Annotated in this window: 101 protein-coding genes and 10 pseudogenes (1 of these 111 only partly in view); 66 read left to right on the top strand and 45 right to left on the bottom strand. The window is 71.1% G+C overall.

Going from position 1 to position 112605, the window contains the following annotated elements; all coding sequences use genetic code 11:
• A protein-coding gene (locus ACWD26_RS22075; RefSeq protein ID WP_451272539.1) for a CorA family divalent cation transporter crosses the window boundary here: on the bottom strand, nucleotides 1-1046 show its 5' portion. 139 nt of this gene lie to the left of the window's left edge; the window shows 1046 of its 1185 coding nt (coding positions 1-1046); its start codon is at nucleotides 1044-1046; the stop codon falls past the left edge of the window.
• A gap of 131 nt (nucleotides 1047-1177) precedes the next feature.
• Here ACWD26_RS22075 and ACWD26_RS22070 point away from each other — a divergent pair, with 131 nt between their 5' ends.
• Entirely contained in the window at nucleotides 1178-1831 is a 654-nt protein-coding gene (locus ACWD26_RS22070; protein WP_451272537.1) for a DUF7691 family protein, read from the top strand.
• A 96-nt stretch (nucleotides 1832-1927) separates the two neighbouring features.
• On the opposite strand, the gene ACWD26_RS22065 is transcribed toward ACWD26_RS22070, so the two are convergent.
• Both ACWD26_RS22065 and ACWD26_RS22060 read right to left on the bottom strand, forming a co-directional pair.
• Nucleotides 1928-2803, bottom strand: coding sequence for a PhzF family phenazine biosynthesis protein (locus ACWD26_RS22065; RefSeq protein WP_451272535.1), 876 nt, complete (start codon nucleotides 2801-2803; stop codon nucleotides 1928-1930).
• Between the two features lie 54 nt (nucleotides 2804-2857).
• Nucleotides 2858-3640, bottom strand: a complete 783-nt coding sequence (locus ACWD26_RS22060) for a hypothetical protein (protein WP_451272533.1) — start codon at nucleotides 3638-3640, stop codon at nucleotides 2858-2860.
• Between the two features lie 420 nt (nucleotides 3641-4060).
• Between ACWD26_RS22060 and ACWD26_RS22055 the strand changes: the two genes are divergently transcribed.
• The gene (locus tag ACWD26_RS22055) at nucleotides 4061-5167 is read left to right on the top strand and encodes a winged helix DNA-binding domain-containing protein (RefSeq protein ID WP_451272531.1); all 1107 of its coding nucleotides are present in this window, start codon (nucleotides 4061-4063) and stop codon (nucleotides 5165-5167) included.
• A 136-nt stretch (nucleotides 5168-5303) separates the two neighbouring features.
• On the opposite strand, the gene ACWD26_RS22050 is transcribed toward ACWD26_RS22055, so the two are convergent.
• The 3 genes from ACWD26_RS22050 to ACWD26_RS22040 all read right to left on the bottom strand — a co-directional run bounded on the left by ACWD26_RS22050 (nucleotide 5304) and on the right by ACWD26_RS22040 (nucleotide 10386).
• Complete coding sequence (locus tag ACWD26_RS22050) at nucleotides 5304-6101, bottom strand: S1 family peptidase (protein ID WP_451272529.1); 798 nt, start codon at nucleotides 6099-6101, stop codon at nucleotides 5304-5306.
• 304 nt (nucleotides 6102-6405) lie between these two features.
• Nucleotides 6406-9264, bottom strand: coding sequence for a helix-turn-helix transcriptional regulator (locus ACWD26_RS22045; RefSeq protein ID WP_451272527.1), 2859 nt, complete (start codon nucleotides 9262-9264; stop codon nucleotides 6406-6408).
• A gap of 249 nt (nucleotides 9265-9513) precedes the next feature.
• Nucleotides 9514-10386 carry a response regulator transcription factor gene (locus tag ACWD26_RS22040; RefSeq protein WP_451272525.1) on the bottom strand — a complete coding sequence of 291 codons (873 nt, stop codon included), beginning with the start codon at nucleotides 10384-10386 and terminating at the stop codon, nucleotides 9514-9516.
• 102 nt (nucleotides 10387-10488) lie between these two features.
• Here ACWD26_RS22040 and ACWD26_RS22035 point away from each other — a divergent pair, with 102 nt between their 5' ends.
• Complete coding sequence (locus ACWD26_RS22035; protein ID WP_451272523.1) at nucleotides 10489-12168, top strand: AMP-binding protein; 1680 nt, start codon at nucleotides 10489-10491, stop codon at nucleotides 12166-12168.
• On the top strand, nucleotides 12165-13754 hold the full coding sequence (locus ACWD26_RS22030; protein ID WP_451272521.1) for an AMP-binding protein: 1590 nt from the start codon (nucleotides 12165-12167) through the stop codon (nucleotides 13752-13754). The genes ACWD26_RS22035 and ACWD26_RS22030 overlap by 4 nt, the downstream gene beginning before the upstream one ends.
• Before the next feature lie 25 nt (nucleotides 13755-13779).
• On the opposite strand, the gene ACWD26_RS22025 is transcribed toward ACWD26_RS22030, so the two are convergent.
• A complete protein-coding gene (locus tag ACWD26_RS22025) occupies nucleotides 13780-14484 on the bottom strand; it encodes a hypothetical protein (protein ID WP_451272761.1) in 705 nt (234 codons plus the stop codon).
• Between the two features lie 271 nt (nucleotides 14485-14755).
• Between ACWD26_RS22025 and gcl the strand changes: the two genes are divergently transcribed.
• Nucleotides 14756-16540, top strand: a complete 1785-nt coding sequence (gcl, locus tag ACWD26_RS22020; protein WP_451272519.1) for a glyoxylate carboligase — start codon at nucleotides 14756-14758, stop codon at nucleotides 16538-16540.
• A 1008-nt stretch (nucleotides 16541-17548) separates the two neighbouring features.
• On the opposite strand, the gene ACWD26_RS22015 is transcribed toward gcl, so the two are convergent.
• Both ACWD26_RS22015 and ACWD26_RS22010 read right to left on the bottom strand, forming a co-directional pair.
• The gene (locus ACWD26_RS22015) at nucleotides 17549-18439 is read right to left on the bottom strand and encodes a 2-hydroxy-3-oxopropionate reductase (RefSeq protein WP_451272517.1); all 891 of its coding nucleotides are present in this window, start codon (nucleotides 18437-18439) and stop codon (nucleotides 17549-17551) included.
• Between the two features lie 48 nt (nucleotides 18440-18487).
• Nucleotides 18488-19327, bottom strand: a complete 840-nt coding sequence (locus ACWD26_RS22010; RefSeq protein ID WP_451272515.1) for a TIM barrel protein — start codon at nucleotides 19325-19327, stop codon at nucleotides 18488-18490.
• A gap of 148 nt (nucleotides 19328-19475) precedes the next feature.
• Between ACWD26_RS22010 and ACWD26_RS22005 the strand changes: the two genes are divergently transcribed.
• Both ACWD26_RS22005 and ACWD26_RS22000 read left to right on the top strand, forming a co-directional pair.
• Nucleotides 19476-19727: a hypothetical protein gene (locus tag ACWD26_RS22005; protein ID WP_451272513.1), complete on the top strand. Its 252-nt coding sequence runs from the start codon at nucleotides 19476-19478 to the stop codon at nucleotides 19725-19727.
• A 59-nt stretch (nucleotides 19728-19786) separates the two neighbouring features.
• Nucleotides 19787-20143, top strand: coding sequence for a helix-turn-helix domain-containing protein (locus ACWD26_RS22000; protein ID WP_451272759.1), 357 nt, complete (start codon nucleotides 19787-19789; stop codon nucleotides 20141-20143).
• A gap of 83 nt (nucleotides 20144-20226) precedes the next feature.
• Here ACWD26_RS22000 and ACWD26_RS21995 read toward each other — a convergent pair whose 3' ends face one another.
• Nucleotides 20227-20469 carry a DUF2283 domain-containing protein gene (locus ACWD26_RS21995; protein WP_451272511.1) on the bottom strand — a complete coding sequence of 81 codons (243 nt, stop codon included), beginning with the start codon at nucleotides 20467-20469 and terminating at the stop codon, nucleotides 20227-20229.
• A gap of 320 nt (nucleotides 20470-20789) precedes the next feature.
• Here ACWD26_RS21995 and uraD point away from each other — a divergent pair, with 320 nt between their 5' ends.
• From uraD to ACWD26_RS21975, 4 genes are read left to right on the top strand one after another with little or no spacing between them, the layout of a single operon-like run.
• Entirely contained in the window at nucleotides 20790-21308 is a 519-nt protein-coding gene (uraD, locus tag ACWD26_RS21990) for a 2-oxo-4-hydroxy-4-carboxy-5-ureidoimidazoline decarboxylase (protein WP_451272509.1), read from the top strand.
• Nucleotides 21305-21706 carry a hydroxyisourate hydrolase gene (gene uraH / locus ACWD26_RS21985; RefSeq protein ID WP_451272507.1) on the top strand — a complete coding sequence of 134 codons (402 nt, stop codon included), beginning with the start codon at nucleotides 21305-21307 and terminating at the stop codon, nucleotides 21704-21706. Before uraD ends, uraH begins: the two co-directional genes overlap by 4 nt.
• A gap of 5 nt (nucleotides 21707-21711) precedes the next feature.
• On the top strand, nucleotides 21712-22605 hold the full coding sequence (pucL, locus tag ACWD26_RS21980) for a factor-independent urate hydroxylase (protein WP_451272505.1): 894 nt from the start codon (nucleotides 21712-21714) through the stop codon (nucleotides 22603-22605).
• A 31-nt stretch (nucleotides 22606-22636) separates the two neighbouring features.
• Entirely contained in the window at nucleotides 22637-24016 is a 1380-nt protein-coding gene (locus ACWD26_RS21975; RefSeq protein WP_451272503.1) for an 8-oxoguanine deaminase, read from the top strand.
• Between the two features lie 195 nt (nucleotides 24017-24211).
• Here ACWD26_RS21975 and ACWD26_RS21970 read toward each other — a convergent pair whose 3' ends face one another.
• Entirely contained in the window at nucleotides 24212-26410 is a 2199-nt protein-coding gene (locus ACWD26_RS21970) for an alpha-N-acetylglucosaminidase (RefSeq protein WP_451272501.1), read from the bottom strand.
• 344 nt (nucleotides 26411-26754) lie between these two features.
• Here ACWD26_RS21970 and ACWD26_RS21965 point away from each other — a divergent pair, with 344 nt between their 5' ends.
• Entirely contained in the window at nucleotides 26755-28443 is a 1689-nt protein-coding gene (locus ACWD26_RS21965; protein ID WP_451272499.1) for a peroxidase family protein, read from the top strand.
• Nucleotides 28444-28554: 111 nt separating this feature from the next.
• On the opposite strand, the gene ACWD26_RS21960 is transcribed toward ACWD26_RS21965, so the two are convergent.
• From ACWD26_RS21960 to ACWD26_RS21940, 5 genes are all read right to left on the bottom strand, one after another.
• Complete coding sequence (locus ACWD26_RS21960) at nucleotides 28555-28977, bottom strand: acyl-CoA thioesterase (RefSeq protein ID WP_451272497.1); 423 nt, start codon at nucleotides 28975-28977, stop codon at nucleotides 28555-28557.
• Nucleotides 28978-29050: 73 nt separating this feature from the next.
• On the bottom strand, nucleotides 29051-29734 hold the full coding sequence (locus ACWD26_RS21955) for a hypothetical protein (protein WP_451272495.1): 684 nt from the start codon (nucleotides 29732-29734) through the stop codon (nucleotides 29051-29053).
• Between the two features lie 47 nt (nucleotides 29735-29781).
• On the bottom strand, nucleotides 29782-30381 hold the full coding sequence (locus tag ACWD26_RS21950; RefSeq protein WP_451272493.1) for a histidine phosphatase family protein: 600 nt from the start codon (nucleotides 30379-30381) through the stop codon (nucleotides 29782-29784).
• 3 nt (nucleotides 30382-30384) lie between these two features.
• Nucleotides 30385-30918: a hypothetical protein gene (locus tag ACWD26_RS21945; protein WP_451272491.1), complete on the bottom strand. Its 534-nt coding sequence runs from the start codon at nucleotides 30916-30918 to the stop codon at nucleotides 30385-30387.
• Between the two features lie 49 nt (nucleotides 30919-30967).
• On the bottom strand, nucleotides 30968-32176 hold the full coding sequence (locus ACWD26_RS21940; protein ID WP_451272489.1) for a pyridoxal phosphate-dependent aminotransferase: 1209 nt from the start codon (nucleotides 32174-32176) through the stop codon (nucleotides 30968-30970).
• Between the two features lie 85 nt (nucleotides 32177-32261).
• Between ACWD26_RS21940 and ACWD26_RS21935 the strand changes: the two genes are divergently transcribed.
• Nucleotides 32262-32894 (top strand): winged helix-turn-helix transcriptional regulator, encoded by a 633-nt coding sequence (locus ACWD26_RS21935; protein ID WP_451272487.1) that lies wholly within the window; start codon nucleotides 32262-32264, stop codon nucleotides 32892-32894.
• Nucleotides 32895-33169: 275 nt separating this feature from the next.
• Here ACWD26_RS21935 and ACWD26_RS21930 read toward each other — a convergent pair whose 3' ends face one another.
• The 3 genes from ACWD26_RS21930 to ACWD26_RS21920 all read right to left on the bottom strand — a co-directional run bounded on the left by ACWD26_RS21930 (nucleotide 33170) and on the right by ACWD26_RS21920 (nucleotide 36918).
• Complete coding sequence (locus ACWD26_RS21930) at nucleotides 33170-33979, bottom strand: hypothetical protein (RefSeq protein ID WP_451272485.1); 810 nt, start codon at nucleotides 33977-33979, stop codon at nucleotides 33170-33172.
• Nucleotides 33979-35256, bottom strand: coding sequence for a VWA domain-containing protein (locus ACWD26_RS21925; RefSeq protein WP_451272483.1), 1278 nt, complete (start codon nucleotides 35254-35256; stop codon nucleotides 33979-33981). The genes ACWD26_RS21930 and ACWD26_RS21925 overlap by 1 nt, the downstream gene beginning before the upstream one ends.
• Nucleotides 35257-35400: 144 nt before the next feature.
• Nucleotides 35401-36918 (bottom strand): IucA/IucC family protein, encoded by a 1518-nt coding sequence (locus tag ACWD26_RS21920; protein WP_451272481.1) that lies wholly within the window; start codon nucleotides 36916-36918, stop codon nucleotides 35401-35403.
• Nucleotides 36919-37235: 317 nt separating this feature from the next.
• On the opposite strand from ACWD26_RS21920, the gene ACWD26_RS21915 reads away from it, so the two are divergent.
• From ACWD26_RS21915 to ACWD26_RS21895, 5 genes and pseudogenes are all read left to right on the top strand, one after another.
• A complete protein-coding gene (locus ACWD26_RS21915; protein ID WP_451272479.1) occupies nucleotides 37236-38834 on the top strand; it encodes an IucA/IucC family protein in 1599 nt (532 codons plus the stop codon).
• Between the two features lie 120 nt (nucleotides 38835-38954).
• The gene (locus ACWD26_RS21910; protein WP_451272477.1) at nucleotides 38955-39599 is read left to right on the top strand and encodes an AAA family ATPase; all 645 of its coding nucleotides are present in this window, start codon (nucleotides 38955-38957) and stop codon (nucleotides 39597-39599) included.
• Complete coding sequence (locus ACWD26_RS21905) at nucleotides 39494-39886, top strand: hypothetical protein (protein WP_451272475.1); 393 nt, start codon at nucleotides 39494-39496, stop codon at nucleotides 39884-39886. The genes ACWD26_RS21910 and ACWD26_RS21905 overlap by 106 nt, the downstream gene beginning before the upstream one ends.
• 13 nt (nucleotides 39887-39899) lie before the next feature.
• Nucleotides 39900-40009 (top strand): annotated as a pseudogene (locus ACWD26_RS21900) (zinc-binding dehydrogenase); the annotation flags it as partial.
• A 242-nt stretch (nucleotides 40010-40251) separates the two neighbouring features.
• Nucleotides 40252-41457: a CaiB/BaiF CoA transferase family protein gene (locus ACWD26_RS21895; protein ID WP_451272473.1), complete on the top strand. Its 1206-nt coding sequence runs from the start codon at nucleotides 40252-40254 to the stop codon at nucleotides 41455-41457.
• A 530-nt stretch (nucleotides 41458-41987) separates the two neighbouring features.
• Here ACWD26_RS21895 and ACWD26_RS21890 read toward each other — a convergent pair.
• Nucleotides 41988-43040, bottom strand: a pseudogene (locus ACWD26_RS21890) (carbohydrate kinase family protein).
• On the opposite strand from ACWD26_RS21890, the gene ACWD26_RS21885 reads away from it, so the two are divergent.
• Nucleotides 43012-43350: a hypothetical protein gene (locus ACWD26_RS21885; protein WP_451272779.1), complete on the top strand. Its 339-nt coding sequence runs from the start codon at nucleotides 43012-43014 to the stop codon at nucleotides 43348-43350. The pseudogene ACWD26_RS21890 and the gene ACWD26_RS21885 overlap by 29 nt on opposite strands.
• 302 nt (nucleotides 43351-43652) lie before the next feature.
• Here the strand turns inward: ACWD26_RS21885 and ACWD26_RS21880 are convergent.
• The 3 genes and pseudogenes from ACWD26_RS21880 to ACWD26_RS21870 all read right to left on the bottom strand — a co-directional run.
• Nucleotides 43653-43976 (bottom strand): annotated as a pseudogene (locus ACWD26_RS21880) (glycoside hydrolase family 30 beta sandwich domain-containing protein); the annotation flags it as partial.
• Nucleotides 43977-44123: pseudogene (locus tag ACWD26_RS21875) on the bottom strand (IS5/IS1182 family transposase); the annotation flags it as partial.
• A 43-nt stretch (nucleotides 44124-44166) separates the two neighbouring features.
• Nucleotides 44167-44793, bottom strand: a complete 627-nt coding sequence (locus ACWD26_RS21870) for a hypothetical protein (RefSeq protein WP_451272471.1) — start codon at nucleotides 44791-44793, stop codon at nucleotides 44167-44169.
• Nucleotides 44794-45320: 527 nt separating this feature from the next.
• On the opposite strand from ACWD26_RS21870, the gene ACWD26_RS21865 reads away from it, so the two are divergent.
• Both ACWD26_RS21865 and ACWD26_RS21860 read left to right on the top strand, forming a co-directional pair.
• Nucleotides 45321-46235, top strand: a complete 915-nt coding sequence (locus tag ACWD26_RS21865; protein WP_451272469.1) for a HipA family kinase — start codon at nucleotides 45321-45323, stop codon at nucleotides 46233-46235.
• Nucleotides 46232-46543 (top strand): SelT/SelW/SelH family protein, encoded by a 312-nt coding sequence (locus tag ACWD26_RS21860; protein WP_451272467.1) that lies wholly within the window; start codon nucleotides 46232-46234, stop codon nucleotides 46541-46543. Before ACWD26_RS21865 ends, ACWD26_RS21860 begins: the two co-directional genes overlap by 4 nt.
• 1 nt (nucleotide 46544) lies before the next feature.
• Here ACWD26_RS21860 and aceB read toward each other — a convergent pair whose 3' ends face one another.
• Entirely contained in the window at nucleotides 46545-48179 is a 1635-nt protein-coding gene (gene aceB / locus ACWD26_RS21855; protein ID WP_451272465.1) for a malate synthase A, read from the bottom strand.
• 229 nt (nucleotides 48180-48408) lie between these two features.
• Nucleotides 48409-49050: a nucleotidyltransferase family protein gene (locus ACWD26_RS21850; RefSeq protein WP_451272463.1), complete on the bottom strand. Its 642-nt coding sequence runs from the start codon at nucleotides 49048-49050 to the stop codon at nucleotides 48409-48411.
• 236 nt (nucleotides 49051-49286) lie between these two features.
• Here ACWD26_RS21850 and ACWD26_RS21845 point away from each other — a divergent pair, with 236 nt between their 5' ends.
• The gene (locus ACWD26_RS21845) at nucleotides 49287-49601 is read left to right on the top strand and encodes a DUF5955 family protein (protein ID WP_451272461.1); all 315 of its coding nucleotides are present in this window, start codon (nucleotides 49287-49289) and stop codon (nucleotides 49599-49601) included.
• Between the two features lie 95 nt (nucleotides 49602-49696).
• Here ACWD26_RS21845 and ACWD26_RS21840 read toward each other — a convergent pair whose 3' ends face one another.
• Complete coding sequence (locus tag ACWD26_RS21840) at nucleotides 49697-50494, bottom strand: IclR family transcriptional regulator (protein ID WP_451272459.1); 798 nt, start codon at nucleotides 50492-50494, stop codon at nucleotides 49697-49699.
• A gap of 274 nt (nucleotides 50495-50768) precedes the next feature.
• Here ACWD26_RS21840 and allB point away from each other — a divergent pair, with 274 nt between their 5' ends.
• Complete coding sequence (gene allB / locus ACWD26_RS21835) at nucleotides 50769-52109, top strand: allantoinase AllB (RefSeq protein ID WP_451272457.1); 1341 nt, start codon at nucleotides 50769-50771, stop codon at nucleotides 52107-52109.
• Nucleotides 52110-52196: 87 nt separating this feature from the next.
• Nucleotides 52197-53327 carry an allantoicase gene (gene alc / locus ACWD26_RS21830; protein WP_451272455.1) on the top strand — a complete coding sequence of 377 codons (1131 nt, stop codon included), beginning with the start codon at nucleotides 52197-52199 and terminating at the stop codon, nucleotides 53325-53327.
• A gap of 92 nt (nucleotides 53328-53419) precedes the next feature.
• Here alc and ACWD26_RS21825 read toward each other — a convergent pair.
• Nucleotides 53420-54205: pseudogene (locus ACWD26_RS21825) on the bottom strand (SDR family oxidoreductase).
• A gap of 215 nt (nucleotides 54206-54420) precedes the next feature.
• Here ACWD26_RS21825 and ACWD26_RS21820 point away from each other — a divergent pair.
• Together ACWD26_RS21820 and ACWD26_RS21815 are read left to right on the top strand one after the other, a co-directional pair.
• Complete coding sequence (locus ACWD26_RS21820) at nucleotides 54421-55047, top strand: dihydrofolate reductase family protein (protein WP_451272453.1); 627 nt, start codon at nucleotides 54421-54423, stop codon at nucleotides 55045-55047.
• A 152-nt stretch (nucleotides 55048-55199) separates the two neighbouring features.
• A complete protein-coding gene (locus tag ACWD26_RS21815; protein ID WP_451272451.1) occupies nucleotides 55200-55595 on the top strand; it encodes a ribonuclease domain-containing protein in 396 nt (131 codons plus the stop codon).
• A 100-nt stretch (nucleotides 55596-55695) separates the two neighbouring features.
• On the opposite strand, the gene ACWD26_RS21810 is transcribed toward ACWD26_RS21815, so the two are convergent.
• Entirely contained in the window at nucleotides 55696-55899 is a 204-nt protein-coding gene (locus ACWD26_RS21810) for a hypothetical protein (RefSeq protein WP_451272449.1), read from the bottom strand.
• A 178-nt stretch (nucleotides 55900-56077) separates the two neighbouring features.
• Here ACWD26_RS21810 and ACWD26_RS21805 point away from each other — a divergent pair, with 178 nt between their 5' ends.
• Together ACWD26_RS21805 and ACWD26_RS21800 are read left to right on the top strand one after the other, a co-directional pair.
• Complete coding sequence (locus tag ACWD26_RS21805; protein WP_451272447.1) at nucleotides 56078-57331, top strand: sensor histidine kinase; 1254 nt, start codon at nucleotides 56078-56080, stop codon at nucleotides 57329-57331.
• A 354-nt stretch (nucleotides 57332-57685) separates the two neighbouring features.
• The gene (locus tag ACWD26_RS21800; protein ID WP_451272757.1) at nucleotides 57686-58531 is read left to right on the top strand and encodes a hypothetical protein; all 846 of its coding nucleotides are present in this window, start codon (nucleotides 57686-57688) and stop codon (nucleotides 58529-58531) included.
• A 76-nt stretch (nucleotides 58532-58607) separates the two neighbouring features.
• Here the strand turns inward: ACWD26_RS21800 and ACWD26_RS21795 are convergent, their stop codons facing one another.
• Nucleotides 58608-59636: an aldo/keto reductase gene (locus tag ACWD26_RS21795; RefSeq protein ID WP_451272445.1), complete on the bottom strand. Its 1029-nt coding sequence runs from the start codon at nucleotides 59634-59636 to the stop codon at nucleotides 58608-58610.
• Nucleotides 59637-59760: 124 nt separating this feature from the next.
• Here ACWD26_RS21795 and ACWD26_RS21790 point away from each other — a divergent pair, with 124 nt between their 5' ends.
• Together ACWD26_RS21790 and ACWD26_RS21785 are read left to right on the top strand one after the other, a co-directional pair.
• Complete coding sequence (locus ACWD26_RS21790) at nucleotides 59761-60435, top strand: response regulator (RefSeq protein ID WP_451272443.1); 675 nt, start codon at nucleotides 59761-59763, stop codon at nucleotides 60433-60435.
• Nucleotides 60436-60471: 36 nt separating this feature from the next.
• Entirely contained in the window at nucleotides 60472-61662 is a 1191-nt protein-coding gene (locus tag ACWD26_RS21785) for a cytochrome P450 family protein (protein ID WP_451272441.1), read from the top strand.
• A 277-nt stretch (nucleotides 61663-61939) separates the two neighbouring features.
• Here the strand turns inward: ACWD26_RS21785 and ACWD26_RS21780 are convergent, their stop codons facing one another.
• On the bottom strand, nucleotides 61940-62950 hold the full coding sequence (locus ACWD26_RS21780) for a Gfo/Idh/MocA family protein (RefSeq protein ID WP_451272439.1): 1011 nt from the start codon (nucleotides 62948-62950) through the stop codon (nucleotides 61940-61942).
• A 129-nt stretch (nucleotides 62951-63079) separates the two neighbouring features.
• Between ACWD26_RS21780 and ACWD26_RS21775 the strand changes: the two genes are divergently transcribed.
• From ACWD26_RS21775 to ACWD26_RS21760, 4 genes are all read left to right on the top strand, one after another.
• Nucleotides 63080-63817 (top strand): GntR family transcriptional regulator, encoded by a 738-nt coding sequence (locus ACWD26_RS21775; protein ID WP_451272755.1) that lies wholly within the window; start codon nucleotides 63080-63082, stop codon nucleotides 63815-63817.
• A gap of 136 nt (nucleotides 63818-63953) precedes the next feature.
• Nucleotides 63954-65099 (top strand): ROK family glucokinase, encoded by a 1146-nt coding sequence (locus tag ACWD26_RS21770; protein ID WP_152172533.1) that lies wholly within the window; start codon nucleotides 63954-63956, stop codon nucleotides 65097-65099.
• Nucleotides 65096-65677 (top strand): sugar kinase, encoded by a 582-nt coding sequence (locus tag ACWD26_RS21765; RefSeq protein ID WP_451272436.1) that lies wholly within the window; start codon nucleotides 65096-65098, stop codon nucleotides 65675-65677. The genes ACWD26_RS21770 and ACWD26_RS21765 overlap by 4 nt, the downstream gene beginning before the upstream one ends.
• Nucleotides 65678-65813: 136 nt before the next feature.
• Entirely contained in the window at nucleotides 65814-68654 is a 2841-nt protein-coding gene (locus ACWD26_RS21760) for a DEAD/DEAH box helicase (RefSeq protein WP_451272434.1), read from the top strand.
• A gap of 77 nt (nucleotides 68655-68731) precedes the next feature.
• On the opposite strand, the gene ACWD26_RS21755 is transcribed toward ACWD26_RS21760, so the two are convergent.
• Nucleotides 68732-68920, bottom strand: coding sequence for a hypothetical protein (locus ACWD26_RS21755; RefSeq protein WP_451272777.1), 189 nt, complete (start codon nucleotides 68918-68920; stop codon nucleotides 68732-68734).
• On the opposite strand from ACWD26_RS21755, the gene ACWD26_RS21750 reads away from it, so the two are divergent.
• On the top strand, nucleotides 68870-71194 hold the full coding sequence (locus ACWD26_RS21750) for an SWIM zinc finger family protein (protein WP_451272753.1): 2325 nt from the start codon (nucleotides 68870-68872) through the stop codon (nucleotides 71192-71194). The genes ACWD26_RS21755 and ACWD26_RS21750 overlap by 51 nt on opposite strands.
• A gap of 297 nt (nucleotides 71195-71491) precedes the next feature.
• On the opposite strand, the gene ACWD26_RS21745 is transcribed toward ACWD26_RS21750, so the two are convergent.
• Nucleotides 71492-72406, bottom strand: a complete 915-nt coding sequence (locus ACWD26_RS21745; protein ID WP_451272432.1) for an alpha/beta fold hydrolase — start codon at nucleotides 72404-72406, stop codon at nucleotides 71492-71494.
• Between the two features lie 54 nt (nucleotides 72407-72460).
• Here ACWD26_RS21745 and ACWD26_RS21740 point away from each other — a divergent pair, with 54 nt between their 5' ends.
• Nucleotides 72461-72871 (top strand): MerR family transcriptional regulator, encoded by a 411-nt coding sequence (locus ACWD26_RS21740; protein WP_451272430.1) that lies wholly within the window; start codon nucleotides 72461-72463, stop codon nucleotides 72869-72871.
• A gap of 58 nt (nucleotides 72872-72929) precedes the next feature.
• Here ACWD26_RS21740 and ACWD26_RS21735 read toward each other — a convergent pair whose 3' ends face one another.
• Nucleotides 72930-73334, bottom strand: coding sequence for a hypothetical protein (locus ACWD26_RS21735; RefSeq protein WP_451272428.1), 405 nt, complete (start codon nucleotides 73332-73334; stop codon nucleotides 72930-72932).
• 122 nt (nucleotides 73335-73456) lie between these two features.
• Nucleotides 73457-73695: pseudogene (locus ACWD26_RS21730) on the bottom strand (glycosyltransferase); the annotation flags it as partial.
• Nucleotides 73696-73810: 115 nt separating this feature from the next.
• On the opposite strand from ACWD26_RS21730, the gene ACWD26_RS21725 reads away from it, so the two are divergent.
• Both ACWD26_RS21725 and ACWD26_RS21720 read left to right on the top strand, forming a co-directional pair.
• On the top strand, nucleotides 73811-74569 hold the full coding sequence (locus ACWD26_RS21725; protein WP_451272426.1) for a response regulator transcription factor: 759 nt from the start codon (nucleotides 73811-73813) through the stop codon (nucleotides 74567-74569).
• Between the two features lie 2 nt (nucleotides 74570-74571).
• Nucleotides 74572-75685: pseudogene (locus ACWD26_RS21720) on the top strand (sensor histidine kinase).
• 30 nt (nucleotides 75686-75715) lie between these two features.
• On the opposite strand, the pseudogene ACWD26_RS21715 reads toward ACWD26_RS21720, so the two are convergent.
• A pseudogene (locus ACWD26_RS21715) lies at nucleotides 75716-76370 on the bottom strand (NAD-dependent epimerase/dehydratase family protein).
• A gap of 223 nt (nucleotides 76371-76593) precedes the next feature.
• On the opposite strand from ACWD26_RS21715, the gene ACWD26_RS21710 reads away from it, so the two are divergent.
• From ACWD26_RS21710 to ACWD26_RS21700, 3 genes are all read left to right on the top strand, one after another.
• Nucleotides 76594-77154: a DM13 domain-containing protein gene (locus ACWD26_RS21710; protein ID WP_451272424.1), complete on the top strand. Its 561-nt coding sequence runs from the start codon at nucleotides 76594-76596 to the stop codon at nucleotides 77152-77154.
• An 87-nt stretch (nucleotides 77155-77241) separates the two neighbouring features.
• The gene (locus ACWD26_RS21705; protein WP_451272422.1) at nucleotides 77242-77634 is read left to right on the top strand and encodes a metalloregulator ArsR/SmtB family transcription factor; all 393 of its coding nucleotides are present in this window, start codon (nucleotides 77242-77244) and stop codon (nucleotides 77632-77634) included.
• Complete coding sequence (locus ACWD26_RS21700; RefSeq protein WP_451272420.1) at nucleotides 77631-78122, top strand: SRPBCC family protein; 492 nt, start codon at nucleotides 77631-77633, stop codon at nucleotides 78120-78122. Before ACWD26_RS21705 ends, ACWD26_RS21700 begins: the two co-directional genes overlap by 4 nt.
• Before the next feature lie 177 nt (nucleotides 78123-78299).
• On the opposite strand, the gene ACWD26_RS21695 is transcribed toward ACWD26_RS21700, so the two are convergent.
• The 3 genes and pseudogenes from ACWD26_RS21695 to ACWD26_RS21685 all read right to left on the bottom strand — a co-directional run.
• Nucleotides 78300-79025: a dienelactone hydrolase family protein gene (locus tag ACWD26_RS21695; RefSeq protein ID WP_451272418.1), complete on the bottom strand. Its 726-nt coding sequence runs from the start codon at nucleotides 79023-79025 to the stop codon at nucleotides 78300-78302.
• A gap of 179 nt (nucleotides 79026-79204) precedes the next feature.
• A pseudogene (locus ACWD26_RS21690) lies at nucleotides 79205-79405 on the bottom strand (dihydrofolate reductase family protein); the annotation flags it as partial.
• Nucleotides 79406-79437: 32 nt separating this feature from the next.
• Nucleotides 79438-79557, bottom strand: a pseudogene (locus ACWD26_RS21685) (VOC family protein); the annotation flags it as partial.
• A gap of 313 nt (nucleotides 79558-79870) precedes the next feature.
• On the opposite strand from ACWD26_RS21685, the gene ACWD26_RS21680 reads away from it, so the two are divergent.
• Nucleotides 79871-81142: an MFS transporter gene (locus tag ACWD26_RS21680; RefSeq protein WP_451272416.1), complete on the top strand. Its 1272-nt coding sequence runs from the start codon at nucleotides 79871-79873 to the stop codon at nucleotides 81140-81142.
• 144 nt (nucleotides 81143-81286) lie between these two features.
• Here ACWD26_RS21680 and ACWD26_RS21675 read toward each other — a convergent pair whose 3' ends face one another.
• The gene (locus ACWD26_RS21675) at nucleotides 81287-82216 is read right to left on the bottom strand and encodes a LysR family transcriptional regulator (protein ID WP_451272414.1); all 930 of its coding nucleotides are present in this window, start codon (nucleotides 82214-82216) and stop codon (nucleotides 81287-81289) included.
• 121 nt (nucleotides 82217-82337) lie between these two features.
• Between ACWD26_RS21675 and ACWD26_RS21670 the strand changes: the two genes are divergently transcribed.
• The 12 genes from ACWD26_RS21670 (at nucleotide 82338) to ACWD26_RS21615 (ending at nucleotide 95082) form a co-directional block, all read left to right on the top strand.
• A complete protein-coding gene (locus ACWD26_RS21670; RefSeq protein ID WP_451272412.1) occupies nucleotides 82338-83318 on the top strand; it encodes a fumarylacetoacetate hydrolase family protein in 981 nt (326 codons plus the stop codon).
• Nucleotides 83315-84286 carry a cyclase family protein gene (locus ACWD26_RS21665; protein WP_451272410.1) on the top strand — a complete coding sequence of 324 codons (972 nt, stop codon included), beginning with the start codon at nucleotides 83315-83317 and terminating at the stop codon, nucleotides 84284-84286. Before ACWD26_RS21670 ends, ACWD26_RS21665 begins: the two co-directional genes overlap by 4 nt.
• A gap of 181 nt (nucleotides 84287-84467) precedes the next feature.
• A complete protein-coding gene (locus ACWD26_RS21660) occupies nucleotides 84468-85631 on the top strand; it encodes an FAD-dependent oxidoreductase (protein WP_451272408.1) in 1164 nt (387 codons plus the stop codon).
• Nucleotides 85628-86656 carry an amidohydrolase family protein gene (locus ACWD26_RS21655; RefSeq protein ID WP_451272406.1) on the top strand — a complete coding sequence of 343 codons (1029 nt, stop codon included), beginning with the start codon at nucleotides 85628-85630 and terminating at the stop codon, nucleotides 86654-86656. The genes ACWD26_RS21660 and ACWD26_RS21655 overlap by 4 nt, the downstream gene beginning before the upstream one ends.
• Nucleotides 86657-86666: 10 nt before the next feature.
• Nucleotides 86667-87605, top strand: coding sequence for a VOC family protein (locus ACWD26_RS21650; protein WP_451272404.1), 939 nt, complete (start codon nucleotides 86667-86669; stop codon nucleotides 87603-87605).
• 107 nt (nucleotides 87606-87712) lie between these two features.
• Nucleotides 87713-88684 carry a fumarylacetoacetate hydrolase family protein gene (locus tag ACWD26_RS21645; protein ID WP_451272402.1) on the top strand — a complete coding sequence of 324 codons (972 nt, stop codon included), beginning with the start codon at nucleotides 87713-87715 and terminating at the stop codon, nucleotides 88682-88684.
• Nucleotides 88681-89430 carry an SDR family NAD(P)-dependent oxidoreductase gene (locus ACWD26_RS21640; protein ID WP_451272400.1) on the top strand — a complete coding sequence of 250 codons (750 nt, stop codon included), beginning with the start codon at nucleotides 88681-88683 and terminating at the stop codon, nucleotides 89428-89430. The genes ACWD26_RS21645 and ACWD26_RS21640 overlap by 4 nt, the downstream gene beginning before the upstream one ends.
• A gap of 29 nt (nucleotides 89431-89459) precedes the next feature.
• Nucleotides 89460-90242 carry a CoA transferase subunit A gene (locus tag ACWD26_RS21635; RefSeq protein ID WP_451272398.1) on the top strand — a complete coding sequence of 261 codons (783 nt, stop codon included), beginning with the start codon at nucleotides 89460-89462 and terminating at the stop codon, nucleotides 90240-90242.
• Nucleotides 90239-90895, top strand: coding sequence for a CoA transferase subunit B (locus ACWD26_RS21630; protein ID WP_451272396.1), 657 nt, complete (start codon nucleotides 90239-90241; stop codon nucleotides 90893-90895). Before ACWD26_RS21635 ends, ACWD26_RS21630 begins: the two co-directional genes overlap by 4 nt.
• Before the next feature lie 191 nt (nucleotides 90896-91086).
• Nucleotides 91087-92187 carry a PP2C family protein-serine/threonine phosphatase gene (locus ACWD26_RS21625; RefSeq protein WP_451272394.1) on the top strand — a complete coding sequence of 367 codons (1101 nt, stop codon included), beginning with the start codon at nucleotides 91087-91089 and terminating at the stop codon, nucleotides 92185-92187.
• Between the two features lie 344 nt (nucleotides 92188-92531).
• Nucleotides 92532-94517 (top strand): SpoIIE family protein phosphatase, encoded by a 1986-nt coding sequence (locus ACWD26_RS21620; RefSeq protein ID WP_451272392.1) that lies wholly within the window; start codon nucleotides 92532-92534, stop codon nucleotides 94515-94517.
• Between the two features lie 76 nt (nucleotides 94518-94593).
• Nucleotides 94594-95082 (top strand): GNAT family N-acetyltransferase, encoded by a 489-nt coding sequence (locus tag ACWD26_RS21615; RefSeq protein WP_451272390.1) that lies wholly within the window; start codon nucleotides 94594-94596, stop codon nucleotides 95080-95082.
• 202 nt (nucleotides 95083-95284) lie between these two features.
• Here the strand turns inward: ACWD26_RS21615 and ACWD26_RS21610 are convergent, their stop codons facing one another.
• From ACWD26_RS21610 to ACWD26_RS21600, 3 genes are all read right to left on the bottom strand, one after another.
• The gene (locus ACWD26_RS21610) at nucleotides 95285-96970 is read right to left on the bottom strand and encodes a ribonuclease J (protein WP_451272388.1); all 1686 of its coding nucleotides are present in this window, start codon (nucleotides 96968-96970) and stop codon (nucleotides 95285-95287) included.
• 256 nt (nucleotides 96971-97226) lie between these two features.
• On the bottom strand, nucleotides 97227-97655 hold the full coding sequence (locus ACWD26_RS21605) for a hypothetical protein (RefSeq protein WP_451272386.1): 429 nt from the start codon (nucleotides 97653-97655) through the stop codon (nucleotides 97227-97229).
• A gap of 509 nt (nucleotides 97656-98164) precedes the next feature.
• Nucleotides 98165-98500, bottom strand: a complete 336-nt coding sequence (locus ACWD26_RS21600; protein WP_451272384.1) for a winged helix-turn-helix transcriptional regulator — start codon at nucleotides 98498-98500, stop codon at nucleotides 98165-98167.
• Between the two features lie 64 nt (nucleotides 98501-98564).
• Here ACWD26_RS21600 and ACWD26_RS21595 point away from each other — a divergent pair, with 64 nt between their 5' ends.
• Nucleotides 98565-99407 (top strand): NmrA family NAD(P)-binding protein, encoded by an 843-nt coding sequence (locus tag ACWD26_RS21595; RefSeq protein ID WP_451272382.1) that lies wholly within the window; start codon nucleotides 98565-98567, stop codon nucleotides 99405-99407.
• A gap of 335 nt (nucleotides 99408-99742) precedes the next feature.
• On the opposite strand, the gene ACWD26_RS21590 is transcribed toward ACWD26_RS21595, so the two are convergent.
• Nucleotides 99743-100378 carry a LysE family translocator gene (locus tag ACWD26_RS21590; RefSeq protein ID WP_451272380.1) on the bottom strand — a complete coding sequence of 212 codons (636 nt, stop codon included), beginning with the start codon at nucleotides 100376-100378 and terminating at the stop codon, nucleotides 99743-99745.
• A complete protein-coding gene (locus ACWD26_RS21585) occupies nucleotides 100356-100562 on the bottom strand; it encodes a hypothetical protein (RefSeq protein ID WP_451272378.1) in 207 nt (68 codons plus the stop codon). Before ACWD26_RS21585 ends, ACWD26_RS21590 begins: the two co-directional genes overlap by 23 nt.
• Before the next feature lie 25 nt (nucleotides 100563-100587).
• Between ACWD26_RS21585 and ACWD26_RS21580 the strand changes: the two genes are divergently transcribed.
• The gene (locus ACWD26_RS21580; RefSeq protein ID WP_451272376.1) at nucleotides 100588-101112 is read left to right on the top strand and encodes a CGNR zinc finger domain-containing protein; all 525 of its coding nucleotides are present in this window, start codon (nucleotides 100588-100590) and stop codon (nucleotides 101110-101112) included.
• A gap of 296 nt (nucleotides 101113-101408) precedes the next feature.
• Here ACWD26_RS21580 and ACWD26_RS21575 read toward each other — a convergent pair whose 3' ends face one another.
• Entirely contained in the window at nucleotides 101409-102161 is a 753-nt protein-coding gene (locus tag ACWD26_RS21575) for an IclR family transcriptional regulator (RefSeq protein ID WP_451272374.1), read from the bottom strand.
• A gap of 248 nt (nucleotides 102162-102409) precedes the next feature.
• Here ACWD26_RS21575 and solA (ACWD26_RS21570) point away from each other — a divergent pair, with 248 nt between their 5' ends.
• The 10 genes from solA (ACWD26_RS21570) to ACWD26_RS21525 all read left to right on the top strand — a co-directional run.
• Nucleotides 102410-103543 (top strand): N-methyl-L-tryptophan oxidase, encoded by a 1134-nt coding sequence (gene solA / locus ACWD26_RS21570; RefSeq protein WP_451272372.1) that lies wholly within the window; start codon nucleotides 102410-102412, stop codon nucleotides 103541-103543.
• 39 nt (nucleotides 103544-103582) lie between these two features.
• The gene (gene solA, locus ACWD26_RS21565) at nucleotides 103583-104719 is read left to right on the top strand and encodes an N-methyl-L-tryptophan oxidase (RefSeq protein ID WP_451272370.1); all 1137 of its coding nucleotides are present in this window, start codon (nucleotides 103583-103585) and stop codon (nucleotides 104717-104719) included.
• A 12-nt stretch (nucleotides 104720-104731) separates the two neighbouring features.
• Complete coding sequence (locus ACWD26_RS21560; RefSeq protein ID WP_451272368.1) at nucleotides 104732-105703, top strand: succinylglutamate desuccinylase/aspartoacylase family protein; 972 nt, start codon at nucleotides 104732-104734, stop codon at nucleotides 105701-105703.
• 85 nt (nucleotides 105704-105788) lie between these two features.
• Nucleotides 105789-106889: an extracellular solute-binding protein gene (locus ACWD26_RS21555; protein ID WP_451272366.1), complete on the top strand. Its 1101-nt coding sequence runs from the start codon at nucleotides 105789-105791 to the stop codon at nucleotides 106887-106889.
• Nucleotides 106882-108021 carry an ABC transporter ATP-binding protein gene (locus tag ACWD26_RS21550; protein ID WP_451272364.1) on the top strand — a complete coding sequence of 380 codons (1140 nt, stop codon included), beginning with the start codon at nucleotides 106882-106884 and terminating at the stop codon, nucleotides 108019-108021. Before ACWD26_RS21555 ends, ACWD26_RS21550 begins: the two co-directional genes overlap by 8 nt.
• A gap of 3 nt (nucleotides 108022-108024) precedes the next feature.
• A complete protein-coding gene (locus ACWD26_RS21545) occupies nucleotides 108025-108921 on the top strand; it encodes an ABC transporter permease (protein ID WP_451272362.1) in 897 nt (298 codons plus the stop codon).
• Nucleotides 108918-109784 carry an ABC transporter permease gene (locus tag ACWD26_RS21540; protein ID WP_451272360.1) on the top strand — a complete coding sequence of 289 codons (867 nt, stop codon included), beginning with the start codon at nucleotides 108918-108920 and terminating at the stop codon, nucleotides 109782-109784. Before ACWD26_RS21545 ends, ACWD26_RS21540 begins: the two co-directional genes overlap by 4 nt.
• A complete protein-coding gene (locus tag ACWD26_RS21535) occupies nucleotides 109781-111139 on the top strand; it encodes an aminotransferase class III-fold pyridoxal phosphate-dependent enzyme (protein WP_451272358.1) in 1359 nt (452 codons plus the stop codon). Before ACWD26_RS21540 ends, ACWD26_RS21535 begins: the two co-directional genes overlap by 4 nt.
• A 26-nt stretch (nucleotides 111140-111165) precedes the next feature.
• A complete protein-coding gene (locus tag ACWD26_RS21530; protein WP_451272356.1) occupies nucleotides 111166-112119 on the top strand; it encodes a succinylglutamate desuccinylase/aspartoacylase family protein in 954 nt (317 codons plus the stop codon).
• Nucleotides 112116-112605 (top strand): aldehyde dehydrogenase family protein (locus ACWD26_RS21525; protein ID WP_451272354.1); only part of this gene is annotated, 490 nt, incomplete at its 3' end. The genes ACWD26_RS21530 and ACWD26_RS21525, both read left to right, overlap by 4 nt.

The raw sequence follows: 112605 nt of genomic DNA, 5'->3' as shown, positions 1-112605 counted from the left end.
AGCGTCGGCGCGAACAGGATGGCCGCCCAAGACGAAATCTTCTTGATCTCCTCGTTCTGTTCGAAGCCCGCCTCCGCCAACGCGCGCATCTCCGCGTTCTGTTGCTGGGTGACGAGGGTGGCGTTGACCGTGAGGATGTCAGTGAGGGCCTGGCGGAAGCCGTCGACGCGTTCGCTGGTGTGGGTGACGTGGTCGGCGACGTCGCGGAGGTAGCGCTGGAGTTCCTCGTCCGTCTCGTACTTGGTGAAGCCGGCCATGAGGCCGTGGAGCATGCCGGCGAGGGGGCGGGTGGCGCGCTGGAACTCGACCATTTCGCGGGAGAGTTCGTAGATGCGGCGGGAGACCTCGGGGTCGCCCCGGAAGACCTCCGTCTCGATCTCGTCGACGTCGTTCTGGACTCCGGCGACGACGGGCGCGTAGCCGTCGACCACCGCGTCGAGGATGGCGTAGAGGACAGCCTCGGGGCCGAGCTTCAGCAGTTCCGGGGTCTCCTCCATCCGGTGGCGGACCGCCGAGAGGTCGGGCGCCGCGCCGTGCCGGACCGTGATGACGAAGTCGGGCCCCACGAAGACATGCAGCTCGCCGAAGTCGACCTCCTCGGGTGCGTCGAGGTAGCGGGCGGCGCGCAGGACGACGAAGAGGGTGTCGCCGTACCGCTCCAGCTTGGGGCGCTGATGGGCCTCCATCGCGTCCTCGACGGCGAGCGGGTGAAGGTCGAACTCGGCTGCCAGGGACAGGAGTTCATCCTCCGTCGGCCGGGCCAGCCCGATCCACGCCATCCCGGACGGCGCCTCCCGCAGCTCACGGTAGGTCTCCGCCAGCGTGTCGGGGGAGGAGACGCGTACGCCGTCCTGGTACAGGGCCGCCTCGACGACGCTGGCCGCCCGCTCGGCCGTGACCGGAGCCGCCGGCTTCGGGTTCGGGGGTGTGGATCCGGCGGGCGGTGTCGACGGAGGGGGCAGCGCGCGGCGCCAGACGGACTTCCGGCCACCCTTCGAGACGGGTCCGGCGCCCTTCGGGGCCGGGCGGGCGCGTCGATCGGCCATCGCGGATGCCTCCCGAGTTGCACGTACGACTATGTGATCAACGAGCAGGATATACGGGGCAAACGCCGCGGGAGCCGGTGGGCGCAGGCCGCGCGCGTCGATTGTCAGTGGCTGCTGGCAGCATGGCCATCATGAGCCGGATCATCTCGTACAACACCGCTGAAAAAGCCGACGTCCTGGCCTTCCTCGGAGCGGGCGGGAACCTCACCCCCGACCAGCGACGGGTCCTCGGCTCGATACGCGAGATGGCACAGCAGAGCCAGCTCTCCCTCGACCACCAGGGCATCGACTGGGGCCTGTCCATCCCCGACGCACTGGACCACCTCGTGGCCGGTCACGCGAGTTCGGACGCCGAGTATGCGGCGGGCGCCTACTACCGCGCCCTGCAGCACATCATCGACTGCAACGGGTCAGATCCCTCCGACCTGGGCGTGTACTCCAAGCCCTCCACCTTCTTCGGCGTGGTGGACGACGAACTGCGCCGCCTGGGAGTGAGCACCGAACTGCTCCTGCACGACCACGTGTTCTCCGGTCCGCCGGACGAGATCCCCTTCTTCATCCCCTATCCCGTGGACGGCCCGCACATAGGCATGTTCCCGCTGGCCAAGGCCAAGCCCGCAGCCGACGCCTACCGGGCCGTGCTCGACCGGATGGAGCAGGGCCTGCGGTACGACGTCCAGCAGATCATCGACAAACTCGAGGTCGAGCACACCGAATGGGAGTACGCCACGAAGAACATCGACTGGTACAACCAGGACACGATCTTCTTCGCCATCAACGGCTGACAGCCGGTATGAGCGTGACGGCAGGGAAGGCCTGTGTCTGACCGCCCTTCCCTGCCCTTCCCGTCCCTGCCATGTCCTGCCGTCACGGCTCGCGCCTCAGCTGATGCGTGTTCCCGTGCCGCCGACGCGGACGCGCGGGTCGCCCGCGCGCAGCGTCACCGTGAGCACGCCGGGTCGGCCGAGGTCCTCGCCCTGACGCAGGGTGAGGACGGCGTCCTTGGGGACCAGGCCGAGTTCACGGGCGTACGCACCGAACGCGGCGGCAGCGGCGCCGGTTGCCGGGTCCTCGACGACGCCGCCGACGGGGAACGGGTCACGGACATGGAAGACGGTGGCCGACTCCCGCCACACCAACTGGACGGTGGTCAGGTCCAAGCGGTGCATCAGGGCTTCGAGCCGGGAGAAGTCGTACGCCAGATCCGCGAGGCGCGCACGGGTCGCCGCCGCGAGCACGAGATGACGTGCACCGGCGAACGCGATACGGGGCGGGAAGGCGGGGTCGAGGTCGGCGGCCGGCCAGTCGAGCGCGGCGAGCGCCTCCGCGAGGTCGGCGTCGGCGATCTCCTCGATGTGCGGCTCGACACTGGTGAGGGTGGCCCTGACCGTCCCGCCCTCCTCGGTCACCTCCACCGGTACGGTGCCGGCGCGCGTCGCGAACACCAGTTCCCCGGGGCCCATCCGCTCGGCGAGCGCGACGGCGGTCGCGACGGTGGCGTGCCCGCAGAACGGCACCTCGGCCTTGGGGCTGAAGTAACGGATGCTGTACGCCCGTCCCTCCTGACCGCCGAGGCCCTCCGGCGGCGCGGTCAGGAACGCGGACTCCGAGTATCCGAGGTCGGCGGCGATGGCCAGCATGTCGCTGTCGTCCAGGGCGGTGGCGTCCAGGACGACACCGGCGGGGTTTCCTCCGTCGGGGGCGCTGGAGAAGGCGGTGTATCGCAGCACCTCGGGCCGCGGGGCATTCGTCGTCATGATCGCGGCAACGCGGGGCGGGCCTGCGGCTATTCCTGTCTCCGCCGGTGACACTCATGCGACGCCGGTGATGATCTTCCAGTTCGGGCTCAGTCGGCCGTCGGCGAGGCCGGTGAAGATGCCGTTGGTGTCGATGCGGCCGGTGGCGATGTCCCCGTTGTCGGAGCGGTAGTACAAGAGCTCGCGGCCGAGAGCGTTGATGTGGGTCCAGCCGTCGCTGAGTTGTCCGTCGGCGAGGCCGGTGAAGATGCCGTTGGTGTTGATGCGGCCGGTGGCGATCTTTCCGTTGTCGGAGCGGTAGTACTGGAGTTCGCGGCCCAGGGTGTTGATGTGGGTCCAGCCGTCGCTGAGTTGTCCGTCGGCGAGGCCGGTGAAGATGCCGTTGGTGTTGATGCGGCCGGTGGCGATGTCCCCGTTGTCGGAGCGGTAGAACTGGAGCTCGCGGCCGAGAGCGTTGATGTGGGTCCAGCCGCTGCTGAGTTGTCCGTCGGCGAGGCCGGTGAAGATGCCGTTGCTGTCCAGCCGGCCCGTGGCGATGACGCCGTTGTCGGACCGGTAGAACAAGAGCTCACGGCCGAGGGCGACGATGTGGGTCCAGCCGTCGCTGAGCTTTCCGTCCGCCAGGCCGGTGAAGGTGCCGTCGCTCTCGAGCCGGCCGGTGGCGATGACGCCGTTGTCGCCGCGATAGAAGAGGAGTTCCCGTCCTGTCGCCACGATGTGGGACCAGTCCTCGCTGAGTTGTCCGTCGGCGAGGCCGGTGAAGAAGCCGTCGCTGTCCAGTCGGCCGGTGGCGATGACGCCGTTGTCGCTTCTGTAGAAGAGCAGTTCCCCGGACACGGTGACTCCTCGGGTTGTCGGGAAGGTGTCGCTCTCCCGCGCCCCCGGAGATTCCGCCGACTCGGCTGCCGTCACGGGAGAGTTCGGCTGCCGTCACGGGAGAGTGGGAGACGCCCGCGCCGCCCGCGCAGGTGGCACATCAGTACGGCGCCTCATCTACGACGCTACTCTCCGACCGCCACGACGGCATTCCGGAACCACCTTGCCGGGGTGGGTTCCGCTGCCGGGCCCGGCTCCCCTTGCACCGCCAGAGCGACCCCGGGCCGAAGGCCGGAACGCGGCCCGCACCCGCCCGGAATGCGGCCCACCCGCCCGGAACCCGGACCGCACCCGCCGGAACGCCGCCCGCACCCGCCCCGGACCAGGAACCCGGCCCATCGAGGACAGCGCCTGTCCGCATCCCCCGCTAGCGTGCACCTCATGACGAACAAGGCGACCCAGACCGCACCCCGGCTCGGCACCCACGCCCTCAACCGCGCGACCCTGGCCCGCCAGCTCCTGCTGCACCGGGCGCCCGTCTCTGCCCATGACGCCGTCGAGCACCTTCTCGGCCTGCAGGCACAGAACGTCCAGCCGCCCTACTACGCGCTCGCCGCCCGGCTGGACAACTTCGCCCCCGAGCAGTTGTCGACGCTCATGGCCGACCGGGCCGTCGTACGCATCGTCACCATGCGGTCCACGATCCACACGCACACCGCCGAGGACTGCCTCACCCTGCGGCCGTTGGTGCAGCCGGCCAGGGAGCGGGAGCTGAACCTGTTCCGCAAGGGACTGGCCGGGGTCGACCTCGACCGGCTCGCGGTCATCGCCCGGGAACTCGTCGAGGACGAGCCGCGCACCCTCAAGCAGTTGCGCGAGGCCCTGCTCGTCGAGTGGCCCGACGCCGACCCGTTCGCCCTCGGTCTCGCCGCGCGCTGCCGGCTGCCGCTCGTCCAGGTCACCCCGCGCGGCCTGTGGGGGAAGAGCGGGCAGGTCGCCCTGACCACCGCCGAACACTGGCTCGGTCGCGCCACCGAACCGGCCCCCGCACCCGAGACCGTCGTCCGGCGCTATCTCACCGCCTTCGGGCCCGCCTCCGTGAAGGACATGCAGACCTGGGCTGGACTGACCCGACTGCGCGAGGCGTTCGAGCGGTTGCGCCCGGAGCTGCTCACCTTCCGCGACGACAACGGCACCGAACTCTTCGACCTCCCCGACGCGCCCCGCCCCGACCCGGACACCCCCGCTCCGCCCCGCCTGCTCCCCGAGTTCGACAACCTGCTCCTCTCCCACGGCGACCGCTCCCGCGTGGTGCCCCCGGACCTCAAGGGCCGTTCCTGGCAGGGGAACCAGGCGTACCGCACCTTCCTCGTCGACGGGTTCCTGGCCGGCATCTGGAAACTCGACGCCGACGTCCTCACCCTCGAACCCTTCGGCCGCCTCACCGAGCGGCAGCGGGGCGACCTGGTGCAGGAGGCCGCGCACACCCTCAGGGCGCTGCACGGAGAGGGCTCGTACGACATCCGATTCGGCACCGTGGCGGCCTGACCACATGGAGAGGGGGCACTGCGAACCGCTCGTGGCAGGTTCGCAGCGCCCCCTGGTCATCACCTGAGGGTGTGCCTCAGGAGTCTTCCGGGTGTCGGGCCTCGGAGGGGCCGGGACCGCTGGGAGTCGATCTCCGCTAGGAGTTGACCTCCGCGGTCACCAGGTTCGAGAACGTCGTCAGCCGGGTGTAGATACCGGGGTACTGCGCGTCGGCGCAGCCGTAACCCCAGGAAGTGATGCCTGCCAGGACGCCCCCGATGATCAGGGGACCGCCGCTGTCGCCCTGGCAGGTGTCCACGCCGCCGGAGGTGTAACCGGCGCACACCATGTCGCTCGCGATGAACTCGGAGCCGTAGGAGCTGGAGCTGCCGCAGACCGAGTTGGCGACGATCGGCACGGTCGCGGTGCGGAGCTGGTTGGAGGAGGAGCCGCCGGAGGAGGTGGTGCCCCAGCCGAGGATGCGGGCGGTGGTGCCGGCCGCGTACACGGAGGTCTGGCTCGACGAGACGTAGCCGATCGGGGTGTACGGCATCGAGGTCGCGAGCGTCAGCACGGCGACGTCGTCGCCCGCGGTGGCGTCCGTGTAGTTCGGGTGCACCCAGATGTCGGTGACCTGGCTGACGGTGCCGTTGGTGCCGTTGCGGTAGGTACGGCCGCCCACCACGCGGGTGCTGGAGGTCGATCTGCCGTCCACACAGTGTGCGGCGGTGACGACCTTGGTGGGCGAGACCAGGGTGCCGCCACAGAACTGGCTCTGCGAGGCGTTCGTGATCTGCATGACGTACGGGTACGCGCTCGCGGTGGTGGTCGTACCGCCGACGATGGGCTGGGGAGCGGCGACGGCGCCGGGCGCGGTGAGCAGAGCGCCCGCGGCGGCGGCAGCGGTGGCCGCGGCGGCGACCATCGACTTCTTGGCGCGGTTGAACCCGAACATGGTTCTCCTCATGGGGGTTGCCGGTGGGGGGACGCGCGGGTGGGGGGTGGGCCACAGAGCCCGCGGTGCCGCCCCCGCTCGGGGGAGCCGAGCGGGGACAGCGGGCCGGTCTGTATGCCCTGGCGTGGGCACGTCACAAAAACTATGAGCCGGAGTGATCCCTCCCCAAGGGGGGATCCCCCTAGGGGAGTTGGGGAGGGAAAACCCTCGATGACCCGGGCGGGGGTTTGAGCCTAGGCTGGAGCCGCAAGGTCGCTGCGCGCACCGGTCCCCGGGAGGGGCTCGTCAGCCGGTCCCGGGGAGGTCAGTTCGTACGGTGTCCCGCCGCCAGACGCACGATGTCCACACGCGACCGGATGCCCAGCTTCCGGTAGACCCGCGTGAGTGTCGCCTCCACCGTCTTCACGCTGATGTACAGTCGGCCGGCGATCTCCCGGTTGGTCGCACCCTCCATGACCAGCTCCGCGACCTGGCGTTCCGTCGCCGCGAGCACGGCGAGGGCGTCCAGCGCCGACGGGGCGATCGCGGGCTGCGGCGGGGGCGCCGGGGCGACGGCGGCCTGCTCCACCTGACGCAGCCACGGCAGCGCGCGGCAGCGGCGGAACAGCCGGGCCGCCTCGTCGTACGCGGCCGGCCCGGGCGAGGCAGTCCCCCCGGGCCGGGCGAGGCCATGAGCCTGCGGGAGGGTGCGCAGCCCCGCCAGGGCGTACGCGGACCGTGCTTCCTCCAGGCCGTACCCCAGCTTGGCCAGCCTGTCCTGAGCCGACGTCAACTGCCGTACGGCAGCGTCGTGTTCACCCCGAGACGCGCGCACCAGCGCCTCCGCCCGGTCGAGGACGGCGAGCACGCCCTCGCGGCCGAGCCGCAGCGCCTGCCGCCGGGTGACGTCGATGACGTCCTGCGCCTCGGCCAACTCGCCCACCCGCACCAGGGCTTCGGCGAGGTCGCCGTGCCAGCGGCCCCGGGCGGGGTCCGTGACCCCCAGGCCGTCCTCCAACTCCCGTACGCGGCGCAGCGATTGCACCGCCCCGGGAGCGTCCCCCGCCACCAGCCGGGCGTGCCCGAGGGCGCCCAGGGCGCGGGAGAGATACATCAGGTCGCCGTCCTGCTCGGCACGCTCCGCCGCCTCCCGGGCGAGGGCCTGGGCCCGCTCCACATCACCGCCGGCGGCCTCCGCGTACGACGTGAGCATGGCGGAGGCACCCTCGCCGATGCCGGAGTCCCGCGCGAGACCGTAGCCCTCGCGGGCGAGGTCGAGGGCCCGGCCGCAGTGCCCGGTGCGCAGTTCGATCTCGGCGAGGAAGCGCACGTAGTGCACCTCGCTCTCGACCATGCCGCGCCGACGCACCTCCCGCAGCAGCGAGGTGGCCGTGGCCCGGGCCTCGCCGAACTGGTCGCTCATCAGCAGCCAGCGGAAGCGGGTCGCGCCGGCCCCGTTGTGATGGCAGGCCAGCTGCGGGTCCTGCGGCTCCTTCAGCGCCCGTTTGATGGTCATGGGCGCGTCCGGGTGCCCCATCAGGGTCTCGACCTGTGCCTGGAAAGCGAGGGCGAGCAGTTCGGTGCGCCGGTCGCCGGCCTTCGCGGCCAGTTCGGCCGCGTGCGAGGCCTCCTCCCGGCCCTCCGCGAAGTCGCCGTCGATGACCAGCGCGCGCCAGGCCAGCTGGTAGCGGACCAGAGCGAGCAGCCGGGGATCGTCGCCCGCGTCGGCGAGGGCCTGCGGGTAGACCGCGTCGACCTCGGCGATGGACTGCCCGGCCGCGTCGATCACCACCATCCAGGCCCGTACCCGCTCGGCGGGCTCGGTCGCCCGGCTGAGCACCTCGCGGGCGATGTCACGGGCGAGGTCGTTCTCCCCGGCGGTCAGCGCGTCCTCGGCGGCCTGCAGCCGCCGCTCGTCCGGGCCGGGCGTCGCCTCCGCCGGCGTGTGCCGGGCAGAGAGCAGCCCCAGCTCGGCGGCGACCGAGGGCGCCCCCCGGTCCCGGGCCACGGCCGCGGCCTCGCCCAGCTGCCCGGCGACCTGCGGATCGGTGCCATGGGTGGCCAGCGCCAGATGCCGGGCCCGCTCGATGGGGTCGACGGCGGCGGTGGACAGTGCGGCGTGGGCGGCCCGCCGCTCCTGGGCGGTCGCCTCGGCGTACAGCGCGGCCGACACCAGGGGGTGCGCGAACCGCACCCGCGGCCCCTCCCGCTCCGGCGCGAGCAACCCCAGCTCCACGGCCCGCGCGGTCTCCGCCTCGGCGTTCTCCCGCCCGGCCGCGCGCAGCAGGGCCACCGTGGGCCGGGCTCCGGCGCTGGCGACGAGCAGGGTGCGGCGGGCCTCGGCCGAGAGCATGTCCAGCCGGTTCAGGACCAGGGTCCGCAGCGAGGTCGGCACGGGCAGCGGCTCGCCCGGGCGCGGCGGTGTCGGGCTGTCGGCGAGGGCACGGCCCAGCTCCAGGGCGAACAGCGGGTTGCCGCCGCTGGTGCGGTGGATGTCCCGCACGGTCGAGCGGGGCAGACCGGTGTAGCCGCGGTTCTCCAGCAGCTCGGCGACATGCGCCCGCGACAGCGGGTTGACCCGGAGGGCGAGGGTGTCGGGCGGGGACGCGCGTAGATACTTGTCCTGCTCGTGACCATGGGGGTCCGTCGAGGTACGTACGGCGCACAGCATGCGCACCGGCATCTCGCCGAGCCGCCGCGCGGCGAACCCGAGCAGCTCGACACTGGCCGGATCCAGCCACTGGAGGTCGTCCGCGACGATCAGCACCGGGCCCTTCGCGGCCAGCGCGCGCAGGGTCGACAGGACCGCCAGCCGCAGGGCGAGCCCGTCACGCTGGAGCGTGGACTCGCCACGGCCGGTGAGCGCGGACTCCAGTGCGGTGCGCTGCGGGGCGGGCAACTGGTCGGACACCTCGTCCACGACCAGCCCGAGCAGATCGGTCAGCGCGAGGAACGGCAGGTGCGACTCGGACTCGGTGGCCGAGCAGCGCAGCACCGTCCGTGCCGATTCGTCGTACTCGGCGGCCAGGGCGCGCAGGACGGTCGATTTGCCGATGCCCGCGGAACCGTGCACGAGCACGCTGCCGCCGCGCGCCAGCTGCTCACGGGCTCCCGCGAACAGCTCCTCCCTGCCTATGACCAGGTCGGGGCGGGGTCTCCCAGGCTCCTTGAACTCCCGTCGCACGGGCCACCGCTCCCCTCGTGTCGTGTCCGGGCCAATATTAGGCGTCCAGTCTTTGAATTTCGGAACGTAGCCCTGGTGAGTGAAATAACAGGAAGGGTACGGCATAGGGAATTTCACATGCCTGTTACATGAAAGCTGACGCTCACCGAACCCCGTAAGGGCGCGGGAACCGCGCGATCAGCCACGACGAACCCGCAGGGGGACAGGGCGGGTACCCCCTGTGGCGTCGACCCGGCCGGCCCGAGCGCGCTACGGCAAGAGCCCCGCCCGGCGGGCAGCCATCACCGCCTCCAGACGCGTATGCGCCCCGAGCTTCCGCATGGCCGAGCGAAGATACGCCTTCACCGTCTCGGGGCGCAGCCCCAGACGATCCGCGGCGACCACGTTCGTCGCGCCCGTCGCGACACCGGCCAGTACATCCATCTCGCGCGGCGTGAGGGCGACCCGGGGGACGCCGTCCGGCCCGGTGTTCTCCCCGCGGGCCACGCCGGCGAGCCGCCCGCACACCCGCAGCAGCTCCGCCCGCAGCTCCGGATCGTCGATGCGTGGAGCGAGCGCGCGCAGCACCCCGTGCGCCTCCCGCACCTCCTCCCACACCCCGGGCGAGGCCTCGTCGGGCACTCGCGTCGCGGCCAGCAGACTGCGTGCCTCGTCCCGCACCACGAGCGCCTGCTCCACGTCCCGCGCCGCGTCCAGCGCGGCCCCCACGACACGGTCGCCCAGCGGCTGGGCCGCACGCAGGGCGCCGTAGAGCACCCCGCGCACCTGCCGCCGTACGACGACGGGGACGGCCAGGACGGAGCGGATGCCCTCGGCGGCGACCGCGGCGTCGTACTCGTGGCTGATCTGGCGCGAGACGGAGTAGTCGGTCACCCAGCACGGCCGGGCCAGGGCCACCGTCTTGCCGCCGAGGCCGTTCCCGGAGTGCACGGCCAGGCCCTGGAGCGCGGTCGTCCGGTTGCCCTGGAGTTCACTGATGCGCAGTTGCCCCTGCCCGGGCTCGATCAGTCCCGCGAAGGCGAGCGGCAGCCCGGTGGCCCGCCGCAACCGGTTCAGCGAGCCGCGCATGTCCGCCCGCCCGGACGAAGCCGTCCCGACGGAATCCGAGGGATCCAGTGCCACGAACTCGCCCCCTTCCGCGCGGCGCACCCCCGTTCGGGGGTAGTGAGACGTGTATCACGCATTACACGATGTCAGGCAACGGTCCGGCAATGAGGAGGACACATGTCGGCGAGGACGAGCGCCACGGACGAGTTCCGGGCGGCCCGGGATTTCCTGCTGGCCCATCGTGAGGACTACGCCACGGCCTACAAGGGCTTCACCTGGCCGCGCCCCGAGTACTTCAACTGGGCGCTCGACTGGTTCGACGTGATCGCACGTGGGAACGACCGCACGGCGCTGCACATCGTCGAGGAGGACGGCACCGAGACCCGGCTCACCTTCGCCGAGATGTCCGAACGCTCGTCCCGGGCCGCCAACTGGCTGCGGGACCGGGGCGTCCGCGCCGACGACCGCGTCCTCGTCATGCTCGGCAACCAGGCCGAGCTGTGGGAGACCGCCCTCGCCGCGATGAAGCTGCGCGCCGTCGTCATCCCCGCCACCCCGCTGCTGGGCCCCGCCGACCTGCGCGACCGGGTGGACCGCGGCCGGGTCAAGCACGTGATCGTACGGGCCGAGGACGCGGCCAAGTTCGACGACGTACCCGGCCGCTACACCCGCACCACGGTCGGCGGCACGGTGGACGGCTGGCGGCCGTACGAGGGGGCCTACGCGGCCCCGGCCCGCTTCGAGCCGAACGGCGCCACCAATGCCACCGACCCGCTGATGCTGTACTTCACCTCGGGCACCACCGCCCGGCCCAAACTGGTCGAGCACACCCATGTGTCGTACCCCGTCGGCCACTTGGCGACCATGTACTGGATCGGACTGAAACCCGGCGACGTCCATCTCAACATCTCCTCGCCCGGCTGGGCCAAGCACGCCTGGTCCAATCTCTTCGCCCCGTGGAACGCGGAGGCGACCGTGTTCATCCACAACTACGCCCGCTTCGACGCTGCCCGGCTGCTGTCCGAGATGGAGCGCGCGGGCGTCACCACCTTCTGCGCCCCGCCCACCGTGTGGCGCATGCTCATCCAGGCCGACCTGACCCAGCTGCGGACCCCGCCCCGCGAGGTCGTCGCCGCCGGTGAGCCCCTCAACCCCGAGGTCATCGAGCAGGTGCGGCGCGCCTGGGGCGTCACCATCCGCGACGGCTTCGGCCAGACCGAGACCGCCGTCCAGGTCTCCAACAGCCCCGGCCAGGAACTGAAGACCGGCTCGATGGGCCGGCCCGGCCCCGGCTTCAAGGTGGTCCTCCTCGACCCCGTCACGGGCACCCCCGACGCCGACGAGGGCGAGATCGCCCTGGACCTCTCCAACCACCCCGTCGGCGTCATGACCGGCTACCACGGCGACCCCGACCGTACGGCGGAGGCCATGGCCGGCGGCTTCTACCGCACCGGCGACATCGGCTCACGCGACGCGGACGGCTACATCACCTACGTGGGCCGCGCGGACGACGTCTTCAAGTCCAGCGACTACAAGATCAGCCCGTTCGAGCTGGAGAGCGCCCTGCTGGAGCACGAGGCGGTCGCCGAGGCGGCCGTCGTGCCCGCGCCGGACGAGGTGCGGCTCGCGGTGCCGAAGGCGTACATCGTGCTGGCGGCCGGCTGGGAGCCGGGCCCGGACACCGCGAAGGTGCTCTTCGAGCACTCCCGGACCGTCCTCGCGCCCTACAAGCGCGTCCGCCTCCTGGAGTTCGCCGACCTGCCGAAGACGGTGTCGGGCAAGATCCGCCGTATCGAGCTGCGCGAGGCCACGGCCGAGGGCTCGGACGCGGAATACCGCGAGGAGGACTTCCGGTGAGCGACTTCTCCTATACGCACGGCACCGCAGACACCCCGCTGCTCGGCGACACCATCGGCGCCAACCTCGACCGGGCGGTCGCCGCCTGGCCGGACCGCGAGGTCCTCGTCGACGTGCCGTCCGGGCGGCGCTGGACGTACGCCCGATTCGCCGCCGACGTCGACCGGTTGGCGTACGCGCTGCTCGCGAGCGGTGTCGCCAAGGGAGACCGGGTCGGCATCTGGGCGGTCAACTGTCCCGAATGGGTGCTCGTCCAGTATGCCACCGCCCGCATCGGCGCGATCATGGTGAACATCAACCCGGCCTACCGCACCCACGAGGTCGAGTACGTCCTCAACCAGGCCGGTGTCTCCCTGCTCTTCGCCTCCCTCAGCCACAAGACGAGCGACTACCGGGCCATGGTCGAGCAAGTCCGCTCCCGGTGCCCGCGGTTGAGGGAGACCGTCTACATCGGCGACCCGAGCTGGGACGCGCTCGTCGCCCGTGGGACCCCGGTGCCGTACGAGGAACTGTCCTGCGACGACCCGATCAACATCCAGTACACCTCCGGCACCACAGGCTTCCCCAAGGGGGCGACCCTCTCCCACCACAACATCCTCAACAACGGCTACTTCGTAGGGGAGTTGATCGCGTACACCGAGCAGGACCGGATTTGCGTGCCGGTGCCGTTCTACCACTGCTTCGGCATGGTCATGGGAAACCTGGCGGCCACGTCCCACGGCGCCTGCATCGTCATCCCGGCCCCGTCCTTCGAGCCGGCGGCCACCCTGCGCGCGGTCCAGCAGGAGCGCTGCACCTCCCTGTACGGCGTACCGACGATGTTCATCGCGGAGTTGAACCTCCCCGACTTCTCCTCCTACGACCTCTCCTCCCTGCGCACCGGCATCATGGCGGGCTCGCCCTGCCCGGTGGAGGTGATGAAGCGCGTGGTCGCCGAGATGCACATGAGCGAGGTCTCCATCTGTTACGGCATGACGGAGACCTCGCCCGTCTCCACGCAGACCCGGCGCGACGACGACCTGGAGCACCGCACCGGTACCGTCGGCCGTGTCCTCCCGCACATCGAGGTGAAGATCGTCGACCCGGCCACCGGGGTGACCCGACCACGCGGCACGGCGGGGGAGTTGTGCACCCGTGGCTACAGCGTGATGCTCGGCTACTGGGAGGAGCCCGAGAAGACCGCCGAGGCCGTCGACGCCGGGCGGTGGATGCACACCGGGGACCTGGCGACGATGCGTGAGGACGGGTACGTCGAGATCGTCGGTCGCATCAAGGACATGATCATCCGGGGTGGCGAGAACATCTACCCGCGCGAGATCGAGGAGTTCCTGTACGGCCACCCGAAGATCGCCGACGTCCAGGTGGTGGGCGTGCCGCACGAGCGGTACGGCGAGGAGGTCCTCGCCTGCGTCATCCCGCGCGAGGCCGCCGAGCCGCTCACCCTGGAGGAGCTACGGACCTTCTGCGACGGGCAGTTGGCGCACTACAAGATCCCGAGCGCGCTGCGGATCCTGGACGCCTTCCCGATGACGGTGTCGGGGAAGGTGCGCAAGATCGAGCTGCGGGAGCGCTACGCCGCCGAGTAGCCGCCGGGGAGTTCCTCGGCGGCGCTCAGACCCGCGCGCCGGTCGCGACGAGTTCCGCCGCCGCGTCGTTCACCGGCTGCGGGGTGCCCGTGAGGTCCACGACGAACAGGGAGACGCCCAGGCCGTCGGCGCGGTCACGGGCGTCGTTCGCGTACCCGGCCAGGGAGAAGTAGGCACAGTCGGTGGACTCCGTCATGGCGGTCAGCCACAGGCACTCGACGTCGCGCGGTGAGGCCGGGTGGACCGACGGGTCCACCCGGGCCAGGACGCCCCGCGCCGCCAGTCCGATCCCGGAGGGCTGGCGCTGGTCGGCGCGCCGGATGTCCCGGTAGCCCAGCCAGCGCAGATAGAGGGCGACGGCGGTGACGGCGTCACGGGCCGTGCGGATGGTGACCGGCCGGAAGGTGGCGCGGGGGACGGCGGCCGATTCCGGTGTGTCCGTGCCGTTGCCGGGGCTCAGCGGCCGTAAGGCACCAGCCACGGGCACGCGCAGCACGGTCCCGCAGGCGCAGCCCAGCTCCGGGTGCGGCCACTGGTCGGCGCGTCCGCAGCTGCCGCAGCGGACGGTGACCCAGTCCTCGTCCCACGTGTGGTGGGTGACGGGGGTGGGGGCGGCGCGGTGGTTCAGGGGTGGGGCGACCGGGGTTCCGCAGGCGCAGGGATAGGCCGGCGCCGCGTACTGGTGCTCCCGCCCGCAGTCCGGGCACCGCACCGCCATGCTCTCGCTCATGTTCCACCCCACCACCGAGTCCCTGGGAAACGCCCCTTCATCGTGCTCCAGCCGGGCCCGCCCCGGCAGGGAAACCCCCGAGACGCTCAGGTGGATCCCGCTGCCCACGCCCTTGACGCTCCTCGCCCCGGCCCCTACATTCTTTCCATATAGTAGAACATAGTTTCCGCAATGCGGAATCCACGAAGATCACTCACTGACGAGATCACGGAAGTGCTCATCGCGGGGCGCGACGGGAGCGCGAGTCCGGCAGCTGAAGCAGGAGTACGCAATGGCTCGTATGACCGCTGCCCGCGCGGCAGTCGAGATCCTCAAGCGCGAGGGCGTCCGCGACGCGTTCGGTGTCCCCGGCGCGGCGATCAACCCCTTCTACGCGGCCCTCAAGGCCTCCGGCGGCATCCAGCACACCCTCGCCCGGCACGTCGAGGGCGCCTCACACATGGCCGAGGGCTACACCCGCACCCACCCCGGCAACATCGGTGTCTGCGTCGGCACCTCCGGGCCCGCCGGGACCGACATGATCACCGGGCTGTACTCGGCCATCGGTGACTCCATCCCGATCCTCTGCGTCACCGGCCAGGCCCCTACGGCCGTGATCCACAAGGAGGACTTCCAGGCCGTCGACATCGCCTCCATCGCAAGGCCGGTCACGAAGATGGCCGTCACCGTCCTGGAGGCCGCCCAGGTCCCCGGGGTCTTCCAGCAGGCCTTCCACCTGATGCGCTCCGGCCGACCCGGACCCGTCCTCATCGACCTCCCGGTCGACGTCCAGCTCACCGAGATCGAGTTCGACCCCGACACGTACGAACCGCTCCCCGTCTACAAACCGGCCGCCACCCGCGCCCAGATCGAGAAGGCGATCGGGCTGCTGAACGACGCGGAGCGGCCGCTGATCGTCGCGGGCGGCGGGGTCATCAACGCGGACGCCTGCGCACTCCTCGTGGAGTTCGCCGAGTTGACCGGGGTTCCGGTCGTCCCCACCCTCATGGGCTGGGGCGTCCTGCCCGACGACCACGCGCTGAACGCCGGCATGGTCGGCCTGCAGACCTCCCACCGCTACGGCAACGCGACCTTCCTGGAGTCCGACTTCGTCCTCGGGATCGGCAACCGCTGGGCCAACCGGCACACCGGGAAACTGGACGTCTACACGGCCGGGCGCACGTTCGTCCACGTCGACATCGAGCCCACCCAGATCGGCAGGATCTTCGCCCCCGACTACGGCATCGCCTCCGACGCCAAGGCCGCGCTGGAGCTGTTCGTGGCGGTGGCAAGGGAGTTGAGGGCGGAAGGCAGGCTGCCGGACCGCTCGGCATGGGCGGCCGACGCGCAGGACCGCAGGGCCCGCCTCCAGCGCCGCACGCACTTCGACGACATCCCGATCAAGCCGCAGCGCGTCTACGAGGAGATGAACAAGGCCTTCGGCCCCGAGACCCGGTACGTCTCCACCATCGGCCTCTCCCAGATCGCCGGCGCCCAGCTGCTGCACGTGTACCACCCGCGCCACTGGATCAACTGCGGCCAGGCGGGCCCGCTGGGCTGGACGGTCCCGGCCGCGCTCGGCGTGGCGAAGGCCGACTCGGAGGCGTCCGTCGTCGCCCTCTCCGGCGACTACGATTTCCAGTTCATGATCGAAGAGCTGGCGGTCGGGGCACAGCACCGCATCCCGTACGTCCACGTCCTGGTCAACAACTCCTACCTGGGCCTCATCCGCCAGGCGCAGCGCGCCTTCGACATCGACTTCCAGGTCAATCTGGAGTTCGAGAACATCAACTCGCCCGAGCTGGGCGTCTACGGCGTCGACCACGTCAAGGTCGCCGAGGGGCTCGGCTGCAAGGCGATCCGGGTGACCGACCCGGCGGAGCTGGGCGCGGCTTTCGAGCAGGCGAAGAAGCTCGCGGCGGAGTACCGGGTGCCGGTCGTCGTCGAGGCGATCCTGGAGCGCGTCACCAACATCGCGATGTCCACGACGAACGACATCGGCGACGTGGTGGAGTTCGAGGAGGTCGCGACGGAGCCGGGGCACGCGCCCACGTCGATCAGGGCGTTGAGGGCCTGAGGCGTACGGCGCCGGGGCCGGGGCCGGGGCCGGAGTGAGGATGTCGGGGTCGGCTCATCCGGGGGTGGGCCGCCCCGTCCCGCGCCCGGGGCCGTGTGCGGCCGCGGGCGGGCTCGGATCCACCCGGGTGCCCCACGCCACGGCAGCGCGACCTCGCAGGATGCCTGCTGCCAGGTCGCGCTGCCGCTCATGGCCTCCCCCGGTTCCCCCGTTCCCCCGTTGCCGAGAGATCCCCCGTTTCTCCCGGGTCTCGCGTTCCCCCGTGCCCTCGTTCTCCCCCGTGGGCTTCCCCCGTTCGAGGCCCGCCGCCCCCGTGCCGGCGGGCCTCGTGTGTCGAGAATGTGCCCTCACCCAGGGGTAGTTGAAGCCCTCGCGCAGGGGTTCAGAGGTTGATTTGAGGGTTCCGTAGACGGTCTACGCACGCTTGCGTAGACAGCGAGGGCCGCGCCGAGACTGTCGCCGCTCGGCGACGAGGTCGACCTCCGGCTGATACGCGGTGCCTCGACGGGCCGGACCGCGGCGGGCGCGACGGCGCCGGTTCCGCGTCCCTCACGTCGCGACGCGGGCCAGAACCTTCATCACCGCACTGGCGCGCACGCCGCCGCGGTCCGTGCCCTGCCCGGGCCGTGCCGACGGTCACCCTCATCCGGGTCGGTCGGCAACGGCCGCGGGCGGTGCGTCCGGTGGCTGATGGGTGTCACCAGGGACCGGACGCGGCTCGGGGGGCTCACTCCATCCCGGCGAGCCCGGAATTGGCCTTCACCTCACAGGAGTTGATCGCCTGTTCGGGCGGGTCGCGCACGGCGTCGGCCGGACCTCCACCCACCGGCGAGAGGCGTACAAACATCGAGGTGCGCGCGCCGACGTCCCTCAGGAAGGCGGCGTACCTGGAGCGGCGTACCTGAAGTGGCGTACCCGGAGCGGCGGTTCCGGCCCGCGGCGGCACCTGGGCGCGACAGGACAGATGTCGGCGCCGCCACGGACCGGAAGTTCGGGGAGAGGTCCGCCTCAGAGCTGAGCGCCGGAGAGGCGTTCCACCCCGCGCAGCAGGGCCGAGTGGTCGAGGCCGCCGTCGCCCTGGGCGCGCAGCGAGGCGACCAGCTGGGCCACCACGGCGCCGACGGGGAGGGCCGCGCCCACGGTGCGGGCGGCGTCGGTGACGATGCCCATGTCCTTGTGGTGCAGGTCGATGCGGAAGCCCGGCTTGAAGTCCCGCTTCAGGAAGTTGTCCTTCTTGCGGGTCAGCACGGTGGAACCGGCGAGGCCGCCGTTCAGGACGTCGAGCGCCGCCTTGAGGTCCACGCCCGACCTCTCCAGGAAGACCACGGCCTCGGCGCACGCCTGGATGTTCACGGCGACGATCAGCTGGTTCGCGGCCTTCACGGTCTGCCCCGAGCCGTGCGGACCGCACAGCACGATGGTTCTGCCGAGCGCCTCGAAGATCGGCTCGGCCTCGTCGAAGTCGGCCTGCTCGCCGCCGACCATGATGGAGAGCACCGCCTCGATCGCGCCCGCCTCACCGCCGGACACCGGGGCGTCGAGCACCCGGATGCCTTTCTCCCGCGCGGCCCTCGCAAGGTCGACCGAGGTCTGCGGGGTGATGGACGACATGTCGATCAGCAGGGCGCCCCGCCGGGCGTTCTCCAGGATGCCGTCGGGCCCGTACGCGATGGCCTCGACCTGCGGGGAGGCGGGCACCATCGTGATGATCACGTCGGCGTCGCGCACGGCCTCGGCGAGGGAGGCCGCCGGAGTCCCGCCGGCGGCGGCCAGCCGGTCGAGCTTGTCCTGTTCCAGGGTGTGGCCCGTGACCTCGTAGCCCGCCTTGATCAGGTTCTCGGACATGGGGGAGCCCATGATGCCGAGGCCTATCCACGCGATCCTGGGGAGATTGCTCATGGTGAGGGTGCCTCTCTGACGGCACTGCTACGTCGGTGGGGTGGGCGCTCAGTGCGCCGCGCGGGCCTCTCGGGGGAGCCACTCGAAGGCCTCGGCGCTCGGCCGGTCGCCGGGCTTGTACTCCAGGCCGACCAGGCCCTCGTAACCGGCCTTGCCCAGCTGGTCGAGGAGGTCCTCCAGGGGGAGGGTGCCGGTGCCGGGAGCGCCGCGGCCGGGGCTGTCGGCGATCTGCACATGGCCGGTCCTGCCGGTGTACTCGGCGATCACCCGCGGCAGGTCCTCGCCGTTCATGGACAGGTGGTAGAGGTCCATCAGGAAGCGCGCGTTGCCGAGGCCCGACGCCTCGTTGACCTTGTCGACGACACCGACGGCGGCCGGAGCCGACACGAGCGGGCAGAGCGGTGACTCCACCTTGTTCAGGGCCTCGATCAGCAGGATCGCGCCGATCCGGTCGGCGGCCCGGGCCGCCAGGACCAGGTTCCGCAGCGCGAGTGCGTCCTGTTCGGCCGGATCCACGCCGGCGACGCGGTTGCCGTACAGGGCGTTGAGGGCCCTGCAGCCGACCGATGCGGCGAAGTCGGCGACCACGTCGATGTTGGCGCGGAACTTCTCCGACTCCTCGCCCGGGATCGACAGCGCGCCCCGGTCCGGACCCGGCAGGACTCCGGAGTAGAAGTTCAGCCCGGTCAGTCGCACACCCGCCTCCTCCAGCGCCCGCCGCAGGGCGTCGAGTGCGGACTGCTCGGGGGTGGGGGAGTCGACCCAGGGCCACCACAGCTCGACCGCGGTGAAGCCGGCCGCGGCGGCGGCCGCGGGGCGCTCCAGGAGCGGGAGTTCCGTGAAGAGGATCGACAGGTTGACGTTGAAGCGCTGCTCCGCGAATCCCATGGGGCCTCAGACGCTCCCTTCCGTGGATCTTTTAGCCTTACTTCCATGTAGCGGAAGTTATCTTCTGTTTAGTGGAAGACTGGCGCCGCCCGTCCCAGCTTGTCAAGAGGGCTCGGTGGAAATCGGCGCCGCGCGTTAGGTTGTGCGCGTGCGATTGAGAGTGGAGTTCACGACCGAGCCCTTCGACCTCGACGAGGCCCCGGCGCACGCGCTCGTGGCCCGCGAGGTCGTCGAGGCGGCGGAGCTGGACGCGGTGGACGTCGGCCCCTTCGGCAACACGGCGGAAGGGGGCGCCGACGCCGTGCTCACCGCCGTGGACACCCTGCTGCGCCGAACCCTGGAGTCCGGTGCCACCCGCATCTCGCTCCAGGTCAACGTGATCGGGGAGGCGGAGGGGTGACCGGCGCCGGGAAGGGGGAGGACCCCTTTGTCGCGGCCGTGAAACCGCTGGTCGACGCCATGGGCGGAGTGCTCCTGCCGCCGGGGGAGGCCGGCCCCGACGACGTCGTCCTCTCCTGGGAGGGCGCCGACGTCGTCGCCGTACGTCTGCCGCAGCTCGCCGAGTCGCTGGATCACATTCTGGCCGCGCTGGAGCGCAAGCAGGGCAAGCCGCTGGCCGAACTCGACCGCAAGACGAAGCAGGAGGTCGTCCGCACGCTCGAAGCGCGCGGCGCCTTCTCCGTGCGGCACGGTGTGGAAACCGTCGCGAGCGCGCTCGGCGTCAGCCGTTTCACTGTTTACAACTACATCAACTATGCCGACGAGCAGCGGGCCAAGGCGCGCGAGAGTGGCGCGCGGCCACGACGAAAGGAATGAGAGGAGGGGGCTTGCCCAGGGCTGTTTCGGGCGCCCCCCTGCCGGTCGTTTTGGGGCGCGCCGTGGAGGCCGGCCAGGTCGTGTTATCCGGACTGCCCGTCACGCTCAGCCGACTCGAGCAGGTACGGCGGCAGCTTCGCACCGGCCGCCAGAACCTCGACACCGATGAGGCGCCCCTGCTCGTCGAAGTCGAGGTTGATCATGCCTCCGACCTTCACCGGATCGCAGGGATGCATGTGCGTCGCCTTCGCGCGGGCCTGTGGATCGATGAAGTACACATACGCCGCATCCGCCGTCCTGTCGTAGGTCACTTTCAGATTCGCCATTGGTCGGCGCGCTCCCTTGCTGTGGTTGATGGCCTCATGCTGATGGGCGACCGTGAGCCGTGAGCCGTGAGCCGTGAGCCGTGAGCCGTGAGCCGTGAGCCGTGAGCCGTGAGCCGCGAGGCCGAGACGGCCTTGACGATGTCGGTGATGCGGGTGGTGTCGCAACGGAGTTTGGGCGAAGTGCGGAGCCCCTGCGAGGCGCATGGCGGGAGTGGTCGCCGCCCCCGTAACCGCGATTTTTCAACAAACTGTTGACGCGATGTCGTCGCAGGGCGTTAGCTTGCCGTAGCCAGTCCAGCACCACGGCCACGGAGGCTCCCGTGACTTCGAGTTCTTCGACACCGGGCCTCGCCCGGTTCAACGCCCTGGAGGAGCACGCGGCCACCGCGGCGCTCCACGAGGCGTGCGCCTCGGCGGAATGGGGGCGCAGACTCCTCGCCGGCCGCCCGTACGCCACCGTCGAGGACCTCTTCGCCGCCAGTGACGCCGCCATGGCCGAGCTGACCGACCAGGATCTGGCTCAGGCCATGGCCGGACACCCGCCGATCGGCCGCCCGAAGCCGGGCGACCCGACCTCGGCCCGTGAGCAGCGAGGGATGGCCGGCGCCTCCGCCGAGCTCAAGGCGGAGATGCTCGAACTGAACCTGGCCTACCAGGAGAAGTTCGGCCATGTCTTCCTGATCTGCGCCACCGGACGCACCGGCGAGCAGATGCGCGACGCGGTCAGGGAACGGATCGGCAACGCGCCGGAGCGGGAACGCGAGATCGTCCGCACCGAACTGGGCAAGATCAACCGCATCCGTCTGACCCGGCTCGTCGAAGAGGAAGCCCGATCATGAGCACCAGCACGACCGCCTCGGTGTCCACCCACATCCTGGACACCTCCGTCGGCCGCCCCGCCGAGGGCGTCGCCGTCCACCTCGCCGCCCGCTCGGGGCGCGACACGGACTGGCAGGTGCTCGGCGGCTCGACGACCGACGCCGACGGCCGGTGCAAAAACCTTCCGGCGGCGCCGGAGGGGACGACCCACGTACGGCTCGACTTCGCCGTCGAACCGTACCTCGCAAGGACCGCGAAGAAGCAAGCCGATGCGCAGCAGGACGCCCCCGCGAATCGGGACAGCGGTGCCGTGTTCTTTCCGGAGGTGGCCATCACCTTCGCCGTGAACCCCGGCGAGCACTACCACGTACCGCTGCTGCTCAACCCGTTCGGCTACTCCGTATACCGAGGGAGTTAGCATCCATGCCCATACTTGGACAGAACCAGTACGGCAAGGCCGAGAACCGAGTCGTACGCATCACGCGGGACGGCGCCACCCACCACATCAAGGACCTGAACGTGTCGGTGTCGCTGAGCGGCGACATGGACGAGGTCCACCTCTCGGGCTCGAACGCGAACGTCCTGCCGACCGACACCACCAAGAACACGGTGTACGCCTTCGCCAAGGAGCACGGCATCGAGTCCGCCGAGCAGTTCGGCATCCACCTCGCCCGCCACTTCGTGACCTCCCAGCCGGCCATCCACAAGGCCCGCATCCGCGTCGAGGAATACTCCTGGGAGCGCGTCGAGCACGGCGGTGAGGGCGCGCACTCCTTCGTCCGCAAGGGCCAGGAGACCCGGCTGGCCCAGATCACCTACGACGGCTCGTCGTGGGAGGTCGTCTCCGGGCTCAAGGACCTGACGGTCATGAACTCGACGAACTCCGAGTTCTGGGGCTACGTCAAGGACAAGTACACGACCCTCCCGGAGGCGTACGACCGTATCCTCGCCACCGAGGTCTCCGGCCGCTGGCGCTTCAACTGGACCGACGACGAGCGGGAGACGCCCGACTGGGAGACGTCCTACGCGCAGGTGAGGAAGCACATGCTCGCCGCGTTCGCGGAGACGTACTCGCTCTCGCTCCAGCAGACCCTCTACGCCATGGGTGCGCGGATCATCGACAACCGGAGCGAGATCGACGAGGTCCGCTTCTCCCTCCCGAACAAGCACCACTTCCTGGTGGACCTGACCCCGTTCGGCCTCAAGAACGACAACGAGGTGTACTTCGCCGCAGACCGCCCCTACGGCCTGATCGAGGCCACCGTCCTGCGGGACGGATGCGAAGCGAGGATTCCGACGGACCTCACCAACCTCTGAGAGACCCCAGAAGACTTCTGAAGGACGAACCATGTCAGCAACCCAGCGCCTCGTCATCGAGAACGCGGCGATCGCGACCGTGGACGCGCGTGACACCGAGTACACGTCCGGTCATGTGGTGGTGGCGGACGACGTCATCGAGTCGGTCGGCGAGGGCCGCGCCCCCGAGGGCCTGACGGACGTCGTACGCAGGATCGACGCGACCGGGCACCTGGTGACCCCCGGACTGGTCAACACCCACCACCACTTCTACCAGTGGATCACCCGGGGCCTCGCCACCGACCACAACCTCTTCAACTGGCTGGTCGCGCTCTATCCGACCTGGGCGCGCATCGACGAGCGCATGACGTACGCGGCCGCGCAGGGCTCGCTCGGCATGATGGCCCGTGGCGGGGTGACGACCGCGATGGACCACCACTACGTCTTCCCGAAGGGCTCCGGCGACCTCTCGGGCTCCATCATCCGGGCGGCGCGCGAGATGGGCGTCCGCTTCACGCTCGCCCGTGGCTCGATGGACCGCAGCGAGAAGGACGGCGGTCTGCCCCCGGACTTCGCCGTCGAGACCCTGGAGGGCGCCCTCGCCGCCACCGAGGAGACCGTGGAGAAGCACCACGACGCCTCCTTCGGCGCGATGACCCAGGTAGCCGTCGCCCCCTGCTCACCCTTCTCGGTCTCCACCGAACTGCTCCGCGAGGGCGCCGAGTTGGCCCGCCGCCTCGGCGTACGGCTGCACACCCACGGCTCGGAGACGGTCGAGGAGGAGAAGTTCTGCCACGAGCTGTTCGGCATGGGCCCGACCGACTACTTCGAGTCGACGGGCTGGCTCGGCGAGGACGTGTGGATGGCCCACTGCGTCCACATGAACGACTCCGACATCGACGCCTTCGCCCGTACGAGGACGGGGGTCGCCCACTGCCCGTCCTCCAACGCCCGGCTGGCAGCGGGCATCGCGCGGGTCCCGGACATGCTGGCGGCCGGCGTCCCGGTCGGCCTCGGCGTCGACGGCACCGCGTCCAACGAGTCCGGCGAACTCCACACCGAGCTGCGCAACGCGCTCCTCATCAACCGCCTCGGCGCCCACCGCGAAGCGGCGCTGAACGCCCGTCAGGCACTCCGGCTGGGCACGCACGGAGGTGCCCAAGTCCTCGGCCGGGCAAGCGAGATCGGTTCCCTGGAGCCCGGGAAACTCGCCGACCTCGTCCTCTGGAAGCTCGACACCCTCGCCCACGCCTCGATCGCCGACCCGGTGACCGCCCTGGTCTTCGGCGCGGCGGCCCCGGTGACGGCGTCGTTCGTGAACGGCCGGCAGATCGTGGAGCACGGCCGTCTGCTGCACGTCGACGAGGACGCGATCGCCCGCTCGACGAGGGAAGAGGCCCAGCGGCTGGCGCGGATCGCCGCCGAAGCGTGACCCGCTGAACTCTGGTCGAGGGGGACGGCCCTCGACCAGAGCCGTGCCGGCGAGGCCCACGGCAGCCGTCCCCGGGCGCGCACGAGCGTGCGCGCCCCGGAACGGTGCCCGGTCACCTCCCAGCCCAGCGAGGAGTTCTCCGCGCTGGACACCAGCGGCATGGAGTGAGGGTGCCGTGGCAGTGGGCTCTCTCCGTCAGGAGAGCGCTGTGAGCCGGTCCCGGACCTGGGTGGCGACCGCGTACGTGTCCCCGGTCGGCTCGGTCGCGAGCGGCCCCGGATCACGCGTCCAGCGGTCCTCCAGGGCGAACCAGTCGATCTTCTTCGGCGCCCGGCCCTCCGCCAGCGCCGCCCTCAGCTCCTCGAAGTACGTCGACCAGCGCAGCCGGTACAGCCCGCCGACCAGCCCCGCCCACTCCCGGTTGGCGTAGTCCCGCAGCCCCGCGTCCGCTCCTTCCCGCGTCCCCCACACGGTCAGCAGCGACAGATTGTCGTACGCCAGCTCCGTCCGCTCGGCGGCACTCGCACCCCAGGAACGGGCATCGGCGACCCAACGCCCCAGCAGATGACGGGAGTCGGTGGCCACCAGCTTGTCCAGCAGATCCATGAGCGCGAGCCAGTCGCCGCTCAGCCGGTCGAAGCGGGCCTTGTCACCGGCGTCGTACGCGGCCTTGATCTGCGGCAGCAGGACCCGGCTGCGGTTGGAGAGGGCCTGGCGGGCCACATCGAGGAGATCGCGCCGGTACGCCGACGAGACCCGCAACTCGGCCCGCACCTTGAGCATTTCACCGAGCGCGGGCTCGAAGTCGGCCGCACTGTAGCGGAGCTGCTTCGGCGACCAGCGGCCGGCCCGGACGACGTTCAGCGCGGGGCGGGCGCCGAAGAGGCCGTCGGCGCCCTCGCTCCACTGGTCGGCGCGGGTGGTGCCGTACACGGTGCGGCGCAGGATGTCCCAGGCGGCCTCGGCGTGCGGATCACGGGCACCGTACCGGGCGTGCGCCCACTCGGCGAACCACTTCTGGAGGTCCAACTCGCCTTCCCTCCAGGCGAGTTCGGAGAACAGGGTGAAGGCGGCCGGGTTGTTGTCCGCCGCCTCCGGCATCAGGGCGATCCCGTGCAGCTTGCTGCCGTCCTTGGTGCGCCACTTCTCGTACAGCTCGGCCCAGTCGGGGGTGTTCGCGCCGAGCACGGTGTGGCCGCCGAAGTTCCAGATCGAGCCGAAGGCGTACGGCGTGTCGCCCCAGTCGGCCTCGCGGTCGGTGACCGTGGTGAAGCGATCGGAGAGGCCGTCGACGACGAGCATGTGCTGCTTGTCGACGGCGTCGACGATCGCCCGCGGCGGATTGTGCTGCCAGCCCAGAATCACCCAGGTGGCCGCCTGGTGAGCCCGTCGCAGCGCCCGCTCGACGCCCTTCGCCGCGTCGGCGACGGGCACGTCACCCGGGTCGCCGCCCTCGTGCAGCAGGTCCATCTTGTACAGCGTCGAGGCACCGAACATCTCGTCCTGCACCCGGTAGAAGGCCGCCGCCACCCGGGCGAACTCGGCGGTGCGCGGGTCCAGCCAGTCGGGGCGCGCGAAGCCCATCCAGTTCCCCTGCGGCACGGTCCGCGCACCCGGGACACGCTCCGCGAAACCGGCCGGGACCGTCCCGAAGTAGCCGGGGAACACCGGCGTCATGCCCAGCTCACGCACCCGGTCCGCGATCCGCCGGCCGAGGGCGGCCCGGGCCTCCAGGAGCTGCCGGGAGACGGGGGAGGGGAAGGCGGACAGGTTCTGCAGCAGCCACCACGGCTGGTGGGCCGGGCCCGGGACCCACTGCCGCAGCTCCTCCTCCGTGTACCCGAACTCCTGGAACACCCGGTGGTACAGCGCGTCCGCGCCCGCGTAGACGAGAACCTCGTTGTAGCCGTGCAGCGCCAGTACGTCCAGCTCGCGCTCCCAGTACGCCCAGTCGAGGTACGCGCCCGTGTAGCCGTCGTTGGTGTCGTTGAGGGCGAAGCGGTGGGGGACGTTCGCCCGGCGGGTGACCGCGCTGTCGAGGCCCGGCAGCTCGCGCGGCAGGAGGTCGGTCTGCTCGCCGGCCCAGTTGATGTCGGCGTAGGCGATGTGCTTCAAGTACCAGTTGAGGCCGGTGAGTTGGGTGGCAGGGGTGTCACCGGCGACGGTGAGGCGGCCGGTGCTCCCCGAGACCCGGAAGGTGTCCCGCTCCTGCCCTTCCGCGAACGTGATCTGCTGCCAGTGGCGGGGCAGCAGCCGACGGGCGGCCGCCGCGGCCGTCAGCAGTGCCTTGTCGGCGCGGGGCGCGTCGTCCGAGGGCGTCGCGCGGGCCGAGGTGCAGGCGACGGCGGAACCGGCGGCGAGGGCGGTGAGGAGGGCACGGCGGGCGAGCGGCATGGGATCTCCGGGTGCGGTGGGGGGTGTGCCGTGGGAGGAATACCCGCCGAGACCACACTTGTGCGCGGACACAGGGCCACACGGGGGAGAACCCGGCATGAACGGCTCCTTCCGCTCGACCGGCCGCCGGGGGCTCGTGCGACGCCGGGCGTCGGCGCGGGTCTACGTCAATATGAGTAGATTTCCCCGCCCAGGAACCGCCCGCCGTGCGCGACACGTTGTCGGTAAACAAGGATTTATCCGAATGATCGCTTCGCGTCCGGTGGGGGCCGGTGCATACGGGGAGAACCGGTAAGTCCGGTTGTGACCGTTCGTGGGGCGCTGGGGGAAGAACGGGGACACACATGGTGCATCGACACCATCGCGAGACCTACTACGTCGTCGACGAGGGCCGGATCCTGGAGTTCGAGAAAGGGGAGACGATCTCGCGCGTACCGAGCGCGACGGAGCAGCAGATGGCCTTCCGCTTCTCCCGGTTCGGCGAGAAGGGAGTCCAGCTCGACGAGACACTGCGCGGCAAGCTGGCCGAGGCCATGACCACGGGCACCGGCGGCGGCGACCCCGACTCGGGGGAGCCCGGGACGCCGGTCCCGGCCGGGTTCACGTACCTCGGGCAGTTCGTCGACCACGACCTGACACTGGACCGCACCCAGGTGGGACTGGGGGAACCGGTCCCCGTCGAGGACCTGGCGCAGGGGCGCAGCCCCGCCCTCGACCTGGACTCGCTCTACGGCATGGGCCCGCGCCACGCGAGCAGCGCCCGCTTCTACGAGTCCGGCGGGCGCCTCAAGACGGGCACGACGCTCGGCGTGGGCTTCCCGCCCGAGTCGCCGTCCAACATCGACCACGAGGGCTTCGACCTGCCGAGGGCCGGCGAGGCGGCCGGCGGCACCAAGGCGGACAAGCGCGCCCCGCTCATCCCGGACGCGCGCAACGACGAGAACCTGGCCGTCGGCCAGCTCCACCTGGCGTTCATCCGCTTCCACAACCGCGTGGTCGACCACCTCGCCGACCGTGGCGTGCCCGAGCACCGGCTGTTCCACGCGGCCCGGGACATCGTCGTCAAGCACTACCAGTGGATGCTGCGCACCGACTTCCTGCCGCGCATCGTCGACCCGGACATCGTCGAGCGGGTCTTCACCCGAGGGCGCAAGCACTTCGAGCGGCCCGGGTACACCCGCCCCGGCGACTTCCCGACGATGCCCATCGAGTTCTCGGTGGCCGCCTACCGCCTCGGGCACAGCATGGTGCGCGGTGCCTACCAGTGGAACAGCGTGTTCCGCGCGGGCGGTCCCGGCCCGATCGCCTCGCTGGGCCTGCTGTTCCGGTTCAGCGGTACGGCGGGCAACCTCACGCCCGGCCCGGACGACCTCAGCGACCTCGACGACCCGAACTCCGGCGAGTTCCTGCGGCTGCCCAGCAACTGGATCGTCGACTTCCGCCGGCTGTTCGACTTCGGTGAGATCGGCCGGGACGACCTGGTCGTGCCCGAGGGCGAGTTCAATGTGACCAAGCGTCTCGACACCCTGCTGGTCGACCCGCTGGCCACACTGCCCACCGGCACCTTCGACGGTCGTGGCCTCCCGGCCCCGCCGCCGATCCAGCGCAACCTCGCCTTCCGCAACCTCACGCGGGCCGCGATGGTCGAGCTGGCCACCGGGCCTCAGCTGGCCGCCCAGATGGGCTTCAAGCCGCTGACGGAGGACCAGATCCTGCGGGGCAACGGCGGTGCCGTCCTCGACGGTCTCTCCGACACCGAGCGCGCCCAGCTCGTGGAGCACACCCCGCTGTGGTTCTACGTCCTGCGCGAGGCCGAGGTGAACGAAGCGCACCCCGGCAGCCTCACCGGGGTCGGCGGCACCCTCGTCGCCGAGGTCTTCCACCGGGCGATGGAGGGCAGCCGGAGGTCGATCGTGAAGCACCCGGGCTGGCGCCCGAGCCTCCCGTCCCACCGCAAGGGCCGGTTCACGATGACGGACCTGCTGCTCTTCGCCTTCGAGAACGACCCGGCGCTGCTCAACCCGCTGGGCTGAGCGGTACGGCCGTCCGGCGCGGCCTGACGCCGTGACGCGGCCCCGTCGGCCGGACCGTGGACCCACGCCCGCGGCCGGCCGACGGGCCCTGGTCGACGGGGCCCGTCGACCTCAGAGTCCGAAGAGCGTCGGGTCCGCCGCCAGTGCCCGGAAGTACTCCCGAGGGTCGGCCACCAGCTTGCGGAGCTTCAGGTCCATCAGCCCGCCGACGCCGGTGATCTCGGCCGCCACGGTGCCGTCCGTCCTGCGTATGGTCTGCTCGATCCGGAACGTCTTGCCCTCACCCCACACGAACAGGCACGTCACCTCGACCTCGTCGCCCGCGAGCAGCTCCCGCCGATAACTGATCGTCGTCTCCAGCGCCACGGGCCCGACCCCCTTGGCCATCAGGTCGGCCTGACGTATCCCGGCCGCCTGCAGCAGCGACCATCGCGCATGCTCGCCGTACTGGAGGTACACACTCTGGTTCAGGTGACCCTGCACATCGGTCTCGTACCCCCGCACGGTCACCGGAACGGAAAACGGCTCGGCCATGACTTCCCCCTACCTGAGGCGAACGGAACGCACACAGCTTACTGAGCGCTTGCTCAGGAGCTCTGCTCGGTCTCTAGGCCCGTCTCGGCGAGGCCAGCAGATACCGCTGCCGCGTACGCGGATCCGTGTGCTCGCCGACCTGCCAGCCGGCCCTCTCCAACGTCGCGGCACAGGCCCGCAGCGCCTCGGCGTCCGGCTCGCGCACGGCGACGGCCTCCGGCTGGGGAGTGGCCCTGACGCGGTAGCCGCCGCCTCCCCGCGCCGTAGCCGTAGCCGCAGCCGTGCCCGTATCGGTGGTCGCCCCCGCCGGGCGGTGTCCCGCGGCCTCCAGGGCCAGTGCGGCGGCCTGCACCAGGTGGCTCCTTTCCCAACCGCACGGACGGTCCATGTCACCGCCCGGATTGGTCATCCGGCGCAGCTCCAGGAGCCCCTGCCAGGCACTGTGCACCTCACGTACGCGCCCCGGCCCGGTCTCGGCGGCCTCCTCACCGCCGACCCGCGCGGCGAAGACCCCTGTCCCGGCGGGGACGGAGGCCGGGACGGCCGCTTCCGGGACCTTCTCGGCGACCTCGGCCGTCTCCCGTACGCGATGCCCGGCCGGTGTCAGGAAGTGATCGTGCGGCGGGCGCGGATGCCGGAAGGCCAGCCCCCGCTTCACCAGCGCCGCGAGCTGTGCCTCCGTACCCGTCAGCCGCCCGGTCACGGGCTCGGCGGCGTCGATGATCCGCCGCTGGGCGGCGGTCGGCGGTCGTGTCACGGCACCCTCCCTCACCCGAGCCGGCCGTGGGGCAATCCACACGCAGACTACGAGGAGGGTCTGACATTCCACCCCGCGACCACCGGACGCCCGTGCTCCGTACCGAGTCGGCAGACCGTGCCCGTGGCCAGCTGGAACAGCGCCCCGCCCGACGCGGGCAGTCCCAGGTAGCGGGCGGTCAGGACCCGCAGGAAATGCCCGTGGGCCACCAGCACCACGCACCCGTCCGTGTTCCCCAGCGCCGCGTGCACCCTCGCCAGCACGCGGTCGGCGCGCGCCCCGACCTCCTCCGGGCTCTCCCCGGGGTGCTCCGGTGACCCGGGCGCGACGCCGTCGGTGAACAGGAACCAGTCCGGCCGGGTGCGATGGATCTCGACGGTCGTGACCCCCTCGTACGCGCCGTAGTCCCACTCGACGAGGTCCGCGTCGACGCGCGCCCCGCCGAGTCCGGCCAGTTCGGCCGTCTCCCGGGCCCGCTTCATCGGGCTGACGAACACGGCGCCGATGCGGTGCGAACCGAGCAGCGGGGCGAGACCACGTGCCTGCTCACGGCCGTTGTCCGTCAGCGAGATGTCGGTCCAGCTGGTGTGCTGCCCGGACGCCGACCACTCGGTCTCACCGTGCCGCACGAGAAGAAGATCACCCATGACTCAAAGGGTACGAGCCCATCGCTCCAACTCCCTGAACTCCTCCTCCCGCAGGCCCCGGCGCGGATCGATGCGCATGAGCAGTGCCGCCGTGTCGTGGTGCTCGGCCACATGCCGTACGTCCAGATCGGTGATCATGTCGTCGACCCAGACGAACGGCCGTCCCGCCGCCCACTCCAGGACCCGCCGGGTCTTCCAGTACAGCCCGTCCGCGTCCTTGGCGAAGAGGTTGCCGAACTCGATGACCGGCAGATCGCGCGGCAGCCCGATCACCGGCCCGATCATCTCGTTCGCTTCGTGCATCCAGGTCGTGGCCCACGCCAACTCGTAGGGCAGCGCGAGCAGTCGCTCGCCATGCGCCGGATTGAGCCGGATCCGCAGGCCCCGGCGCAGCCGCCGGGACCCCGGTTTCTGCCGGGCCGACCAGTTCGAGGGGTGCACCCGGCAGGTCACGTACCCACGTGGACGCCATAACCGGGCACCGAACGGGTTGAGGGGACCGTCGACGTCGAGGAGGAGCAGCGGGCGGTCAGTCATGGAGGAGGAATACCCACCACCTCTGCGCCTCGATGCCGACCGCCGCCGGCTACTGCCGGTACCCGCTCAGGAACCGGCCGATCCGGCTGATCGCCGCGTCCAGGTCGTCGGCGTGGGGGAGGGTGAGGATGCGGAAGTGGTCGGGGGTGGGCCAGTTGAAGCCGGTGCCCTGGACTACCTGGATCTTCTCCCTCAGGAGGAGGTCCAGGACGAACTTCTCGTCGTCGTGGATCTTGTGGACCTTGGGGTCGAGCCGGGGGAAGGCGTACAGGGCGCCCTTGGGCTTCACGCAGGAGACGCCGGGGATCTCGTTGAGCTTCTCCCAGACCACGTTGCGCTGTTCGTGGAGGCGGCCGCCCGGGGTGGTGAGGTCGGTGATGGACTGGCGGCCGCCGAGCGCGGCCTGGATGGCGTACTGGGCGGGCGCGTTGGCGCACAGCCGCATGGAGGCCAGCATCGTCAGGCCCTCCAGGTAGTTGCGGGCGTGCTGCTTGGGGCCGGTGACGACCAGCCAGCCGGAGCGGAAGCCCGCCACGCGGTACGTCTTGGACAGCCCGCAGAAGGTGAGGACGACCAGGTCGGGGGCGAGCGCGGCGGCCGAGTGGTGGACGGCGTCGTCGTACAGGATCTGGTCGTAGATCTCGTCGGCGAAGACCATCAGGCCGTGGCGGCGGGCGAGGTCGAGGATGCCCTCGATGATCTCCTTCGGGTAGACCGCGCCGGTGGGGTTGTTCGGGTTGATGATGACGACGGCCTTGGTGCGGTCGGTGATCTTCGACGCCATGTCGTCGAGGTCCGGGTACCAGTCGGCCTGTTCGTCGCAGAGGTAGTGGACCGCCTTGCCGCCGGCGAGGGTGGTCACCGCCGTCCAGAGGGGGAAGTCGGGGGCGGGGATCAGGATCTCGTCGCCGTCCTCGATCAGCGCCTGTACGGCCATGGAGACCAGCTCGGAGACGCCGTTGCCGAGGAAGACGTCGTCCACGTCGACGTCGAGGCCCCGGTCCTGGTAGCGCTGGGCGACCGCGCGGCGGGCCGAGAGAACGCCGCGCGAGTCCGTGTAGCCGTGGGCCTGCGGGAGCATCCGGATCATGTCCTGGATGATCTCCTCCGGCGCCTCGAAGCCGAAGAGGGCGGGATTGCCGGTGTTGAGGCGCAGCACGCTGTGGCCCGCCTCCTCCAGTGCGTTGGCGTGCTCGATCACGGGGCCGCGGATCTCGTAACAGACCTCGCTGAGCTTGCTCGACTGCCGGAACTCCATGCGCTCTCGCCCTCCGGTTGTTGTGTTGCTTGGTTTTACCAAGTAGGCGCTTGGAAAGTCCAACGACATGTCTAGACTGCGTTCCATGTCACCTCGCCGAAGCTACGACCAGTACTGTTCCGCCGCCCGGGCGCTCGACCTCGTCGGTGACCGCTGGACCCTGCTGATCGTGCGCGAACTGCTGGCTGGGCCGCGCCGCTACACGGACCTGCACGCGGATCTGCCGGGCGTCAGCACGGACGTCCTCGCGTCGCGGCTGAAGGACATGGAGCGGGACGGGTTGTCGACGCGGCGCCGGCTGCCGCCGCCGGGGGCGGCGTACGTGTACGAACTCACGCTGCGGGGGCGGGAGTTGCTGCCCGTGCTGCAGGCGTTGGGGGCGTGGGGGGAGGCGGCGCTCGGGGAGCGTCGGGCCACGGACGCGGTACGGGCGCACTGGTTCGCGTTGCCGTTGTTGCGGGGGCTGCACGGGGTGAGTTCGGGGCTCGTCGAAGTCCGGCTGGAGGAAGGGGAGTTCCATCTCCGGGTCGGTTCCGAGGAGGGTCCGCTGTACGGGGACGGGCCTGCCCCCGAGGAGCCGGACGCGCGGCTTTCGTTCGACACGGAGACCTGCGGTGCGCTGGGGCGGGGGGAGCTGAGCTTGGCGGAGGCCGTTCGGGTGGGGCGGGTCGAGGTGGTGGGGGAGGGGGCGCTGGCCAAGGAGTTGCGGGAGGGGTGAGGGCGGGGAGGGGGGTGGGGTGTGCGGCCGGTTCTCGGGCCGCGGGTGGGTTGTGGCTGGTCGCGCAGTTCCCCGCGCCCCTGAAAAGCAGGGGCTGCGCCCCGTGCTTTTCGGCCCCGCAGGGCCAGGCCCTTCAGGCCCGCCGGGCCTGGTCTTTCAGGGGGGGCGGGGAACTGCGCGACCGGCCCCCACCGGCCTGCGGATGAAAGTCGGAGCGGCGGGGCCCAGCGCAAGGCCCGCCGAGCCGGCTGGCTCGGCGGGCCGTTGACGAGAAGTCAGGCGCCAGGTGGTGGCACCCTCGCCGGGCGGCCCGAGCCGCGGGTCAGGGAGTACCCCCCGATGCCCGCCAGCGCGGCCAGCACCGCTCCCAGCGCCGTCCATACCCAGCGGTCGCTCCACCAGCCGGAGGCCCAGCCGTCGTCGGGTTCGAGGGAGGAGAGGACGGCCTCGGTCGAGGACTCCTCGTCGTCCTGCTGGGAGGTGACGGCGATGCCCGGGACCAACGGCTGCGCCAACGAGCCGTCGACGGCCGCGGAGCCGCCGATGTCCTTGGAGTCGACCTTGACCTCGGTGCTGACGGGCAGACCCAGATCGGCCGTGGCCAGCCGGGTCGTGGTCAGGCGGACGTAGTACGTGCCCGGCAGCGGGTCGTCGGCCCACTGCTCCGACCAGGCGCGCACCGTGCGCAGGGTGCAGGACAGCTCGACCGAGGTGGCCTCCGCCCCGGCGGTCCGGGTCTGCGCGCCGTACTGACAGGCCTGACGGCGCCGCAGTCCGTCGTACACGTCGACCTGCCAGGTGGAGGAGGACTGGGCACCCTCAGGCAGCTTGACGCTCGCCCGTACGGTGGGCCGCTGCCCGGCGTCGGCCGGGAACGACCAGTACAGGTAGTCGCCGGTCGAGGCGCCGGCCGTCGCCGTCTGCCCCTGCTCGAACTCCGTGGCCGTACGGAAGGAGGTGCCCGCCTCCGTGGGCGCGTCACCGTCCTCAGCGGCGCTCGCCGAGGGGGTCGCGTCGGCCACGGCCGGCGACACGGCCAGGCCCAGCATGAGCAAGGCCGCGCCCAACACACGTGTGATCCGCATCAGTTGGTCCTCCAGACCGCGACCCGCCAGCGCGACAGCCAGCCCCACAGCACACCCGCCAGGAATCCGACGAGCACCAGCACACCGAGCAGCCACCAGCCGCGGCCGAGGCCGAAGGAGGCCACGTCACTCGCCTGGTCGGGACCGTCCACGACATCGACGGTGATCTCCAGTGGCAGACCGGGCGTCGTCTTCACGCCGCTCGCCGGCGAGTAGGAGTGCGTCACCTGGAGACACACGGTCTCGGCGACGTCCTCGCCCGCTGAGTCGTCCTCGTCCTCGGCCTCCGCCTCCGGATGGCGCAGACCGGTCGAGATGACGTCGGTACGGCCGTTGCCGGCGGCCTCGCCGCGTACGATCTCGCGGTTCTTGGTCGTCACCGCGCGCAGCAGCACGCCGTAGTCCGGGTTGACATCGCGGTCCGCCGCGACGCTCACCGAGGCACGCAGTTCCTGACCCGGCCTCACATCGACGCGGTACCAGCGCTGCTGGCCGAACTCCTCGCGGTCGGTGTACAGACCCGACGTCAGCGTGGGCGCCTCCGCGCACGCCTCGGCGCCCTCGACGGCCTTCGGCACGACCACGGGGTCGGCGGCGCGGTCGACCAACTGGTTGACCCGGTCGGTGAGTTCGTCGCGGTGCTCGATCGAGGTGTACGTGCCGCCGGTCGCCTCGGCGATACAGCTCAGCTGCAGCCGCATCTTGGCGTTCGGGACCAGGCCGAGCGTGTCGATGGTCAGGCCGATGCCCTTCGCCGCGATCTCACGGGCCACCTCGCACGGGTCGAGCGGGGCGCAGGTGTCCTCGCCGTCGCTGATGAGCACGATCCGCTTGGTGCCCTCGCCGCCCTCCAGGTCGTCGGCCGCCTTCAGCAGCGCGGGACCGATCGGGGTCCAGCCGGTCGGCGTGAGCGTCGCCACCGCGGTCTTCGCCTCGGTGCGGTCCAGCGGTCCCACCGGATAGAGCTGCGCGGTGTCCTTGCAGCCCGTCTTCCGGTCGTCGCCCGGGTAGTCGGCGCCCAGGGTGCGGATGCCGAGCTGGACCTCCTCCGGCGTGGCGTCCAGCACCTCGTTGAACGCCTGCTTCGCCGCGGCCATGCGGGACTGGCCGTCGATGTCCTTCGCCCGCATCGAACCGCTGACGTCCAGCAGGAGGTTGACCTTGGGCGCGGTGGCCGTGGTCTCGTCGGCGACGGCCGTGGACGGGACCGCGATCCCGGCCGTCAGGGCGGCGAGCAGGGCGAACACCCCTGCTGCCAGCCGTTGTCTTGTGATCATCGGCGGATCCTATTGATCCAAGGGGCCACGCTTCAAAACGAGACCGGCTGTTCACCAGGTGGACAACGGCCTCGGTCCTGGCGGACAGCGGCCCCCGGCCCGGTGGCCCGGCAGACAGCGGCCCCGCCCCATCGACGTCGCCGCTCACCGCAGCGGACTCGGTAGCTCCGCCCAGATGTCGCCGGGGCGCTCCGGCGAAAGTCGCATCAGCGTCAACGCCTTCGTCGGTACGGGCCCCTCCAGTAGGGTGCCCAGATCGGGGGTACGCGGCAGATCCCGTACGGCGGTGGAGAGCGCCTCGCGCAGTACGGGCGTCGAACCGGCCGTGGCCCCGAGCGTGCCCGTGATCAGGGCGCCGAACAGCTTGCGGCGCAGCGTGGTCTCGTCGTCCGTGATGATCCGGCCGCTCATCGCCGGGGCGGGGACGCCGTGCCGGGCGAGGCGCGCCGGGCTGACCCGGATGTCCGCGAGGTCGCGGTAGACGAGGCGGCGAGGGGCACCCGACGGGGACAGGACCACCAGGAGGTTCTGACCGTGCGCCTCCAGGGCCACGCCCAGGTCGAGCAGCCGGAGGCAGACCGTGAGCCCGAGCCGGCTGAAGTCCGCCAGCCACGAGGGCGACCGGGGCAGCTCGGTCTCCGCGAGCGCCGCCACCGGCACGACCCGCTCGCCGGTCGCCGTGTCCGCGTACGTCTCCGGCGACTCCCGCAGCACCGCCGCCAGGTCCGGCGAACCGGCGGTGACCGCGCCGAGCGTACGGGTCACGTGCAGCAGCCCGTCCGTGCGGGAGGCGACCTCCGCCATGAAGTCCGAGACGATCGCCGACGTCTCGATCGAGTAGACCGAGATGTCCCGCACGGAGGACGTCAGCCGGGCGCTCAACGCGGTCTTGACGTGCGGCCCGCCGTCCGCGAGGGCCAGGGTGCGCAGGGACATCAGCGGACGGGCATCGATGACCTCCCCCGGGGCGCACTTGAGCACATGGGCCGCCTGCCAGGGATGCACCGGCACCAGCACCCGCCCGTCGTCCCGGAACCGCTCCGGCCACTCCCCGACGACCAGCGCGTCCTCCACCGGCGCCAGGCCCAGCCGTACCACCTGCCGGTGCTCCGGCCCGTAGGCCAGTTGGTCGGCCGCCGAAAAGCCGGGTCGGGAGCGGCAGTTGGGGTGGAAGGGATGCCCGTCGACGATCAGCTGCTCCCATTCCCAGCTCGCCCTCGCGGGCACACCCCGCAACGCGGCCACGGACTCCGGCTGATCGGCTCGGGACAGTGCCAACGAGGCGACACTGTTGTCGAGTTCGGCGGCGAAGGCGGCACTGTGGGGTACGGCCAGCTCGGTCATGAGTCGTGCCGGACGGTCGTACGGCCGCTCGTCGAACCACACCTCCTCGACGAGCGCGGCGGTGCCGTACGGGTCCACGGCCGGGCCGTGCAGCCGGCGGCCGTCGGCGAGGTGGAGCGTGATCCCGTCGCCTCCGGCCGCGTCCCGGCGCACCACCCAGGGCAGCGGCTCATGGACGAGGCCACGCCACAGCCGGGACAGTACGGCCGCCCGGGCGCCGGGCAGCGCGCTCGTGTACGGCAGCGTCAGATCGGGGCGTACGGCGCCCAACTCGGCGCCGAGCGCCGCCTCGGCGTCGGACATCGGGTGACGGTCCACGGACGGGCTCCTAGGGTGCGGGACTGCGTCGGACGGGGCGGGGGCGGGGCGGGGTGGGCGGGGCTCGGACTGTGTCGGTCCGGTCCGGTTCGGTGGCCGGTGACCGTCGGTTGTCGGTCGGTGCGGGGCCGCGTCGGGCGCGGTAGGGGCCGGCATCGGCATCGGCGTACCACCACTGCCCGCTCGCCTCCTCCGCGACGCATGTCGGGATCGCGGCGGCACGCCACATGGCCGCTTCGCGCCGAGGCGCGCACGACCGCTTCGCGACGAAGCGTGACGGGCAGACATACTGATCACGAGTGCACCGTATGGAACGAATGGACCCAGTGGACGCCAACCCGCCCCCCGGCGACGCCAACCCGCCCCCCGGCGACGCCAACCCGCCCCCCGGCGACGCCGACCCGTCCCGCGCCGCCGATGCCCACGCCGCCGCGCCGCTGCTCAACTGTCTGCTGCGGGAGGTGGCGGAGCCCGTCGAGGGCGCGTCCGGAGTGCACCGGCTCAAGGCCAGTGGTCGCCTGCTGCGTGTACGCGGCACCCGCCGCCCCACCGACCCCGAGGTCCGTACGGCCGACACCTGGCACCGGCTCACCCACACCGAGCTCGTCAAACTCGCTGCCGAGGAACTCCGCGCCTTCACGGGTCTGTCCAACTCCGAACTGCCCGCCGAGATGCTCGACAGCCGCGAGGCCGTGGCCGCCCTCCTCGCCGCGCGCGCCGAGACACCTGCGCCCGAGGACCCGTACCGGCGGTCCGAACAGTCCCTGATCACCGGGCACCCCTATCACCCCGCCCCCAAGGCCCGCGGCGGTGGCCCGGTCTCGCGCTGGCTGCCGTACGCGCCCGAGGCGTACGCCCACTTCCCGCTGACACTCCTCGGCGTCCGCGAGGACACGGTGGTGGAGGAGGGCGACACCACCGCCCTCGACACCCTCGGCACGGCCCCGCCCGGCTACCGGCTCCTCCCCGCCCACCCGTGGCAACTCGACCTGGTGACGGACGAGTTGGCCGGCGCCTTCGCCGACGGTCGTCTCGTACGGCTGGGCAGTACGGCCGGGGAGGTGTGGCCCACGGCGGCGATCCGGACGGTGTACGTGCCGGGGCGGACCCTCGGCCGGGCAGCCCCGGATGCCCGGTACGCCGACGCGGACCTCTTCCTCAAGTTCAGCCTGGACGTGCGCATCACCAACGACGTACGCCGGCTGTGGCGGCACGACCTGCTCAAGCTGCGCCGGACGGACCGGGCGGTCGCGGAGGCTTTCGCCGAGCTGCCGGGCGCCTGGCTGGGCGACCGCGGCTACCGCACCGCGGACTTCGCCTTCGAGCAGCTGGCGGTACTGGTGCGGGACGGCCTGGGCGGCCATCTGCCCCCCGGTACGACACCCGTCCTCGCCGCCGCCCTCACCGAGGGCCCCGAAGCCTTCCCGGGCAACCCACTGGCCCGCACCGCCGACCCCGAGGCCTGGTGGGAGGCGTATCTGCGTGCGGTGGTGCCTCCGGCTCTCGGCGCCTTCCACGGCCACGGTGTCGTCCTTGAGGCCCACCTGCAGAACACCGTCATCGTCTGCGACGGCGCGGGCACGCCCGTACAGGCCGTGTACCGCGACGCGGAGGGCGTGAAGCTCCTGCCGGACGTGACCCGCGAGGCGGGTTGGGAGCGACTGGTCTACTGCCTGTTCGTCAACAACCTCCTGGAGATCGCGGCAGCCGTGGCCGAACACCACCCGGGGATCGGCCTCTGGCCCGCCGTGCGCCGGGAGCTGGCGCGCCACGCCGACGTACCCGAGGTCGCCGGCCTGCTCGACTCGCCCATGCTGCCGGGCAAGACGAACCTTCTGCTGCGCTGGACGGCGGCGGACGGCGCGGACGCGCGCTATCTGTCCTTGCCCAATCCCCTCCGGCTGACGCCCAGTTGAACCCGCTGATCTCCTGCGTAGAGTTGTGGCGCGGCTGATGACGACGGAACGCGGCGCGACGACGCGGACGACCACGACGGCGGGGACGACCACGACGGTGGCGGGCACACCTACAACACCGTGGGTGGCGGGGCACGCATCGAGAGCCTCGTGCAGGCCAAGTACATCGGGCGGTTGTACATGAGCCAGCCGGAACCGGGGCCGTCCCTCAGGACTCCGCTGCAACTCCAGCCGGAAGGCGCGAACTTCGTGGGCCGCGAGCGGGAGCAGCTGCTGCTCCTGCGGTCGGTGAGCGCCTGGGAGGACGCGGAACGGCCCTTCGTGGCGACACTGCGCGGGCTGGCCGGGGTCGGCAAGACCACGCTGGGGCGCCGCATCGCCCGGCGGCTGCGCGAGCAACTGGCCGAGCGGTACGGGGAAGTGGGCGTTCTCTACGTCGATCTGGAGGAGCACAGGCGGGACGGCGGCGTGGATGTCTCGGACGCTCTCGCCCATCTGCTCCAGGGTTTCGGACTGCGGGGCCGGTGGCTTCCGGCGACGGCAGCCGAACGAGCCGAACACTATCTGGAGTTGACCCGTGACCGCCGTCTCGTCGTGGTCATCGACAATGTGCGGTCCGGGGCGGAGGCGGTGGCCCTGCTGCGCGACTCGAAGAGGGCGTGGCCGTCCTGGCGAGCCACGCACCGCTGTACGACCTGCCGCGCACGGACGCCCTCGACGTACGACTGGCGCCCCTCTCCGGCGAGGAGGCGCTGCGGCTGCTGAGCGAACGGGCGCGCGACGCCCGGTTGGACGAGGACCCGGAGACGGCCCGCCGCCTCGTCGACCTGTGCGGCGGGCTGCCTCTGCTGCTGGAGGCGGGGCACAGCAGCTGCGGCGCCACCCGCTGCGCCGTCTGGTGCGGGTGCTGGACGAGTTCGGCCGGAACCTGCGCGAGGCCGGTTGCCGAGACCTTGGCGCGCGAGATCGCAGAGGAACTCCGGTCCTGGGTCGATACGGCCACGATGGTGCACGTCGGCACCTTCGAGACGCGGAGGGATGACGACGGATGAGCCGAGCCAAGCCACGGTCCGCGTCGTGATCGACAGCGCGTTCGCGCTCGCGGATGCCCGGGCCACGCACGAACGCGCTGCCCGGGACACATCCAGGGCAAGATCGTACTCACGGTCGCTTAGGGGGATCCCCTGCTGCTGCGCCGCAGGGCATCGTTGAGAGGGTCGCGTTCGACGGTCGGTCGCAAGGCGGCATGCCGCTCATGCCACGCCGTCCGCGCCAGGCATGAGCCACCGTCCGCACCGGGCGTGGACCACCATCCGCACCGGCCATGGAACCATCAGCCGTCGCCATGTCACTCGGGCTGTCATGAATGCCCATGGTGGTACTTCAGCAAGTCGCGCCCACTCCCGGAGGCCATCGCATGCCTGACCACCCCGAAGCCCTGCCCCTGCCCCTCTCCGGCATCACCGTTGTCAGCGTCGAGCAGGCGGTGGCCGCTCCCTTCGCCACCCGTCAGCTGGCCGACCTCGGGGCCAGGGTGATCAAGGTGGAGCGTCCGGGGGGCGGTGACTTCGCCCGCCGTTACGACACCACGGTGCATGGTGAGTCGAGCTATTTCGTCTGGCTCAACCGGTCCAAGGAGTCCCTGACCCTCGATCTGAAGGCGGAGTCCGGGCGGGAGGTCCTGGAGCGACTCCTGGCCCGGGCGGACGTGTTCGTGCAGAATCTGGCTCCCGGGGCGGCCGCGAGGATGGGCCTGGGCGCGGAGGCGTTGCGTGAGCGCTTCCCGTCGTTGATCCCCTGCTCGATCTCCGGTTACGGTTCCACCGGTCCGTGGGCCCACCGCAAGGCGTACGACCTGCTGGTGCAGTGCCAGACCGGCCTGGTCTCCCTCACCGGCAGTCCCGAGGAGCCGGCCCGGGTCGGCGTCTCGGTGGCGGACATCGCCGCCGGCATGTACGCCTACTCGGGCATCCTGACCGCCCTGTTCGCCCGTGCCACCACGGGCATCGCCCGGCCGGTGGAGGTCTCGCTGTTCGAGGCGCTGGCGGAGTGGATGGGCCAGCCCGCCTACTACACCCGCTTCGGCGGCAGCCAGCCCCCGCGCATCGGCACCCAGCATGCCACCATCGCCCCCTACGGCGCCTACCCCTGCGCCGACGGCAAGGAGGTCCTGTTCTCCATCCAGAACGAACGGGAATGGGTGGCCCTGTGCGAGCGGTTCCTCCGAGCGCCTGGTCTGATCGACGACCCGCGTTTTGCCACCGGCTCGGCCCGCGTGGCCCACCGCGAGGAACTCAACGCCATCGTGGCCGGGCGGTGCGCCCAGTCGGACAGCGCCGAGGTGATGAAGGTGCTGGACGGGGCGGGCATCGCCAACGCCGGGGTCAACGACGTCGAGGACTTCCTGGCCCACCCCGTGCTCGCCGCCCGCGGTCGCTGGCGCGACGTGCCGATCCCTGGCGGTGTCGAGGTCCCGGCCCTGATCCCGCCGGCGGACCTGGCGGGCGTGACACCCCGCATGGGCGCCGTCCCGGCCGCGGGCGAACACACCGAACCCATCCTCGCCGAACTCGGCTACGGCCCCGCCGAGATCCAGGCTCTACGAGCCGACCGCGCCCTCTGACACCGATCTCCCGTCCGTTCCCGCCGGTGGAAGCGGAGCGTTCGCTGCTGGGACTCCTCCCCGGCTGTCACGCTTGGTTGGGTATGTGCCGTGCGCCAGGTAGTGCCGGCCGGCGCTTGTCAGGGCGACGCTCCACTGCCCACCCTTCCGGGAAACCAGGACCAGGCCCCGGTTCTGCAGTGCCTGACAGGTGGTCTTGTAGGAGCGGTCTCCCAAACGCCGACAGGACACCCGTTTTCCACCCACTTGAGCACCGATGCGCGTATCGCCGACTGGCGCGCGGCCGGGTCTTCGCCGAAGGGCGCGATGAGCTGCCATTGTGCGGGCGAACTGGGTGTCCGTGCGGGCGGCGATCTTCGCCGTTGCCGTCAGCTCGGCCTCCGTGAGCTGCTGGCGAGTCAGCCCGGTGGCCTCGGTCGGAGCCTTCAGTCGCTGAGCTTCGCGCGCAAGCGTTCGTCACCGACCGTCACGCCGGGCAAGCAATCGTCCTGGAAGCCGACGGCTCTCCATGTTGGTCACCACGGCGGCGGCTACGGCACTGCTCTTGCGTGTGCGCGGTTCGGTGATGGCTGGGTCACGAGGGTGGGAGTGGACGCCGACTTGGTGAAGCGGCCTTCCCCGGAGAGGAACGCAGTTGCCAGGTGTTCTGCCCTGGGCGGGTTCGCGCCGGGGACGGAGCATGTCAGGGCGGCGACGTGGGCGGCGAACGAGCACGCTTCGGTGACGTCTTCGAGGCTCAGTCGGTCGAGTCGTCCGCCGAGGTGCCCGACGGCGGCGAGGCGGTGCAGCAGGCCGGCGGTGAAGGAGTCTCCGGCGCCGACGGTGTCGACGATGTCGATGGCCGGGGCCGGGACGGTGACGCGGTGGCCGTCCCGGGAGGCGAGTGCGCCGCGTCCGCCGAGGGTGATGACGACGAGGCGTACGCCGGCGTTGTGTCAGGTGTCGCAAGCCTCTTCGAGGCCGGCACCGGGGAAGAGCCGCGCGAGGTCGTCCTCGCTGAGGCGGAGGATGTCGGCGAGGGCGCACCAGCGAGGAAGCCCTTCCCGGTAGGCCGTGGGCGCTACGAGCTGGGGGCGGACGTTGGGGTCGACGGATACGGTGACGTGCTCGCGGGCACTGGCGAGGTGGTCTTCGATGTGGCCGGCGCCGGGCTGGCGCACCAGGGCCAGGGATCCGGTGTGCAGGCAGACCGCGTCGTCCTGCTGGTCGGCGGCGAGTTCGGCGGCGGTCCATTGCCAGTCGGCGGCGCTGTCGGCGTAGAAGGTGTAGGTGGCCTGGCCGGTCTCGTCGAGGTTGGCGACGGCGAGAGTGCTGGGCTCGGGGGCGCTCACGCTGCTGGTCAGGTCGACGCCGGAGGCGCTGAGGCGGTCTCGGAAGAGGGCACCGAAGACATCGTTGGAGAACCGTCCGAGGAAGCGGGTGGGGGTGCCGAGCCGGGCAAGGGCCACGGCGGTGTTGGCCGGGCCACCACCGGGCAGGGCGCGCAGTGCGAGTTCGCCGAGGCCGGGCCGGCCAGGGTCGGCGAAGGTGTCGGCGACGCACTCGCCAAGGACGGTGCCCGTCGCCACCGGCCCCGGCAGCACCGTGACCCGGATCCAGCTGCCCACCACCACCGCCCGCTACATCCGAGTGATCAACAAGGCCAGCTCCGGCAGCTGGTGGTCCGTCCACGACGTCTCCGTCCTTGCCTCCGACGGCAAGTCCCCAGAGGGCACGGGCACAAGCACTGGCCTCCAGCGCAAGAACGCGACCCTGACCGACGGCACCCGGCTGCAGGTGGCGTACAACTCCGGTAGCAAAGCTGCCACGTTCGACGTCCCGTGGGGCGGCACGACGTACAGCTATCGACTGCCCGCCGGCGCCGCCGCGATCCTCACCACGCGGCCTGCCTGAGCACACACGCCTGCGGAAACCGTCTGTATGTCGCCCACACAGCGAGGGCCCGCGCAGAGATATCTGCCGGGCCCTCGCTGTGTGGGCATCAGCCCTGGCACGACTACTCTTCGGGACCAGCACCCGGATGTGGCAGACCAGGAGATCCGGCAGGTCCGTCGGGCTGGGAAACCAGCTCTGGCGACGCGGCGACGAGCTGGCCGGTGCTCCTGCCGATTACCCACCGCGTCCTGCGCTTTCTGTGCGGGCAGCCAGATCCGAAGGACGAGATCTTCCAGCAGACAGGCGAGCGCCGTTGGCGGTGCGGTGCCGTTGCCGGTGCCCCAGTCGGCCGCGTCCAGGCAGGCGCCGCTGTTGGCGTTGGCGACGTGGCACCACGCGGCCGGGTCGATGCTGCCGGTGGGATCGCCGCCGCCAGCGCCGTTCCACACGAAAGTGGCGACGGCGCCTGCGGGCAGGGTGTAAGCGAGGGACTTGCCGCTGTCAATGAGGGAGAACCGCTGCGCACTGGTCGCGGTGTTGAGAACGAAGGCTGCACGGCTGCCGTCTGGGTTCTCGAAGGCTACGTTCTGAAGGCCGCCGTTGCCCTGGCTGGTGGAACCGATGCGGGCGGCGCCGACATTGATCAGCGGGAGGCTCCATGGATGACCCTTACAGACCGCGTCCGCACCCTCACGCCGCAGCAAAGTCACGAGCTTGCCGAACCGGCGCGGGCTCAGTCTGGTGAACGGCGCGATCCAGGAAGACTCCGACGCCGTAATCACACCAGCCATACCAAGATCGTTCCAGGGGCTGACCTGACGCTCGGCCTGACTTCTAGCTGCCGCTCAGAGGAGACTCCCACGTGGGATCGTGTCGGGATCTTCTCGTGAGGTGGGCAAGCAGGTGCTCCGCCGCGGTGGAGGCCGTGTCCTGCGGCCCACCGGCCGCAGTCAGGGCGGCGGTGAGCCTTGCCGGGGCTGCCTCTGGCAGGTCGTCCCAGTCGGTGAGAAGGGGGAGAGCCAGCAGGAGGCGGGCGGCTGTGTCCTGAACACCTGTGGCCGCAGGGGACGGATTGTCAGCCAGGCGGACCAGCTCGTGCCATCTCAGCCCAATCCCTGAGAACTCCCCTTCCCAGCTGGCGATCTGCTGGGCGTAACTCCTGTCTGGATGAGTGAGGAGGTAGTCGATGCCGTAGTCGCCGACCAGGTTGCGATAAATCACCACAACTCCGGGACCGTCTTCGGCCGGCACTCGGAACGCCGGCCAGTGCCCGGGATCGAAGAGGACCTCGGACAAGGCATCGGTGTCGGCGCCGTCATCACCGAACCACTCTGGAACCGGCCGCTCGGAACACCACCCGTCGCTGCACATCTGCAGGAGGTAGTTCGACCAGAAGCCCGGGCGGGCCAGCAGCGGCTCGCCCGCCATCAACGGGCCGTCGTCATATCCCTTGATCAGCATCCTTAGATCCTGTCACCACCCCCTGGCGGCATGACCAGCAGGAAGCGTAGAGCGGCGCTGTTTTCGCGAAAGCAGTGACGCCCCGCCAACCCGGGTGCGTTTCGTGTCAGCAGAGCCCAGACGTGTATTTGTTCAGGCCAAGGGCTGATTCACAAGTGCCAGTGGAACTCGAACCCCAGGCCAAGCGCTTGGAAGGCGCCTGCTCTGTTCTGTCGATATTGGGCGTCGCGGACGAGTCCCTGGCGGGTGTCGGGCGGTTCAAAACAGACGACTCCCCGGTGATCCGAGGGGCGGTGCTGATTCGCCGACGGCAGACACATTGAGTCGTTACTATGCTCACTTCATGCCGGAGGCCGGAAGTGAGGGGCGCGCCGCCATTGACGGACTGCTGGGGAGAACGGGAGGCGAGCATGCCAGCCGAAACTCCCCAGATTCTCCCCAGGGCTGAGCGGGGAGGTTTTCCCGGATTGCGCCGCGTTGGGGCTTGTCGTGAAATGTAAGGCAATCGAGCTGTGGGGCCTTTGAAGATGCTGAGAGAGGTCAGTGCCACCCGCTATATCGAGCCCCTGCGGTCCGGCGGCTCCGTCCCGGGCATCGTCGAGGCCGACGACCTGGGTACGTACGTCGTGAAGTTCACGGCCTCGGCGCAGGGACGCAAGGCGCTGGTCGCCGAGGTGATCGTGGGCGAGCTGGCGCGGGCGCTGGGTCTGCGGTTCCCCGAGCTGGTCCTCGCGCGCTTCGACCCGGTGATCGCCGAGCACGAGCCCCACCAGGAGGTGCGGGAGCTGCACAGCGCGAGCGCCGGGCTCAACCTCGGCATGGACTATCTGCCGGGCGCCAAGGACTTCACGCCGGAGGTCGCGAAGGAGTTCCGCGTCGACCCGCTCGAAGCCGGCCGCATCGTCTGGCTCGACGCACTCACCGTCAACGTCGACCGCACCGTGCACAGTTCGAACCTCATGATCTGGCCCACGTTCGGCACGACACCCCCGCACCTCTGGCTGATCGACCACGGCGCCGCACTCGTCTTCCACCACCGCTGGGACGCCTCGGACCCCACGAAGGCGTACGACTTCCGCCACCACGCCCTCGGGCAGTACGCCCCCGACGTGCGCGCGGCGGACGCCGAGCTCGCTCCGAAGGTGACGGAGGAGCTGCTGCGGCGGATCGTCGCCGAGGTCCCGGACGCCTGGCTGCCCGTCGAGGACGGCTTCGCCTCGCCCGACGACGTCCGCGATGCCTACGTCGGCTACCTCCACGCGCGCGTGCGGGCCTCCGAGGCATGGCTGCCCACCGACTTCCCCACCCGGGAGGAACTCGCCGCCGAGGAGGCCCTCCGCACGGCGAGGACACAGCAAGGCCGCCCGGACTGGCTCAAGCGGGTGCCCGACCTGCACGGCAAACCGGCGGCGGAACAGGATTGGTCGGTACACCTGGGATGACGGACGCACCAAAGAACGCACCGACGGACACACGGCGCGTCGAGATCGAGTACTGCACCCAGTGCCGTTGGCTGCCCCGCGCCGCCTGGCTGGCCCAGGAGCTCCTGACCACCTTCGAGACCGAGCTGACCGAGCTGTCCCTCAAGCCCGGCAAGGGTGGCGTCTTCGTCGTACGCGTGGGCGACGAGGTGGTCTGGGACCGCCGCGACCAGGGCTTCCCCGAGCCCACCGCCGTCAAGCAGGCCGTACGCGACCGAGTGGCCCCGGGAAAGTCCCTGGGCCACTCGGACAAGGCCGCGCCGGAGTAGGTCAGCCCTTGAGCTGCTCGTACGCCGGCAGGGTCAGGAAGTCGGCGTAGTCCTCGTCGAGGGAGACCTGGAGGAGCAGGTCGTGGGCCTGCTGCCAGTGGCCGGCCGCGAAGGTCTCCTCGCCGATCTCGGCGCGGATGGCGGCGAGTTCCTCGGCGGCGACCTTGCGGGCCAGCTCGGGTGTGGCCTTCACGGTGCTTCCGGCGTGCTCGAACTCGACGCCCGCGTTGATCCACTGCCAGATCTGGGAGCGGGAGATCTCGGCGGTGGCGGCGTCCTCCATGAGGTTGAAGATGGCGACGGCGCCGAGGCCGCGCAGCCAGGCCTCGATATAGCGGATGCCGACCTGGACGGCGTTGACGAGACCGGCGTACGTCGGCTTGGCGTCGAGGGAGTCGACGGCGATCAGGTCGGCGGCCTTGACGTCGACGTCTTCGCGGAGGCGGTCCTTCTGGTTGGGCTTGTCGCCGAGGACGGCGTCGAAGGAGGCCATGGCGATCGGGACCAGGTCGGGGTGGGCGACCCAGGAACCGTCGAAGCCGTCGTTCGCCTCACGGTCCTTGTCGGCCTTGACCTTCTCGAACGCGACCTTGTTGACCTCCTCGTCGCGCCGCGAGGGGATGAACGCGGCCATGCCGCCGATCGCGTGCGCGCCGCGCTTGTGGCAGGTGCGGACGAGCAGTTCGGTGTACGCGCGCATGAACGGGGCCGTCATCGTCACCGCGTTGCGGTCCGGGAGGACGAACTTGGCGCCGCCGTCGCGGAAGTTCTTCACGATGGAGAAGAGGTAGTCCCAGCGGCCGGCGTTCAACCCGGAGGCGTGGTCGCGGAGTTCGTAGAGGATCTCCTCCATCTCGTACGCGGCCGTGATCGTCTCGATGAGGACGGTGGCGCGGACGGTGCCCTGCGGGATGCCGACGTAGTCCTGCGCGAAGACGAACACGTCGTTCCAGAGGCGGGCCTCCAGGTGGGACTCCGTCTTCGGGAGGTAGAAGTACGGGCCCTTGCCGAGGTCGAGCAGCCGCTGGGCGTTGTGGAAGAAGTACAGGCCGAAGTCGACGAGCGCGCCGGGGACGGGCTTGCCGTCGGCGTCGACGAGGTGGCGCTCGTCGAGATGCCAGCCGCGCGGGCGCATGACGACCGTCGCCAGCTCCTCGTTCGGGCGCAGCGCGTACGACTTGCCGGTGCGCTCGTCGGTGAAGTCGATGTTCCGGGTGTAGGCGTCGGCCATGTTCACCTGGCCGATGACCACGTTCTCCCAGGTGGGCGCGGAGGCGTCCTCGAAGTCCGCGAGCCAGACCTTCGCACCGGAGTTGAGCGCGTTGATCGTCATCTTGCGGTCGGTGGGACCGGTGATCTCGACGCGGCGGTCGTCCAGGGCGGCGGGGGAGGGGGCCACCTTCCAGGAGTCGTCGGCGCGGATCGCGGCGGTCTCCGGCAGGAAGTCGAGCGTGGAGGTGCGGGCGATCTCGGCACGGCGCTCCGCGCGGCGGGCCAGCAGCTCCTCACGCCGGGGCGTGAACCGCCGGTGCAGCTCGGCCACGAAGGCGAGGGCGGCGTCGGTGAGGACCTCGTCCTGGCGGGGCAGGGGCTCGGCGTCGACGATGGCCAGCGGGGACGGCGCTGGTGCGGACATGAGCTGTCACTTCCTTCAGCGGGCATGGCACCGGGCGTCAGTCGACCCGGGTGAGGCGGTGAGCGCCCTCGGAGCGAGGGGGCGCTTCTGAACAGTGGATACTAGTTTCCTCATGGTGGAAGTTCAATGTTTTGTTGATGTCGAGATTCTTCGGTTCGAGGAGAGTGACGCTCAGTGTCAAGCCGCTCACGTACCGTGGCCCGACCGGGCCGAACCGCCCGTGAGTCACTCACTCCAGGTGGATCAGGTCGGCCTCCGTGTCGATGTCGTACGGCAGTGCCACGTCCCCGCACTCGACGAGGGTGATCGCTTCCTCGTGTGCCTTCAGGTAAGCGCGTGCCCCTTGGTCGCCGTGGGCAGTCGCGGCGATATCGGGCCAGTGGTCGGCGCCGAAGAGGACGGGGTGGCCCCGTCGGCCGTCGTAGGCGGCGGCGACCAGCGCGCCTCTCGGGTCGGGCCGGTGTGCGGCCAGGACGCGGGCCACCGCCTCCGGGCCGATGCCCGGCTGGTCGACGAGCGAGACCAGGACGGCGTCGACGCCCGTCCCCGTCAGCGACTCCAGACCCGCCCGCAGCGACGAGCCCATGCCCTGTGCCCACTCGGGGTTGTCCACCAGTACGCAGCCGGGCAGCTCGGCCCTGGCGCGTACGGTCGCGGCCTCGGCCCCCAGGACCACGTGGACTCGGGTGCAGCCGCCCGCCCTCAGCGCCGCGACCGCGTATTCGACCAGGGGGCGGCCTCGGTGGGTGAGCAGGGCCTTGGGGCGCCCGCCCAGGCGCCGTCCGCCGCCGGCGGCCAGCAGCAGCCCGGCGACCTCGCTCGTGTGATGGGCCGTGCCGGGGGCCGCGTTCCGGGCCTCGTGGTGCGTCATCCCCCTTGCATACCCGACCCGGCGTGGGCGCCCCGTGAAGCCTCACGGACCGTGGACCGGCTTTGTGATGCCCGGGGACTGAATTTCAGTCCCCGTAGTGGCGCTCGCCACGCTGATTGGCGTTTACTGGCCCGCGCCACCCCCGGCGCCCGACCGATGCCACGGGGAGGCCGGTCGTGCGCGGGCGTACGGCCGTGACTCGCGCACAAGGGAGTGTGTGAGGGGGGGAGAGGGCTGTGTTGCGGAGCTTGGGGCAGAGGCCAGTGACCGGCGGTGACGAGGACTCGAGAGTGGCGGCCTTGCGCTCGGCCGTGTCCCGGCTGCGTCGTGAACTCGCCGCGCATCCGGCCGAGTTTCCCGACCGGGGGATCGCCGAGGACGAGTTGGCGGCGCTCGCGGCGATGGCGGTCACGGGGATGCCCGAGGTTCCGCGGTTGCGTCGGTCGCTGTTGCTGATCGCCGGGTCGATCGGGTCGGTGAGTGCGTTGGCGAGGGGGCTGGCGGAGGTGCGTACGGCGGTGGAGCTGTTCGGAGAGCCGCCTCGCCGCTGACCGGTCCTCTTCGCCCCCGCCGCCCTACCCGTCCCTCCCCCACTCTCGGCTTCGCTCGAGCGGGAGGTGCCCCCACCAGGGGCTGCGCCCCGTGCTCAGCCGGTCGTCCCCGAACTCGCCAAGGCCTGGGACAGCTCCGCCGCCACCTGCTGCAGCACCGGCACGATCCGCTCCGTCGCCGTTTCGGTGACGCGGCCCGCAGGGCCGGAGATCGAGATGGCCGCGGCGGTGGGGGAGTCGGGGACGGAGACGGCGAGGCAGCGGACGCCGATCTCCTGTTCGTTGTCGTCGATCGCGTAGCCGAGGCGGCGCACGTCCTGCAGGGCGGTCAGGAAGCCGTCCGGTGTGGTGATCGTCTTCTCCGTGGCGGCCGGCATGCCCGTACGGGCCAGCAGGGCGCGCACCTCGTCGGCCGGGAAGCCGGCGAGCAGGGCCTTGCCCACGCCGGTGGAATGGGGGAGTACGCGGCGCCCCACCTCGGTGAACATCCGCATGGAGTGCTTGGACGGCACCTGCGCGACGTACACGATCTCGTCGCCGTCGAGGAGCGCCATGTTCGCCGTCTCCCCGGTCTCCTCGACGAGCCGCGCGAGGTACGGCCGCGCCCACGTGCCGAGCAGCCGGGACGCCGACTCGCCGAGGCGGATCAGGCGCGGGCCGAGGGCGTACCGGCGGTTGGGCTGCTGACGTACGTAACCGCAGACGACCAGCGTCCGCATCAGCCGGTGGATGGTCGGCAGCGGCAGCCCGCTGCTCGCGGACAGCTCGCTCAGGCCGACCTCGCCGCCGGCGTCCGCCATCCGCTCCAGCAGGTCGAAAGCACGCTCGAGGGACTGGACGCCACCGGATGACGACTTGGTGGAGTCGGTGGTGCTCGCGCTGGACGTCGGCACGGTGCGGTCCTTTCGGGGTGGCAGGCGAAGACGCAGCCTACCGGGCAGTTCGTTGACTGCTCGCTTGTGCGTCACTACGTTCTGCTCGGTGGAATTCTAATTCCGGCTTGTGAAAACATCCAGAGCGGGCGCGGGGGAGGCAGAGTGGAGGGGTGCGCCCTTGACGGGCGCGGGACCGGGAGTGAACACTCGTTCAACAGAACGTTGAATTCCGTTACGTGGAAGTAAATACCGTCACGTGGAAGTGAAAAGCGGTACGGCGAGAGGGGTCCCGGTGTCCGAGGCTGAACTGGTGTTGCGCTCGACGCGCGTCATCACCCCCGAGGGGTCGTGCCCGGCCGCGGTCGCCGTCGCGGACGGCAGGATCACGGCCGTACTCCCGCACGACGCCGACGTACCCTCCGGCGCGCGCCTGGAGGACCTCGGCGACCACGTCCTGCTGCCCGGCCTCGTCGACACCCATGTGCATGTGAACGACCCGGGCCGCACCCACTGGGAGGGCTTTTGGACGGCCACGCGCGCCGCGGCGGCCGGCGGCATCACCACCCTCGTCGACATGCCCCTGAACTCCCTCCCGCCGACCACCACCGTCGACCATCTCCGTACCAAGCGGGAGGTCGCCGCGGACAAGGCCCACATCGACGTCGGCTTCTGGGGCGGCGCCCTGCCCGACAACGTCAAGGACCTGCGGCCGCTGCACGACGCCGGTGTCTTCGGCTTCAAGGCGTTTCTCTCGCCGTCGGGCGTGGACGAGTTCCCGCACCTCGACCAGGACGGACTCGCCCGCTCCCTGGCTGAGATCGCCGGCTTCGGCGGACTGCTCATCGTCCATGCCGAGGACCCGCACCACCTCGACGCCGCCCCGCAGCAGGGCGGCCCCAAGTACGCCGACTTCCTCGCCTCCCGCCCCCGTGACGCCGAGGACACTGCCATCGCGGCCCTCATCGCACAGGCCAGGCGGCTCGACGCCCGTGTCCACGTCCTCCATCTCTCCTCCAGTGACGCACTCCCCCTGATCGCCGAGGCCAAGCGGGACGGCGTACGGATCACCGTGGAGACCTGCCCGCACTACCTCACCCTCACCGCCGAGGAAGTCCCGGACGGGGCCAGCGAGTTCAAGTGCTGCCCGCCCATCCGGGAGTCGGCCAACCAGGACCTCCTCTGGCAGGCGCTCGCCGACGGCACGATCGACTGTGTGGTCACCGACCACTCCCCGTCGACGGCCGACCTGAAGACCGACGACTTCGCCACCGCCTGGGGCGGCATCTCCGGCCTGCAGTTGAGCCTCGCGGCGGTCTGGACGGAGGCCCGCGGGCGCGGTCACTCGCTGGAGGACGTGATCCGCTGGATGTCGTCGCGCACAGCCGAACTGGTCGGCCTCGACGACCGCAAGGGCGCCATCGAGGTGGGCCGCGACGCCGACTTCGCCGTCCTCGCCCCCGACGAGACCTTCACCGTCGACCCGGCCGCACTCCAGCATCGCAACCGCGTCACCGCGTACGCCGGCAAGACTCTGTACGGCGTGGTCAAGTCCACTTGGCTGCGCGGCCAACGCATCGTCGTGGACGGCGAGTTCACCGACCCGAAGGGACGACTCCTCACCCGCACCCACTGACCCTCCCCAAGCTCTCGGCTTCGCTCGATCAAGGGGACCCCACCCGCACCCGCAGCGGCCGACAACCGAAAGGCAGACCTGATCATCGTGACGGCGCAGCACCACTCCCCGCCCGCGAGCTTCACCGGCGACGCGAACCCGTACGGCGGCGGCGACCCGTACGCGGACTACCGCACCGCGGACTTCCCCTTCACGCGGTACGCCGACCTCGCCGACCGCAGGCTCGGCGCCGGTGTGATCGCCGCCAACGACGAGTTCTTCGCCCACCGCGAGAACCTGCTGGTGCCCGAGCGCGCCGAGTTCGACCCGGAGCACTTCGGGCACAAGGGCAAGATCATGGACGGCTGGGAGACGCGCCGTCGCCGGGGCGCCTCGGCCGACCACCCCTGGCCGACGGCCGAGGACCACGACTGGGCGCTGATCCGCCTCGGCGCACCCGGCGTGATCCGGGGGATCGTCGTCGACACCGCCCACTTCCGTGGCAACTACCCGCAGGCGGTGTCCGTCGAGGGCGCGTGCGTGGCCGGATCCCCGTCGCCGGAGGACCTGCTCGCCGCCGACGTGGAGTGGACGACGCTCGTCCCGCGCACCCCGGTCGGCGGCCACGCGGCGAACGGCTTCGCGGTCTCGGTCGAGCAGCGCTTCACCCACCTCCGCCTGAACCAGCACCCCGACGGCGGCATCGCCCGCCTCCGTGTGTACGGCGAGGTCATACCGGACCCGGCGTGGCTGGCCGCCCTCGGCACCTTCGACGTCGTCGCCCTGGAGAACGGCGGCCGGGCCGAGGACGCCTCCAACCTCTTCTACTCACCCGCCACCAACACCATCCAGCCCGGCCGCGCCCGCGTCATGCACGAGTGCTGGGAGACCCGCCGCCGCCGCGACCAGGGCAACGACTGGATCCGCTACCGCCTCGCCGCCCAGGCGGAGATCCGCGCCCTGGAGATCGACACGGCGTATCTGAAGGGCAACGCGGCGGGCTGGGCCACGGTCTCGGTGAAGGACGGCGAGGACGGCGAGTGGACGGAGATCCTCCCCCGCACCCGCCTCCAGCCCGACACCAACCACCGCTTCCTCCTCCCGGCCCCGGCCGTCGGCACCCACGCGCGCGTGGACATCTACCCCGACGGCGGCATCTCCCGCCTCCGCCTCTTCGGCTCCCTGACGGAAGAGGGCGAGACCCGCTTGTCGGCCCGCCACCGAGAACTGGCCGGCTGAGCGAGGGGCCCGCCTCTTTCCCCGGAAGCGGCTCCGTGGCGATGGGCAGCGCCCCTGGTGGACGGGACGGGTAGGGGCGGCGGGCGAGCCCCTCACGCCGCGTGCCCCCCGTCCACAGAGAACTCCGCCCCGGTCACGTACTCCGCCCCCGCCGGATACACCACCATCGACGCCACCTCCGCAGCCGTCCCGAACCGCCCCAGCGCGGTCCACTCCGCCTGCCCGGCCGCGTACGGCCCACCCGCCGGATTCATATCCCTGTCCGTGGGCCCCGGATGCACGACATTCGCCGTGATCCCGCGCCCCCCGAGCTCCCGGGCCAGCGCCCTCGTCAACCCCACCAACGCCGACTTGCTCATGGCGTAGAGCGTCCCGCCGGACCGGGCACCCGCTGCGTCATGCACGTGCCGACGGTGATGATCCGACCGCCGCGCCCCATGAGCGGCGCGGCGGCCTGGGACGCCAGGAACACGCCCCGCACATTCACGGCGAGCGCCCGGTCCACCTCGGCGAGCGGCAGGCTCTCCAGCGGCCCAGCGGCCCAGCGGCCCAGCGGCCCAGCGGCCCAGCGGCCCCAGCGCCCCGACGCCGACGTTGTTCACCAGTACGTCCAGCCCGCCCAGCCCCCGCGCCGCCAGCCCCACCGCGCCCGCCGCCTCCTCGGCGTCCCCAGAGTCCGCCCGCAGGGCCACTCCCCGCCGCCCGAGCGCCTCCACGGCCCGTACGACCTCCTCGGCCGCCTCCTTGCCGCGCACATAGGTGACGGCCACGTCCGCGCCCTCGCGGGCCAGCCGCACCGCCGTCGCGGCCCAGATGCCCCGGCTGCCGCCGGTCACGAGGGCGACCTTGCCGTTCAGATTCCCCTTCGAAGCAGTCATGCCCCCGGCCCAGCGCCCGCCGCACCCGTCCGCCGACGGCGAACGGACATCGAGGTGCCGCGGCCCCGTGCCCCGCCGCCCACCGAATTCCCGGCCCACCGATGAGTTGCGGGCACCACCGGGGTCTGCCCTGATGACAACAAGCCCACCCCGGGGCACGGGACACCATCCCGTGACCACAGCCCCACCACGGACCACGAAAGCAGGCACCCGCCATGGGCAAGCTCTCCCTCACCTCCTTCGTCACCCTCGACGGCGTCCACCAGGCCCCCGGTGGCCCCAACGAGGACCGCCGCGACGGCTTCGAGCACGGCGGCTGGAGCGTCCCGTACGGCGACGAGGACTTCGGCAGGTTCATCGACGGAGTCTTCGGCCGCGTCGGCGCCTTCCTGCTGGGCCGCAGGACCTACGAGATCTTCGCCGCCCACTGGCCGAAGGTCACCGATCCGGCCGACCCGGTCGCGGGGAAGCTCAACTCCCTGCCCAAGTACGTCGTTTCGAACACCGTCACGAACCCGGAGTGGAGCGGCACGACCGTGCTCTCCGGAGACCTCGCCAAGGAGGTCACCGCCCTCAAGGAGCGCACCGACGGCGAGGTGCAGGTCCACGGCAGCGGGGCCCTCGCCCAGTCGCTGCTCGCCCTCGACCTGGTCGACACCCTGCACCTGCTGACGTTCCCGGTCGTCCTCGGCTCCGGCCGCCGCCTCTTCGCCGAGGGGGCCCTGCCGACCGCGTTCCGCCACGCCGGAGGCAGCATCACGAGCACCGGCGTCTCGATCCAGACGTACGAACTGGCCGGGCGTCCCGAGTACGGCACCTACGAGCTGCCGGAGAACGCCTGACCTGCGACATGGCCGGCCCGCGGTCGACGGTGTGAAGGTCGCGGGCCGCTCCGTGAGCCCCGGTTAACTCCCGGAAAACTTACCGGACGTGCCCGGAAAATCATGGAACTTGTCATTGACATGCCACTGTCTACGCGCGTCATCATGTCGCCATGAGATTCCCCCCACGGACCACTCGTATCGGCGCCGCGGCCGCCCTCCTGTCGGCCCTCCTCGTCGGCGGCACCGTCACCGCCGGCCCGGCGGGCGCCGCCACCACCGCCGTCGGCAGCATCTGCTACGGCGACCTGCCGTCACAGGCGTACACCACCCTGAACCTGATCGCCCAGGGCGGCCCCTACCCGTACTCGCAGGACGGCAGCGTCTTCCAGAACCGGGAACGCATCCTGCCGACGCAGTCCACCGGCTACTACCACGAGTACACGGTGAAGACCCCCGGCTCCTCCACCCGCGGCGCCCGCCGCATCGTCACCGGTGAGGACTACCAGGAGGACTACTACACCGCCGACCACTACGCGTCCTTCGACCTGATCGACTACGACTGCTGATCCAGCTGATCAGGTCGATCCGGTTGAACCAGCCGGCCGGATCGGCCGAACCGGCGTCGCCCCGGCCTGGCCGTCTGTTCATCCCCCACCGGACAGACGGTCAGCCGGGCTTCCGGCTCTCCGCCGCCGCGAACAGGGCGATCGCCAGGACGATCAGCGCGATGCTCACATAGATCTCGTAGCCGTCCAGGGCGCTCCACCGCTGCGTCACCCCCCACCGCAGCTTGCCGGTGAGTTCGTACACCAGACCGCCGGTGCCCTGCAGCAGGGCGATGAACCCGAGAAACTCCAACACCTGCTTCATGTCCAGGATCCTCGCCCCGCGGTCCCCCCACGGTCATCGGCCGCGGGGCGGGGTCCGTCCGACGGGAGTACCGAGCCGCGGCAGGGCGGACCGCCGAAAGTCGGCGAGGTCACGACTTTGGTCGCGATCACCGGCGAGGGGAGGTGGCGGAGGCCGTCTCTGCGTAGATTCGTCGACCGTGAGTGGTGACAAGCCGGTACCCGAGCCGCCGACCTTCCCGGGACGGAGCTGGCTGTTGCCTTCGGCCCTGCTGGACCCGGCACAGGACCCGGAGAACGGACGGCCCGGCCGGCCGCCCCGGCGCACCGCGCGCGACTGGGTCGTCGACTTCACCTGCTTCCTGCTGGCCGTGTTCATCGGCCTCCTGGGCGTCGACACGGTCAGGAACGAGCCCGACCTGCCGCAGGCCTACGCCGTCCTCGACCAGGTGCTGGGCGCGCTCGCCTGCACCGCCGTCTGGCTGCGCCGGCGCTGGCCGGTAGGCCTCGCCGTGGCGATGGTCCCCGTCTGCTTCGTGTCCAACACCGCGGGCGGCGCCGGTCTGGTCGCCTTCTTCACCCTCACCGTGCACCGGCCCTTCCGGTACGTGGCCTGGGTCGGCGGCGTGTCCCTCGTACTGAACCCGCTGTTCTTCTGGCTGCGCCCCGACCCCGATGTCAGCTACCCCTGGGCGGTCTTCCTCTCCGTGCTCCTCACCGCCGCGATCGTCGGCTGGGGCATGTTCGTGCGCTCCAAGCGGCAGTTGATGCTGAGCTTCCGGGACCGCGCCCGGCGCGCCGAGACGGAGGCGGCGCTCCGGGCCGAGCAGGCGCAACGGCTCGCCCGGGAGGCCATCGCCCGCGAGATGCACGACGTCCTGGCCCACCGTCTGACGCTGCTGAGCGTGCACGCGGGCGCCCTGGAGTTCCGGCCCGACGCGCCCCGGGCCGAGATCGCCCGCGCGGCGGGCGTCATCCGGGAGAGCGCCCACGAGGCCCTGCAGGACCTGCGGGAGATCATCGGCGTGCTGCGCGCGGGCGAACCCGACGACGCTGGCCGTCCCCAGCCGACCCTCGCCGCGCTCGACACCCTCGTGACCGAGTCCCGCGAGGCAGGCATGAAGGTCGTCCTCGACCACCGTGTCAGCGACCGCGCCGCCGTCCCCGCCTCCGTCGGCCGCACGGCCTATCGCATCGCCCAGGAGTGCCTGACCAACGCTCGCAAGCACGCTCCCGGCGCCGAGGTCACCGTCACCGTCTCGGGCGCCCCGGGCGACGGACTCACCGTCTCCGTGCACAATCCGGCGCCCCCGGGGGAAGTCCCGCCCGTCCCCGGCTCCGGTCAGGGCCTCATCGGCCTCACCGAGCGCGCCACGCTCGCCGGCGGCCGCCTGGACCACGGGCCCGACCAGGACGGCGGCTTCGGGGTGCGGGCCTGGCTGCCCTGGGGCTAAGTACGGCGTGGCACCGGAACCGGTGTGCGCCGCGCCATGTCCTCGCGCATGATGGCGAGTTGACTCGCGAGAACCGTTCGACCCCTGAGCATCGTCCGCCTCCTGTGAGCCGTACGAGCCTGACGAGCCGTAGGACTCGCGCGAGCCAATCGGCACCGACGCCTCGGGAGGGACAGCAGAGTGAGTTTCGGGGGACACAATCCGTACCAGCCGCCCCGGCCACCACACGGAGGGCCGTACCCCACGCCGCCACCGGGCCCGTACGTCGCGCCCCAGCCGGGCCCGGCGTACGGCCCCAACCCCCCTCACCCGTACGGGCCTTACCCCTATGTCCCCGCACCGCCGCCCACCCTGGTGCGGCGGATGCGGGAGGACGAGTGGCCGCCGCTGAGGGAGTTCCTGAGCGGGCTGCGGCTGCACGGCTGTCTGTGGGCGATGGCCGTGATGTGCGCGTGGCCGCTGGTGGTCGGCCTGCTGGTGGGCTACCCGCTCGCCCGCTCGGCCCGCCGCCCGGCCCGGCGGGTCTTCCCCTCCCGCGCACGCCACCGCCTGGTGGACGACGACGTGGCGCGGCTGCAGCGCAGGCGGGCCTGGACGGCGACCGTGATGTCCCTGCTGATCCTGGCGGCGTACGGCAAGCCCGAGGACGTGGACCAGGCGCAGCAGCAGTTCATGATGCGGCTGGTCATCAGCCCTTGGCTGCTGCTCCTCAGCGCACCCGTGGTCGTCGCGGCCCTCTTCCGCTCCTCCTCGCCGACCGCACGCCGGGCCATGCGCCCCCATCTGCGTACCGCCGGGAAATCGGCGCTGTGGTACGTGGGCGCCTTCACGACGGTCCCCGTCCTCATCGGGGCGATCTACTACGCGGACAACCACATGGGCGAGGACGTGGGGGTGTGGGGGCCGCTCGTCCTCCTCGTGCCGCTGCTCTGGGTGCTGCTCTTCATCGCCTTCGCCTCCGGACCCGCCGTGCGCAGCGCCTTCAACACCGTCGATGTGCACCCGGCGCTCCCGGCGCTGCTCACCGGCGCCCTGGTGTGGGAGTTCTCCGCCATCAACCTGGCCGTCGGCGGGCTGCCGCCGGGCCCGCCCCAGGTCCAGCTCGCCGCCCTCATCGGCGGCCCGGCCTCGGTGACGGCCGTCGCGTGGTGGGAGATCCACCGGCTGCGCACCCGGCACGGGGTGCGACTGCGCGGCTGAGGGCCAACTCCGGTCGGTCGGGCCGTACATGAGAGGGCCACGTACGGACCCACGACCGAACGGCCACGCGCTGCCCTCAAGTCGTACGCGGCACCACGCGCTGCCCCGCCGAGCCGTACACCCACGCCGACGCCTCGTCGATGAAGTCGCCGGGGAAGCCGCGGCGGAAGCCGGTGGCCTCCTCCAGCCGGGCCAGCACCTCCTCGGGGAGGACGAGCCGGGCGGCGCCGAGGTTGTCCATGAGCTGCTCGACACGGCGGGCGCCGAGGATGGGGTGCACGGCGGGGGAGTGCGCCATGGTCCAGGCGATGGCGATCTGGGCCGGGGTGGCGTCGAGGTCGTCCGCGGCGGCCTGCACGGCCTCCGCCACCGCCCGCTCCCGCTCCCCGATCGCCTCGGCGGACAGCCGGGTCGCGGTGCCGGCGGCCACCCCGCCCGGGCGGGTGTACTTGCCCGACAGGATGCCGTTCTGCAGGGGGCTCCAGGCCGCGACCGACATGCCGAACGCCTCCGCCATCGGCAGCAGTTCACGCTCGATGTCCCGGTTGAGCAGGCTGTACGGCACCTGGAGCGCCGACAGCGCCGACCAACCCCGCCATTCCGCGAGGGTGTTGGCGCGCGAGACCACCCAGGCCGGAGCGTCCGAGATACCGACGTAGAGGACCTTCCCGGACCGTACGGCGTCGTCGAGGGCGCGCATCGTCTCCTCGACCGGGGTGTTCCGGTCCCAGATGTGCACCCAGTAGAGGTCGACGTAGTCGGTGCCCAGACGCCTCAGGCTCGTCTCCAGCGACAGCGCGAGATTCTTGCGGTGGTTGCCCGCCGCGTTGGGGTCGGTGCCGTCGCGCGAGACGGTGTACTTGGTGGACAGCACGAACCGGTCACGCCGCCCCTTGAGCAGCTCACCGACGATGCGCTCGCTCTCCCCGCCCCGGTAGTTGACCGCCGTGTCGATCACATTGCCGCCGGCCTCCGCGTACACGTCGAGGATGCGCGCGCACTCCTCCCGGGGCGCGCCCACCCCGCCCTGCTCCCCGAACGTCATGGCGCCGAGGAACAGCTCGGAGACGCGGAGCCCGGTCCGGCCCAGGAGTCGGTAACGCACCCAAAACCTCCGTCAGTTGAATGCCGTACCGGCCGACACTAACGGGTCGGCGCATGACAACGCGGCGGTCCCCGACGAAGCGTCATTACGGTAGCCCCATGACCGACATCCGAACGGTGGGCCGATGACCGCGATCCGACTGCTCCTCGTCGACGACGACCCCCTTGTCCGCGCCGGACTGACCTTCATGCTGGGCGGCGCCGACGACATCGAGATCGTGGGCGAGGGAGCCGACGGTGACGAGGTGGACGCCCTCGTCGACCGTACGCGCCCCGACGTCGTCCTCATGGACATCCGGATGCCGACTGTCGACGGTCTCGCGGCCACCGAGCGGCTCCGCGGCCGCGCGGACGCGCCCCAGGTCGTCGTCCTCACCACCTTCCACGCCGACGACCAGGTCCTGCGCGCCCTGCGCGCGGGCGCCGCCGGATTCGTCCTCAAGGACACCCCGCCCGCCGAGATCGTCGCAGCGGTACGGCGGGTCGCGGCCGGTGATCCCGTGCTCTCGCCCGCCGTCACCCGCCAGCTCATGGCACACGCCGCCGGCAGCGCCCAGGACACCCGCCGCACGCACGCCCGTTCCCGCGTCGCCGCCCTCAACGACCGCGAACGCGAGGTCGCCGTCGCCGTCGGCCGGGGCGCCTCCAACGCCGAGATCGCCGGCGAACTCTTCATGAGCGTCGCCACCGTCAAGACCCATGTCTCCCGCATCCTCACCAAGCTCGACCTCAACAACCGTGTGCAGATCGCCCTGTTGACGTACGACGCGGGACTGCTGGAGGAGGACGGGCACTCCTGAGTGACACCGCCCGTTGTCACGGGCGAGGGGGAATTCATGAGGCGTGGGCATGTGATCGATCTGGGGGCGTACGGACCGGCGTTCACCGAGGACCCGCATCCGGTGTACGCCGAACTGCGGGCGCGCGGCCCCGTGCACCGGGTGCGGCTGCCGAAGCCGGAGGTCCACCACGAGGTCTGGCTCGTGGTCGGGTACGAGGAGGCGCGGGCGGCGCTCGCCGATCCCCGGCTGGCGAAGGACGGCTCGAAGATCGGGGTGACCTTCCTCGACGAGGAGCTGATCGGCAAGTATCTGCTGAACTCGGACCCACCCCAGCACACCCGGCTGCGCGGGCTGATAGCCCGGGAGTTCACCGCGCGCCGGGTCGAGCAACTGCGGCCCAGGGTGCGGGAGATCACCGACTCGCTGCTGGACGCGATGCTGCCGCTCGGCCACGCCGACCTGGTGGAGTCGTTCGCGTACCCGCTGCCGCTCACCGCCATCTGCGAGCTGCTCGGCGTGCCCGAGTTCGACCGGGCGGCCTTCCGCAAGCTGTCCACGGAAGTGGTGGCACCGACCAGCGGCGAGCACGAGTACGAGTCCATCGTTCAACTCGCGGCTTATCTCCGTGAGTTGATCGAGGACAAGCGCTGTTCCCCGCCCGCCGACGACCTGCTGAGCGCCCTGATCCGGACGACCGCCGAGGACGGCGACCGGCTGTCCGCCGACGAACTGCGCGGCATGGCCTTCATCCTCCTCATCGCCGGCCACGAGACCACCGTCAACCTCATCACCGGCGCCGTCCACGCGCTCCTCACCCACCCCGCGCAACTCGCCGAGGTGCGGGCCGACCCGAGCCTCGTCGACGCGGTCGTGGAGGAGACCCTGCGCCATGAGGGCCCGGTGGAGAACGCGACGTTCCGCTACGCGGCCGAGCCCCTGGAGATAGGCGGTACGGCCATCCCGGCGGGCGACTCGGTGATGATCGGCCTGACCGCCGCCGACCGCGACGGCGGCCGCTATCCGGCCCCCGACCGTTTCGACATCCACCGGGACACCCGCGGCCATCTCGCCTTCGGCCACGGCATCCACTACTGCCTCGGCGCGCCCCTGGCCCGCCTGGAGGCCCGCGTGGCTCTGCGCGCCCTCCTGGAGCGCTGCCCCGACCTGACCTTGGACGGTCCACCGGGCGAATGGCTGCCGGGCATGCTGATACGGGGGGTACGGAGCCTGCCGCTGCGGTGGTGAGGGCGATTTCCCGCCCCCGCCGCCCCTACCCGTCCCATCCAGGGGCTGCGCCCCTTCGACCCCCATCCGCGGGTCCGGTGGGGGCTGGTCGCGCAGTTCCCCGCGGCCCTGAAAAGCAAAGCAGGGGCTGCGCCCCGCTTCGCTTTTCGGCCCGCAGGGGCCGGGTCTTTGTCTTTTAGGGGCGCGGGGAACTGCGCGAGAAGCCCCACCCACCCGCACCCGACAACGCGCGAACCGTTCGGCCCTGGGCGGAAGCCCTGCGCTCCGGAGGCGTGGGCTACTCCCGGCCGCCCGGGATCTCGCCCAGGTTGACCGGGCGGTGCTCCAGCCGGGACAACTCGCACGCCTCGGCGACCCGCAGCGCCTGCAGCGCCTCCCGGCCGTCGCACGGATTCGCCCGCTCCCCGCGCACCACCTCGACGAACGCGGCGATCTCGGCCTCGTACGCGGAGGCGAAGCGCTCCAGGAAGCCGGTCCACGGCTTGTCGGCGGGCGGCGGCCCGGTCGGCTCGGTGGACGCTACCGGCGTACGGTCGTCCAGTCCGACCACCACGGTGTCCAGCTCCCCCGCCAGCTCCAGGCGCACGTCGTACCCGGCCCCGTTCACCCGCGCCGCCGTGGCCGTGACGAGCGTCCCGTCCTCCAGCGTGAGCACGGCGGCCGCCGTGTCGACGTCGTGCGCCTCCCGGAACATCGGGTGCCCGGCGTCCGACCCGGTGGCGTACACGGTGGCGACCTCGCGCCCCGTCACCCACCGCACGATGTCGAAGTCGTGGATCAGACAGTCCCGGTAGATCCCGCCGGAGATCGGCAGGTACTCCGGGGGCGGCGGCGTCTGATCGGCCGTCAGCGCCCGTACGGTGTGCAGCCGCCCGAGCCGGCCCGCGCGCACCGCCTCACGCGCGGTGACATACCCCGAGTCGAAGCGCCGCTGGAAACCCATCTGCAGCACGGTCCCGGCCGCGTCGACCTCGGCCAGCGCGCTTAACGTGCCCGGCAGATCCACCGCGATGGGTTTCTCGCAGAACACCGGGAGCCCCGAGCGTGCTGCCCGACCGATCAGTTCGCCGTGGGCCGAGGTCGCGGCCGTTATCACCACGGCGTCCACACCCCAGGTGAAGATCTCGTCCACGCCCGGCGCCACCGTCTCACCGAGGCGATCCGCGAGGTCATGGGCCCGAGTCGTATCGACGTCCGTGATGATCAAAGAGCCGACATCGCGGTGGCGGCTGAGCGTGGTCGCGTGGAACGTCCCGATGCGACCCGCTCCGATGAGTCCGATGCGCATGGGAAACAAAGTGCGGTCGCACCTGCCACCGTGTCAATGGATTGTCCGGACAACCGAACTACGCAACTTCCCGTCAACAAGCACCGGGGCTACGCTCGGCCCGTGCCGAAACCAGAAGTGGATCCGACCGTGTCGCTCCAGCTCAGCGTCGACCGCAGCAGCCCGGTCCCGCTCTACTTCCAGCTGTCCCAGCAGCTGGAGGCCGCGATCGAGCACGGCGAGCTGACCCCGGGCAGTCTGCTGGGCAACGAGATCGAGCTGGCCGCACGCCTGGGCCTGTCCCGCCCCACCGTCCGCCAGGCCATCCAGTCCCTCGTGGACAAGGGCCTGCTCGTACGCCGCCGGGGCGTGGGCACCCAGGTCGTCCACAGCCAGGTCAAACGCCCCCTGGAACTCAGCAGCCTCTACGACGACCTGGAAGCCGCCGGCCAGCGCCCCGCCACCCGCGTCCTGGTCAACACCACCGTCACCGCCTCCGCCGAGGTCGCCGCCGCCCTCGCCGTCGCCGAGGGCAGCGAAGTCCACCGCATCGAGCGACTCCGTCTGGCCCACGGCGAACCCATGGCCTACCTCTGCAACTACCTCCCCACCGACCTCCTCGACCTCGGTTCCCCCCAACTCGAAGCCACCGGCCTCTACCGCCTCATGCGCGCCGCGGGCATCACCCTCCACAGCGCCCGCCAGACCATCGGCGCGAGAACGGCCACGGCGGAGGAGGCCGACCGCCTGACCGAGCCCGAGGGCGCCCCCCTCCTGACCATGCAGCGCACGACGTTCGACGACACGGGCAGAGCGGTCGAATACGGCACCCACATCTACCGGGCCTCGCGCTACTCGTTCGACTTCCAGCTGCTGGTGAGGTCATAGAAGAGGGCACCTCCTGCCTTTAAGGGGCGCGGGGAACCGCGCGACCAGCCCCCACTCACCCGCACCCGAAAACAAAGAGGCGGCACCCCCTGCCCCCACGCCCCACCCAGCGGAGCGTTAAGGCAGAATCGGCCCGATGAGCACTTACCGCGACTTCACCCACCGCGGCTCCGCGCGGGCCACCGTCCTGCGGACCGTGGGAACGCGCGAGCGCCGCTCCCACCTGACGGCCCCCCGCGTCCCCACCGTCGGCATCGACATCGGCGGCACGAAGGTGATGGCGGGCGTCGTGGACGCCGACGGCAACATCCTGGAGAAGCTCCGCACGGAGACCCCGGACAAGTCCAAGAGCCCCCAGGTCGTCGAGGACACCATCACGGAGCTGGTCCTGGACCTCTCCGACCGGCACGACGTGCACGCCGTCGGCATCGGCGCCGCCGGCTGGGTCGACGCGGACCGCAACCGCGTCCTGTTCGCCCCCCACCTGTCCTGGCGCAACGAGCCGCTGCGCGACCGTCTCGCCGGCCGCCTCGCCGTGCCCGTGCTGGTCGACAACGACGCCAACGCCGCCGCCTGGGCCGAGTGGCGCTTCGGCGCCGGCCGCGACGAGGACCACCTGGTCATGATCACGCTCGGCACCGGCATCGGCGGCGCGATCCTGGAGGACGGGCAGGTCAAGCGCGGCAAGTTCGGCGTCGCGGGCGAGTTCGGCCATATGCAGGTCGTGCCGGGAGGCCACCGCTGCCCGTGCGGCAACCGCGGCTGCTGGGAGCAGTACAGCTCCGGAAACGCCCTGGTCAGAGAGGCCCGCGAACTCGCTGCGGCCGACTCCCCGGTGGCGTACGGGATCATCGAGCACGTCAAGGGGAACATCGGCGACATCACCGGGCCGATGATCACGGAACTGGCCCGCGAGGGCGACGCCATGTGCATCGAGCTGCTCCAGGACATCGGCCAGTGGCTCGGCGTCGGCATCGCCAACCTGGCCGCCGCCCTCGACCCGTCCTGCTTCGTCATCGGCGGCGGCGTCTCGGCCGCCGACGACCTGCTGATCGGCCCGGCCCGGGACGCCTTCCGCCGTCATCTCACCGGCCGCGGCTACCGCCCCGAGGCCCGTATCGCCCGCGCCCAGCTCGGCCCGGAGGCCGGCATGGTGGGCGCCGCCGACCTCGCCAGACTCGTCGCCCGCCGCTTCCGCCGGGCCAACCGGCGCCGGGTGGAGCGGTACGAGCGCTACGCGCGGTACGTGGAGGCCCGCCGTACCACCCAGGACTCCGCATGACCGCCGCCGTGCCGCACCAGGGCTCCTCGCCGGAGGAGCCCGAGCAGCCCACCGAGAACCGCCGCCGCAGGATCCGCCGCCGGGCGATCACCCTGGCGATCATCGTGCTGCTCATCGGCGTACCGGCCGGTTATCTGGTGATCTCCGCCAACCAGAGCCGCGACAGCGGCAAGGACAAGGAGAAGAAGTACTCGGCGACCGGCCTCACCGCCCACTGGCCCTCCCGGGTCCAGCAGCGCCTCTACCAGGTGCCGATCCCACCGTACTCCAAGCACGTCGCGTACTACGAGACGAACAACTGGAAGACCAGCCGTCTCTACGTGCAGTTCTATACGAGCAACGAGGGCCTGGAGAGCTTCCTCAACCAGATCGGCCTCAGCACGGACGACCTCGAGGACGACGAGATCGCCGTCAACGCCCGCGACCGGCGGATCGTCGGCTGGGACTTCACCGGCTCCGGCCCCTGGTACGGCCTCGTCAACGACCAGAAGAACCCCGCCCCCACCCATGACATCGTCGTGAACCGGTCCAACCCGGACCATCCGATGGTGTACGTGGTGTCGCGAACGGTGCCCTGACCTGGGGAAACCCCTGTGCGGACGTGCTCGCGCACGGCCGTCGGGGCCCGTTGTCAGACCCCGCCCGTAGAGTCGGAGACAGCTGATCGGAGCCGGTGACGGCTCATCCGACCGAAGGACGGGAGGTGACCGACGTATGCGGGACATGGCTGTTCCCGAGGCCGACACGGCCGTCCCCGCGCGGCCGGCCGTCCCCGTCCGGCTGGCCGCCGTCTTCCTGCCCGCGCCGCTGCCCCGCCACGGCCGGTTCGCCTTCTGGGACCCGGAGGGCGGCGCGGAGCCGCCCCCCGGAGACACCGAGGACCTCACGGTCGTACGACGGCACGGCTCCGGAGCCCGCAGAGGCACCGTCCCCGCCGTGTGCCTTCCGGTCGGCCAAGCCCTGCCCCTGCTCACCCGAGCCCGGCGCGACCCGGCCGCCCACCCCGCCACCGCCTGCTGGGGAGCGGCCGCCCTGCACGCGCTGCGACTGATCGCCCGGGGGCGCCTGCTGCCCGGACTGACCGCCGAGGGGTACGACGCGTGGCGGGCGGGACCGCTCGACCCGGACGACATCGCGCACCTCAGAGCCGTCGCCGCGGCACTGCCGTACGAGGGCCACGCCGTGCCGCTGCCCGGCAAGGGGCCGCTGCGGCTGCCCGAGCCTGAGCCGTTGATGCGGTCCTTCCTGGATGCGGTCGCCGACACCCTGCCACGCGGCCCGGCGGCGCCGTACGTCTCCGGGAAACCGTTCGCGGCGCACGCCGGACAGCGGTTGCCGCACGCCCGTGACTGGGCGGCCGAGGTCGCCGCGGGCATGGACGCGGGCGTACGCGTCTCGCTGCGCCTCGACCTGTCCGCGTACGACCTCTTCGACGACAGCGAGCGGGCACCGAGGGCGGGCGCGGCCGTCGTCCAGGTGCACAGCCTCGCCGACCCCACCCTCGTCGTCGACGCGGCGGCACTGTGGGCGGGTGACGCGGACGCGGCGTTCGGGCCCCGCGCGCGCGTGGACGCCGCCCTCGCCGTACGCCGCGCGGCCCGCGTCTGGCCGCCCCTGGACCGGCTCTCCGAGCAGGACGTACCCGATGTCCTCGCCCTCTCCGAGGACGAGCTGTCCGACCTGCTGGGCGTCGCCGCCACCCGGCTCGGCGCGGCCGGCGTCGCCGTGCACTGGCCCAGGGACCTGGCCCACGACCTCAGCGCCCGCGCCGAGGTACGCCCGGCGCCCGGCTCCGCCACGGACGGCACCGGCTTCTTCGAGGGCGAGGAACTGCTGCGGTTCCGCTGGCAGTTGGCGCTCGGCGGCGATCCGCTGACCGAGGCCGAGATGGACACGCTCGCCGAGGCACACCGACCGATCGTCCGCCTCCGCGACCAGTGGGTCCTCGTCGACCCGGCCCTCGTCCGCAAGGCCCGCAAGCGCGAACTGGGCCTGCTCGACCCGGTGGACGCCCTCTCCGTGGCCCTCACCGGCACCGCCGAGGTCGACGGGGAGACGGTGGAAGCGGTACCGGTCGGGGCACTGGCAGCCCTCCGCGACCGCCTCACGGCCGGCATCGGCCCGGTCGACCCGCCCCCGGGCCTGACCGCCACCCTGCGCGACTACCAACTCCGGGGCCTGGCCTGGCTGGACCTCATGACCTCCCTGGGCCTCGGCGGCTGTCTCGCCGACGACATGGGCCTCGGCAAGACGGTCACGGTCATCGCCCTGCATCTGCGCCGGGCCCGCCGAGAGCCCACCCTGGTCGTCTGCCCCGCCTCCCTGCTGGGCAACTGGCAGCGGGAGATCACCCGTTTCGCCCCCGGCGTGCCCGTACGCCGCTTCCACGGCCCCGACCGCACCCTGGACGACCTCGACGGCGGCTTCGTCCTCACCACCTACGGCACCATGCGCTCGGCGGCCCCGCTCCTCGCCCGACAGGAGTGGGGCATGGTCGTCGCCGACGAGGCCCAGCACGTCAAGAACCCCTACTCGGCGACGGCGAAGGCCCTGCGCACGATCCCGACGCCCGCGCGCGTGGCCCTCACCGGCACCCCCGTCGAGAACAACCTCTCCGAGCTCTGGGCCCTCCTCGACTGGACGACCCCCGGGCTCCTCGGCCCGCTGAAGTCCTTCCGCGCCCGCCACGCCCGCGCCGTGGAGAACGGCGAGGACGAGGAGGCCGTGACCCGTCTCGCCCGCCTGGTCCGGCCCTTCCTCCTCCGCCGCAAGAAGTCCGACCCGGGCATCGTCCCCGAACTCCCGCCCAAGACCGAGACCGACCACCCCGTCCCCCTCACCCGCGAACAGGCCGCGCTCTACGAGGCCGTGGTCCGCGAGTCGCTGCTGGCCATCGAGACGGCGGAGGGCATCGCCCGCCGGGGCCTGGTCCTGAAACTCCTGGGCGCCCTGAAGCAGATCTGCGACCACCCGGCGCTGTATCTGAAGGAGGAGGCGGGAGCCGCCGCCGGGGACCGCCTCGCCGCCCGCTCCGGCAAACTCGCCCTGCTGGACGAGCTGTTGGACACGCTGCTCTCAGAGGACCGCTCCGCGCTGGTCTTCACCCAGTACGTCGGCATGGCCCGCCTGATCACCGCGCATCTCGCCGACCGCGCCGTCCCGGTCGAGCTGCTGCACGGCGGCACGCCCATCAGGGACCGCGAGCAGATGGTGGACCGCTTCCAGAGCGGAGCGACGCCGGTCCTGGTGCTGTCCCTGAAGGCGGCCGGCACCGGTCTGAACCTCACCCGAGCGGGCCATGTCGTCCACTTCGACCGCTGGTGGAACCCGGCCGTCGAGGAACAGGCCACCGACCGCGCCTACCGCATCGGCCAGACCCAGCCCGTCCAGGTCCACCGCCTCATCACCGAGGGCACCATCGAGGACCGCATCGCCGAGATGCTGGAATCCAAGCGGGCCCTCTCCGACGCCATCCTCGGCTCCGGCGAGGCGGCCCTCACGGAGCTGACGGACCGCGAGCTGACCGACCTGGTGTCGTTGCGGAGGTCGGCGTGAGCGGGGGAGCGGGGACGCCGAGGGGTGCGGAGGGGTGCGCCGAAGAGCGGTCGGGCCTTCGGGAGGAGACCCGGGTTTCACCGGCCGACGAGGTACAGGCGGTGGGTCAGGAGGTCGCGGCGGTAGATCCGGACGTAGAGGCGGTAGGGCTGGGAGGCGCTGACGGGCCGGATGCCGGATCCGGTCCCCGCCCTGCCGATGCGGCCCGCCGGGCGTTGCGGGCCGCGCGGGAACGGGACAGGTACGGGGCCGAGGCCGGTGATCAACGCGCTTCGCGCTCCGCGCGCGGTGCCGGTGCTGGTGCCGCTCCCGGTGGAACGAAGCCGGACGCGGAGTCCGGGGAGCGGACCGGAGCTTGTGCCGCTCGGCCCGGTGACGTGGCGCGGAATGCGTTGCGTAGGGCTGCGGAGTCCCGGGGGGCTGGGTTCGGGGAGCCGGCGGGAGAGCGAGGTGCCGCGGAGTCGGCAGAGGAACGTGGCGCCGCCGAGTCGGTGACGCGGAGCTCTGCTGAGGGGCGGGCGACGGAGCGTACTCCTGCTGACGCGGGGGCCTCCCCGCTCGGTGAAGGGCCCGCTTCCGGCGCCGGCCCCAGTGGAGCGGCCCAGTCCGGTGCTCGTCCTGGCGACATCGCCCGGGAGGCTTTGCGGGCCGCGCGTGACGCGGCTGAGCGGGCACGCGCCGAGGCGGAGGGCGCGCGAGCCGAGACGGCGGGCAAGGGAAGCCGGGCCTCCAGGAGAGCCGCTAGCGGAGAGCGGGTTCCACGGGGCGCCACCGCGGGCGATCGGGCTTCGGGGGTCCAGGGCCGGGACGAACGGGGCTCGGGAACCCGGCTCCCGGACGCGGACGCGGACGCGGACGACCGGGGTTCGGCCAAGCGGGTCCGGGACGTACACACACTGCTCGCAGATGCCTTCAAGTTGCCCTCAGAGGTGGAGGAATCCGACGAGGCCTTTGCCGAGGGGACGGACACCGAGCGGGGCGGAGGCGGGGTGGCGGCGACCGGCACGGGCGCGCCCCACGACCGCGCGACGCACGGCTACGCCGGTCATGGCTACGCCACGCGGGAACCTTCCCTGGGGATGGGCGGGCCCTTTGGCCGGCGGCCCGGTTCGGGTTCGTCAGCCGTGCCCGATCCCGAAGCCGGCCCCGCCCCCGAATCCGCTCCCTCTCCCGCGCCCGACCCCGCTCCCACTCGTGTCCCGCGCACCATGGCCGCCCCCTCCCGCGACGGCGAACTGCGGCGAACCTTCCGGCCGTTCCCGCCGCGCGCCTCGGCCGGGGAGGCGTTCGCGGAGAGCTGGTGGGGCAACGCGTGGGTGGCGGCGCTGGAGGAGGGCGCGTTGGACGCGGCGCGGCTGGCGCGTGGGCGGGCGTATGCCGACAAGGGGCACGTGGACGCGATCACCGTCACGCCGGGGCTGGTGCTGGCGTATGTGCACGGGAGCAGGCCTCGGCCGTACCGGGTGCAGGTCCGCCTGCGAACACTGGACGACGACGAATGGGACCGTTTCCTGGACGCGGCTGCGGAACAGCCGGGGCACATCGCCGCCCTGCTGCACAAGGAGATGCCACAAGCCCTCGCCGGACCCGAGCCGGGCGTCGCGGTCGATCCCGCACTCGCACCCCGCCCTGGTACCGGAGCCGCGCGCGGTGGTGGACGGGGCGTGCGGCTGTTGCCCGGGCCCGGGGAGCTCGAACCCCGTTGCAGCTGCCCGGACTTCGGGCACCCGTGCAAGCACGCGGCAGCGCTCTGCTACCAGACGGCACGCCTGCTGGACGAGGACCCCTTCGTCCTGCTGCTTCTGCGGGGCCGGGGCGAGCGGGAGCTGCTTGACGCGCTGTCGCGGCGGAACGCGGCCCGTGCGGCCCGTGCCGCTCAGGAACAGGAGCCCGCACCGCTTCCGGGTGTTCGGGCCCGGGACGCCCTCGCCCGGCGCGACCTCCCGCCGTTGCCCGGCCCCTTGCCCCCGCCCCCGCATCCGGAACAGCCGCCGGTCTATCCGGGCGCGCCCGGCGGCCCCGACCCGTTGGCCTTGGACCAGTTGGCCACCGACGCGGCCGCACGGGCACACGCGTTGCTCACCACGGGACGCGACCCCGTGGCCGAACTGACGCTGTGGCAGGACGCGGTACGACTCGCCGCCGCCCGCCCCGGCTCCGGTCTCACCGCCACCACCCGCGTCCTGTACTCCTCCCTGGCGGCGGCGACCGGCCGCACCCCGGCCGACCTGGCCCGCGCGGTCGCCGCGTGGCGCCAGGGCGGCCTCGAAGGACTGGCCGTGCTGGAGGAACCCTGGGACCCGCCGGCCGGCCGCTTCGACCGCGCCCGCCCCCTGCTCCTCGCAGCCGACCTCCCGGCCTTCCGCCCCTGGCACAACCACCTCACCCACCCCCGCGGTCACATCCAACTCCGCCTCGGCCGCGACGGACTCTGGTACGCCTACGAGTCCGAACCGGGCCACGACGACTGGTGGCCGAGAGGCACACCCGACCTCGACCCGGTGGGCGCGCTGACGGGCCTGGGAGCGACCGACGACTGACGACACCGACTGACGACTGACGACATCGGGGACACGCTCCTCGTATCCACGGCGGGCACGTCGCCGGGGGCAGGTCTCGTATCCGCCCGTTGTGAGCCGAACCGCGGGCGGTACGTCGTCGAGGGAATCGCGGACCGTGCCGGCGCCTTCGGTGTCCACGGGCGCGTAGCGGACGGTGAAGGCCACGTCCCACCGCGCGGAAGTCGTTGGACAGCGGGGCGAGGCCGTGCGGGGCCCCATCGCCTACCGGCCCCTCAGTGACTCCGCCGACATCACCGGCTCGGGTCGGCGAGACGGTCACCGTTTCGCTTCGTCGGCGCGTTGTTCCCACTCCTTCGTGCCCTTGCTCTCGCCCGTGACGGATGGGGCAAGCCAGTCGCCGAGCGCGCGCGACACACGCGACGGCGTCTCGACAGGGGCAAGGTGCCCCACCTTGCCCAGTGTGATCACGGGTGGCCTTCCGGGGAGCAGGTCTTGCAACCGAGCGGCCTGCTCGACAGGAAGCCAGGGGTCCTGCTCACCCCAGCCGATCGTCACCGCGCAGCTCACCTGCGGGAGGAGCTCCGCGACCGGCCGAGTGTGCTCAGGCCGGAGCGCGGCGATCTGACGGTAGAAGGCCGACTGACCCGACGCCCCCAACCACGGCTGACTCAGTGCGTCTACCCAGCTGGCTGTCAACTGGTGACGTGCCGCACCGGCGATGTACTCCTTGACCAGGGCCGTGTGGAGCGCGGCCGGCAGTTCCATGAAGACGTCGGCATGGTCGCCGACCAGGCGGAAGAACGGCGACCCCCACGGATCGAGCGTCAACGCGTCCCAGAGGAACAGACTCACGTACTCACTGTCATGAAGCAGGTGAGCCCCGAGCGCGACGGCTCCTCCGATGTCGTGTGCGACGACGTACGGCCTGTCCAGACGCCAGTACGTGAGCAGCTGGGCGAACCGCGACATCTGGGAGGCCAGATCGACCGGTACTGCCGGGTCCTTCGGTGATCGGCCGTAGCCGGGCATGTCCCACAGGAACACCCGATGACTGCTGCTCAGCTGCTGTGCGGCCGCTGCCCAGACCCGTGACGACCACGGCGTGCCGTGACAGAACACCACGTCCCCCAGCGGAGCCCGACGCTCGGGAGCCAGTACGTATGTGGCGATGTTCGCCTCACCGACGGTGACGTGGACAGGTTCCGGCAGCTTCGGTTCCCTCGTGTTCATACGGCGAAGCTAGAACCTCAGGTCGACCTGAGGTCAAGCAGGGACAATGGCCGTATGAAGATAGGAGAAGTCGCTCACCGGCTCGGGGTAGCGGTGCATGTGCTGAGGCACTGGGACGCTGTAGGTGTCGTCGTGCCCGACCGCACACCGTCAGGCCGGCGCGACTACAGCGAGGAGCACCTCCATCGCCTGCGGGTCCTGCGGGCATGCCAGAGCGTCGGCATGAGCCTGCCGGAGATCCGGCAGGTCCTGCACAGAGGTGAACCAGAGAGAACGGGCGCGATCGAGCGGCGACTCCACCGGATCCGGACGCAACGAGCACAACTCGAGGACGCCGAATGCTTCCTCGTGCACGTGATCAACTGTGAGCACGATCTGCTCACCAGGTGCGCTTCGTGCACGAGATACGCCACAAGCGTCCCCCTGCGGGAGAACGAGCGAATGACGCCGCCGACAACGCCCTGACCGCGGCAACTGGTGCTGTCCGCGATGAGAACGAGCGCCCGGCGCGCCGCCGGGACCTTCACCAGCCGGTGAGGAGCAGGTGGTTGAGGAGCAGCGCGAGGAACACCACGAGCACCAGCAGGGCCAGGCGGACTTCGGCGGAGGGCCGGGACATGTCCGGGACGGGCGAGGGCCGTTCGCGCGCCGGGACCGGACGGAGCCCCTCGCGCCCCTGGGCGAGTACGGCCGCGAGCCGACGCAGGCCCGCCGCGGTGGCTGGGCCGACCACCAGCACCGCGCAGGCGAGGTTCGCCCACACCCAGTAGCCGTACGGGCGGAAGCCGCCCGCTCCTTGGTAGCAGCGCTCGGCCAGCAGGTGGTACGCGTCCCACCAGTCGAGGCCGGCGAGCGTGAACGCCAGCGGTACGACGGCCGTTCCGGCGAACAGGAAGGGCAGTGCCCTGGGCCTCCTCCGCCCGAGCACCAGCACCTGGCCCCGGTCACCGCGAACAGTGTGAGCCCGTACGAGAGTTAGCAGGTCAGGCCGAACAACAGGCCCGCGCCGAACGCGGCGGTCCACGACCGGCGTGTCGCCCGTGCCGTCACCGCAAGGGAGAGCCCGGTGTGGCAGGCGGCGCCGAAGCCGCGGCGCGGTTCGTGGACCACGCTCGCACCCAGTTCGGGGCGATGTCCGCCGAGCCGTCGGTCGAGCCGTTGTCCACGACGAGGGCGCGCCATCCGGCGGGGATCTTGGCCAGCACCCAGGGCAGGGCCCCCGCCTCGTCCAGGCAAGGAAGCACGACGTCGACGTCCGAGGGAGGGGGAGAGGTAGTCACGGCTTTCACCCTACGAGGACGAAACTCGCATACCGGACTTCGTGTTCTTGCGAAACGCGGACGTCAAGGCGCCTTCGCACAATCCGGTCGGTCCGGACGCGGGACGAGGTGCGAGGCTGACCGCATGGAACAGCAACCGAGCGGACCGGCAGCCGCGCGCGTGCTGGTGGTGGACGACGACCCCACGGTCGCCGAGGTCGTCACCGGATACCTCGACCGGGCCGGATACGCGGTGGACCGCGTCGGGGACGGACCCGCCGCGCTGGCTCACGCCGCCGCGCACTGGCCCGACCTGGTCGTGCTGGACCTGATGCTGCCCGGCATGGACGGCCTGGAAGTGTGCCGTCTGCTGCGGACGCGTGGCCCGGTGCCGGTCATCATGCTCACCGCGCGCGGCGACGAGGACGACCGCATCCTGGGACTGGAAGTGGGCGCCGACAACTATGTGACCAAGCCGTTCAGCCCGCGCGAACTGGTCCTGCGCGTCGAGTCGGTGCTGCGCCGCGCACGGCCCGCCCCGGACACCCGCCTCCTGAGCTCGGCCGGTCTCTCCATGGACCCGGCTGCCCGACGCGCCACCCGTGACGGCGCCGAACTCGCCCTGATCCTACGCGAGTTAGACCTCCTCGCCTTCTTCCTCCGCAACCCGGGCCGCGCCCACAGCCGCGAGGACCTGATGCGCGAGGTGTGGGGCTGGGACTTCGGTGACCTGTCCACGGTCACCGTCCATGTCCACCGACTGCGCGGCAAGATCGAGGACGATCCGGCGCGGCCCCGGCTGATCCAGACGGTGTGGGGCGTCGGCTACCGCTTCGATCCCAATCGCACACCGACCGACGACGAGCAGCCCGACCGGCCCTACCGGCGTGGCGGAAAGGACTGACGATGAACGCCACCCTGCTCATCGCGCTGTACGCGTTCCTCGGCGCCGGCGCGGCCGGACTGCTGGGCGCGCTCGCGCTGTGGCCGCTGCGCCGCCGCTTGCTCACCGCGTCACTCACCGTCGTGGCCGCCGTTGCCGTGGCCGCCATGCTCGCCGGCACCCTCGCCGTCGCGTGGGCGATGTTCCTCTCCCCGCACGACCTGAGCGTCGTCACCACGGTCGTCGCGATGGCCGCCGTCGTCTCGCTGGCCACCGCGCTGCTGCTCGGCCGCTGGGTCGTGGCCCGCAGCCGCGCCCTCCAGATCGCCGCCCGCTCGTTCGGCGACGGCGGCGACTTCACGGCCCCCGACGGCCCCGCCACCGCCGAACTCGCGGCACTGTGCGCCGAGTTGGCCACCACGAGCGCCAAGCTCGCCGCGTCCAGGGAACGCGAACGCGCCCTGGAGTCCTCCCGACGTTGAACTGGTCGCCTGGATTTCCCGCGACCTGCGCACCCCACTGGCGGGTCTGCGCGCGATGGCCGAGGCCCTGGAGGACGGGGTCGCCGCCGACCCCCACCGCTACCTGAAGCAGATCCGCACCGAGGTCGAAAGCCTCGACGCCATGGTCGGCGACCTCTTCGAGCTCTCCCGCATCCACGCGGGCAGCCTGACCCTCTCCTTCTCCCGGATGTCGCTGTACGACCTCGTCGGCGACGCCCTGGCGGGTGCCGATCCGCTCGCCCGCGAACACGGGGTGCGGCTCGTCGGCGCCCGCGTCGAACCCGTGCCGGTCGAGGTCGACGGCAAGGAGATGAGCCGCGTCCTCGCCAACCTGCTGGTCAACGCGATCCGCCGGACCCCGGCCGACGGCACGGTCGCGGTGGCGGCCGAGCGGTCCCCGGACGGCGTGGTGCTCTCCGTGACCGACGGCTGCGGCGGCATCGCCGAGGAGGACCTGCCGCGCGTCTTCGACACCGGCTGGCGCGGCACCCACGCCCGCACACCACCGGCCGGCGCGGGCCTGGGGCTCGCCATCGTCCGGGGGATCGTGGAGGCCCACCGAGGGCGGGCCACCGTACGCAACATCCCCGGCGGCTGCCGCTGCGAGGTGGTGCTGCCCGCCGCCGCTTCCTGATCACGGGGAGCACCACCGGTCCAAGGGGTCCTACGAGCCTCGCATCCCGGCCCGCGCGAACTCCCGCATCCCCTCCCCGAACCCGACCTCCGCCTTCCACCCCAGCTCGGCCCGCAGCCGTCGCGAATCGGCGGTGATGTGCCGGACGTCCCACAGCCGGGGCGCCTCTCCGCCTGCGAGCGCCGAACCGCGCTCATCGCGGGCTGGGAGGCGACACCGGCGTACGGCGTGTCGCGGGGCATCCGGGGTCCGCGGCCCCGCGCCTCGGGCACAGCGGCTCGAAGCGTCCGGCCGCGAGGTCGGCGACGTCCCGTGGCCCCGGCCGCACCCCCCCGTGCCGCCCGCACTCGTACCGGTCTTCCCCGTACACCACCATCGACCCCGCGAGCACGAGCCGCCGCACACCCGCTTCCGCCATGGAGGCGAGCAGGACGGTCGTCCCCAGGTCGTTGCGGGAGACGTACTCCGGGGCGTCGGCGAACCCCGTGCCGAGGTCGACCATCGCCGCCTGATGACACACGGCGTCCACACCGTCCAGCGCGCGGGCGACGGCCTCGCGGTCCCGCACGTCCGCTCCCGCGTCCACCGCCACGTCGAATACGACGGGCTCGTGCCCGTGTTCCGCCAACGCGTCGACGACATGGGACCCGATGAGTCCGGCGCCGCCGGTGACCAGTACTCGCACGCGGCCCACGCTGGAACCGGGCGCCGGCCCCGACCCACGGCCACGTCCGGCACGTCACGCTTCCGTAAGACGAGGGCCGGCGTCGGCCCGCTCCTTCGCCCAGGCGTGTACGTCGGATCCGGGACGTAAGGATTTCGTCATCGGTCGAGCCGGGGCAGGGCGACCGCGCAATGCGTTGAATGGGGGCGACGACACGGACTCACGGAACAGAAGAGGGGACGGCATGGTGCGCTTGCGGAGGATGCCGCTGATCACCGGACTGATGGCGGCGGTGTTCGTGGGTGTGGCCACCGGGCTGTACTGGTTCCAGCCGTGGAAACTCTGGCAGGACGAGACGGTGACGGAGTCTTTGCCCGGTGCGGTCGCGGAAGCCTCCCGGGCCCCCGAAGCGAGCCCGGGAACATCGTCCTCCCCCTCGGCGCCGACCGGGCCTGTGACACTGGCGAGCGGCGGGCTGATCAGCCACGAACACACGACAACGGGCGCGGTGAAGCTCGTACGGCTCGCCGACGGCACCCACGTGATCCGGCTGGAGCGGCTCGACACCAGCAACGGCCCCGACCTGCGCGTGTGGCTGACCGACGCCCCGGTGAAGGAGGGACGGGCAGGCTGGCACGTCTTCGACGACGGCGCGTACATCAGCCTCGGCAGGCTCAAGGGCAACAAAGGAAGCCAGAACTACCCGCTGCCCGACGACGTCGACCCCTCCCGCTACACCAGCGTCACCATCTGGTGCGATCGCTTCGACGTCTCCTTCGGCGCCGCGGAACTCGCCGACGCCTGACCGTCGAGGGGGCCCGGCGGAGCGCTCTTCGGGCCGCGACCTGAAGCCGGCAACCCTGACGTGTAACCTATGGGTTACGCTTCTGGTGTGGATGGACTGAGCGAGGTGGCCGACGCCATCGCCGATCCGGTGCGCAGGGAGATCCTGACGATGCTGCACCGCACCCCGCTGACGGCAGGCGACATCGCCGCCCGGTTCGCCATCAGCCGGCCCGCGGTAAGCCGCCATCTGCGCGTGCTGCGGGAGAGCGGCCTGGTACAGGACCAGCAGATCGGACGCCATCGGCGTTACTCGCTCGTCCGCTCCCGGCTGGGTGAACTCGCCGCCTGGCTCACCCAGTTCGACACCCGTCGTGTCGACTGGTCGCAGCGTCTGGCGGCGTTGGAGACCGAGGTCCACCGCACCCGGCGGGATCGCGGTCGGGCTGAGCCCGCCCACGATCAGCACACAGCGCGCCACACCGAGGAGGACACGGCATGAACCTTGAGCCCACCGGACAACTCGTCCCCACGCCGACGGGACACGACCTGATCCTCACCCGCGTCTACCGCGCCTCCGCCGACGACGTCTGGGCGAGTGTCACCGAGCCGGAGCGCACCGCTCGCTGGTTCGGCCCGTGGCGCGGCCGGGCGGCGCCCGGCCGCACCGTCGAGGTGCAGTTGGTGTTCGAGGAGTCGGCGCCCTGGTGCCCACTGCGGATCGAGGCCTGCGAACCGCCGCACCGACTCGCCGTCTCGATGGAGGACGAGGCCGGATTCTGGTCGATGGAGCTGCTGCTGGCCGAGGCCGACGGCACGACCGAACTCCGGCTGGTCCATCACCTCGCCTCCACAGAGCAGCTCGGCCAGACCGGCCCCGGCTGGGAGTACTACCTGGACATGCTCACCGCCGCACGCACAGGCGGGCCGCGGCCTGACTTCGAGGACTACTACCCCGCGCAAAAGGCGCACTTCGAGTCCCTGGCCTGAGCCTGGCATTGACTTCTGACCTCTGACCTCTGACCTCTGACCTCGGACATCGTGTGACGGCGGCAGGTCAGTTCGACGCGGCCGGTCACCGCCGTCGAGGAGGGCCGGGGCCTGTCCTCGATGGCGGCACAGCGGCCGACACCGCCTACCGTCTGCTGCCCGCCAGACGGTCCGGCCTCACTTCAGGTGTCGGTCCAAGAACCGACACCCGTCCTCCAGCTCGAACCACGGGGTGCCGGTGTGCCCTCCCAGATTGGCGTGCAGCGTCTTCTCCTTGCTGCCGAAGGCGTCGAACAGGTCCAGGGCCCGCTGCCGGGGGTTCCCTTCGTCGTCCCACTGCAGCAGGAACAGCAGCGGAACGGTGACCTGCCGGGCCTCCTCGCGCTGGGCACGGGGCACGTACCCCCCGGCGAAGAAGCCTGCGGCCGCGATGCGCGGCTCGACCACCGCCAGCCGGATGCCGAGGGCGGTCCACCCCCCGGAGTACCCGACCGGGCCGCCGATCCCGGGCAGTTCGAGGAGCGCGTCCAGGGTGGTCCGCCAGTCCGGGACCGCGTTCTCGACCATCGGGCCGATGAGGGACTCGAAGATCTCGTCGACCGGCTCGCCGGCCCGCATCGCCCGCCGGAGGTCGGCACGGGCCTGTTCGTCGGCGGCGGAACGGGGACGGTCACCGCACCCGGCGGCGTCGATGGTGGCCGCCGCGTAGCCGCGCGCCGCGGTGTACCGGGCCCGGGCCACCAGCCGGGGATCCGCCTTGGGCAGGCCGTTGTTGTGGGCCATCAGGACCAGCGGGAGCGGTGCGGCGGATTCGGGCGTCCACAGGGTGCCGGGGATCTCGCCGAGGGTGAATTCGCGCTCGAGGACGCCGTCGTCGAGGCGCTGCTCGGGAGTGAAGCGCATGGTCGTGCCTTTCGGGAGGGCTCGTGAACGGCGCTCCCGGACGACCTACCGCCCGACCGTGACCCCGGAGGGGAGCACCCATGTCGATACTGCGTTCACGGATACCACCTCCTCGATCTCTCGCACGGCCTCCGGGAGATTAGCAACGGTCGCCGTGGACCGCCAACGCGGTGAGCAGCCGCCGCGGGATCGCCGGCGACGAGCTCCCCGGCCGGGCCGGGCACCTCGGAGAGCGTCCGCGAGAAGACGAGGTGACGCAGGTGCGGACAGGCGTCCGCGGCACCGGCCGCCAGGCCGGTCTCGTAGCTTCTGCGGCCCTCCAGGACGGTGTCGAAACGGGTGCCCCGGGTGCCCTCGGCCGTGATGCCCAGTGCCTCTCGTGGAGTGGTCGTCCTGTCCGCGGTGCCGGAGGTCACGTCGTGGGGGAGGCCCACTCCACGAACTGGACGACCACAACGTTGGGTCGGGTGATCTATAAGAGGCGTTCGCCCCACGGCTCTTCACGCAGCGGCATGGTGATGCCGACGCCCGCGACCCCCGGTTTCTCACCTCCAGGCAGAGCTCACCGGAGTCGGCAGCCGGGGCGCCGAGGACGACGTTGTTCAGCACGGCAGCGGCGGTGAGTTCGTGCCGCTCGCCCATCCACGGCGTGGATGAGCCGGATACGGGATTCGGATCGTCCGGAGGATGGCGGCAGGTTCACGGACCGCTCATAGTCGTCCCAACCGCACGCCGCTGTCCGGATCGCAGCCGCCGGTGTGCGGCCCGACCCGGCATGTCGCGCGCCGTCGACGGCGCGCGTGAACGGCATGCCCCGCTCCCGTACACCGCTCCCTGGAGTCGCCATGCCTGGTTCCGTGCCCCCGTCCCCCGCAGCGGTGGACGAGGCCGCTTCGTCGCCCGTAGCCGTCTCGGGCCCGGCCCATCTGCTGCGTGTGACCTTGCTGATGGCCGGCAGCTGCCTGCCCATCCTGGGCGCGGTGCTGATCGCCCCGGTGCTGCCGAAGATGGAGGAGCACTTCGCGTCGACAGCGGGTGTCAAGGCGCTGGTTCCCCTGGCGCTGACCGTTCCGGCGCTGTCGCTGGCGCTGCTGGCCCCGTTCGCCGGGGTGATCGTGGACCGGCTGGGCCGTAGGCGTCTGCTGATCGTGGCGACCGTCCTGTACGCCGTGTTCGGAACGGCACCGCTCTATCTGGACTCGCTGGGCGCGATCATCGCGAGCCGCGCCCTGGTCGGTGTCGCCGAGGCCGCGATCATGACCTGCTGCACGACCCTGATCGGCGACTACTACAGCGGTCACCGGCGGGTGAAGTACCTCGCGCTGCAGACCATGTGTGCCTCCGCGTCGGCCACCGTCTTCTTCGTGCTCGGCGGAGCCGTGGGCTCGGCGGGCTGGAAGGTGCCCTTCTGGGTCTACGCCGTGAGCCTGGTTCTCGCTCCGCTGATGGCCTCCGCCCTGCCCAGCCCGGCGGCCCGCGACGCCGACGCCGACGCCGGTACTCCCGCCGAGGCGACGGTCCACCGTCCCTTCCCCTGGCGGCAGCTGGCAGGCATCTGCGCCCTCACCTTCTTCGGGGCGATGGTCTTCTACGCCGTCCCGGTGGAGATGTCGTACCTGCTCGACGACCTCGGGGTCGAGAACTCCGGAGTGATCGGTCTGGCCACCGCGATCGCCAGTGCCGCCACTGTGGCCGGCGCGGTCACGTTCGCCCGGCTGAAGCGCTCCCCGGACCCGATGCTGCCCGCCGTCTTCGCGGTCTGCGCGGCCGGGTTCGGCGTGATGTTCCTCGCGGGCGACGCGCCGCTGCTGGTCGTCGGAGCGGTGATCAACTGCGTGGGTACGGGCATGCTGCTGCCCGCCCTTCTCACCAGCGCCATGTCCCGGCTGGCGTTCGAGGACCGCGGCCGCGGTACGGGGCTTTGGACGGCGGCCTTCTTCGGCGGTGAGTTCGTCTGCCCGCTGGTGCTGCTCGCCGCGGAGTCGGCGGTCGGCTCTCTCGCCGGCGCGGTGGGCGTCCTGGGGCTGGCCGCCGCCCTCGTCGCGGCGGGACTGCTCGTGGCGCGCCGCCGCGCGGGCGCCGTCGATCCCCGGCCGCTGCCCGAGCAAGTGGCCTGAGAACCGACCGGGCGCGAAACCCGTCGGGGGCCTATCGGGTCCCCCTCGCCCGGCGCCGACGGCGCGCCGTAAGCGCCGGGCCGCGCGACCCCACTGGACACCAGGCGCCTCGGCACGCCGGGGCCGCGCAGCTCAGCGCCCCGCTCACACCGGTGCCGGCCACGCTCCGTCCTCCACCAGCGACGCCCCCACCTCCGCGGCCTTCTGCCGCAGCCAGATATGGGCCGCGTCCTGGGAGTGCACCGGATGCCACCACAGCGCTTCCTGGACCGGTACGGCCTCGAAGGGGCAGGGCAGGACACGCACCGCGGCGGAGCTGACCGCCGTGCGGGCCAGGCGTTCCTGGATCATCGCGACCCGGTGGGTGCCCTCGACCATGTGGGGCAGCAGTTGGAAGGTCTGCACGGAGACCTCGACCCGGGGGCTGATGCCGAGCATGCTCAGCTGACGGGCGGCCGGTGCGTCGTAGGGGCGCTGGTAGACGGCCCAGGGCAGGCGGGCCAGCTGGTCGAGGGTGAGTTCGGTGCCGATCTCGGGGTTGTCGTCGGCGACCAGGCACAGCCAGCGGTCGCTGAAGAGGTCGACGGCGGGGAGGCCGTCGATGACGCCGTGCGGCATCAGCAGTCCGTCGACGGTACTCAGCACCGCCGCGGCGTTCTCCGCGACGGAGGGTGCCGGGTGCTGGAAGGTGAACCGGATCCCGGGCGCCTCCCGGTGCACGGCACGGGCCAGCGCGGAGCCGAACACGGCCACGCCGTAGTCGGAGGCGAGCAGCGTGAACTCGCGTGTCTCGGCGGCCGGGTCGAAGTCGGCCTGGCTGGAGAAGACACGCTCCAGGAGGTCGCAGGCGGTCGCGCTGCGGTCGCGCAGGGCGGCGCCGAGTGGCGTCAGTTCATAGGAGTTGCCGGTCCGGGCGAGCAGTTCGTCGTCGAAATGGCGGCGCAGCCGGGACAGTGCCGCGCTCATCGCGGGCTGGCTCAGCCCTATGCGCTCGCCGGCCCGGGTGACGTTGCGCTCCTCCAGCAGCGCGCGCAGGGCGAGGACCAGATTGAGGTCGAGTCGGGACAGGTTCACCAAGCACCACCCAGCAGCAGCACGGGTATCCATCACATGGATTCGCGCAATCCACAGGATTGATTTCCGTGATTCGTTGATCGGGGTCAGAGTAGACCGCAACCCAGCGGAAGGACATCTCATGGCAACGCTCGTGCAACCTGCCGGCCCGTTCGCGCTCGGCACGTTCTCGACCCCGGGCGGGGAGCCGTTCCCCGCACTGGTGGCCACGGGCCGGGTCCTCAACCTGCGCCAGGCACTGGCCTGGGAGCCGTCCGACATACGTGCCGTGCTGGACCGGTGGGAGGAGACCCTCCCCGTCCTGCACATCCTTGCCGACGAGGACGCCCTCGACTGGCGGCCACTGGACGGCCTGCACGTGCACGCACCGGTCGAGCCCCGTCAGATCTTCCAGTCCGGCGCCAACTACCGGCAGCACGTGATCGACCTGGAGGTCGCCCACCGTTCCCCGGACGACCCGCGCACGGTGGAGGAGGCCCGCGCGGAGATCGCCGCGGTCATGGACCGCCGGGCTGCCGAGGACCTGCCGTACGTGTTCATCGGCCTGCCCAGCACCATCGCGGGCCCGTACGACGATGTCGTCCTCCCTTCCTGGGCGGAGAAGCCGGACTGGGAGCTGGAGCTGGCGGCCGTCATCGCCAGGCCGTGTCACCGGGTTTCCGTGGAGGAGGCCATCGAGTACGTTGCCGGCTACACGATCGCCAACGACCTCACCGACCGGGCGACCGTCTTCCGGCGGGACATGAAGGCCATCGGCACCGACTGGCTGCGCTGCAAGAACGCCCCGGGCTTCACCCCGCTCGGGCCCTGGCTCGTCCCCGCCGAGTCCATCGCCGACCCGGGGGACCTTCGCGTCACCCTGAAGCTGAACGGCGAGACCATGCAGGACGAGTCCACCAAGGACATGCTCTTCGGCATCGCACGCCTGGTGTCGTACATCTCCCAGACCGCTCGACTGCTGCCCGGCGACCTGGTGCTGACCGGCAGCCCGGCCGGCAACGGCATCCACTGGGGACGGCTGCTGCGCGACGGAGACGTCATGGAGGGGTCGATCACCGGGCTCGGCGTGCAGCGCACGCGGTGTGTGGAGGAGAAGGCGTGAGCCTGGACCGTCACGACCCGGAGGGGGCGATCGCCGAGGCCGCCAAGGCGTACTCCAACTGGGGCCGCTGGGGCGACGACGACGTGCTCGGCACCCTCAACTTCCTGGACGAGGCAAAACGGCGCGAGGGCGCCGCACTGGTCCGCCGGGGAGTCAGCTTCTCCCTCTCCCAGCGGTTCGACATGAACGGCCCGCAGAAGGGCTGGCGGCGCCGGACCAACCCGGTGCACACCATGCTCGACACCGGCACGGACGCGGCCCTCGGCAACCAGGGCTTCCCGCACGGCATCGGCGGCGCCGACGACGTGATCGCGATGCCGCTGCAGTGCTCCACGCAGTGGGACGGGCTCGGGCACATCTTCGACCACGGCTTCGCCTGGAACGGGCGGCGGGCCGACAAGGTCGTCACCTCCTACGGGGACCTCGTCACCGGCATCGAGCACATGGCGCCCTACGTCGCCGGGCGCGGCGTACTCCTCGACGTGGCCCGCGTCATCGGTGACGACGACCGTGAGCCGGAGCTGCCGGACGGTTTCGCGATCACGGCGGAGCATCTGACCGCCACCGCCGCGGCCCACGGCGTCAGCGTCGGCCGCGGCGACATCGTCCTCGTCCGCACCGGGCAGCTCGCCCGCGTCCGGCGCGAGGGCTGGGGCGACTACGCGGGCGGTCCCGCGCCCGGCCTGTCGTTCACCACCGCCGACTGGCTCCACCGCACCGAGATCGCCGCGATCGCCACCGACACCTGGGGCTTCGAGGTGCGTCCCAACGAGTTCGAGGGCGCCTTCCAGCCGCTGCACCAGATCGTCATTCCCAACATGGGCCTGCTGATCGGCGAGATGTGGGACCTCGACGCGCTCGCCGAGGACTGCGCGGCCGACGGTGTGTACGAGTTCTGGCTGACCGCCGCACCGCTGCCCATCACCGGAGCCGTCGGCTCCCCGGTCAACCCCCTCGCCGTCAAGTAGACCGAGCAGCCCACCCAGCCGCCGGACGCGCCTCCTCCCCGGACAGCAGCGGCGTGTCCGGCCCACAAGCACCACCCGCTCTGCCGGGTGCCCCCACACCCCCTGGCCCGCGCTCCCCGCGGGCGAGCCGCACCCCCGCCGCCCGAAGCCGCGCGGCCCAACCCCGGGAGGTATCCCCGACATGGCTGACAGCCCCACCCTCACCCGGCCTCCGGCTGGGGGTACCCCCACCGTCCTGGTCATCGGCGGGGGCGCCTCCGGCAACGCCGTCACCATCCTGCTGCGCCGCGCCGGCATCGCCGTCGACCTGATCGAGGCGAAGCCCGACTGGAACGCCGGCACCGGCTCCGGCATCACCCTCCAGGGCAACGCCCTGCGGATCCTGCGCGAACTGGGCGTGTGGGACCAGGTGGAAGCCTCCGGATACGCCTTCGGCTCGCTGGGTGTGACCGCCCCCGACGGCACCGTTCTGTTCGTCGCCGAGGACATCCGGACCGGCGGGGAGGACCTGCCCGCCACCCTCGGCATGCAGCGCCCCCAGCTGCAGCAGATCCTCATCGACGCGGTCCGCGCCAGCGGCGCCACCGTACGTCTCGGCACCACCGCCGAGGCGCTGGAGCAGGACGCCGACGGCGTCTCGGTGCGCTTCAGCGACGGCGGCGAGGGCCGCTACGACCTGGTGATCGCCGCCGACGGCCTCAGCTCCGCCACCCGCGCCGCGCTCGGCATCACCGACAAACCCGAGCCCACCGGCATGGCCATCTGGCGCATCGCCGCTCCCCGGCCGGAGAGCGTGACACGCACCGACCTCGCCTACGGCGGCCCGGCCTACATCGCCGGCTACTGCCCCACCAGCGAGCACACCATCTACGCCTACGTCGTCGAGGCGTGCCGCGACCGCGCCTCCATCGACCCGACCACGTACGCCGACGAGATGCGCCGCCTGACACAGGCCTACGGCGGGGTCTGGCCGGAGATCACCGAGCACATCACCGACCCGGCGAAGGTCAACTACACGTGGTTCGACCGCCTGCTGGTCGAGGGCTCCTGGCACCGCGGCCGGGTCGTACTCATCGGCGACGCCGCCCACTGCTGCCCGCCCACCCTCGCCCAGGGCGCGGCGATGTCCCTGGAGGACGCCCTCGTCCTCGCCGAGCTGCTCACCAGCGGCCGGGACTGGGACGACGAGCTGTTCCAGGCCTACCACGACCGCCGCATCCCCCGGGTGCGCACCGTGGTCGAGGCGTCCGTGCAGATCGGCCAGTGGCAGCTGGACCGCGTGCGCGACGCCGACATGGCCGGGCTGATCGGCCGCACCATGAACCTCCTCAAGGAGCGCCCGTGACCGGCGCCGCATCCTCCACGCCGACGATCGACGTCCACGCCCACCTCCTCCTGCCGGAGATCGAGGAGACCGTCGCCGGTCACCCCGGCCTCGCCGAGGCCCGGGGCCTCGACGCCCGCCGCAACGGCCCGGCGGCCCTGGCGGTCAACGGCCCCATGGTCGGCGCGCGCGTGCCGAAGCTGACGGACGTCACCGAGCGCCTGGCGGCCATGGACGCGACCGGCGTGGACGTGCAACTGGTGAGCCCCTCGCCGGGCCACTACCACTACTGGGCCGAACCCCAACTGGCCGAGCAGGTCTGCCTGCTGGCCAACGAGGGCACCGCCGGGCACTGTGCCAAAGCCCCCGACCGGCTGCACGGCCTCGGTCTCATCCCGCTCCAGCACCCCGGCCTGGCCGTGGCACTGCTCGACCACGCACTGGACCAGGGACTGAAGGGCGTGGAGATCTCCTCGCACGCGCCGGGCCCGGGCGGGACCCGTGAGGTGGAGCTCTCCGACCCGCGGCTCGCGCCCTTCTGGGCGCGTGCGGAGGAGACCGGCGCCCTGGTCTTCCTCCACCCGTTCGGCTGCACGCTCGACGAGCGCCTGGACCAGTGGTACCTGTCCAACACCGTCGGCCAGCCCACCGAGAACGCCGTCGCCCTCTCGCACCTGATCTTCTCCGGCGTCCTGGACCGCCATCCGGGCCTGAGGCTGATCGCGGCACACGGCGGCGGCTACCTGCCCACCCACATCGGCCGCTCCGACCACGCCTGGCGGGCCCGCCCCGACGCCCGGGACTGCGCCCGGGAACCGAGCAGCTACCTGAAGCAGCTGCACTTCGACTCCCTCGTCCACGACCCTCACGTACTCCGAGCCCTGATCGGCACCGTCGGCGCCGACCGGGTCCTGCTCGGCTCCGACTTCCCCTTCGACATGGGCACCGACGACCCGCTGGGCGCGCTGCGGGCCGCGGAGCTGCCCGAGCCCGACTTCCACGCCATCCGCGGCGGAAACGCCGCCGCACTGCTCAACCCCGCCTGAGGAGGCCCCCATGAGCAACCGCCTGCTCACCCATCTCCGGCACGTCGACCTCGCCGTGCCCGACTACGACAAGCAGCTCGACTTCTATGCCGGTGTCTGGGGCCTGACCAAGGTCGCCGAGGACTCCGGGATCTCCTTCCTGGCCGCCGAGGGAAGCCCCGAACAGTACGTCGTACGGCTGCGCAAGGCCGACGAGAAGCGGCTGGACCTCGTCTCCTACGGTGCCGCGAGCGCCGCCGACGTGGACACGCTCGCCGAGCGGCTCCTCGCGGGCGGCGTGCGGTTGGTCTCCCAGCCGGGGAAGCTCGACACCCCCGGCGGCGGCTACGGCTTCCGCTGCTTCGACGTCGACGGACGCACCATCGAGGTCTCGGCCGACGTCGAGGCCCGGCAGCACCGCAGGATCGAGGAGAAGGAGTCGATCCCGGTGCGCCTGTCGCACGTGGTCCTCAACTCTCCCGACCTGGACAGGACCCGTGCGTGGTACGAGACCCACCTCGGCTTCCGGCTCTCCGACACCCTCAGCTCGCCGCACATGGGCGAGGTCATGCACTTCATGCGGATCAGCAACCAGCACCACTCCATGGCCCTCGCCAAGGGCCCGCACACGTCCCTGCACCACGTCTCCTTCGAGATGCGCGGTCTGGACGAGTACATGCGCGGCTCCGGCCGCGTGATGCGGGCCGGGTTCAAGAAGGTGTGGGGTCCCGGCCGGCACATGGCGGGCGACAACACCTTCACGTACTTCCTGGACCCGCACGGCAACACGGTCGAGTACACCACCGAGCTGGAGGAGCTGGACGAGGACACCTGGCACCCGAGCGTCTACGACTTCTCCCGGCCCGAGGTCACCGACCAGTGGGGCACGGCCAACCCGATGAACGAACTGGTCGCCAAGGAGTCCTTCAACGACCCCGACCACGGCTGCTTCGTCGCCCCGCCGGTCTGACCGGCGAGACCCTCAACCCCCGGGGCGGTGGCCCTGTCAACCGCCCTGACTCCTCTCGCCGCGCCCCCGGCCTCCCCGCCCATCCCTCACGCCGACAGGAACCCCGCATGCGTTTCGCCGCGTACGAGTACCAGAACCGACGCCATGTGGCCGTCGTCGCCGAGGACGGCACGCTCCGCCCCTTGCCCGGTGTCCACTCCCTGACCGGACTGCTCGCCGAGGGAGGCGGCCTGCCGCGACTGCTCGACGCGGGCACCGACGGACTCGACGCCCCGACGGGTCCCCACCTGTCCGAGGTGCGTCTGCTGCCGCCGCTCCAGCCGCCCACCGTGCGGGACTTCGTCACCTTCGAGGAGCACGTCGAGGGCGTACGGCGGTCCGTGGACGGGACCGCCGGGGTGCCGGAGCGGTGGTACGCGGCCCCGACGTTCTACTTCGGCAACCCGTACGCGGTGTACGGCCCGCACGACGACATCCCCGTGCCCCCGGGATCGAGCGTGCTCGACTTCGAACTGGAGGTCGCCGCCGTGATCGGCGAGGAGGGCCGCGACCTCACCCCCGAGCAGGCCCGCGACCACATCGTCGGCTACACGGTCTTCAACGACTGGTCGGCCCGCGACCTGCAGTCCGCCGAGATGAAGGTCGGCCTCGGCCCCTGCAAGGGCAAGGACACCGCCACCACCCTGGGCCCCTACCTGGTCACCGCCGACGAACTGGAGAAGTACCGCGACGCGGACGGCTTCCTGCGCATGGCGCTGACGGCGGAGATCAACGGAGAGGTGGTCGGCGAGGACCTGCTGTCCAACATGAGCTGGACGTTCGAGGAGATGGTCGCCTACGCCTCGCGCGGGACCCGGGTGCGTCCTGGCGACGTTCTCGGCTCGGGCACCTGCGGCAACGGCGGCTGCCTCGCCGAACTGTGGGGCGTACGAGGCAGGCAGGATCCGCCACCGCTGAAGCCCGGTGACACGGTCACGCTCACCGTCGAGGGCATCGGCACCGTCTCCAACACCGTGGTTCCAGGCGCCGATCCCCTCCTGGTTCCGGCCGCTCGGCGCCGCACGAGGGAGAGGCCGTGACCGAGCCGCACGCCGAGCGACTGCTGGGCAAGGTCGTGGTCGTCACGGGCGCGGCCCGCGGCCAGGGCGCGGCGGAGGCCGAGGCCCTGACCCGCGAGGGCGCCCGGGTGATCGCCACCGACGTGACGGAGGCGCCCGGCCGCCGCCGCCTCGACGTCACCCGCGAGCGGGACTGGGCGGCACTCGCCGCCGACCTGCGCGAGACGTACGGACAGGTGCACGGTCTGGTCAACAACGCGGGCGTCACCTGGCGCGCCCGGATCGACGACGTACGCCCCGAGGACATGGCCCGCGTCCATGCCGTCAACGTCACCGGTCCGCTCCTGGGCATCCAGCACCTGGTGCCGCTGATGCGCGCGGGCGCGTCGATCGTGAACGTCGGTTCGTCGGCTGCGCTGACCGCCCACTATCCGGTCGCCTACACCGCCAGCAAGTGGGCGCTGCGCGGCCTGTCGGCCACCGCCGCCATGGAACTGGGGCCACGGGGCATCCGCGTGAACACCATCCACCCGGGCTTCGTCGAGACGGAGATGACCGCCTCCGCACCGCGCGCGTTCCGCGAGGCGAACCTCCGCGGGACACCCCTCGGCCGCACCGGAACCGTCGACGACGTCACCCCACTGGTCACCTTCCTCCTCTCCGACGAGGCGTCCTTCATCACGGGCGCGGAGATCCCCGTCGACGGCGGCCTCACCGCGCACGGCGGCGCCAAGCCGATCTCGGACGCGCTGCGCGAGGACGCCTGAACCCGCAGGAAAGAAAGGAACTTCTTCTCATGGACAAGGTCTGGGCGAGCGCCGACGAGGCGGTCGCCGACATCCCCGACGGCGCGACCCTGGCCGTCGGCGGCTTCGGCCTCAGCGGCATCCCCGACGTCCTCATCCAGGCCCTGCACGCCCAGGGCGCCGGCGGCCTGGAGGTCGTGTCGAACAACTGCGGTGTGGACGGGCGGGGGCTGGGGGTCCTGCTGGCCGCCGGCCGGATCGCCCGCGTCACGGGCAGTTACGTGGGCGAGAACAAGGAGTTCGCCCGCCAGTACCTGTCGGGCGAACTGGAGGTGGAGCTGGTACCGCAGGGCACGCTGGCCGAACGGCTGCGCGCCGGGGGAGCGGGCATCCCCGCCTTCTACACCCCCGCCGGGGTGGGCACCCAGGTGGCCCGGGGCGGCCTGCCCTGGCGCTACGCGGCCGACGGCGCGGTCGCCGTGGCCTCCCCGCCCAAGGAGACCCGCGACTTCAACGACCGCACCCACGTCCTGGAGCACGGCATCACCACCGACTTCGCGCTCGTACGGGCCTGGCGCGGCGACCGTCACGGGAACCTGGTCTTCCGCAAGTCCGCCGCCAACTTCAACCCCCTCGCGGCGATGGCCGGCCGGATCACCGTCGCCGAGGTGGAGGAACTCGTCGAGCCGGGCGCGTTGGGCCCGGACGAGATCCACCTGCCGGGCGTCTTCGTCCAGCGGATCGTGGAGCTGACCGCTGCTCAGGCCGTCGACAAGCGCATAGAGCACCTTTTGACTTCCGCGTCTTCGACACGAGGGACCGTACGCGCATGAGCACCACCCTTGGTACGCGGCCGGGCTGGACCCGGGACCAGATGGCCGCCCGAGCGGCCGCCGAACTCACCGACGGCTCCTACGTCAACCTCGGCATCGGCCTGCCCACCCTCATCCCCGACCACCTTCCCCCGAACGTCCAGGTCGTCCTGCACTCCGAGAACGGCATCCTGGGCACGGGTCCGTACCCGCTCGAGGACGAGGTCGACCCCGACCTGATCAACGCCGGCAAGGAGACCGTCACCGTGCTGCCGGGGGCCTCCTTCTTCGACTCGGCCCTGTCCTTCGGCATGATCCGGGGCGGCCACATCGACACGGCTGTCCTCGGTGCCATGCAGGTGTCGGAGAACGGCGACCTGGCCAACTGGATGATCCCCGGCAAGATGGTCAAGGGCATGGGCGGCGCGATGGACCTCGTCCACGGCGCCCGCCGCGTCATCGTCCTCATGGAGCACACCGCCAAGGACGGCAGCCCGAAGATCGTCAAGGAGTGCACCCTTCCGCTCACCGGCGAACGGTGCGTCCAACGCATCGTCACCGACCTCGCCGTCCTCGACGTCACCCCCGACGGCGTCGTTCTCGTGGAATGCGCACCAGGTGTCACCCCCGAGGCCATCGCCGCCCGCACCGACGCGCTTGTCCGCAAGCCTTGACCCGTTCTCACCGCCCCTACGACAGCGGCATGACCTTGCGTAAGGCGAACAACCGCGACACCGCGACCACCGCGACCACGGTCGGCAGCCGGCTGTGGACCGGTAGCGGTCGTCGGCAGGCAACTGAGTGGTCTTCTCCGGGCCAGGGTGCGAGCCTGGAGAGACCGACGGTGAGAGTAAGGAGTCGCACCGTGCGGGCCAGGCTCGGTAAGGACAGGGGCGCGTTCACCGCGCTGGTGGCCTATCTCGCCCTGATCGGCGTGCTGGACACGGTCATACCCGACGTCTTGCTCCGCCTGGCGCCTTTCGCGGTGCTCGCCCCGGTAGTCGCCGCCGCGCTGCTCAGCCTCCGTATGACCGCTGCCGTGTGCGCGCTGTACCTGGTGCTGACGGGCCTCGGCTACGGCCTGTTGATTCGGGACATCAGTGTGCACAACCGGGTCGCCATCACTGTCTCGGCGCTGGCCGCGTGCTTGGTGAGCCTCATCGTCTGCCGGGTGCGACTGGAGCGCGAGGAGCGCATCAAACGGCTGAGACTGACGGCAGGGGCGGCACAGCGGTTGCTGCTGCGGTCGTTGCCGCTGCAGGCCGGCGATGTCACGGCGGACGGCTTCTACGAGGCGGCCGAGCGCGAGGCGATGGTCGGCGGGGACATCTACGAGGTGCTGTGGACTCCCTACGGCACGCGGATCGTGATCGGAGATGTGCGGGGTAAGGGCCTCCCGGCGATCGGCGCGAGCGCGGCGGTGCTGACCGCATTCCGCGAGGGCGCCTACCGGGAGCCTGACCTGCGGACCGTCGTAGAGCTCATGGAAGAGGGGCTGCTGCGGTGGGAGGACCAGTCCGCCCGCGAGCCCGAAGAGGAGTTCGTCACCGCTCTGATAGTGGAGACGCTCGGACGGGATCTGCGTGTGATCGACTGCGGGCACGTCCCCCCGCTCGTTCTCGCCGATGGCCAGGTCACGGAAGCCCGGTTCGAGGAGCCCGGTCTGCCGCTGGGGCTGGCCGACCTCGCGGCGACGCCGCGGCAATGGCAGCACATCAAGGTCCCCAGCGGCGGACGGGTGCTGATGTGCACGGACGGGATCCTCGAGGCGCGAAGCCCGCAGGCGGAGTACTACCCGCTGGCCGAGCGGTTGCGCGCGTGGGTGGAGCTGCCCACCGGCGATCTGCTGGAGCGGCTGCACGAGGACCTGAGCAGGCATGTCGGCGGAGTGCTCACGGACGACGCGGCTGTGCTCGTGGTACAGCACCGGGGAATCAAGGCTTCCCTGTGGTCCACGGGCGCTTGAGTCCAAGCGCCGTCCGGCGCGGGCGCCCGCCACGAAAGCACCCGGCCCGTTGCATGTGAGGAGAGGGCCGGTGACGCTCCCGGCCGATAGTGGGTACTGAACAGGTGAGGGACGGTCCGTTCGGTGCCGGTTCGGTGCCGGGCATCGGCCACGGCCGACGACATCTTCGGACCCCGGAGTCAGGACATCACTCTCCTTGACCTGAGGGGCAGGGCCGCGAAAGCAGGGCGGCCTGGTGTGTGTCCAGCGGGTCTCGGCGGCTCACCACCTAGGAGACGATCTCAGTGAACGTGGAGCGCCGTGTGCACGTGCTGAGAAGAAGCCGGGCAATCCTGTCCGCCCTGGTGGCACCAGTGCTTTTCGCTCTGGTGCTGGTGCCGTTCCGAACCACCTTCCCCAGCAGCAGCACCGCTCTCGTCCTGGTCGTGGCGGTGGTGGCTGTAGCCGCCCAGGGGGACCGCATCGCAGGCCTGATCGCGGCGGTCTCGGCGACCTTCTGCTTCGACTACTTCCTGACAGAACCATGGCTCATGCTCGCCATAACGAGTGCCGAGGACCGCTGGACGGCCATCCTCCTGCTCGCCATCGGTGCCGCCGTCTCGGAGCTGGCCATCCGCGGTCGCAGCCAGCGGGAGCGGGCCCAGGCGGCTCATGGCCGCCTGGAGCTGCTGCACGACGCCAGCATGGCCATCGGCTCCAGCCTCGATGTGCAACGGACCGCGCAGGAGCTGGCACGGGTAACGGTGCCCCGGTTCGCGGATTTCGTCACCGTGGACCTGACGGAGTCCGTCCTGCTCGGAGAGGAGCCGGCGGCCGACGACGCGGACCTACGCCGGGTGGCCGTCGCGGGCATCCGGGAGAACCACCCGTTCCACCCGGCGGACACGCTCATCGCAACCACCACGTCAGCTCCGGGGGCCCGCAGCCTCCTCCGTAGTGGGCAGGTGAGGATCGAGTCCGACCTGCGAGCCTCCACCGCATGGCGGTCTCTGGTCCCGGATCACGCGGGGCCGGTGCTGGGCTACGGTATCCATTCTCTGATCACAGCGCCGTTGCGGGCACGGGGTCTGCCGCTGGGGATCGTCAGCTTCTGGCGTACAGGGCAGTCCGAACCCTTCGAAGCGAGGGACCTGTCCGATGCCGAGGAACTGGCCACCAAGTCCGCCGTAGCCACCGACAACGCGCGTCGCTACACCCGTGAGCGGGCCACCGCGCTCGCTCTGCAGCGAAGCCTGCTGCCACAGAAGCTGCCCAGGCAGACGGCCGTGGAGGTGGCCTTCCGGTATCTGCCGGCAGACTCAACGGCCGGCGTGGGTGGTGACTGGTTCGACGTGATTCCGCTCTCCGGCAGCCGGGTCGCCCTCGTCATCGGAGATGTCGTCGGCCACGGCGTCAACGCGTCTGCCACCATGGGACGGCTGCGCACCGCCGTACGTACCCTGGCCGACGTCGACCTGCCGCCCGACGAGCTCCTCACCCATCTCGACGATCTGGTCATCCACCTCACGGATGACGACGAGGCCGGCGGCGCCGAAGGCGATGTGGCGGCGGCCGGCGAGCTGGGAGCGACCTGCCTGTACGCGGTCTACGACCCGGTCTCCCGGCGCTGCGCGCTGGCCTCGGCCGGTCATCCGATGCCCGCCCTCAGCACTCCCGACGGGACTGTGGAAAGCATCTCCGGGTTCATAGGCCCGCCGCTCGGGCTGGGCGGCCTGCCCTTCGAGGCCACGGAGCTGACCCTGCCCGCTGGCAGCGTGCTCGCCCTCTACTCCGACGGCCTCGTCAAGTCCCGGGTTCGCGACATCGACGACAGCCTGAACACGTTGCGTGACGCGCTGGCTGTGCGGACACCGTCGCTGGACGCGGCCTGCGACACCGTCATCCACAGGTTGCTGACCGATCGCCCCACCGACGACGTCGCCCTGCTCCTCGCCCGCACCCGCGCCCTCACCTCCGACCAGGTCGCCATCTGGGACATCCCCGCCGACCCGTCCCTTGTCGAGCGCGCCCGGAAGGTGGCCGCCGAACAGCTCGACGAGTGGGGACTGGCAGACGCGACGTTCGCCACGGAGCTGCTGGTCAGCGAGCTGGTCACCAACGCCATCCGCTACGGTGACTCTCCGATCCAGTTGAGGTTGATCCGCGACACCACGCTGATATGCGAGGTCTCCGACGCCAGCAGCACCGCGCCGCACCTGCGCCGGGCCCGGGTCTACGACGAGGGCGGCCGGGGCCTGCTCCTGGTCTCCCAGCTCAGCCAGAACTGGGGTACCCGGCATGCCGCCGTCGGAAAGACCATCTGGTGCGAGCAGAACCTGCCGACGGGCTGACCCACGTTCCTCGGGCGACTGGTTTACGTTCGCACCCGCTCATCCGTCCGACTCCCCGGTGCGAAATACTCTCCCGATGAGCTCACGCACTTCCCAGATCAGCCAGCCGATCACGATACGGAGGGCCGTCGCGCGGGATGCCAAACGGCTCACGCGGCTCGTGCGTGGCTCAGGCGCCTACCAGGGTAAGTACGCAGCCGCAGTCGCGGGCTACCGGGTCGGGCCTGATTACATCGAGGCCCACCGCGCCTTCGTAGCCGTCGGCGCCGACGAGCATGGAGGCCGGGTCCTCGGGTTCTACTCGCTCGTCCTCGCTCCACCGGAGCTCGACCTGCTGTTCGTCGCCGACGAAGCGCAAGGACGGGGTATTGGACGGCTGCTCGTGGCGCACATGCAGTCCGAGGCCCGTGCCGCCGGGCTCGACCGTGTCAAGGTCGTGTCGCATCTACCCGCCGAGGACTTCTACCACCGCGCAGGTGCAGTGCGGACCGGGACCGCGCTCGCGAACCCGCCCGCCGTGCCGTGGGACCGTCCCGAATTCGAGTTTCGCATTCCTTCGGAATGACGCGGTGTGCCGGTTCGCAGGGCACCGGCTTCGCCTGCATGGTGGCAGGCACGCAGGCACGCAGGCACGCAGGCACGCAGGCACGCAGGAGCCGCTGGACGCCGCGCGCTCCGTGTGTGCCGGCGTCCAACGCATTTCCGATGGCCCTCACCTTCTCCTGCCGGAGACCGCCCCGCAGCTCTCGGACGACCTTTTCTGTGGCTCAGGCGTCGATGATGACGGGAATGATGAGGGGCTTGCGGCGGTGGGTGCGGAACGCCCAGTTCGCCACGGCGCGGGCGACGAGCTGTTCGAGTTGGCGCGCGTCCCCGACGCCTTCCTCGGCCGCGGTGGCCAGGGTCTTCTCGATGACGGGGATGACCGGCTCGAAGGTGGCGTCGTCGTGGACGAAGCCGCGGGCCAGGAAGTCGGGGGCCTCGGCGAGGGCGCCGGTGTCCGCGTCGACGATCGCCACCACCGTGACCACGCCTTCGGCGGCGAGGGTGAGGCGGTCCTTGAGGGACGCTTCGGTGGCGCCGCCGACTTCCATGCCGTCCACGTAGACGTTGCCGGCGGGGACCTTGCCGGTGATGGACGCGCGCCCGTCGACCAGGTCGACGACGACGCCGTCCTCGGCGATGACGACCCGTTCGGGGTCGACACCGGTACGGATGGCGAGGTCGCCGTTGGCCCGCAGGTGGCGCCATTCGCCGTGCACGGGCATGACGTTGCGGGGTTTGACGATGTTGTAGCAGTAGACGAGTTCGCCGGCGCTGGCGTGCCCGGAGACGTGCACCTTGGCGTTGCCCTTGTGGACCACGTGGGCGCCCCACCGGGTGAGTCCGTTGATCACCCGGTAGATGGCGTTCTCGTTGCCGGGGATGAGGGAGCTGGCGAGCAGGACGGTGTCGCCCTTGCCGATGCGGATCACGTGGTCGCGGTTGGCCATGCGTGACAGCGCGGCCATCGGTTCGCCCTGGGAGCCGGTGCACACCAGAGTGACCTTGTGGTCCGGGAGCTTCTCCAGCTCCTTCGTGCTCACGACCAGACCGGACGGGACCTTCAGGTAGCCCAGGTCACGGGCGATGCCCATGTTGCGGACCATCGACCGACCTACGAAGGCGACCTTGCGGCCGTGCTGGTGGGCGGCGTCCAGGACCTGCTGGATGCGGTGCACATGGCTGGCGAAGCTGGAGACGATGACCCGGCGCGGCGCGGTGCGCATCACCTGCTCGATCGCCGGGTTCAGCTCTCGCTCGGAGGTGGTGAAGCCGGGTACTTCGGCGTTGGTGGAGTCGGTGAGGAACAGGTCCACGCCCTCCTCGCCGAGGCGGGCGAAGGCGCGCAGATCGGTGATGCGGTCGTCGAGAGGGAACTGGTCCATCTTGAAGTCGCCGGTGTGCAGCACCATCCCGGCCCGGGTGCGGATCGCGACCGCGAGGCTGTCGGGGATGGAGTGGTTGACCGCCACGAACTCGCAGTCGAAGGGCCCGAAGCTCCGCCGGTCGCCCTCCCGCACCCGCACCGTGCGCGGCCGGATGCCGTGTTCCTTGAGCTTGGCCTCCAGGAACGCCAGCGTCAGCTTGGAGCCGACGACGGGAATGTCGGACCGCTCGCGCAGCAGGTACGGTACGCCGCCGATGTGGTCCTCGTGGCCGTGGGTGAGTACCACGGCCACGATGTCGTCCAGCCGGTCCCGGATCGAGGTGAAGTCCGGCAGGATCACGTCCACGCCGGGCTGGGTCTCCTCGGGGAACAGCACGCCGCAGTCGACGATGAGCAGCTTGCCCGCGTGCTCGAAGACGGTCATGTTGCGGCCGATCTCACCTAGGCCGCCCAGGGCGATGACCCGCAGCCCTCCTTCGGGAAGGGGCGGGGCGGCTTTCAGCTCGGGGTGCGGATGACTCATACCCTGACGGTACCCGGAGAGCGGGGCATGGTGATCCATTGCCTGTGTGATCTCCTTTTCCCGGCGGAGCCGGGGCACCCGCAGCGGGTGCCCCGGCACGATCGGATCACGCCGGCGACCGGGAGTCAGGTGGGCCGGACTCGGCCGGGTTGAGGTCGCCAGGCGCAGGTCGGGAAGCGGAAGACCGGCAGCCACGGCCGCTTCCCGATCAGCTCCTTTCGAAAGCCCTTCTTCCTGCGGCTCACCCCACTCCCTGTCAGTCCTTCGTCCCCCGCACCTGGTCGTGCCGCCCCAGGAAACGGAAGGCGCCGCCGGTGACCTGGTACAGGAAGTTCATGTTCACCGGTTCCAGAAAGTGGGTGCTGCTCTGGAGGAACCGGATCCGCTTGGCCACCCCGTCATGGGTGGTGCGGAAGAGGCGCTCGGCGACTTCGCCGGGTTCGATCCCGGCGCCCGTGCCGAGCGCGTCCAGGGCGCGGGCGACCAGACCGAGGGCGTCGTACGCCTCGGCGGCCCAGCGGCCGGGGGGCTCACCGTAGCGTTCGCGGAAGGCGGCGGTGAACGTCGCGGCGGCCTTGGCGCCGGCTGAGGCTGGATCGGTGTAGGGGGCTTCGAACAACCAGCCCTCGGCCGCCTCGTCCGCCTCCTTCACAAAGGCCGGGCGCATCACGGGCTCGAATCCCATCCGCGGCCCCGCGAAGCCCGCAGCGGCCAGCACGCGGTCACGGAGCGCGGCCCGGTTCGGTGAGGTACCCGTGTAGACAAGCGGCCAGCTCCCCGGCCCCGGTGCGGGCCAGATAGAGCACGCCCAGCCGCCCGCGCCACTAAGATCCCGCACGCTGCGAGGACCCCGCAGGCGCGCAGTGCTCTCGCATGCGCCACGATTCCCCCTGCACCTTGAGCTCCCCTTGAGTTCTTTCCCCCGCACTCCCTCGCCGCATCCTGCGCGACGCCGCCAACGGACACCACGCTGACGGCTGTCGCATGCCTGAACCGATGCCACTTGCATGCCAGGCGGTTCCTCCGGGGCCGCATCCGTCACTGATGCCGCCGACAACGCACCCAGCCGGCGGGGTATTACCCCCGGACCCCCAACTCCCGCCAGTCACAAGCAAGTTCGGGTTCCCGGGAAGGGTGGTGGGCCGGTCAGGCCGACTCTGGCAGTGCCCCGCAGGCCGCTGCACGCCCCGTGGATCACACCGTGACGTGAGCCTCGGGGTCGGGGACCGCCTGAGCCCAGGTGGCCATGGCCTCAAGGACGTCGCGCAGTCCCTCGCCGAGCGAGGTGAGTCGGTACTCGACGCGTGGGGGGATCTCCGCGTAGGTGGTGCGCGTGACGATGCCGTGGGTCTCGAACTGGCGCAGTCGGCTGGTCAGGGTGTGGGGGCTGATGCCGGGGAGGGCGTCGCGCAGTTCGGTGAACCGGTGGGGGCCCTTCAGGAGTTCGCGCACGATGAGGGTGGCCCAGGGGCCGTTGAGGAGGGTGAGGAACCGGGCGACACCGCACTCGGGCAGGCAGGGATTGGTCATTTTTTGGAGAGTAGCCCATTAGTGCAGTTGATGTAACTGGTGCATCCTGTGCACTAATGGCGCCATGACCTACGTGATCCATGGCGCCACCGGCGCCCAGGGTGCCCCTGTCGTCTTCGCTGTCACCGCCGCGGGAAGGTCTGTGACCGCCGTGACCCGCAACGCCGACGCCGTCGTGGACGGCGCGCGCGTGGTGGCCGCCGCCTACTCCTCCGCCGCTGACCTGACCGACGCCTACCGTGGTGCCGAAGGAGTGTTCGTCCACCTGCCGGTGACCTCGGAAGAGGACCGCCGGATCTTCGCGGGCAACATCCTCACCGCCGTCCGCGCGGCGCGGCCGGCCCGCGTGGTGTTCTCCACCAGCGGTTTCCCGATCGATCCCGCCGTCGGCGGTGCCGCCGCGACGCTGGCCGCCGGCCTGGCCGACAGCGGTGTGTCCCACGCGGTGATCGCGCCCGAGCTGTACCTGGAGAACCTGCTCATGCCGTATGTCGTCGATTCGGTCCGTGAGCGCGCTGTGCTGCCTTACCCGATCCGGGCGGACTTTCCTGTCTCCTGGGCGTCCCATCTGGACATCGCCGATGTCGCCGTCGCCCTGTTCGAACGCCCGGACGTCACCGGTGTGGTCTCCGTCGGACAGTACCCGGCGATCACGGGACCGGATCTGGCCGAGGCGTTCGCCGCCCGGCTCGGGCGGGATGTGGTCTTCGAGCCGATCACCCCTGAGGAGTTCCGTACCTCGGTCGCGCCCATGATCGGGGAGGGTCCGGCTGCCGATGTCGCGGGGGCCTACCAGGCGATGAGCGCCATGCCGGGCCGCTCGATCACGCCGGAGACCTCCGCCCAGAAGCTGCTGGGCGTCACCCCTCGGACCACGCGCCAGTGGCTGGCCGACATCGGGCTGTGACCGCCCGGCCACCTTCGCACGCTGTGGGTGAACCCCGCACCAGGGCCAGGCGCCGGGCACCCGTGAGGTTGCCTGGCGCCTGCGCCGTCCCGCCTCCGGCACAGCCTCCAGGTGACGCCGTCTACATCGACGAACAGGCTGTTGACACATTGCGTGAGGCGGTGATCTGCCCGATGGCGCGGACCTGTGTCGCCTAGCGACGTCCCCAGGTCGCCGTCGAGGCGAACCGCGGAGCGCTGCACGCGTTCGCTCCGCTGTCCGCTTGACCGTGGTGCTTGACCAGGACTCATGATCTTTGGTCTGGGAGGGAGGGCAGGCATGGGCGGCTGGGCATTTCAGAGTGGAACGATCGCCAGTCGGATGCCGAGCCCGAGGAGTGCGGAACCCATGACCCCATCGAGCACCGCCGAGACTCCAGGTCTCGCGAGTCGGCGGCCCACCCGGGTCAGCAGACAACTCATTCCCGGATACCACGTCATGAGCACCGCGGTGTGGGCGGCGAGCAGCGCAGTGGCCGCCGGGACGACCGCATCGTCCGGCCCGATGAACTGGGGGAAGACGGTGGTATAGAAGATCCCCACCTTGGGGTTGAGCAGGTCGCCGATCAGACCACGGCGGAACCGCCGAGCGCGGACAGCCCGGGCGTGAGACCGTCGGGCCGCTGGCCTGCGCCGGGCCGAGCACAGGGCCTGCGCGCCCAGCCAGATCAGGTATGCCGCGCCCGCGAGCCGGAGCACGTCGTATGCCACGCGTGAGGTCGCCAGCAGCGTGGCGAGCCCGAGCACGGAGCCTGCCGCCCAGAAGACTTTGCCGGGCGTCAAGCCGACCGTTGCGGCGACCGCGGCACGCTGGCCGCCCTGTCGCGCGCAGCCGAGCACGACCGTGAGATTGGCGCCCGGAGTTGCCGCAAGGACAAGGCACAGCACGACGAAGGAGCCCAGCTGGGCCCTAGCACGCCGGCTCACCGCCACCGGCTGCCCCTCCGACCGCGGTCACCGGCTCTTGAGGCGACCGTCCGCGGGGCGGCGCTGGGCCGTCCTTGAGGACGTCCCCGGCCAGCAGCACGCGGAGGTGGCCGCAGGCGCAGCGCTGGTAGCGCACCCAGCCCACGGAGGTCGAGTGCTTCGACAAGGTGAAGAAGAGGCATGAGGTCATGCCGTGAGCGTGATGCAATGACTAAATGCATTTCAACGCTTACGGCGGCAACGCGGCCCTGCTGGCAGCGGCCCTGGCCAACCTCGACGACGGGTGCGATGCCCGCACTGTCGAGACGCTGCTGTCCGAGCACCGGGTGGCGCGCCCCGATCTGACCGGCGAGGAGCTCCCACTGCTGCTGGCCTGGCGCCGGCGCCTGTGGGAGGCGTTCGCCGCCCCCACCACGGCGGAGCGGGTCGGTGCCGTCAACCGGTTGCTGACCGATGCGGCGGCCCGCCCGTACGTGTCCACTCACGACGGCCAGCCGCCACACCTGCACTACGCCGACGAGAACGCAGACGTCGTCACGCGCGTGCGGGCCGCCACCGCGGCCGGGCTCGCCCTGGTACTCACCGAGACGGATCCTTGCCGTCTCGGGCGGTGCTCGGCCCCGGGCTGCCGTGCCGTCTTCGTCGACGTGTCCCGCAACGGCCGCCGCGAGTACTGCTCACGCATGTGCGCCACACGGGTCCACGTGTCCGCGCACCGCGACCGGAAGCGGCGGCGGTAGGGCCGTCCACCTCGACCGTGCCGTGGCCGCCGGAACTCGAAGAGTCGCGCGCAGGTGGCTGACGATGGATCCCTGCAGCGCGGCAGGCCGTACGGCCAGCACTGTCTCAAGTGCTGCCGACCGCCCATGCCAAGACCAGCCCCGGCTTCAACACGCACCGCCCGACAACAGCGGGTCGGGCCCTGACGCTCCGCATCGCGATGGGCCGCTCCGAGCCCGGTTTCCAAGCCACCAGGCGCTGGGAGAGCGGCCCGTGGCACCACGGGATTGTCCCTGCGCTGAATCCTGCTGCGCCCTCACTCACCCGTGCGACGCGCCGCGATCTCCTTCGCCGTGTCCGTGACAAGACGCCCTAGCTCCGGTAGCCGTGCCGCGTCGTACCGCGACTCGGGAATGGAGACGGTGATCGTTGCAAGGGGCGTGCCATCCGCGTCCAGGATGGCGGCTGCCACCGCGCAGACGCCCGGCCGGTACTGATTTCGGTTGACGGAGAATCCGTCGGCTTGTACCCGCTCCAGCTCGGCGCGCAACTGAACCGGATCGGTCGGCGTGGCATCAGTGAAACGTTCCAGGCCGTGCCTGACAACCTCATCGACGTCCGCCGTCGGCAGATGCGCGAGGATCGCGCGCCCCGAGGCAGTCGCATGCAGGGGCGATATGTCGCCAATGGCGAAAACGATCCTCAGTGCGTGGGTACAGTCCACCCGGTCCACGATCACAGCGCCCTGCAGCCCGTCCGGCACCGACAGGTGGATTGTCTCGTTCAGCGCGTCCCGGAGTCGGACCATGGGCTCACGCGCGGCGGCGAACAGGCTCGAGCCCTGCAACGCCGCCGGTCGGACGGCGAGCACCCGCGCGCCGATGTCCCAGCGGGTGGTGTCCTTGCGGTTGGCCCGCAGCCACCCGGCCTCGTTCAGGGTGATCAGTGTGCGCTGGACGGTCGACTTGGGCAGCGTCAAGAGCTTGCTCAGTTCTCCGACCGTCACCGGCTGGTGCTGCGCGACCGCTTCCAGGATCTGCAGGGCCCTGGTGACGCTTCTGACTTCCATGCGGTTGCCCCCGTTAACTGTGAATTTCCTCTGACAACACCTCTTGACTCCCTCCGACGCCACTGTCATTGTTCGTCGTGCCGCACAGTAGCACACCGTGCCGCTGAGTGGAACGGACAACAGGGAGAGTGGCTTGAAGTCGCCTCTCACAGTCCGAGTCGGGCGATCTCCAGCCCTCCCCGCATCCGGAATCAAAGAATCCGCATGCATGCGCCCGGCGTCCAGCCCGGGAGACGAAAGGAACCGCTGTGTCTGTCAGGAAGCGTGTCGCCGTCGTCGGCGTCGGAACGATGGGCAGCCAGGCCGCCTGGCGGCTGGCGGCCCGTGGCGCCGAGGTCGTCGCCTACGACCGGTTCGCGCCCGGCCACGACCGCAGCGCCGCCGGCGGTGAGACCCGCATCTTCCGCAGCGCGCACTTCGAGGACTCCCGGTACGTCCCGCTCCTCAGACACGCCGACGCCCTGTGGGAGCAGTTGCAGCGGGAGACCGGCCGTGAGCTGCGCCGGCTGACCGGATGCCTGCTGATGGGGCCCACCCAGCACCACCAGATGGCCACCGTCCTTCAGTCGATCGCCGAGCACGACCTCGACCACGAGGCGCTCGACCACGAGGCGATGGCCAAGCGCTTCCCGCAGTACCGGCTGGAGGACGGTGACGCCGCCGTGCTCGACCGCCGCGCGGGCTTCATCCGGCCCGAGCTCACGGTCCAGACCGCGGCCCGCCGGGCCGAGCAGCTGGGTGCCCGCATCCACCGCTACACGCCGGTCCGCGAGATCACGCCGGTCGGCAGCGGCGTGGAGATCCGTACCGACGACGGCGCCGAGCGTTTCGACGCGGTCGTGGTCACCGTCGGACCGTGGGTGAACGACCTGCTGCCGGACCTGCCGTGGGAGGTGGACGTCCGCCGCCTGATCAGCGCCTGGTACGTGCCCACCACCGACGCCTGGTTCGGCGAGGAGCGCCCCGCGTTCATCCGCACGTCTCCCACCCACTGCTACGGCCTGCCCTCCCCGGACGGCGTCTCCGTCAAGATCGGCCTCAACAAGGAGCTGCACAGTCCGGCCGACGACCCCAACGCGCTGGACCGCACCGTCCAGCCGGACGAGCTGGAGATCTTCACCGAGCTGCTCCGCCGCCACCTGCCCGACCTGCACCCGGACCCGACGCGCCTCTCCGTCTACATGGAGGGCTACACCGACAGCAGTCGGCCCCTGATCGGCCCGCTGCCCGGCGCGGGCAACGTGATCCTGCTCGCCGGTTTCTCCGGCCACGGCTTCAAACTCTCGCCCGCCTTCGGCGACGTCGCCGCCGACCTGGCGCTGGACGGGACCTCCCCCCAGCCCATCGACTTCATCTCCACCATCGGCCGCACCACGGCCTGAACCGCCCCCGACCACCCACCATCCGGCAAGGAGAACCACATGGCCGCGAGGAAACGTGTCGCCGTCGTCGGTACCGGCACAGTGGGCAGTCAGGCCGCGTGGCGGCTGGCGGCCCGTGGCGCCGAGGTCGTCGCCTACGACCGGTTCGCGCCCGGCCATGACCGCAGTGCCGCCGGCGGTGAGACCCGTGTCTTCCGCAGCGTGCAGACCGACGACGGCCGCTATGTGCCGCTCGTCCAGCACGCCGACGCCCTCTGGAAGCAGCTGCAGGCGGAGACCGGCCGGGAGCTGCGCCGGCTGACGGGCTGCCTGTTCATGGGGCCGGCCGATGACTCGCACATGCGCACCGTCATGGACGTCATCACTGAACACGGTCTCGACCACGAGGTCCTCGACGCCGACGCGATGGCCAAGCGCTTCCCACAGTTCCGTGTCCACGACGGCGACCTGGCCGTCCTCGACCGCCACGCCGGCTTCGTCCGCCCCGAGCTGACGGTTCAGAGCGCCGCCCGCCGCGCCGAGGAGCTGGGTGCCAGGATCCGCCGCTACACCCCGGTCAGGGAGGTCGGCCAAGCTGCCGGGGGAGGCGTGGAGATCCGTACGGACACCGGTACGGAGCGCTTCGACGCCGCGGTGGTCACCCCGGGCCCCTGGGTGAGCGAACTGCTGCCGGACCTGCCGTGGGAAGTGAGCGTCTGCCGCGCGATCAGCGCCTGGTTCCTGCCCCACGACGACCATCGGGCCGGCGAGGAGCGCCCGGGATTCCTCCGCCGCGGTGCCCACGAGTTCTACGGGATCCCGTCCCCGGACGGCCTCTCCGTCAAGCTCGGCCTGCCCCAGGCCCATCATGAGCCCGTGGACGACGCGAACCGGCTGAACCGGACCGTCGCGCCGGAGGAACTGGAGACCTTCACCGAGATCGTGCGTCGCTACCTGCCCGGCCTGAACCCCGACCCGGTGCGCCTGTCCGTCTTCATGGAGGGCTACACCGACAGCACGCGCCCGCTGATCGGTCCCCTCCCGGGCTGCGACGACATCGTCCTGCTGGCCGGCTTCTCCGGCCAGGGCTTCAAGATCTCGCCCGCCATGGGCGACATCGCCGCGGACCTCGCCCTGGAGGGCCGCACCTCCCAGCCGATCGGCTTCATCAGCACGCTCGGCCGCACCACCGCCTGAATGAGGTACGACATGACACTGACCATCGGCCCGCTGAGCGCGGAGCCGGGTCGCAAGACCCGGGGAACCATCCCCGTGGACCTCGGTCCCACGACCGTGGACATCCCCCTGATCCTCGTCAACGGCTCCCGTCCGGGGCCCAGGGTCGTGATCACCGGTGGCGTCCACGGCGGCGAGTTCGTCGGCACCGACGCAGCCGCCCGCCTCGGCGGGCTGCTGGAGCCGGAGGACGTGAGCGGCCAGGTGGTGATGTGCCCCGTCGTCAACCCCCCTGCTGTCTACGAGGGCCGCCTGGGCAAGTCCCCGCTGGACGGCGTCAACATCAACCGTGTCTTCCCCGGTGACAAGGACGGCGGCCCCACGGAGCGGCTGGCGGCCTGGCTCTTCGAGAACGTGATCAGCGGCGCCGACGCCTACGCGGACCTGCACAGCGGCGGCATCGACGAGACCCTGCTCGACTTCGTCGGCTACCGCCTTGCCTCCGACGAGGAACTGGACGCGAAGACGCGGGCCATGGCCCACGCCGTCGGATACGAGCGAGTTCTCTTCGGCCGCAACGCCCAGGGCGGCAACAGCCACGCCGCTGCCGCCCGGCAGGGCATCCCCGCCATCCTCATCGAGACCGGCCAGCTCGGCCACCGTGACCCCGCCCAGACGCGGACCCTGCTCGACGGCCTGTACCGCCTGCTGCACCACCTCGGCGTCATCGAGGCGCCCCAGCACGTCGCACCGGTCACCGTCCAGCCGCGCGAGTGGGTCTGGACCGGCTCGGTCGTGTCCCCCGCCACCGGCCTGTGGTACCCGGACGCAGTCACCGGCGACGAGGTGACCGAGGGCCAGAGCATCGGCCGCGTCATCGACCCGGCCGGCGGCAGCGAACACAAGGTCACCGCCACCGCCTCCGGACAGATCCTCTACGGCATGAACGGGCTCACCGTCGCCCCTGGCGCGGAGCTCGCCGCCATCGCGGTGCCGCACGACTGACGGGCCCTCCCGTCCGTCGCGCCCCTGATCCCACCCTCCCAACCCCGCTGAGCTGGTCCCCACGCGTAACCTCAGGAGATTTGTCATGAGTGATCCCATGATCGGTCGCAGAGCGCTCCTGCGCGGAGCCGGCGGCCTGGCCGCCCTGGCCGCCCTTCCCTCCCTTGCCGCCTGCGGCACCGGCACCAGCCGCGTCGCCTCCGGCGGCAAGGGCGGTGGCAAGAAGGTGGTCGTCCGCGACAGCGGCGGCGCCTTCGGCGAGGCCCTCCAGAAGGCGGTCTACACGCCGTTCGCCCAAGAGAGCGGCATCAGCGTCCAGGTCACCAACCTCCAGGGCACCCAGATGCTGGCCCAGATCAAGCAGGGCCGCCCCCAGTTCGACCTGATCAACAACTCGATGATGGACCACGCCAAGTTCGTGGCTCAGGACGCCCTGGAGACGCTGGACCGCGACCGGGTCAAGAGCCTGAAGAGCGCGAAGATCCCCGAGAACCAGATCACCGACCATTCGATCGCCAGCAGCTTCTACGCCCAGTGCATGGCGTACCGCACCGACGCCTTCGGGGGTAAGACGCCTCAGTCGTGGGCGGACTTCTGGGACACCAAGGCGTTCCAGGGCAGCCGCTCGATGTGCAACCCGGACGCCGACCTGCCCGAACTGGAGTTCGCGCTGCTGGCCGACGGCGTCCCCATGGACAAGCTGTATCCGCTGGATGTGGACCGTGCCTTCAAGGTGCTGACCCGGCTGCGGGGCGACATCAAGAAGTTCTGGGACAGCGGCCCGCTCCCGGGAGTGCTGCTGAGCCGTCAGGAGGTGACGATGTCCACCGTCTGGCACGGCCGGCTGGCCGACCTTCTGAAGCAGGGTGTCCCGGTCGCGGCCCAGCTCAACGGCGCCCGTCGTCAGTTCCAGGGCTTCGGTATCGCCAAGGGTGCGGCCAACGCGGACGCCGCCTACCAGCTCATGGACTACTCACTGCGTCCTGAGGTCCAGGCCCGCCTTGCCGAGGCCTACCCGTCGAACCCGGCCTCCCCGGTGGCCTACAAGAAGCTCACCGATGAGGTGCGGTCCACGCTGGCGGGTGCGCCGAAGTACTACGACAAGGGTTTCGACACGGACATCGACTGGTGGCTGAAGAACGAAGCGGCCGTCACCAAGCGCTGGTTGGAGTGGGCTCGTGGCTGAATTCGGTGTCGCCACGCCGCCCGTCGCGGTGGCCGGCAACAAGACGGCCACCGCGACCGGCAAAGCGCTGTCGGTGGTGGCCCTGCGCAAGACCTACGGTGACGTGGTCGCCGTGGACGAGGCGTCGATGGAGATCGCGGCGGGGGAGTTCGTCACCTTCCTCGGCGCCTCGGGGTCGGGCAAGACCACGACGCTGATGATGATCGCGGGTTTCTGCGAGCCGGACTCCGGCACCATCACCGTCGGGGGCCGCGATGTCACGCGGCTCGCGCCGCAGAAGCGGGGTCTGGGTTTCGTCTTCCAGCAGTACCTGCTCTTCCCGCACATGACGGTCAGTGAGAACGTGGCCTTCCCGCTCACGCTGCGCGGTGTGCCGAAGGAGGAGATCCGCCGCCGGGTGGGGGAGACGCTGGAGATCGCGGGCCTGTCCGGCTTCGGCGGCCGCAAGCCGCGTGAGCTGTCCGGTGGTCAGCAGCAGCGCGTCGCACTGTGCCGGGCACTGGTCTACCGTCCGCCGGTGATCCTGATGGACGAGCCGCTGGGCGCGCTGGACAAGAAGCTCCGCGATCAGCTGCAGGTCGAGATCAAGGCCATCCAGCAGGAACTGGGCCTGACCGTCATCTACGTGACGCACGACCAGGAAGAGGCGCTGGTCATGTCCGACCGCATCGCGGTGATGCGCAACGGCCTGATCGAGCAGTTCGACACCCCCAGAGAGCTGTTCGAGCGGCCCAGGACGCCCTTCGTCGCGGACTTCCTCGGCGCGGCCAACTTCCTGCCCGGTCGCGTGGAGCAGCACACCGACGAGCACACCCTGGTCCGCCTCGACCAGAACGGGGGCCTGCTGAAGGCACGCCGCCACGACCTGGCCTCCGGCGCGCAGGTGACGGTGGCTGTGCAGCCGGGCCGGCTGCGGGCCAGCGCCGCCGACGACGGTTTCTGTACCGGCACGGTCGAGACCGCCACCTACGTGGGCACTCTGGTGCGCGCGGGTGTGCGGATCGACGGCAAGGACGCGCCGCTGCTGCGCCTGGAAGTCCCGGCCGGCCGGGGCCCGGTCGCCGGCGAGCGGGTCGGGATCACCGCCGACCCCGACGACATCAACCTCTTCCCCACCGAACAGGCAGGGTGAGCCATGGCCGCCACCCTCACCGCAGGAGCTCCCGCCCGCCCGCGCAAACTCCTCGCCTCACGCAGGACCCGGGTCGGCATCCTGTACGCGCTGCCGGTCGTCGTCTACCTGCTGGTGCTGTTCGTCTACCCGATCTTCAGCACGATGTTCCTCAGCCTGAAGAACACCGACGGATCACTGACGCTGCACTGGTACGCCGACGCGCTGACCGGCGTCAACCTCTCCGTCCTGTTCACCACACTGCGGATCTCGGCGGAGACGGCGCTGTTCAGCCTCGTCTTCGGGTTCGTCCTCGCCAACGCGATCTCCCGGCTCAAGCCCCTGTGGGCCGGGCTGGCCATGCTGATCGTGGTCGTGCCGCACTTCATCAGCGCCCTGGTACGCACCTACGGCTGGATCATCATGCTCGGCGACAAGGGCTTGGTGAACGAGACCCTGGCCAACCTGTGGGTTCCCGGGGCGCCGTTCCAGCTGTTGTACAACGAGATCGGCGTGGTCATCGGCACCACCTCGGTGATGCTGCCGTACACGGTGCTGCTGCTGTACGGCGTGATGCGCGGCGTGGATCGGCGGCTGCTCGCGGCCGCGGCCAGCATGGGCGCGGGCCGGGTGACCATCTTCCGCCGCATCTACCTGCCGCTGGTCGCCCCCGGTCTGGCCAGCGCCGGACTGCTCAGCTTCATCCTCTCGCTGGGCTACTACATCACCCCTGCCCTGATGGGCGGACCCAACCAGACGATGATCGCCTCGCTCATCAACCAGCAGGTGACCAAGGAGAACCAGTGGAACGGGGCGGCCGCTGAAGGCGTCATCCTGCTGCTGCTGACCTTCGCCGGACTGCTGCTGGTCAAGCTCGTCACCTCGCTCGGCGCCAGCGCCAAGAAGAGGAGCTCGTCATGATGGAGCTGCGCAAGACCATCACCGGGCGGATCGCCCTGACCGCCATTGCCACCCTGATCCTGCTGTTCCTGGCACTGCCGATCGTCGTCATCGTCATCACCTCCTTCAGCGACAACGCCTTCGCCGCGTTCCCGCCCCACGCGTGGACGCTGCACTGGTACGAATCGCTGTTCGCCGACGGCAGCAAGTGGCCGGCCGCGCTGTCGCTGAGTGCCCTCGTGGCCTGCCTCAGCACCGTGTTCTCGCTGATCATCGGGGTCACCGCGGCGACCGCACTGACCCGCAGCGAACTCCCGCTGCGCTCCGCGGTTTACGCCCTGATCCTCGGCCCCCTCCTCATCCCGAACATCGTCACCGCCCTGGGCCTGTTCCTGCTGTTCGAGCCGGCCGCGATGCTGGGCAGCCCGCTCGCGATCGCCCTCGGTCACACCGTGCTGGCCTCGCCGATCGCGGTGCTGATCCTGGTGGCCACCCTGCGCGGCATCGACGAACGGCTGGAGGACGCCGCCGCCAGCATGGGCGCCGGCCGCCTCACCATCGCCCGGAAGATCACCTTCCCCCTCGCCGCGCCGGGCATGATCGCGGCAGCGATCTTCTCCTTCATCACCAGCTTCGACGAGTTCTACATCTCCCAGTTCCTGTCCTCGGTCGACACCGTCACCCTGCCGGTGCAGATCTACAACTCCCTGACCTTCGACATCGATCCCAGCGTGACCGCGATCAGCGCGATCCTCATCGCCTTCGCCATCCTCGCCCTCGCCCTGGTGGCCCTGGTGCGCTGGCTCGGCTCGGGCCGGCAGGACTCCCTGCTGTCCGTCGAGAACACGGCAGGGATCGCCGCCCCTGGAGGCGAGGCCGTATGACCACCACCACCGCTCAGCGGCACCTGCTGCTGAACATGACCGCCAACGGATCGCTCGCGAAACCCGACAAGAAACTCTTCGTCGTACGCCACGGCGAGGGACCGTACGTCGACGATGCGGCCGGCAACCGCTACATCGACGGCCTCTCCGGCCTGTACTGCTGCCAGCTCGGCTACTCGTACGCCGACGAGATCGCCGAAGCGGCCGACAAGCAGCTGCACGAACTGTGCTACAGCCCCCTGTGGTCCGAATCTGCGCACCCCACCGCACTGGAACTCGCCGAGCGACTGACGTCGCTGGCCCCCGACGGCATAGAGCACATCTTCTTCAGCGGCGGCGGCGCCGAGGCCGTGGAGACCGCCTGGAAGATCACCCGCCGGTACCACACCCTGCGGGGTGAGCCGCAGCGGACCAAGGCCATCGCCCGGCGCGGCGCCTACCACGGCCTCACCCTCGGGGCACTGTCCTTCACCGACGATCCCGGTCTCACCGAGCCGTACGGGCCACCCGCCGTGGAGACCCACTTCGTCGCGAACACCAACCGCACGGCCCTGGAACAGCCGCTGGACGAGGCGGCCTTCACCCAGTACCTGCTCGCCGACGTCGAGGCCACAGTCCTCGCGGCCGGGCCGGAGAGCATCGCGATGCTCATAGCGGAACCGGTGCAGAACCGCGGCGGGTGCATCACCCCGCCCGCCGGCTACTGGGAGGGCCTGCGCCGGCTCGCCGACCAGTACGGGTTCCTGCTCGTCGCCGACGAGGTGATCACCGCCTTCGGCCGGCTCGGCGAGTGGTTCGGCGGCGACCGCTACGGCGCCCGCCCCGACATCGTCACCGTCGCCAAGGGCATCACCGCCGGCTACGCCCCGATGGGCGCGACCCTGGTAGCGGACCGCGTCGCCGAGGTCATCAACCGGCCCGGCGAAGTCCTCAACCACGGCTACACCTTCAGCGGCCACCCGCTGAGCGCGGCCATCGCCCTGCGCAGCCTCCACATCATGGAGCGGGACCGGATCCTGGACCACGTCCGCGGCCACCAGGACCACCTGGCCCAGCGCATGGCCTCCCTCGGGGAGTTGCCGATCGTCGGAGACGTCCGCGGCGCCGGTTTCTTCTACGCCGTCGAGCTCGTGGGCGACCTCGACGGCGGCGGCTTCAGCGACACCGCCCGCGCCGAACTGATCGTCGACCTGATCCCGCGCCGCCTGCGCGAGGCCGGACTGCTGGCCCGCGTCTACAACCGCCCCGCCCCCCTGGTCCAGATCGCGCCCCCGCTGATCAGCGACCGCCAACTGCTCGACCGTATCGCCGACATCATCGTTCAGACCCTCGACGAGGCGTCCGACCGTCTGTGAATCACCTCTTCGAAAGGAACCTCCCCATGTACTCCATCGGTCCGCTGACCGTCGCCCCCGGCGAGCGCGCCCAGGGTCTGATCCCGGTCGGCACCAGCAGCTACGGCGTGGATCTCGGCATTCCGCTGATCGTCGTCAACGGTGCCGAGGACGGCCCGGTCCTGTGCGTGGACGCGGGCGTGCACGGCGACGAGTACGACGGCCAGGAGGCCATCCGCCGTGTCCTCGCCGACATCGACCCTGCCACCCTGCGCGGCACCCTCGTCGGCATCCCCTGCATGAACACCCCGGCCTTCGAGGCCGCCGCCCGCACCAGTGGCCTGGACTACCTGAACCTCAACCGGATCTTCCCCGGCGACGCGGACGGCTCGTACTCCCTGCGGCTGGCGGCCACCTTCGTCGAGCAGGTCGTACCGGCCATCGACGCCCTGGTGGACCTGCACACCGGCGGCACGTTCGGCGAGATCGCCCCGCTCGTGATCCTTCAGGGCGGCTACGAGGAGCTGGCGACGGACCTCGCTCTCGCGGCCGGCCACGAGCTGGTCTGGAAGGGCGGCAAGTGGGGCGGCACGGTCCGCCACCCCACCCTCGCGGCCGGAAAGCCCGCCATCACCATCGAGGCCGGCGGCGGCACCTACCGCGAGGCCAACGTTCAGCTGCACATCCACTCGATCCGCAACATCCTGCGGCAACTCGGCATGATCGACGGTGAGGCGGAGCGGAGGGACACCTACACGGCCGTCTCCGGCACCTTCGCCCGCTCCAACGCCGGCGGCTTCTTCCTCGGGCACACCGAGCCGGGCGACACCTGCAAGGAAGGCGACCTGATCGCCCACATCGTCGACCATTACGGCAACACGCTGGAGGAGGTCCTCGCCCCGCAGGACGGCATCGTGCTCTGGGTGCGCCGCATCCGTACCGTCCGGCCCGGTGACGAGGTCGTCATCTTCGGTGAGGTCCAGGGAGAGATCCGGCCATGAGCGGCGACACGAAGTTGCTTCTCGTCGGCGGCAAGGAGGTGCCGGCCGCCGACGGCCGCACCCTCACCGTCCTCGATCCGTCGAACGGGACTGCCTTCGCCGAAGTGGCGCTGGCCGGCCCGGCGGACGTGGACCAGGCGGTGGCCGCCGCCCGGGCAGCGTTCACCGCGCCCGAGTGGGCCGGGCTGCGCGCCGCCGACCGGGGCAGAATCCTGTACCGGATCGCCGATGCCATCCGCTACCAGGGCGAACGTCTGGCGCGGCTGGAGAGCCAGGACGTCGGCAAGCCGCTGCGCCAGGCGAAGGCCGATGTCGAGGCGGCGGCCCGCTACTTCGAGTTCTACGCGGGCGCTGCCGACAAGCTCGGCGGCACGACGATCCCTCTCGGCCGCGGCCTGATCGACTACACCGTCCGCGAGCCGATCGGTGTCTCCGGCCAGATCATCCCGTTCAACTACCCGCTGCAGAACACCGCGCGGGGCTCCG

The sequence above is a fragment of the Streptomyces sp. NPDC002787 genome (genome assembly GCF_053592095.1).
The sequence above is the reverse complement of the archived record's forward strand: the minus strand, read 5'-3'. Positions and strand labels throughout refer to the sequence as shown.

Bases quoted from the DNA above. Each gene is read 5' to 3' on its own strand.
- ACWD26_RS21650 (WP_451272404.1), top strand. From the start codon at position 86,667: ATGAGCAACCGCCTGCTCACCCATCTCCGGCACGTCGACCTCGCCGTG.
- ACWD26_RS21745 (WP_451272432.1), bottom strand. From the start codon at position 72,406: ATGAACACGAGGGAACCGAAGCTGCCGGAACCTGTCCACGTCACCGTC.
- ACWD26_RS21530 (WP_451272356.1), top strand. From the start codon at position 111,166: ATGTACTCCATCGGTCCGCTGACCGTCGCCCCCGGCGAGCGCGCCCAG.
- ACWD26_RS21610 (WP_451272388.1), bottom strand. From the start codon at position 96,970: ATGAGTCATCCGCACCCCGAGCTGAAAGCCGCCCCGCCCCTTCCCGAA.
- ACWD26_RS21945 (WP_451272491.1), bottom strand. From the start codon at position 30,918: ATGACTGACCGCCCGCTGCTCCTCCTCGACGTCGACGGTCCCCTCAAC.
- ACWD26_RS21965 (WP_451272499.1), top strand. From the start codon at position 26,755: ATGGTGCATCGACACCATCGCGAGACCTACTACGTCGTCGACGAGGGC.
- ACWD26_RS21760 (WP_451272434.1), top strand. From the start codon at position 65,814: ATGCGGGACATGGCTGTTCCCGAGGCCGACACGGCCGTCCCCGCGCGG.
- pucL (WP_451272505.1), top strand. From the start codon at position 21,712: ATGCCCATACTTGGACAGAACCAGTACGGCAAGGCCGAGAACCGAGTC.
- ACWD26_RS21925 (WP_451272483.1), bottom strand. From the start codon at position 35,256: ATGATCACAAGACAACGGCTGGCAGCAGGGGTGTTCGCCCTGCTCGCC.
- ACWD26_RS21670 (WP_451272412.1), top strand. From the start codon at position 82,338: ATGGCAACGCTCGTGCAACCTGCCGGCCCGTTCGCGCTCGGCACGTTC.
- ACWD26_RS21995 (WP_451272511.1), bottom strand. From the start codon at position 20,469: ATGGCGAATCTGAAAGTGACCTACGACAGGACGGCGGATGCGGCGTAT.
- ACWD26_RS22035 (WP_451272523.1), top strand. From the start codon at position 10,489: ATGTCGGCGAGGACGAGCGCCACGGACGAGTTCCGGGCGGCCCGGGAT.
- ACWD26_RS21555 (WP_451272366.1), top strand. From the start codon at position 105,789: ATGAGTGATCCCATGATCGGTCGCAGAGCGCTCCTGCGCGGAGCCGGC.
- ACWD26_RS21605 (WP_451272386.1), bottom strand. From the start codon at position 97,655: ATGGGATTCGAGCCCGTGATGCGCCCGGCCTTTGTGAAGGAGGCGGAC.
- ACWD26_RS21940 (WP_451272489.1), bottom strand. From the start codon at position 32,176: ATGGAGTTCCGGCAGTCGAGCAAGCTCAGCGAGGTCTGTTACGAGATC.
- ACWD26_RS22055 (WP_451272531.1), top strand. From the start codon at position 4,061: ATGACGAACAAGGCGACCCAGACCGCACCCCGGCTCGGCACCCACGCC.
- ACWD26_RS21580 (WP_451272376.1), top strand. From the start codon at position 100,588: ATGCATTTCAACGCTTACGGCGGCAACGCGGCCCTGCTGGCAGCGGCC.
- ACWD26_RS22050 (WP_451272529.1), bottom strand. From the start codon at position 6,101: ATGTTCGGGTTCAACCGCGCCAAGAAGTCGATGGTCGCCGCCGCGGCC.
- ACWD26_RS21545 (WP_451272362.1), top strand. From the start codon at position 108,025: ATGGCCGCCACCCTCACCGCAGGAGCTCCCGCCCGCCCGCGCAAACTC.
- ACWD26_RS21695 (WP_451272418.1), bottom strand. From the start codon at position 79,025: ATGCGCTTCACTCCCGAGCAGCGCCTCGACGACGGCGTCCTCGAGCGC.
- ACWD26_RS22065 (WP_451272535.1), bottom strand. From the start codon at position 2,803: ATGACGACGAATGCCCCGCGGCCCGAGGTGCTGCGATACACCGCCTTC.
- ACWD26_RS21645 (WP_451272402.1), top strand. From the start codon at position 87,713: ATGCGTTTCGCCGCGTACGAGTACCAGAACCGACGCCATGTGGCCGTC.
- ACWD26_RS21870 (WP_451272471.1), bottom strand. From the start codon at position 44,793: ATGCTGATCAAGGGATATGACGACGGCCCGTTGATGGCGGGCGAGCCG.
- ACWD26_RS21820 (WP_451272453.1), top strand. From the start codon at position 54,421: ATGGGCAAGCTCTCCCTCACCTCCTTCGTCACCCTCGACGGCGTCCAC.
- ACWD26_RS21600 (WP_451272384.1), bottom strand. From the start codon at position 98,500: ATGACCAATCCCTGCCTGCCCGAGTGCGGTGTCGCCCGGTTCCTCACC.
- ACWD26_RS21540 (WP_451272360.1), top strand. From the start codon at position 108,918: ATGATGGAGCTGCGCAAGACCATCACCGGGCGGATCGCCCTGACCGCC.
- ACWD26_RS21575 (WP_451272374.1), bottom strand. From the start codon at position 102,161: ATGGAAGTCAGAAGCGTCACCAGGGCCCTGCAGATCCTGGAAGCGGTC.
- ACWD26_RS22000 (WP_451272759.1), top strand. From the start codon at position 19,787: ATGGGCGGAGTGCTCCTGCCGCCGGGGGAGGCCGGCCCCGACGACGTC.
- ACWD26_RS22025 (WP_451272761.1), bottom strand. From the start codon at position 14,484: ATGAGCGAGAGCATGGCGGTGCGGTGCCCGGACTGCGGGCGGGAGCAC.
- ACWD26_RS21770 (WP_152172533.1), top strand. From the start codon at position 63,954: ATGAGCACTTACCGCGACTTCACCCACCGCGGCTCCGCGCGGGCCACC.
- ACWD26_RS21860 (WP_451272467.1), top strand. From the start codon at position 46,232: ATGACGGACGCACCAAAGAACGCACCGACGGACACACGGCGCGTCGAG.
- ACWD26_RS21790 (WP_451272443.1), top strand. From the start codon at position 59,761: ATGACCGCGATCCGACTGCTCCTCGTCGACGACGACCCCCTTGTCCGC.
- ACWD26_RS21970 (WP_451272501.1), bottom strand. From the start codon at position 26,410: ATGCCGCTCGCCCGCCGTGCCCTCCTCACCGCCCTCGCCGCCGGTTCC.
- ACWD26_RS22010 (WP_451272515.1), bottom strand. From the start codon at position 19,327: ATGGGATTCGCGGAGCAGCGCTTCAACGTCAACCTGTCGATCCTCTTC.
- ACWD26_RS21700 (WP_451272420.1), top strand. From the start codon at position 77,631: ATGAACCTTGAGCCCACCGGACAACTCGTCCCCACGCCGACGGGACAC.
- ACWD26_RS21895 (WP_451272473.1), top strand. From the start codon at position 40,252: ATGCCTGACCACCCCGAAGCCCTGCCCCTGCCCCTCTCCGGCATCACC.
- ACWD26_RS21585 (WP_451272378.1), bottom strand. From the start codon at position 100,562: ATGACCTCATGCCTCTTCTTCACCTTGTCGAAGCACTCGACCTCCGTG.
- ACWD26_RS21725 (WP_451272426.1), top strand. From the start codon at position 73,811: ATGGAACAGCAACCGAGCGGACCGGCAGCCGCGCGCGTGCTGGTGGTG.
- ACWD26_RS21710 (WP_451272424.1), top strand. From the start codon at position 76,594: ATGGTGCGCTTGCGGAGGATGCCGCTGATCACCGGACTGATGGCGGCG.
- ACWD26_RS22015 (WP_451272517.1), bottom strand. From the start codon at position 18,439: ATGAGCAATCTCCCCAGGATCGCGTGGATAGGCCTCGGCATCATGGGC.
- ACWD26_RS21535 (WP_451272358.1), top strand. From the start codon at position 109,781: ATGACCACCACCACCGCTCAGCGGCACCTGCTGCTGAACATGACCGCC.
- ACWD26_RS22070 (WP_451272537.1), top strand. From the start codon at position 1,178: ATGAGCCGGATCATCTCGTACAACACCGCTGAAAAAGCCGACGTCCTG.
- ACWD26_RS21815 (WP_451272451.1), top strand. From the start codon at position 55,200: ATGAGATTCCCCCCACGGACCACTCGTATCGGCGCCGCGGCCGCCCTC.
- uraH (WP_451272507.1), top strand. From the start codon at position 21,305: ATGAGCACCAGCACGACCGCCTCGGTGTCCACCCACATCCTGGACACC.
- ACWD26_RS21780 (WP_451272439.1), bottom strand. From the start codon at position 62,950: ATGCGCATCGGACTCATCGGAGCGGGTCGCATCGGGACGTTCCACGCG.
- ACWD26_RS21915 (WP_451272479.1), top strand. From the start codon at position 37,236: ATGGACCCAGTGGACGCCAACCCGCCCCCCGGCGACGCCAACCCGCCC.
- gcl (WP_451272519.1), top strand. From the start codon at position 14,756: ATGGCTCGTATGACCGCTGCCCGCGCGGCAGTCGAGATCCTCAAGCGC.
- ACWD26_RS21850 (WP_451272463.1), bottom strand. From the start codon at position 49,050: ATGACGCACCACGAGGCCCGGAACGCGGCCCCCGGCACGGCCCATCAC.
- ACWD26_RS21960 (WP_451272497.1), bottom strand. From the start codon at position 28,977: ATGGCCGAGCCGTTTTCCGTTCCGGTGACCGTGCGGGGGTACGAGACC.
- ACWD26_RS21680 (WP_451272416.1), top strand. From the start codon at position 79,871: ATGCCTGGTTCCGTGCCCCCGTCCCCCGCAGCGGTGGACGAGGCCGCT.
- ACWD26_RS21865 (WP_451272469.1), top strand. From the start codon at position 45,321: ATGCTGAGAGAGGTCAGTGCCACCCGCTATATCGAGCCCCTGCGGTCC.
- ACWD26_RS21785 (WP_451272441.1), top strand. From the start codon at position 60,472: ATGAGGCGTGGGCATGTGATCGATCTGGGGGCGTACGGACCGGCGTTC.
- ACWD26_RS21765 (WP_451272436.1), top strand. From the start codon at position 65,096: ATGACCGCCGCCGTGCCGCACCAGGGCTCCTCGCCGGAGGAGCCCGAG.
- solA (WP_451272370.1), top strand. From the start codon at position 103,583: ATGGCCGCGAGGAAACGTGTCGCCGTCGTCGGTACCGGCACAGTGGGC.
- ACWD26_RS21615 (WP_451272390.1), top strand. From the start codon at position 94,594: ATGAGCTCACGCACTTCCCAGATCAGCCAGCCGATCACGATACGGAGG.
- ACWD26_RS21930 (WP_451272485.1), bottom strand. From the start codon at position 33,979: ATGCGGATCACACGTGTGTTGGGCGCGGCCTTGCTCATGCTGGGCCTG.
- ACWD26_RS21635 (WP_451272398.1), top strand. From the start codon at position 89,460: ATGGACAAGGTCTGGGCGAGCGCCGACGAGGCGGTCGCCGACATCCCC.
- ACWD26_RS21630 (WP_451272396.1), top strand. From the start codon at position 90,239: ATGAGCACCACCCTTGGTACGCGGCCGGGCTGGACCCGGGACCAGATG.
- ACWD26_RS21660 (WP_451272408.1), top strand. From the start codon at position 84,468: ATGGCTGACAGCCCCACCCTCACCCGGCCTCCGGCTGGGGGTACCCCC.
- ACWD26_RS21560 (WP_451272368.1), top strand. From the start codon at position 104,732: ATGACACTGACCATCGGCCCGCTGAGCGCGGAGCCGGGTCGCAAGACC.
- ACWD26_RS21975 (WP_451272503.1), top strand. From the start codon at position 22,637: ATGTCAGCAACCCAGCGCCTCGTCATCGAGAACGCGGCGATCGCGACC.
- aceB (WP_451272465.1), bottom strand. From the start codon at position 48,179: ATGTCCGCACCAGCGCCGTCCCCGCTGGCCATCGTCGACGCCGAGCCC.
- ACWD26_RS21950 (WP_451272493.1), bottom strand. From the start codon at position 30,381: ATGGGTGATCTTCTTCTCGTGCGGCACGGTGAGACCGAGTGGTCGGCG.
- ACWD26_RS21935 (WP_451272487.1), top strand. From the start codon at position 32,262: ATGTCACCTCGCCGAAGCTACGACCAGTACTGTTCCGCCGCCCGGGCG.
- ACWD26_RS21595 (WP_451272382.1), top strand. From the start codon at position 98,565: ATGACCTACGTGATCCATGGCGCCACCGGCGCCCAGGGTGCCCCTGTC.
- ACWD26_RS21810 (WP_451272449.1), bottom strand. From the start codon at position 55,899: ATGAAGCAGGTGTTGGAGTTTCTCGGGTTCATCGCCCTGCTGCAGGGC.
- ACWD26_RS21740 (WP_451272430.1), top strand. From the start codon at position 72,461: ATGAAGATAGGAGAAGTCGCTCACCGGCTCGGGGTAGCGGTGCATGTG.